This is a genomic window from Rhizobium sp. WSM409 (genome assembly GCF_057653825.1).
The window spans coordinates 338,692-452,273 of the sequence record NZ_CM172794.1 but is presented as its reverse complement, the minus strand read 5'-3'; the positions used below and the strand labels follow the sequence as shown (position 1 = coordinate 452,273).

The following is a 113,582-nucleotide window of genomic DNA, read 5'->3' as shown; positions in this document are numbered from 1 at the left end:
CGGCATGAAGTGCCCCTTGCGCTCACCCATCCTTTTCATCAGCAGCGCCCTGGAACCTTCGAGATAAACGAAGAAGAGATTGCCGCCGGCAGCAGCCCTCAGCCTGTCGCGATAGAGGCGCTTCAGCGCCGAGCAGGAAACGATGATGCCCTTGCTCTTCTCCAGCGAGGCTTTCATGTCTTCGCCGATGCGGTCGAGCCACGGCATCCGGTCTTCATCGGTCAGCGCAATGCCCTTCGACATCTTCTCGACATTGGCGGCCGGATGAAGCGCATCACCTTCGACGAAGGCCAGGTGCAGGGCTTCGGCGAGTTTCTCACCGACGGAGGATTTGCCGCAGCCGCTGACTCCCATGACGATGATCGCCTGGGGTTTGTTCATCTGCTCCGGCATAAATCCTCCTCAGGCCATAGAGCATTTTCGTTCTGATCACGAAAATGCTCTATCTCTTTGTTTTCACGCAATCTCGGACGGAAAACCGCTGTGCACTTTTCCTGGAATTGCTCACTCCCGCTCAATCGAGCGGGAAGTGACAGGCATATTGATGTGTGCCTTCTCCACTTAATTCGGGAGAAACCTGACGGCAATGGTCCTGCGCCTTCCAGCAGCGCGGATTGAAGTGGCAGCCCGTCGGCGGCTTCAGCGGCGAAGGCAGTTCACCCTGCAGGCGGATGCGGTTCTTCGCACGGTCGGGATCGGCGATCGGCGTCGCTGACAGCAAGGCTGCCGTGTAGGGATGGCGTGGCCGGGCGAAGACCTCGGCGGCGGGACCGGTTTCCACGGGACGGCCGAGATACATCACCATCACCTCGTCGGCGATATGATGGACGACGGACAGTCCGTGCGAGATGAAGAGATAGGCGAGCCCCATCTCCTTCTGCAGGTCCATCAGCAGGTTCAGCACCTGCGCCTGGATCGACAGGTCAAGCGCCGAGACCGGTTCGTCGAGCACCAGCACCTTTGGCCGCAGCATCAGGGCGCGGGCAATGGCGATACGCTGGCGCTGACCGCCGGAGAACATATGGGGATATCGGCCATAATGCTCCGGACGCAGGCCGACACGAGCCATCATCTCCTCCGCCTTGCGGCGGCGGGCGGCGCCGTCGAGATTGGTGTTGATCTTCAGCGGCTCTTCGAGGATTGAGCCGACCTTCTGGCGCGGATTGAGCGAGCCGTAGGGATTCTGGAAAACGATCTGCACCTGGCTGCGCAGGCTACGATCGCCGACATGGGCGGGCTTGCCGTCGATCAGTAACTGCCCCGATGTCGGGTTCTCGATCATGGTGACCAGGCGGGCGAGCGTCGACTTGCCGCAGCCGGATTCGCCGACGACGGCGAGCGTCTTGCCGGAATGCAGGCTGAAGCTGACGCCGTTCAGCGCCTTGACGGTGGCATCGGCTTTGAACAGACCGCGATTGACGGTGTAGAAGCGGGCGAGATCCCTGCCCTCGAGAACAGCGTCCGTCATACGAGGTCTCCTGCAGTTTCAACGGCCATGATGCCGGGATGTCCGAGCGGCTTACCATCCTTCAAGGGATAGTTGCAGAGCGCCAGGCCGAGCTCCGGCCCCTGGCGGACGACACCGCGATCGCATTCGACCGTGGCGAAGCCGCAGCGCGGCGCAAACAGACAGCCTGTCGGGCGACCATGCTGGCCGGGAACGACACCGGCGATCGAGGGAAGACGCTGGCCGACTTTTGCGCGTTCGGGAAGGGCTGCGAGCAGGGCTGCGGTATAGGGATGATGCGGATCGCGGAACAGCGCCCTCACCGGCTGTTCCTCGACCTTCTGGCCGGCATATTGCACCTGCACGCGTTCGGCGGTTTCGGCAACGACACCCATGTCGTGGGTGATCAGCACCAGCGCCATGCCCTGCTCCTTCTGCAGGCGAACGAGCAGATCGAGGATCTGTGCCTGGATCGTCACGTCGAGCGCCGTTGTCGGCTCGTCGGCGATCAAGAGCTTCGGATTGCAGGCGAGCGCCATGGCGATCATGACGCGCTGGCTCATGCCGCCGGACATCTGATGCGGAAAGTTCGACAGGCGGTCTTCCGGAGCCGGAATGCCGACGAGGTTCAAGAGCTCGATCGAGCGTTGGCGGCGCTCCTTGCGGTTGAGGCCCATATGGAAGCGCAGGGTCTCGCCGAGCTGGAAACCGACCGTGAAGCACGGATTGAGGCTCGACATCGGCTCCTGGAAGATCATCGCCATATCCTTGCCGACAATCCTGCGGCGCTGGCGGCCGGAGATGCCGCGCAGATCCTTGCCGTCGAACTGCATGCGGTCGGCGGTGATCTTCGCCGTCCAGGGCAGAAGCCCCATCAGGGCCAGCATGGCAACGGATTTACCCGAGCCGGATTCGCCGACGACCGACAGGATCTCGCCCTTGTCGCAGGCAAGCGACACACCGTCGACGGCGCGGAAGAGGCCGGAAGAGGTCTGGAATTCGACCGTCAGATTTTCAATCTCGAGGAGCGGCATCACGACCTCTTCAGTTTGGGATCGAGCGCATCGCGCAGGCCGTCGCCCATCAGGTTGATGGCAAGAACGGTGATGAGGATGGCAAGACCCGGGAATGTCACCACCCACCAGGCGCGCGAGATGAACTCACGGGATTCGGCCAGCATCGTCCCCCATTCGGGCGTCGGCGGCTGGGCGCCCATGCCGAGAAAGCCGAGGGCGGCGGCATCGAGAATCGCCGCCGAGAAGGCGAGCGTCGCCTGAACGATCAGTGGGCCCAGACAGTTCGGCAGGATCGTCTTGAACATCAACCGGAAGGTGCCGGCACCGGCGACACGCGAGGCGATGACATATTCCTTCTCACGCTCTGAAATGACCGAGGCGCGCGTCAGCCGCACGAAATGCGGCTGGTTGACCAGCGAAATCGCGATCATCGCATTGGTAAGCCCTGGCCCAAGCACGGCCACCAGCACCAGAGCGAGCAACAGCGACGGGAAGGCTAGGATGATATCCATCAGGCGCATGATCGCCGTATCGACCTTGCCGCGGAAAAATCCGGCAACGAGGCCGATCAGGACGCCTGAAATGACCGAAAGCGTGACGACGACGACGCCGATGAACAGCGAAAACCGCGCGCCATAGATCAGGCGCGAAAGGATATCGCGGCCGACGGCATCCGTTCCGAGCGGGAAGGAGGCGCTGCCACCCTCCATCCAGAACGGCACTGCGAGCAGTACCGCGCGGTTCTGCTCGTTCGGTTCATGTGGCGCAAAGAGCGGCGCGAGGACTGCGACGACCAGGATGATGGTGAAAACCACGAGGCCGATGACGGCGCCCTTGTTGCGGGAGAAATAATGCCAGAACTCCGCAAGAGCGGATGGCTGGCCGGATTTGACGGTGACCGTGCTCATGGGCCGCTCCTAATGACGAATGCGCGGATTGATGAAGCCGTAGAGAACATCAACAATCAGGTTGACCAGCATGATGACGCCGGCGATCAGCAGAAGGCCGCCCTGGACCACGGCGTAATCGCGCTTGAAGACCGAATCGACCATCCATTTGCCGATGCCCGGCCAGGAGAAGATCGTCTCGGTGAGGATGGCGCCGGCAAGAAGAACGCCGATCTGCAGACCGATGGTGGTGATGACAGGGATCATTGCATTGCGCAGCGCATGCACGCCGACGACGCGCAGCGGCTTCAGGCCCTTCGAGCGCGCCGTGCGGACATAATCCTCACCCAGAACCTCGAGCATCGCCGAACGCGTCTGGCGGGCGATGACCGCAAGCGGGATGGTCGCCAGCACGATCGTCGGCAGAATGAGGTAGCTGACGGCCGAGGAAAACGCGCCCTTCTGGCCCGACAGCAGGCTGTCGACCAGCATGAATCCGGTGACCGGCTTGAAGAAATACATCAGCGAGATGCGGCCGGAAACGGGCGTCCAGCCGAGATAGCCGGAGAAGAAGATGATCAGCAGCAGCCCCCACCAGAAGATCGGCATGGAATATCCGATAAGGGCAATACCCATCACGCTTTGGTCGAACCACGTGCCTCGCTTGACGGCGGCAAAGATACCGGCGGGCACGCCAAGACAGACGGCGAGGATGATGGCACAGAGCGAGAGCTCCAGCGTTGCCGGAAACAGTGTCAGGAATTCTCCGAGAACGGGCCGCTTGGTAACGATCGAGGTGCCGAGATCGCCATGCAGGATTTTTCCGAGATAGTCGAAATACTGCACATACATCGGCCGGTCGAAACCGAGATCATGCATGATCTGGGCGTGCCGCTCCGGCGCCATGACGCGTTCCCCCGACAGGAGCATGACGGGATCGCCGGGAAGCATGCGGATGAACGAGAAGGCAATGAGGGAAACGCCGAGGAATGTCGGGATCAGCACCGCAAGGCGGCCGATAAAAAAACGCAACATGGCAGATGTCCAATAGTTTCCGGCGGTCAGGAGACCCTGACCGCCGGCTGCGCCCAGCTCTGCCGGGCATTCTTACATTATTCTTGTTATTCGGATACGTCGACGCCGTCGAAACGGTGAATGCCGAGCGGGTCCATCTGGAAGCCCGAGACCTTCTTGCTCATCGGAACGAAGACGAGCGAATGGTCGATGGTTGCCCAGGGAGCTTCCTTCTTGAAGATCAGCTGCGCCTGCTCATAGGCCTTGGTACGCTCGCCGACATCGGCCGTCAGCTTGGCCTTGGTCATCAGGTCGTCATATTCCTTGTTGCACCACTGAGCACGGTTGTTGCCGCCGACGGCATCGCAGCCGAGCAGCGTATCCATGAAGTTGTCCGGGTCGCCGTTGTCGCCGGTCCAGCCGAGGATGACAGCGCCGTCGCGCTTCACGTCGGAGGAGAGCTTCAGATATTCAGCCCATTCATGGGTGACGATCTCGACCTTGACACCGATCTTGGCGAAATCCGCCTGCATCAGTTCGGCGGCGCGGCGCGCGTTCAGCATGTAGGGACGCGATACCGGCATTGCCCAGATCTTCATGCTGAGATCCTTGACGCCAGCATCGGCAAGAGCCTTCTTGGCAGCGTCCGGATCATACTTATCGTCCTGAACGGCATCGTTATAGGACCACATCGTCGGCGGGATCGGGTTCTTGGCAACGGCCGCGGCACCCTGGAAGACGGCGTCGATGATCGCCTGCTTGTTGATCGCCATGTTGAGCGCGCGGCGAACTTCCGGCTTGTCGAACGGGGCCATCTGGGTGTTGTAGGCGAGGAAGCCGACATTGAGGCCGGCCTGTTCCAGAACGGTCAGATTTTCATCCTTCTTCAGTTCTGGCACGTCGGCTGCATTCGGATAGGGGATCAGGTGGCATTCGCCGGCCTTCAGCTTCTGGGCGCGCACGGCAGCGTCAGAGGTGATGGCGAAAACCAGATCGTCGATCTTTTCCTTGCCCTTGAAATAGGTTTCGTTCGCCTTGTAGCGGATGACGGCGTCCGGCTGGTAGGCGACGAAGGTGTACGGGCCGGTGCCGAGCGGCTGCTGGTTGAGCTGCGCCATCTTGCCATCGGCAGCAAGCTTGTCGGCATATTCCTTGGAGACGATCGAGGCGAAGTCCATGGCGAGGTCGGCGAGGAACGGCGCTTCGGGATGGTTGAGCGTGAACTTGACGGTGAGGTCATCGACCTTCTCGACTGACTTGATCAGCTCGGGAAAGCCCATGCCGGCAGCGTATTCGTAGGAGCCGCCCTCGACATACTTGTTCCACGGATTGTCGGATTTCAGCTGGCGCTCGAAGGAGAATACGACGTCGTCGGCGTTGAAATCGCGCGTCGGCGTGAAGAAGTCGGTGGTCTGGTACTTGACGCCAGGATGAAGCTTGAAGGTGTATTCCGTGCCGTCGGCCGAAACGCTCCAGCTGTCAGCCAGGCCCGGCTCGATCTCGGTGCCGCCATGCTTGAATTCGACGAGGCGGCTATAGACCGTGCGCGACGACGCGTCGAAGGTCGTGCCTGCCGTATAGAGGCTCGGGTCGAAGCCTTCCGGCGAGCCCTCGGAGCAATAAACAAGGGTCTTGGACCAGGCCGACGTCGCCATGACGGAAATCAAGGCCGTCGCTGCCAGCAGGACAGAGATCTTTTTCATAATATTGTTTCCCGGTTGTTCTTTTTTGATGTTTGGAGACCGTAGATTGGCATCTCGGTCGACGCTCGATGGAACGATATTTATTTACTGAAAGCAACGGGCTACGCAGAAAATTTTTCCACTTGGACAATTTTAGAAATTTTCCGTCAAAAATCAGCCTCATTCGGAAATTTTCGCACAAAAATGACCGAAATTTTGTCGCATTTGGTATAAAAACGCACCCATCGCGACATGCCGACGGCATTTCCCCGTATGCCGGAGACCAACCAGACGCTGCAAAAACAAAAACCGCGGTGGCCAGGGCAACCGCGGTTCAGAAGCAAATTATGATCTTGAATTCAGGCGGCGGGGGCAACGATCACGGGTTTGCGATAGGCCGGCTCGCCGGTGATTCCGAGAAGGAAATTGATCTGCGGACGCGCCTTGACGAGGTCATCGATGGAATATTCCGACAGCACCGCGAAGAAGGCATTGAGCGCCTTGCGCAGCGCCGAATTCAAACCACAGCTATCGACCAGCGGGCAGTCGACCTCACCGTCATCCTCGAAGCATTCGGCCATGGCGAAGCTGTCTTCCGTCACCCGAACGACGTCGAAAAGACTAATGTCGGCGGCCGGCTTGCCCAAGCGCACGCCGCCATTGCGACCGCGCACGGTTTCGACCAGACCCGCCTTGTTGAGCGGCTGAAGGATCTTGAAAAGAAAGAGCTCGGAAACGCCATAGGCCCTGGCGATTTCGGGAATCCGGCTCAAATGCCCGTCATTGGCAGCACAATACATCAACATGCGAACCGCATAGTTCGTCTGCTTCGTCAACCGCATGCCATTCTCCTGACTCGTCTGTTCAGACCTATATAGGCGGTTTGCTAGTTTTGAACAATTCCAAAATATGAAATTCGCATTCAGCTTATGAGGCCATTTGCCGCGACGTCAATCCCGCTCCAGGATCCCGACGTAATCGAGAATCGCCTGCTTGCGCTCCGGCGTGCCTTGCGCATCAGTTTGACCTCGGCACTGGAAAATCGGAGATGGCGAGCGGACCGCACCCTTGTCTCAGGACATCCCCGACGCCGGACCGATATCGCCGGCAACCAGCATGACGAGGAAAAATTCGGGAGCCAAAAGGCCCCCGAATTACAGATTTCAGATTGGAATGTCGTGACGATCACTTCATCGTCGGCATGACGAATTCCGCGCCGCTCTTGATGCCGGAAGGCCAGCGAGCGGTGACGGTCTTGGTCTTCGTCCAGAACTTGATCGAATCCGTGCCGTGCTGGTTGAGGTCGCCGAAGCTCGAGGCCTTCCAGCCGCCGAAGGAGTGGTAGGCGAGCGGAACCGGGATCGGAACGTTGATGCCGATCATGCCGATATTGATGCGCGAGGCAAAATCGCGGGCGGCATCGCCGTCGCGGGTGTAGATCGCAACGCCGTTGCCGTATTCGTGCTTCATCGGCAACGACAGCGCTTCCTCATAGTTGTTGGCGCGAACGACGGAGAGGACAGGTCCGAAGATTTCGGTCTTGTAGATATCCATCTCCGGCGTGACGTGATCGAACAGGCAGCCGCCGACGAAATAGCCGTCTTCATAGCCCTGGAGTTTGAAATCGCGGCCGTCGACGACGAGCTTGGCGCCTTCCTCGATGCCGCGGTCGATCAACCCACGAACACGGGTATAGGCTTCCTTGGTGACGAGCGGGCCCATGTCGGCCTTGTCGTCGGTATAGGGGCCGATGCGCAGGGATTCGATCTTCGGCGCCAGCTTCTCGACGAGGCGGTTGGCGGTTTCTTCGCCGACCGGAACGGCAACCGAGATCGCCATGCAGCGCTCGCCGGCCGAACCGTAGCCTGCGCCCATCAACGCGTTGACGGCCTGATCCAGGTCTGCATCCGGCATGATGATCATGTGGTTCTTGGCGCCGCCGAAGCACTGGGCGCGCTTGCCGTTCATCGCCGCGGTGCCATAGACGTAGCGGGCGATCGGCGTCGAGCCGACGAAGGAGACGGCGCCGATATCGGGATCGGTGAGGATCGCGTCGACAGCACCCTTGTCACCATTGACGACGTTGAGGATGCCGGCGGGCAGGCCGGCCTCGATCATCAGTTCACCGAGACGGATCGGCAGGGAGGGATCACGCTCGGAGGGCTTCAGGATGAAGGCGTTGCCGCAGGCGATCGCCGGCGCAAACATCCACATCGGGATCATGCCGGGGAAGTTGAAAGGCGTGATGCCGGCGCCGATGCCGACCGGCTGGCGGATCGAATACATGTCGATCGCCGGGCCTGCGCCCTCGGTGAATTCGCCCTTGGCGAGATGCGGGATGCCGCAAACGAATTCGCAGACTTCGAGGCCGCGGATAACGTCGCCCTTGGCATCCTCGATCGTCTTGCCGTGCTCCTTGGAGAGGATTTCGGCAAGCTCGTCCATGTGCTTGTTCAGGAGTTCGACGAATTTGAAGAAGACGCGGGCGCGGCGCTGCGGATTGGTGGCAGCCCATTTCGGCTGCGCAGCCTTGGCGTTTTCGACGGCGGCGCGCAGTTCCTCGACGCTTGCGAGTGCGACCGTCGCCTGCACTTCACCCGTCGCCGGATTGTAGACATTGCTCACGCGGCCGCTGGTGCCGGCAACATGTTTGCCGCCGATGAAATGACCGATCTCACGCATGGGTGTTCCTCCTGTTTTTCGATGACCGACAATCGCACTTCAATTTGCACAAATCAATGCGCTGCTGTAAGCAACTGTTGTGCGTAAATTATAGCCCTGTCGTTGCATCAGGCGCTGCGGCTGCTTCAAACTTGGCACCGCACGCCGACAAGTCAAACGCCGACAAGTCAAACCCTGGGGAGGTCAAACCGATGAGCCGGAAACCCGTCGTCAGAATGGCGGAGCTGGAGATCGATCCGGACACGCTTGAAACCTATCGCGCATTGCTCACGGAAGAGATCGACGCATCGATCGCGCTGGAAGACGGCGTCCTTTCCCTGAGCGCCGTTTCCATCAGGAACAACCCAAACCGGATCCGTATCCTTGAAGTCTACGCCGACCAGGAAGCATACGAGGCCCATCTGCGAACACCGCATTTCATCAAATACAAGAACCAGACGGCACACATGGTCACATCGCTGACGCTTATCGAGGTCGATCCGATCGCAATGCGTGCCAAGCCATGAACTGGGACGATGTTCGTATTTTCCTCGCCGTCGCCCGCACCGGGCAGATCCTTGCCGCTTCGAAGCGGCTGGGGCTCAATCACGCCACGCTCTCGCGTCGACTGACTTCGCTCGAAGAGGCGCTGAAGACGCGGCTTTTCATCCGCCGCACAAATGGCTGCGAACTGACGGCCGAAGGCGAAGTGTTCCTGGCATCCGCAGAGCGGATGGAAACGGAAATGCTCGCAGCACAGGCCAGCCTCGGCCACACCGATACGGCAATCGCCGGGACCGTGCGCGTCGGGGCGCCTGATGGGTTCGGCGTTTCCTTTCTTGCGCCCCGCATGGGCAGATTGATCGAGCGCCATCCGGAGCTGAAGATCCAGCTCGTACCGGTGCCGCGCTCTTTCTCGCTGTCGCTGCGCGAGGCGGATATCGCCATCACGCTGGAGCGGCCCGAACAAGGCCGGCTCGTCTCCTCCAAGCTGACGGATTACACGCTCGGCCTTTATGCCTCGCGGGATTATCTGGCGTCACAAGGAGCGCCCGCCGATGTCGACGCGCTCAAGGCGCATCGCCGCATCGGCTATGTCGAAGACCTGATCTTCACCGCGTCACTGAATTTTTCCGGCGCAGTCATGCGGAGCTGGGATGCGGGCTTCGAGATTTCGACGGCGATCGGACAGACGGAGGCGGTACGAACAGGTGCCGGCATCGGCATCCTGCACGATTATATCGCCAGGCAATATCCGGAACTCCAGCGCATTCTGCCGGAGGTTTCGATCCGGCGCGCCTACTGGACGACTTATCACGAAACGGCGCGCGACCTCATGCGCGTCAGGACCGTCGCCGATTTCGTGCAGGAACTCGTCAGCGCCGAGCGGCACATCTTTCTTTAAGTCTCGAAAGTGTGTTTTGCTGGTTCGTCGTTCTCGTCGGGATTGGGAACCGGCGCTTCGTCGGGCAGCCGGTCAGGCTCCGGTTCCTTGATCGGAGGCACCGGCTTCCAGCCGGGTCCGGGCATCGGCGGCTGGTCGGGAATGGGTTCGTTGGGCACGGACATGACCGCCTCCCTTTCATGATCTTGGTTCTGCTTCGTGATCTTGGTTCTGCGCGATATCAGGACGACTTGTCTGGCTTCAGCGATTCGGCAGCGCGCATCGGCATGCTGTCGATGATGGCGAAGAGCTCGCCATCGGTAATCGGCTCGCTGGCCTTGAGCTTGACGGTGCCGTCCTTGCCGAGAAGGAAAGCGGCGAATTCGCCGACCTCCGGTGCCTCGAGATCGCGGCGGATCGCTTCGCCGTCGAGTCGTTCGGCCGCACCGAAGAGCGGCCGAACACCGGCGCCGGAAATCTTCAGCACCACCAGGTCGCGATCATCGAGGGCCAAGCGGTTGGAGAGCAGCTGATTTTCCTGCCAGGCGGCGCGGGAATTATCCCTGTCGGCGAAAACAACGAAGACGCGGTTCTTCCACTGAAACTGGGCGAGACTTTCGACCGGCGCATAAGCGCTGTTGGTCTCGTCGATCTTCGTCGCACCGTAGAGAAGGGTTTTCGACATGCATATTCTCCCATTCACATGGAGAACGACGCGGTGCCGCATGGGTTCCATCAAAACGATAGGACCAGGTTTTCATTCTTGACGTGGGGGAGATGGTACGGTTGGGGGGTCTCGAACCTCCGACCTCAGGTGCCACAAACCTGCGCTCTAACCAACTGAGCTACAACCGCATAAATCGCGCTTGGCGCGACGGGGGTCACATACGAGGACTTGGAGATGAATTCAAGCCCCATTCCTCGTCAATATACAAAAAGGCTGGACGCGAGGTCCAGCCTTTTATCTCCGATCGGTAAGGACCGATCAGGCAACCTTGAAGGAAGCCATGGCCTTTTCGGCGGCGTCCTTGGAGGGCTTTGCGAGCTTCTCGGCCACCTGCTTGGTGGTTTCCTGGATCGACTTCGCCTGCTCGACGGTGAGTTCAGCCTGCTTGCGGATGAACGAGGTCTGCAGCTCGAAGAATTCGGCCGGGGACTTGACACCGAGCAGCGCTTCGAAGTGCGACAGCGAGTTCTCGGAATTGATGCGCAGGATGTCGATCGCCTTCAGGCCGATCTCGACGCTGCCGGCCTGTGCCGTCTGGACGGTGGCTTCGAGCGTCTTGCCGGCTTCCTCGCCAGCGGTCTTCAGCTTGGCATAGGCATCCTTCGACTGCTGAGCGCCCTTTTCGGCGAATTCACGGAAAGATTCCGTGAACTTGGACGGGTCGAAAGAAGCGATTGAAAAAACGTCGTCGGTCTTTATGGTAGCCATGGGTCGCATCCTTTGGGTTGAGGCAGCCGCTGCCTGCGTTTGTTGGATGATGCTTATATAAGACATTCTATTGTGCATTGCAACAATTATTGTGCAATGCACAAGACGTTAACCTTTCCGGCCGAAAACCCCCTCCTCTTCTGGACCGGCATGCGCCCCGCAGTTATTAATAAGCCGTTAATTTAAGAAGGCCGACAGCGACAAGGTTCGAACATGCCCGCAGTCCAATATCCGTTCATCGATATCGCCGTGCATGCACGGGTACGGGAACGCTTTTCACGCGGCGAGGCCATGGTGCTGTTTTCGGCCGATCTCGCCCGTCTGCTCTGGGCGAACGGTGCGGGTGCCGAGCTTTTCGGCCATTCGGCGGTCTATGATCTGCTCGATCAGGGGGTCGACCGCGCCGACATCACCTTCCGCCAGCTGGAAACCGCCGCGCGCCAGCTGACCGATATCGGCGACAGCCGCAGCCTGATGATCCGCGTCGCCAAGGGCTTTCAGCGTGCGCAGGTGCAGGCGGCCGCTGAACTGATCCGGCTTTCTCAGGGCGAACAGGCCATCCTGTTTTCAGTGCCGGTCTCGGCAAAACCACTCGCGGCCGGCGCATCGGCGGCCCAGATGCTGCAGGGGCTCGATGATCCCGACACGCATATGGCGGTGATCGGCGCCAATGGCGAGGTCATCGCCGCTTCGCCGGGCTTTGCCTCGCTCGGGATCTCCGAGCAGACGGCAAAGACCTTGATCAACCTTGCCGGCGCGCATCCCGACCGGCTGGTGAAGCGACCTGTCGCCACCGGCAGAGGCAATCTCCCGGCCGCGGTCGGCAAGCTCAGCGACGATCCGGCGCTCAATCTGCTCTTTGCTGTCGAGACCGCGGTCGGTCATCTTGACCCGGTCGATGCGCCCGCGCTCGCCCCGGTCGATGCGCCCGCACAGGAAGAAAGCGCGCCGCCGATGGAGGTGCTTCAGGACGAACCCGTCGCCGCTACAGGCTTCACCGAAATCATCGACGCGGTCTCGGGGATCGAAGAGGTCGAGGAGACGCTCGAGGAGATCACCGGCGAAAACGAGCAGCCGGCTGAGATAGCTGTGGCATCCGCAGACGAGGCGATTGACGGGATGGATCCTGCCGAGGACGCGGAGCCGAAGAGCGACGACGGCGTGACCGATAGCAGCGCGGATGAGCCCGCCGCGGTCATTGAGGACGATGTGACTTCCATTGCGGAGACGGCGGAACCGCCTGTTGAAGCCAGCGAAACGCCTATCGAAGACGCGCCGGAAGCAGTCCACGAAGAGACCGCTATCGCAACGCCTGTGGTCCCCGACGTGCCCCCTGCCCCTCAGCTTGAGGCTGAGCCGGGCTTCGTTTTCAGGCCAAATAGCCGCGCCACGCGCTTCGTTTGGAAGATCGACGCCGAAGGCCGATTCAACGAAGTCAGCCACGAATTTGCCGCGGCCGTCGGTCCGCATGCGTCCGACATCATCGGCTCTGCCTTCGGCGATGTCGCCGCCCTCTTCAATCTCGATCCTGACGGCAAGCTTTCCGAGGCGCTCGCCCGCCGTGACACATGGTCGGGCAAGACGATCCTCTGGCCGGTCGAAGGCACCAGCCTCGTTGTTCCGGTCGATCTGGCGGCGCTGCCGACCTATACCCGCAACCGCGACTTCGATGGCTTCCGCGGCTTCGGCGTCGTCCGGCTTTCCGACGCGCAGGAAGATCCGCTGGCGCTTGGCCTGACACTCGGCCCTGATGGTATCGGCCATGATGCAGCGAGCCTCGGCCCGCCCGCCGAGACCATTGCCGAGGTGGCGCACGAAGCGGAGACAGTGCTTGAAGAGCCCCTGATCGATCCCTCCCCGACGCAGGAGGTCGAGGATCAGGCGCTTACGGCAAGCGAACCGCAGACGGAACCAGAGCCGGAAGAGATCGCCACCGAGCAGGCGGCCGAGACACCTGCCCAGGAAATTGCTGCAGAAAAGGCGGAGGGCAGCGCCGATGCCGGCGACATTTCCGCCGCCGAGCCGGTCGCGGAACTTCCGCAAGAGCCGCCGGCGCTTCGGATTTCGGAAACGCCCAATCGCCGTTTCTCCGACAAGATCGTTCAGCTCCACAACACCGGTGCCGGACTGACGGCCGCCGAACAGGCCAATTTCCGCGAGATCGCCAAGCGCCTCGAAGCCTTCGGCGCCAACAAGGACGAGCCCGCCGTCCCGACGCCGATGGAACCCGCTGTCACCGAAACCTCCAGCTTCGAAGAGGCCTCCGGACCCGAAGCGTTCGAGACCGAAACACCCACTGCCGACCAGGCGGAGATACCGTCGCTTGAGGAGATCACGCCGCAGGAGGCGATCTTCGAGAATGCCGTCGAGGCGGAGCGCGAAGATGATGACGCCTCCGAAGAACCGGCTGTCATCGCCGAGGACGAGGCGACGGAAGGGCTGGAGGAGACGGCCAGCCAGATCGAGGTTCTCACCAGCTTCATCCCGCCGCGCATCAAGATGACGGACGGGCTTTCGGTGGGAACGGTCGACCAACTGCCTGTTGCCGTGCTCATCCATATCGGCGATGCGCTGATCCATGCCAATCCGGAATTCATGCGGTTGACGGGCTACGGTTCGCTCGACGCGTTGCGCGAAGTGGGCGGCATCGAAGCCCTGCTGCAGCGCCGCGAACTCGAGGAGAAGGCCGCAGGCTCCGGCACCATGATGCTCGTCAAGGCCGATGATACGCTGGCGCCGGTGACCGCGCGGCTGCAATCGGTGCGCTGGGAAGACGCCAACGCCCTGATGCTGGCGCTGATGCCGGTAGAAGGCAAGGAAGATGGCCGCGGGGAAGCAAGCCGCTCCGAGGGCCGTTCCGAAGCCCGCCCCGAGCGGATGGTCGAGAAGGTCGCTAAACTCCAGGTCGAAGTGGAAGAATTGCGATCGATCCTGGAAACGGCAACCGACGGTGTCGTCGTCATCGGCATCGAGGGCGATATCCGCTCGATGAACCGGTCGGCCAGCGCGCTTTTCAATTACGACGAACAGGAGACGCGCGGCAAACCCTTCGTCATGCTGTTTGCCCATGAGAGCCAGAAGGCAGTCATCGACTATCTGAACGGCCTCTCCGGCCATGGCGTGGCAAGCGTGTTGAACGACGGGCGCGAAGTGATCGGCCGCGAGGCCGCCGGTGGCTTCGTGCCGCTGTTCATGACGATGGGCCAGCTCACCTCCTCCAACGGCTATTGCGCCGTCATCCGCGATATCACCCAGTGGAAGCGCACCGAGGACGAGCTGCGCAACGCCAAGGGCGCTGCCGAAACCGCCAACGCCCACAAGACCGATTTCCTCGCCCGCGTCAGCCATGAGATCCGCACGCCGCTCAACGCCATCATCGGCTTTTCCGATATGATGGCCGGCGAGCGCTTCGGGCCGATCGGCCATCCGCGTTATATCGAATATGCCAACGACATCGGCCGCTCCGGCCGGCACGTCCTCGATATCGTTAACGACCTGCTCGACATCTCGAAGATCGAGGCGGGCGAGATGGATCTCGATTTTGCCGCCGTCGGCCTCAACGAGGCGGTTTCCGAAGCCGTGGCTCTGGTGCAGCCGCAGGCGAACGGCCAGCGCGTCATCATCCGCACGGCGCTGTCGCAGGCAGTACCTGAGGTCGTAGCGGATCTGCGCTCGATCAAGCAGATCGCGCTCAACATCCTGTCGAACGCCATCCGCTTCACCCCGTCAGGCGGGCAGATCGTCGTTTCGACGTCCTATGAGGCGAATGGCAGCGTTGTCCTCAGGGTCCGCGATACCGGCATCGGCATGACGCGCAGCGAACTCGACCAGGCGATGAAGCCGTTCCGGCAGGTCTCCTCGACCCAATCGCGTCATCGCGGCGACGGCACCGGGCTCGGCCTGCCGCTGACCAAGGCGATGGTCGATGCCAACCGGGCGACTTTCACGATCAATTCGGCGCCGAACGAGGGCACGCTCGTCGAGATCACCTTCCCGTCGCAGCGCGTGCTGGCCGGTTGATAAAGAAAAGGCAGCCAAGAGGCCGCCTTTGAATTTGGTGCTGTTCAACAAGAGCTCAGTCGATCAACGTCATGTTTCGGAGGCCGGAAGGCCCCGGACCGCATCGTTCATGTGCGGCCCCCAAGTTAGCTTCACCTTTGACAAACCTTTCTTAACGAAAGGTTTCCATGACAGGAGATTGATAAGGGGTGAAAGCTTGTAATGTGCGATTGCTGTCAATCCCTCAGTTCGCTTAGCCCGGCAAAGAGCCCCAGCGCCTCTGGATTGGCAAGCGCTTCCTGGTTCTTCACCGGTCGGCCGTGAACGACCTCGCGCACGGCAAGCTCGACAATCTTGCCGGACTTGGTGCGGGGGATATCGGCAACCGCGATGATCTTCGCCGGCACATGCCGCGGCGAGGCGCCGGTGCGGATGCGGCTCTTGATCGCCTTGACGAGATCCTCGGTCAGCGTCACATCAGGGGCAAGTCGGACGAAAAGGATGACGCGCACGTCGTCGTCCCAGTCCTGGCCGATGCACAGCGCCTCGGCCACCTCCTCCATCTGCTCCACCTGATTGTAGATCTCGGCCGTGCCGATGCGAACACCGCCAGGATTGAGCGTCGCATCCGAGCGGCCGTGGATGACCAGGCCGCCATGTTCCGTCCATTCGGCGAAATCGCCGTGGCACCAGACATTGTCGAACCGGTCGAAATAGGCGGCGCGATATTTGGCGCCATCGGGGTCGTTCCAGAACATCACCGGCATCGAGGGGAATGCCTTGGTGCAGACGAGCTCGCCCTTCTCCCCGCGCACCGGCTTGCCGTCATCGTTCCAGACATCGACCGCAAGGCCGAGCCCGGCCCCCTGGATCTCGCCGCGCCAGACTGGCTGCAGCGGATTACCGAGCACGAAGCAGGAGACGATGTCGGTGCCGCCTGATATCGAGGCGAGCTGTACATCTTCCTTGATGCCTTCGTAGACGAAGGTGAACCCTTCCGGCGACAGCGGCGAACCGGTGGAGGTCATCAGCCGCAGGCTGGAGAGATCGTGGCTGACGCGCGGCGTCAGCCCGCCCTTGCGCACCGCATCGATATATTTCGCCGAGGTGCCGAAGATGACGAATTTTTCGGCCTCGGCATAGTCGAACAGCACGTTGCCATCGGGGGCGAAGGGCGAGCCGTCGAACAGGCAGAGCGTCGCCCCGCTGGCAAGACCGCTGACCAGCCAGTTCCACATCATCCAGCCGCAAGTGGTGAAATAGAACAGCTTCTCGCCCGCCTGCAGGCCGCAATGCAGCCGCTGCTCCTTGAGGTGCTGCAGCAGCGTGCCGCCGGCCGAATGCACGATGCATTTCGGCACGCCTGTCGTGCCTGACGAAAAGAGGATGTAAAGCGGATGCGCGAAGGCAAGCCGCGTGAACTCCACCTCCCTTGCCTCATAGGGCGCGACAAAGGCCTCAAGCGTTAAAGCGCCCGGCGTCTTTCGCGCCACGGCCTCCGCATTGCCGGCGTAATGGACGATGACCGTGGGGATAGCCAAAGTCTTTGCGACCGTGGCGACCTTGGCGCCGACATCTTGAAGCTTGCCGGAATACCAATAGGCATCGCAGGCGATGAACAGCCTTGGCTCAATCTGGCCGAAGCGGTCGAGCACACCCTGCTCGCCGAAATCAGGCGAACACGACGACCAGATGGCGCCGATCGAGGCGGCGGCGAGCATGGCGGCGACGGTCTCCGGCATGTTTGGCATCATCGCGGCGACGCGGTCGCCCTTGCCGATGCCGCGTGCTACAAAGGCCTGCTGCAGCTTCGAGACCAGCGCGCGCAGCCGGTCCCACGACCAGCGGTCCTCGGCCTTGTCCTCGCCGCGGAAGATGATCGCATCGCCGTCACCGCGGCCAGACAGCAGGTTTTCGGCGAAGTTCAGCGTCGCATCGGGAAAGAAGCGGGCTTCCAGCATGCGGTCGCCATTGGCAAGCACCTCTGCGCCACGCTCCCCCTGCACGCCGCAAAAATCCCAGACGGCCGACCAGAAGTTCTCCCGCTCGGCCACCGACCATGCATGCAGATCCTCAAAGCCCGAAAGAGAGAGCCCGAAGTCGGCATTGCAGCGCTCCATGAAGGCATGGATCGGGCTTTTTGCAATGGCATCCTCCGAGGGCACCCAAAGTGGTCTGTTATCCTGCATTCAATCCTCCTCCCCAATGCCGTCCTTATATCATGCTGCATTGCATTATAAAGCGTGGAACCGACGCGATCCGACGCTTGGAGTATGATGTCGAAAAGTGTGAGCGGTTTTCGGACGACATCATGCTCCAACTATTTAATTGAAAGTGCTACAGCGTCCTTTGCGCGTCTGAAAAGAGACGCGGCGCTGTCGGGATTTGCATATGCCTGATATTTCCTATATCCGGCGAAATCAGCGCATAACGGGATGACCGGCTGAATTTGCCGGCGGAGATCATGAGCACGTCAAGACATCGCAGGTGGCGCAGGAAGATCGGACCCGTTTCGCGCTGGCTTCCGGCCTTCGCCCGCCTCTCGACGGTATTCCTGCTGATCGCGCTCGCGCTTTTCGTGGCGCTCAGGGTTGCCGCCCCCTATCTCATCTCGACCGGCTTCGTGCGCTCCGGCATCGAGGACGCGCTGTCGAAATGGACGGGCTACCATGCCGAGATCAAGGGCAGTCCGGTTCTCGAATTCTGGCCGACGCCGCGCATCACGCTGAACCAGATCACCGTTCGCCAACCGCGCGAAAGCGGCGACAAGCTGCTCGGCAGCATCGAAAGTCTGTCGGCTGATTTCAGCCTCATCGATGCGTTGAGAGGCCGGACGAGCTTCCACGAATTCCACCTGGTGCGCCCCAACCTGGCGCTGACGCGCGACGAAAAAGGGCTGATCGACTGGAGTTATGCCGGCCTGCTCGCACGCGCGATCAGCGGCGTACGCTCCGAAAACGGAGCCGAGGTGCTCGATCCCGATCTCGATGCCGAGATCGGCGCGGTGACCGTCGAGGACGGCACGCTTGTGGTCACCGACATCAAGTCCGCCAAGACCTATCATTTCGACAGCGTCACCGCAGATATCGCCTGGCCGAGACTATCCGGCGCAATCTCGTCGGTCGTCATCGCCCGCATCAACGGCCAGGACCTGAAAGTCGATTTCGCCTCGCGCCAGCCGCTGCTCGCCTTTGCCGGCAGGAATGCCGAGACACGGACGTCGCTCACATCAAACCTGTTGACGGCGCACTTCCAAGGCATTGCCAGCATCGCCAACCTTTCGGCCCTTTCCGGCAATGTCACAGCCACCATTCCCGATGTGCCGGCACTTCTGACATGGTCGGGCAAATCGATCCCCGGCATCGCAACGTTGAAGAGCGCCTCGCTGGAATCCGACATCATGTCGTCGGGTAATGGGCTGCGTTTCAACAATCTCAGCCTCTCGTTGAACGAAGCGAGCGCCACCGGGGTAATGGACCTTTTCACCCAACCCGGCAAACGACCGACAATCGGCGGCACGCTCGCCTTCGACCAGATGAACCTCAAGCCCTTCCTCGACGCCTTCGCGCTCCGCCTCGCGGCCGGCGAGGCGGAGGAAATTTCCGCCGGCATCAGCGGACCATTGCGGCTGCTCGATATCGACGTCAGGCTTTCGGCGCGGCGCGCGCAGATGGGTCTCTTCGAGCTTTCCGACGTTGGCGCCAGCGTGATCGTTGCCGGCGGCGAAGCGAAATTCGATATTGGCGACAGCCAGTTCGAAGGCGGTGAAATGACCGCGCATCTGGAAGCGACGCAGCGCGACTTCGACGGCGGCGGCAAGCTGCGGCTGTCGATCCGCGATGCCGACTTCGCGGCCCTTGCAGAACGCCTGCAGTTGAAAGGTCCGCTGCCGCTTGCGACAGGATCGATCGATCTCGACCTGCAGTCGCCCAAGGCGATCTGGACGACCGGCCTTGCCGACGTCACCGGCAAGCTGCACTTCTGGACCGGGGAAGGCACGATTCCCGGCATCGATGCCACGGCACTTCGGACGCAGGCAGCCGAAAAGCCGTTCTTTCCGCTGAGCGCGGCAGCAGGCGGCGCCTTCGCCTTCAGCCAGTTGAACCTACAGGCCGATTTCGCCAACGGCTCCGCCGAGATCCATGACGCCCATATCGCCGGACCCACACAGACACTGACGCTTTCCGGCATCATCACCTATCATTCGAACGGGCTGGCACTTTCCGGATCACTGGATGCAACCGATCCGGCCAAGGCGGCGGAGCTGCCGCTTCTGCCGTTCTTCATCGGCGGCTCATGGCCGAACCCGGTGATCTCGCCGGTTCCGCTATTCGGCAATACACCCCACGCGCAGTGAAGCATGTCGCGCAAAACTGTGCAGCGGTTTCGCGATAACGACATGCGCAAAATAGAGACATAGAGCGCGAGGAGCACGCGCTTTAGACCTCATGCACCGGCCGCAGCGGCGCGCTCGTCCCTCTGTCGCTGCGTTTCGCGGCGCTTGGTGATGATCGAGGCGCAGATGACGCCGAGGGCGACGATGCCGATCAGGATCGTGCACACCGCATTGATCTCGGGCGTTACGCCGAGGCGGACCTGGCTGTAGATCCTCATCGGCAGCGTGGTGGCGCCAGGCCCCGACGTGAAGCTTGCAATCACCAGATCGTCGAGCGACAGGGTGAAGGCCAGGATCCAGCCGGAGGCGACAGCGGGCGCGATGATCGGCAGGGTGATCTCGAAGAAAGTCCGCACCGGCGGCGCGCCGAGATCCTGAGCCGCTTCCTCGATCGAATGATCGAAACTCAGCAGGCGCGACTGGACGACGACGGCGACGAAGCACATGGTCAACGTCGTATGCGCGAGCGTGATCGTCCAGAAGCCGCGGTCGAGACCGATCGCGACGAAGAGCAGCAGCAATGACAGGCCGGTGATGACCTCCGGCATGACGAGGGGCGCATAGACCATGCCCGAAAACAGCATGCGTCCGCGAAAGCGCGTGTAGCGCACCAATGTCAGCGCCGCCATCGTGCCGAGGATGGTTGCAAACGTTGCCGACAGCAGTCCGACGCGCAGCGTCACCCACGCAGCGTCGAGCAAGGCCTGATTGCTCATCAACGAGACATACCATTTCGTCGAGAAGCCGCCCCAGACGGTCACGAGTTTGGATTCGTTGAAGGAGAAAATGACGAGAAGCACGATCGGCAGATAGAGGAAAGCGAAGCCGAGCGTGACGGAGACGATGTTGAAACGGGTCCATTTCAGCATGGTTTATTTCCCCCGCTCTTCGGCCTTGGCCTGGACATTCTGGAAGAAGACGATCGGGATGACCAGGATCAGCAACAGGATGGTCGCCACCGCCGAGGAGACCGGCCAGTCGCGATTGGAATTGAACTCGTTCCACAGTGTCTTGCCGATCATCAGCGTCTGCGACCCGCCGAGCAGATCGGGAATGACGAATTCACCGACGGCCGGGATGAAGACCAGCATGCAGCCGGCCACCACGCCGGGGATAGACAGCGGGAAGGTGATGCGCCAGAAGGCTGTGATCGGCGGGCAGCCGAGATCCTGCGCAGCCTCGATCAACGTGCCGTCCATCTTCTCGAGCGCCGAATAAAGCGGCAGCACCATGAAGGGCAGATAGGAATAGACGATGCCGATATAGACGGCGGTATTGGTGTTCAAGATGATCAGCGGTGTATCGATCAGGTGCAGCGACAGCAGCAGCTGGTTGAACAGGCCCTCCGGCTTGAGGATGGCGATCCAGGCGTAGACGCGGATCAGGAAGCTCGTCCAGAAGGGCAGGATGACGAGCATCACCAGCGTCGGCCGCAGGCCACGTGGCGCCTGCGCCATGCCGTAGGCGATCGGATAGGCGATCAGCAGCGTCAGGAAGGTGGAGATCCCGGCGATCACCACGCTCGACACATAGGCGTTGAAATAGAGCGGGTCGTCGGTGAGGTAGGTGTAATTGTCGAAGGAGAATTCGCCGATCTTGCTTAAGAGTCCGGCCCAGCCGTCGGCGAAGGAGAAGACAGGCTCATAGGGCGGCATGGCGATCGCCGTCGTCGACAGCGAAATGCGGAAGACGATGAAGAAAGGCGCCAGGAAGAAAAGCAGTAGCCAGGCGTAAGGGATGACGATGACGAGGCGATTGTAGAGGCCGGAAGTGAACTTGCCCATGATGTCAATCCTTCAGCAGGACGCCGGCATTCTCGTCGAAGGAGACCCAGACTTCCTGATCGTAGGTGAAGGGGTCGTCGACGGAGCGCTGCGCGTTGAGGGAGGATGCCTTGACGACGTTGCCGCTCTGCAATTTCACATGGAAGACGGTCATGTCGCCGAGATAGGCGATGTCCCAGAGTTCGCCCCTCGCAGCGTTGACCGACGCGTTGGCGGGAGGCGTGCGCCCGACCCGCATCTTTTCCGGCCGGATGGCAAAGCCGACTGCGCTGCCTGCCGAGGGAGTCTCGGCGGCGGCGACACGCACGCTGAAGCCGCTGTCGACTGATATCTCGACGGTGCCGTTGCCCGATGAGGCGACCTTGCCGTCGAAGATGTTCACGTCGCCGATGAAATCCGCGACGAAACGGCAATTCGGCGCCTCGTAGATCTCGGCCGGCGTCGCCACCTGCACGACCTTGCCGTGGCTCATGACGGCGATACGGTCGGCCATGGTCATCGCCTCTTCCTGATCGTGGGTGACGACGACGAAGGTGAGGCCGAGATTCTGCTGCAGGTCCATCAGCTCGAACTGGGTTTCCTCACGCAGCTTCTTGTCGAGCGCGCCGAGCGGTTCGTCGAGCAGCAGCACCTTGGGGCGCTTGGCGAGCGAGCGGGCCAGCGCGACGCGCTGGCGCTGGCCGCCGGAAAGCTGGTTCGGCTTGCGGGATGCAAATTGCTCCAGCTTGACGAGCTTCAACATCTGCAAGACGCGGTCGGTCATCTCGTCCTTCGCCATGCCGTCCTGTCTCAGGCCGAAGGCAATGTTCTTCTCCACCGTCATGTGCGGGAAAAGCGCATAGGACTGGAACATCATGTTGACGGGGCGCCTATAGGGCGGCGTGCCGGCCATGTCGGTGCCGTCGAGCACGATTTCGCCCGAGGTCGGCTGCTCGAAGCCGGCGAGCATGCGCAGAAGCGTCGACTTGCCGCAGCCCGAAGCGCCGAGCAGCGCGAAGAACTCACGGTGATAGATGTCGAGCGACAGGTTGTCGACGGCGGTGAAATCGCCAAAACGCTTGGTGACATTCTTGATCGATATGAAGGGCTTGGCGGACGGATCGGTCCAAGGTGCGAAAGAGCGGCGAATATTGCCTAAAGACTTCATATTGTTCCCCGAAAATACATTATTTTCTTTTGTTCTCGGCTTTTGTTCCCGGCTTCACCCGACTGGAATCGTCAAAAAAAGGCCCGGACGTTTCCGTCCGGGCCACGATCAGATCATTGGCCGGTGACCACGGTGGTCCATAGCCGCGTCACGAGCCGCTGCGCCTTCGGATCGAGCGGCGGAACGGTGAAGAGTTTCGCCATGACTTCGGGCGTTGGGTAGATCGCCGTGTCGTCGAGGACTTCCTTGTCGAGGAACTGCTGCGACGCCTTGTTGCCGTTGGCATAGAAGACGACGTTGGATGCCTTGGCGACGACTTCGGGCTTCATCATGTAGTTGATGAATTCATGGGCTTCGGCGACATGCGGCGCATCCTTCGGAATGCCGAAGACGTCAAAGAAGATCTGGGCGCCCTGCGACGGGACCGAATAATCGACCTTCACGCCGGCATTGGCTTCCTTAGCACGGTCACGGGCCTGGAACATATCGCCGGAATAACCGAGCGCGATGCAGATATCGCCGTTCGCCAGCGCGCTGATATATTCGGACGAATGGAACTTGCGGACGAAGGGACGAACGGCCGTGAGGACCGCCTGCGCCTTCTTGAGGTCGGCAGCGTCGGTACTGTTCGGATTGAGCCCGAGATAGGCGAGCACCGAGGGCACCACGTCGGTGGGGGAATCCAGCATGTAGATGCCGCAATCCTTGAGCTTTGCTGCTTTCGCCGGGTCGAACAGCGCGTCCCAATTGGGCTTTTCGTCGGTTCCGAGGGCAGCCTTGACCTTGTCGACATTGTAGCCGATGCCCGTCGTGCCCCACATGTAGTCGACGCTGTATTCGTTACCGGGGTCGAAGGACGCCACGCCCTTCATGATGACGTCCCACATGTTGACCAGGTTCGGCAGCTTCGACTTGTCGAGCTTCTGGTAGACGCCGGCGGCGATCTGGCGCTTCATGAAGGATACCGTGGGGACGACCACGTCGTACCCCGAACCACCAGCCAAGAGCTTGGTTTCCAGCGTCTCGTTGGAATCAAAAGTGTCGTAGACGACCTTGATGCCGGTTTCCTTGGTGAAATCCTCGAGGATGGAACTGTCGATATAATCCGACCAGTTGTAGACGTTGACCACGCGCTCCTGCGCAAGGGCCGGCGCGGCAGCAAGGAGTGCGGTAACGGCGGCGGCCGTCACGCATAGGATGGTTGACCTCATGACTTCTCCTGTTTGTTCAAAGATTCCGCACCCCCGGACATCTTTTCCCTCTGGTTTTCCATGCAGACTAGGAAGGAATTTCACAGCCCACAAGCGCAAAATCCTGCGCCCTCAATGATTTCACAATCACTGGAAATCGAAGGCGCTGAGGCCTGCCACCATCTCGTCGAGCCCAAGCGGTCTCGTCACCGGCGGCTCGGCCCGGGAAAGGCAGCCGCGCCGCTCGCAAAGGCGACAGGCCGGACCGACCGCGACCGGCTCGAGCGCCATCGCCTGCCCATAGACCACGCCCTCGCCAAGGGCAGCGTCGCAGCCGATCAGGATCGCCGTGCGCCTGATCCTTTCGCCGAATTCGACGCTCGGTCCCTCCAGGGTGCGGGCGACCGTCAGGAAGGATGCCCCGTCAGGCATGACGACCGTTTCGGCGAGGATCTGGCCCGGCTGCAGGAAGGCGGCATGGAGATTGAGCTTCGGACAGCTGCCGCCGAAACGGGCCTGCGGAAAACCCTGGGCGCCTGCCCTGCGCAGCCGGTGGCCCGCGGCATCGATCTCGATCAGGAAGAAGGGAATGGCGGCCGCTCCGGGGCGCTGCAGCATCGCAAGACGTGCAGCCGCCTGGCCGAAGGAGACACCGAAGCGTGCACGCAGAATATCGATATCGTAACGCGTCGCCTTCGCTGCCGAGAGAAAGGCCTCGTAGGGCATTGCAAGCGCCAGCGCGGCGATGCGGGCAAGCTCGAAGCGGGCGATGCGGCGCGCCTCGGCGGAGGAGAGCGAGAGATCGTCGAGCTCGGCATCGATTGCCGGCAGCAGGGCCAGAGTCGCAGCCTCGACTGATATCTCATGCGCCCGGTCGGCCTGCGACAGGCGCTCCGAGATGAAAAGCCGCATCGAATGGCGATCGAAACGGCGGCGCAGATCCGGCATGACATGGACGGGCAAGACACGCACCGCGATGCCGCGCTCGGAGCGCAGCCAATCTTTCAGTCCGGCGGCAAGATCGAGGCCGCCGGGAAGCGTTGCGGCAAAGGCTTCCGCCGCCGTCTCGATCCGCGCGAAATAGCCGGACCGGCGCTCCAGCATCTCGCGCACCTCGTCCAGCGGCAAGCGGCCGGCGGCGACCGGCGCATGCCCTTCGGCGACCATCAGCGCCGTCAGATCGGAGAGCCTCGCCGCCTGCTCGCGATAGGCGCGGTAGAGCTTGATCATGCCGCTTGCGGCATTGGGTGCGGCCTCGGCCACCTCCACCAGTTCCTGGTCACCCGGCAGCTCGCCCGATAGCAGCGGATCTGCAAAGACCTCCTTGAGTTGGCCGAGACTGCCGCCGGTCTGTCCGCGCAACTCCTCAAGATCGACCCTGTAGACGCTTGCAAGCTTGAGAAGCAGCTGCACCGTCAGCGGCCGCTGGTTGCGCTCGATCAGGTTCAGGTAGGACGGCGATATTTCCAGCGCCTCGGCCATGGCGGTCTGGGTCAGCGCCAGCGCATTGCGGATGCGCCTGACTTTCGGGCCTGCGAATATCTTTCGTTCCGCCATGTCACACCCTTTGACAGGCAAGGAGCGCCATATTTACAAAATTTTACAAATTCACAGCGCCGCTCTGTCAATCCTCGTCATCTTAACCTCTTTCCGAGCAAGAAATCAAAGGTTTTTCTGGTCATATCGGCTCATATTGTCAATCTTGTCACGCAGCCACCCAGTGGCGGAGTTTAGCCAGGAGAGCAGCATGACGGATTTTTACAAGCTTGTCCCAAACGCTTCGGTTGATCGTTTCGACGGCATCGAAAGACCCTACTCCGCCGATGACGTACAGCGGCTCAGGGGCTCGGTGGCGCTCAGCCACACGCTGGCCGAAATGGGCGCGGACCGGTTGTGGCGGCTTCTGCATCAGGACGATTTCGTCAATGCGCTCGGCGCACTTTCCGGCAACCAGGCCATGCAGATGGTGCGCGCCGGGTTGAAGGCGATCTATCTCTCCGGCTGGCAGGTGGCGGCCGACGCCAATACGGCATCGGCGATGTATCCCGACCAGTCTCTCTATCCGGCCAATGCCGGTCCGGAACTGGCCAAACGCATCAACCGCACGCTGCAGCGCGCCGACCAGATCGAGACCGCGGAAGCCCAGGGACTTTCCGTCGAGACCTGGTTCGCGCCAATCGTTGCCGATGCCGAAGCAGGTTTCGGCGGACCGCTCAACGCCTTCGAAATCATGAAGGCCTATATCGAGGCGGGTGCCGCGGGCGTTCACTTCGAGGACCAACTCGCTTCGGAGAAGAAATGCGGCCATCTCGGCGGCAAAGTGCTGATCCCGACGGCCGCCCATATCCGCAATCTCGATGCCGCGCGGCTTGCCGCCGACGTCATGGGCGTTGCGACGCTCGTCATCGCCCGCACCGACGCGGAAGCGGCAAAGCTCTTGACGTCGGACATCGACGAACGCGACCAACCCTTCGTCGACTATGATGCCGGCCGTACGGTCGAAGGTTTCTATCAGGTGCGAAACGGCATCGAGCCCTGTATCGCGCGCGCCGTCGCCTATGCGCCGCATTGCGATCTCATCTGGTGCGAGACCTCGAAGCCGGACCTCGATCAGGCGCGGCGCTTTGCCGAAGGCGTGCACAAGGTCCATCCCGGCAAGCTGCTCGCTTATAATTGCTCGCCTTCCTTCAACTGGAAGAAGAATCTCGACGAGGCGACGATCGCACGGTTCCAGCGCGAACTCGGAGCGATGGGCTACAAATTCCAGTTCATCACGCTCGCCGGCTTCCACCAGCTGAACTACGGCATGTACGAGCTGGCGCGCGGCTATCGGCAGCGGCAGATGTCGGCCTATTCCGAGCTGCAGCAGGCGGAATTCGCCGCCGAAGTTAACGGCTATACCGCCACCAAACATCAGCGCGAGGTCGGCACCGGCTATTTCGACGCCGTGTCGCTCGCCATCACCGGCGGCCGGTCTTCGACCACGGCGATGCACGGCTCGACCGAACATGCCCAGTTCAAACCGGCTGCGGAATAACTCGAAGAGGAGGAGAAGATCATGGCATCCATCACACGCGTCAGGGAACGGGCCGAGGAGCAGGCGACAAGCATGAGCGAGGATCAGCAGACGACGATCCGCATGCTCGCCAATGACCTGCATCGGCTGAACCAATCGGTCATGAAAGCCGTCGAGGCTGGCGTCTCGGTCGAACTGGTGCGCTCGGCCCGTCATCACGGCGGCGACGGCAACTGGGGCGACCTGCTGATTCCGGTCGTCGTCACGAACCGGCATTGACGAAAGCCGGCCGCGGCGCTCTAGCCGCGGCTCGGTCGTTTTCCGGCGAAGAGATCGGCATAACTTTTGATGAGTTTGGTCATGCGGTCGGCGACGGTCCGGATCTCCGGGCGGTGGCGGTCCTCGGCATTCATGACGATCCATTGCCGGTGGCGCAATTCCGGCAACTCGCCACCCTGCCGCTGCAATTCGGGATGGAGATCGCCGACGAAACAGGGAAGCACGGTCTTGCCGGCGCCGGCGCGCACCAGATCCGGCAGCGAACGCGGCCGATTGACGGTGGCGACGATCCCTGTTGCGGCATGGGCGTGCGGCCAGCGCAGATAGGCCGATATCGCCTCTTCCTCGGCAACGGCAATCCAGCGCTCGTCGGTCTCGGCGGCGTTGCGTCTGATATAGACGGCATAGGCCACCTCCCCGAGCAGACGTGCGGCAAGATTGGCCTCCTCAGGCTCGAAGGCGCGAATACCGATATCGCTTTCACGATAGGCAAGGCTTGCCCGCGCCTCGCCAATGGTGAGCGAAATGGCGAAGGCATCGCCCGGCATGCGGATTGCGGCGAAATTCTCGGTCAGCAGCCAGGCGAGCCAGGTGCCGGCGGCGACCCTGACGGTCGTGCCGCCCTCGCCGGATTGCCGCCACGCCGCCACCTTGCGGGCGGCCGCCTCCATCTCCTGCAGGTGATCGAGCAGGGCCTGGCCATCCTGGGTCAGACGGTATCCGGTCTGGCTGCGCGAAAACAATGCGCGGCCGATTTCCTGCTCGAGATCGAGCATGCGTCGGCCGACGGTCGCAGGACTGAGCCCGCTTGCGGTGCTTGCCCCCGTTAGCCCGCCTAGCCGGGCCACCTGCAGGAAAAGCTGATAGGAATCCCAACTCGCGTTTTTCATCAATGAAAAACATAGCGGGATTTTTCCCGTTTATAAAGAGAAATTCGACGCCTAGATCAGGTGATGTCTTATACAGGAAAGGAGATCGTTATGATCGACATGCTCACCATCGCAGGCACCATCGGCTATCGGCACTATCCCAAGCGAAGCGGTTGCAAGGCGGAAGAGGACAGATTCTATGCCGAGTTCGGAAACAATAGCCTCATTGGCTTCGCCGCCTGGCTGACGTCGCTCGACCTCGACCTCAGAAGGCGCCGCAAGACCGCGGCGCAATCCCGCGGTGGCAGCGGCTGCGCGGGTCAGGCGACTCTTCTTGCTCCGAGATGAGTCGGTGCCGATTCTGCGACGATGCGGAAGCGCTCGATCAGCGCCATCAGCGTATCGGCTTCGCCGGCAAGCAGGCGGCTTGCCTGCGTCGTCTCGGCAACCATCGCCGCGTTCTTCTGGGTCATCTGGTCCATGGCGTTGACCGAACCGTTGACTTCCTGCAGCGCGGCCGACTGGTCGCGGCTGGCGGTGGCGATGGTCTCGACATGGCCGCTGATCGCGATGATCTCCTGGCTGATCGAGGCAAGGACGCTGCCGGTCTTCTGGACCAGTTCGGAGCCTGCCGTCACTTCGCGGCTCGACGTCTCGATGAGCGACTTGATCTCGCGCGCCGCATCGGCCGAGCGCTGGGCGAGTTCGCGGACTTCCTGGGCGACGACGGCAAAACCCTTGCCCGCCTCGCCGGCCCGCGCCGCCTCGATGCCGGCATTCAGCGCCAGAAGATTGGTCTGGAAGGCGATGTCGTCGATCACCTCGATGATCTGCTCGATGCGCTGCGAAGCCTGCTCGATGCGATCCATGGCGGCGACGGCATCGCCGACGACGGCGCCGGAATTGTCGGCCGTCTTCTTGGTCGCAGCCACGACATTGTTGGCTTCACGGGCACGCTCGGCGGATGAACGAACGGTCACGGTGATCTCTTCCACCGCGGCCGCAGTCTCCTCGAGGTTCGCCGCCTGCGCCTCGGTGCGTTTCGAAAGCTCGCCGGCAGAGGCGGAGACGGCGCCGCTGTTGCGCTGGATCGTCGCGGCGCTGTCACGGATACCGGACAGCGTATCCTGGAGCCGCAAGAGGGAAGCGTTGAAATCGACGCGCAGCTGCTCCAGCCGGCCGACGAAGGGCGTGCCGATCGTCTGTGAGACATCGCCCTGCGACAGGCGCCCGAGGCCGGCGGCAAGCTGGTTGACGGCAAAGTCGATCTGGCCGTCGAGCGAGCGCTTGTCGGCATCGTTCCTGGCCCGTTCGGCATCGCTCAATTCGCGCTGTTCGGCAGCCTGGGTTTCCAGGTCGCGCCTTGCGCGGGCACTGTCGCTGAAAAGCGCCAAGGCCCGGCCGATGTCGCCGAACTCGTTCTTCTTTTCGACACAGGGGATCGCCCCTTCGAGATCGCCCGCGGAAATCGAGTGCACGCTCGCTGTCAGCGCCTGCAAAGGCTTCACCGACAGGCGGATCGCATAAAAGGCGAGAACGCCGACGATGAGCATGACGATGGCGCCGACACCGAGAACCAGCATCTGCAGCTCATACATGCGCTGGTAATAGACCTCCATCGGAATGCCGATGAAGAGAATGCCGACATTGGCGTTCGAGGCATTCTTGATGGGGAAATAACCGGTCATGAACTTGCGGCCGAAAAGCTCCGCCGGACCGTAATAAGCCTCACCCCTGGCGAGAACTGGCTGGGCCGGGTGTTCGGCTATCAGCTTGGTGCCGACGGCGCGGTCGCCGTTTTCCTTCTTGACGTTGGTGGATATGCGGACGTAGTCGCTGCCCTGTTTTTGGAAGATGGTCGCGACACCGGCGATCGATTGCGCCGTGCGGTCGACCAGCGAATGATCGGCAAGGGCCGGGATGGCGTCTTCGGTGACGGCGGAGAGCTGATTGTCCTTCAGTTCGATCTTTGCAGCCTGATCAGCCGCGCCGTAGAGGACAGCCATCGCACGGGCGGCGTCCTTCGCATCGGAGACGGCCCCGTCCATGACCTGATGGCTCAAATTGTAATAGGTCACGCCAACGATGGCGGCCGTGCTGATCGCCAGCAGAAACAGCGTGATCGCAACGATCTGGCGTACGATCGACGTAGAGAAAAGGCGCAGCATCGAGACCCCCGGGAGATAGACCAAGGTTAAATTAGACTAAAAGCGTTAAGGAAGATTCTCCGTAAATCAGGGTTGTCGGAGGTATTCATCGGTCTCGTTTCGGACGGACCATCTATGCGTGATGGCCGCGCCGCCGCTCGCAATCCGACCGGAGCGCGATTTCTGCGAAATAAAGAAAACGGCCCCGGAAAACTCCGGGGCCGTTCGCACGAAGGCGGTCGGTCGATGATCAGGCGGCGCGATAGACCGGCGCACCGGTGGCGTCGCCGTCGATCTTGAACTGCTGAATGAGCCGGCGCAGCGAACCGGCCTCGTCGGCTAGTTCGCGGCTGGCGGCAGTCGTCTCCTCCACCATGGCGGCGTTCTGCTGCGTCATCTGGTCCATCTGGTTGACCGTCGCGTTGACGCTCTGCAGCGCGTTGGACTGGTCGTGGCTGGCGCGAGCGATCATCTCGACATGCTGGCTGATCGTGACGATCTGGGCGCTGATCTTGGCGAGCACCGTGCCAGTCTCCTGCACGAATTGCGAGCCGGAATTGACCTCGTTGGTCGATTTGTTGATCAACCCCTTGATCTCCTGCGCCGCGGCTGCGGAGCGCTGGGCCAGTTCGCGGACTTCCATCGCGACCACCGCGAAGCCTTTACCGGCCTCACCGGCGCGCGCCGCCTCGATGCCGGCGTTGAGCGCCAGGAGGTTGGTCTGGAAGGCGATCTCGTCGATGACGCCGATGATCTGCTCGATCTGGCGCGAGGCACCTTCGATGCGGCTCATCGCGTCGATCGCATTGCTGACGACGACGGCGGAATCGTCGGCACTGCGCTTGGCCTGGCGGACGATCTGGTCGGCATCCTTGGCCCGTTCAGCCGACGAGCGGACCGTGACGGTGATCTGATCGACGGCAGCCGCGGTCTCTTCGAGCGAGGCAGCCTGCTGTTCGGTGCGCTTGGAGAGATCCTCGGCCGACTGGGCCATCTGGTTGCCGTTGCCCTGGATCAATTCGACATTGTCGCGGATCTGGCTCATCGTCGCCTGCAGGCGCATCATCGAACCGTTGAAATCCTGGCGCAGCTGTTCGAGGCGGCCGATGAAAGGCGTTTCGATCGTCGTCGAGATATCGCCCTGCGACATGCGTTCGAGGCCGGCGGCGAGCGCGTTGACCGCGAATTCGATCTGACGATCCATCTCGCGCTTTTCGGCGTCGTTACGCAGGCGCTCATGTTCGGCAGCGGCGCGTTCCTCGTCGCTCTGCTCCTCGATGCGGATCTTCGAGATGGCGTTTTCCTTGAAGATGCCGAGCGCGCGGGCCATGTCGCCGATTTCATCGTGGCGCTGCTCGCCGGAGATGCTGGTGTCCAGCGCCCCTTCGGCGATGCGGCGCATGGCGGCGGTGATATGGCTGATCGGGCGCTGCAGCGTCAGCACCAGGGCAATACCGCCGAGGATCGACAGCAGGATGCCGAGACCGGTGGTCATGACGGAAATGCTGTTTGCCTGAGTGCGCTCGGTGCCGGCCGTCTGCTTCTGCAGTTCGGCGAAATCGGTCAGCTTTTTCCAGATCTGGTCGAGCTCCTGGCGGGCGGCGGCATAGGCCGTGACGCGCTCGCCGATCGTGTCGACGATCTTCGAGCCGCCGCCGGAGATGACGTCGAGCGCCGGCTGGATCGCGCCGGATATACCTTCGGCAAAGCCCATGCCCTTGGCGCTGGTGACCAGCACCTGCATGTCCTTGCCGAGCGTGCCGGCCTGCTGCTGCAGACGCACGAGATTTTCCTTGCTGGAGTCGGCGAGAAAGTCGGAAAGAACGATCTGCAGCGAATAGACGGAATTTTCGAGGCGCCTCGTATCCTGCAGGACCGAGTTGGCCTGGGCGATCCGGCCGTCGAGCGCCGCGAATTCCTGGGTCGCGTCACGCATCTTCTGCGTTGCGGTCAGCTGCGTATAGGTCGAGGTCTGGCGGAAGCGAGAAACAAGGCGGCCGAGTTCGGTGGCGGTCTCGTCGGTCGGATTGGGCGTCTGGACGATCGCCTTGATGCCGTCGATGGTCGCAGCCAGCGCCTCGATGACATTCTTCTGATTGCTCGGAACCGAGATGGCGATCAGACGCTGCGATTTGATGATCTCCGGCATCTGTTCGTTGATGAAGGCGATCTTGTCCTGCGGTGTCTGCGGCTTGCTGAAGCCGCTGGCGACGGTGCCGAGGAAATCGCCGCCCTTCAGCAGGCGGTCGGCCGTGCGAAGGGTGCTGGTGGCGGCGCTCTCGTCGCTCTGGACGGTGCTCTGCAACTGCTCGGCCTGGTAGGACACGGTGAAACGGGTGCTGATCACGCTTTTCTGGGCCGCGTCGATCTGCTCATGCAATGCCTGTTCCTGCTCGTGCAGGGCCCAGAGCTTGTCGACGACGCCCGAAATTTCCTTGGTGCGGCGCGATGCCTCCGCAAGGCTGTCACGGCCAGCGGCTTCGTCACCGACCTGGCTCAGCGTCTGGTCGAGCACGCCTTGCTGGATCTTCAGATCCGCGCTCAGTTTGTCGCGCGCCTCAGGGCTGGTGACGCGCAGGAAATCATCCATCGAACCATAGAGATCCTTGAAGCCGCTCAGCGACTGCAGCACGCTGTTGGATATTTCCATGCGGCCCTGCAGAAGTCCCGAAGCGTAGAGGCCGGTCAGGCCCACCGCCGAAATGGTGACGACGAAAGGCAGAACGAAGATCAGAACCTTGGTCTTGATCCTGAAGCGGGAAAGAATCTTATCAATCAACATGGCGTTCCGGGCCTTTCATACACCACTCCTCCCGCAGGCGGCCACATGGCGCCAGCCGGGTGCACATCGAGCTGTTCTTATTTTACATTGGGGAACCCGGAAGCCAGGCGGCAGTCATTGCCAGTTCATGTCCAAACAACTTGGAGATGCCCAAATATTCGCGGGCAATTGTGTCAGATTAGATATTAATTTTCGGATAAGCAGTGACGGCGGGTTAAGCCAAGGCAGTGAAATAGTTGCAAAATTATGGGCCGCGTCGTCGCGGTGAGGTGATCACCATGCCGGAACGTTTGCTCCAGGCCTGCGGACGGGATCAGATGAAGTGCGAGAGCAGCAGCGCGAGGCTGGCGGCGGTGGCGCCGGCTGCAAGCATCAGATAGCGCAGGGCGACCATTCGAGCGTTGGGCTTTGCCTCGGCAATTGCGATGGCGCGGGCGCGTCGTGCGTTTCTGTTCATGGTCGAAACCTCACTTCTCTCTGACACAACAACAATCCAACAAAACGGCTTGCCGGTAAAGCTTAATTTAGGAACGACCTTACAAACCGCCAATTGAGACAGGATGGCGCACCTCTATTAAAAAGTCTTGAATCGGCATTTCTAAAGCACGTCGCGCTGAATCGGGACCATGCGACGCGCTTTAGGTCTTTGTTTTATGCATGTCGTTATCTCAAAACCGCTGCACACTTTTGGGCGACATGCATTAGACGCATTCGCCCGCGGCAAAACCGGAAGCCCAGGCCCACTGGAAATTATAGCCGCCGAGCCAGCCGGTGACGTCGACGCATTCGCCGATGAAATAAAGGCCGGGCACGGCTTTTGCTTCCATGCTGCGGGAATCGAGCGCTGCCGTGTCGATGCCGCCGAGCGTCACTTCGGCGGTGCGGTAGCCCTCCGAGCCGGAGGGTTTGACTGCCCAGTTCTGGACGCCGGCGGCAAGACGCAGCAGCGCCTTGTCAGGCAGGTCGGCCATGTTGCCGGAGATTTTCTCGCGCTCGACGAGAAATTGTGCCAGCCGCTTCGGCAGGATATCGCCGAGTGCCGTCTGCGGCGACTGACGGCCATTGAGCTGCTTTGCCACCTTCAGATGGGCGGCAATATCGATATCCGGTTCGATGGCGACCACGATCTCGTCGCCCTCGCGCCAATAGGAGGAAATCTGCAGGATGGCCGGGCCGCTGAGCCCGCGATGGGTGAACAGCAGCGCTTCGCGGAAGCCGGTCCTGCCGTGGCGGATTTCGGCCGGGGCGGCAATGCCGGCGAGCGGCGCGATGCTTTCCAGCAGGCCGGGATCGAGCGTCAGCGGCACGAGGCCGGGTCGGGTTTCGAGCACGGCCAAGCCGAACTGCTCGGCAAGGCGATAGGCAAAGCCGGTGGCGCCCATCTTCGGGATCGACTTGCCGCCGGTGGCGACGATCAGCGACGATGCTTCACAGTGACCTTCGCTCGTCGATACCCGGAAGCCGGATTCGGTCTTTTCGACGCCTGATATCTCGGTGCCAAGATGCAGCGTTGCACCGGCCGCGCGCATCTCCGCCAGCAGCATACGGATGATGTCTTTGGCGCTATCGTCGCAGAAAAGCTGGCCGAGCGTCTTTTCGTGCCATGTAATGCCATGACGGTCGACCATGGCGATGAAATCGGCGGGCGTGAAACGGGCAAGCGCCGACTTGCAGAAATGCGGGTTGGCGGAGAGGAAATTCTTCGGTCCGGCATGGATATTGGTAAAATTGCAGCGGCCGCCGCCTGATATGCGGATCTTCTCGCCAGGCGCCCTGGCATGGTCGAGGATGACGACCGAGCGGCCGCGTTTTCCGGCGCGGATGGCGGCCATCATGCCCGCCGCTCCGGCGCCGATGACGATAACGTCGCTTTTGCGCTGCAAACCCGTTTCCCCGATCAAACCCGCGTCTTCTTTTTCCATCAAAGGGCGAAAGTCAACGTTTGCCACCCCTCGCCAATTGGCAAAGTCTGGTTATGATGGCACCACGATCAATACAAACCGGTGTGTCATGTCCCCAAAAAAGACGACGCTGAAGCCTGCCAGAAACGTACCCGCCTCGAAGAAAACTCCCCCGGAACCCGGATCCCTGCGTGGCGTTGCGAACTGGAAGGAAGCAGCGCGGTGGCTGAGGGCGAGAGGCATCGAAGACATCGAATGCATCACGCCGGACCTTGCCGGCGTTGCGCGCGGCAAGATGATGCCGAGCTCGAAATTCACCTCCAACACCTCGCTGGCGCTGCCTTCGGCCATCTACCGGCACACGATTTCGGGCGAATATCCCGACGAGACGGAGAGCTTCCGCTATGAGCCGCGCGACAGCGACCTGAAGCTGATGCCCGACCTTTCGACGCTGTCCGTCGTGCCCTGGGAGACCGACCCGACGGCACAGGTGATCTGCGATATCGTCGATTCGGACGGCGGCGAAGTGCCCTATACGCCGCGCAACGTGCTGAAGCGGATCATGAGCCTCTATCATGAGCGCGGCTGGAAACCGATCGTGGCGCCCGAGATCGAATTCTATCTCGTCGCCAAAAACGACGATCCCGACTATCCGCTCCACCCGCCCAAAGGCCGGTCCGGCCGCTCGATCCTCGGCGGCCAGGGCTATTCGATCGCCGGCATCAACGAGTTCGACGAACTGATCGACGACGTCTATCATTTCTCGGAGAAGCAGGGGCTGGAGATCGATACGCTGATCCATGAAGAGGGACCGGCGCAGATGGAGATCAACCTGCGCCACGGCAATCCGATCGAACTTGCCGACCAGGTATTCCTGTTCAAGCGGACGATCCGCGAGGCGGCACTGAAACACGACATCTATGCGACCTTCATGGCCAAGCCGATGCAGGGCCAGCCGGGTTCGGCGATGCATATCCACCAGTCGGTGGTCGATATCGAGACCGGCAAGAACATCTTCTCCAATGCCGATGGCTCGGCTTCGAAGGAATTCTTCCATTTCATCGGCGGCATGCAGAAATTCGTGCCGAGCGCGATGGCGATGCTGGCGCCTTACGTGAATTCCTACCGACGCCTGCAGCCCGATATGTCCTGCCCGGTCAACAATGCCTGGGGTTACGACAACCGGACGACCGCCTTCCGTGTCCCGGTCTCCGATCCGCAGGCGCGGCGCGTGGAAAACCGGCTGCCGAGCTCGGACGCCAACCCCTATCTCGCGCTCGCCGCCTCGCTCGCCTCCGGCCTGCTCGGCATCATGAAGCAGATCGAGCCGACGGCGCCGACCGAGGATTCGGCCAATGAGGGATCGATCGACCTGCCGCGCGGCCTGCTGGAAGCCGTGGCGCTGCTCGAGGACGAACCCGCTTTCGAGGAGATGTTCGGCAAGCAGTTCATCGGCCTTTATGCCGGCGTCAAGCGCGGCGAGTTCGAGACCTTCATGCAGGTGATCAGCCCCTGGGAGCGGGAATTCCTTCTGCTCAACGTGTGAGGCAAGCATCAAATGGCATCGCAGGAGACGTGGCAGAGCCCGATCGCGCCCGGGCTGTCCTGGTATCAGGCAACCGTCGGGGAGCGGCCCACCTACCCCGCTCTCGACGGCTCGAGAACATGTGACGTCGCAATTGTCGGCGGCGGTTATACCGGCCTGCAGGCCGCCTATAATCTTGCCAAGTCAGGCGTTTCGGTGGTCCTTATCGAGGCCTACCGCTTCGGCGACGGGGCGTCCGGGCGCAATGGCGGCCAACTCGGCACCGGTCAGCGATGGTGGCCGGAAGAACTCGAGGAGAAGATCGGCTACCAACGCTCGAAGGCGCTGTTCGATCTTGCCGAAGCGGCCAAGCGCCATCTCATCGATTTCGCCCGCGAGCATCAGATCGAGATCGACTATGTGCCCGGCCAGCTCAACGTCGCACACAAGGCGAGCTACAAACGCGACTATTACGAAAATGCCGAAATCGCCGCCTTACGGTACGGCTATCCGCATCTAAGCTTTATGGACGAGAAGGAAACGCAGGAGAGGCTCGGTTCGAAGCGTTTCCATTGCGGTGTGCGCGATGTCGGCACCGGCCACATCCATCCGCTGAAGCTGCTGGTCGGGCTGGCGCGGGTCGCCGCCAATGCCGGCGCTGAAATCTTCGAGATGACCAAGGCAACGGCGATCCGCCAAAGCGGCGGCAAGATGACGATCGAAACCGAAAGGGGAACGATCACCGCCGAGCGCGCACTGATCGCCTGCAACGGTCATATCGGCGACCTTGAACCGGTAACGGCGAGCCATGTCATGCCGATCCGCTCCTTCATCGGCGCCACGGCGCCGCTCGACGGGCATGCCGGTGTGCTGCCCGGGGGCGAGGCCGTGGCCGATTCGCGCTTCGTCGTGCGCTACTTCCGCAAATTCGGCGATGGCCGCCTGCTGTTCGGCGGACGCGAAGCCTATACCTCGGACAATCCGCGCGACATTTCAGAGCACATCCGCCGGCAGATCGCCGAGATCTATCCAGAGCTGAAGGACATCGAGATCACCCATGCCTGGGGCGGCAGCGTCGGCATCACCCTGCCGCGCCAGCCCTTCGTGCGGGAGGTCATGCCCGGCGTCACCTCGATCGGCGGTTATTCCGGCCATGGCGTCATGCTGTCAAACTACTGTGGCAAGCTCTATGCGGAAACGGTGCTTGGAAAATCCGGCGATCTCGATCTCTTCACATCGCTCGATATTCCCGCCTTTCCCGGCGGAGCCCGGATGCGCGCACCGTTGCTTTTCCTCGCCTTGTCGTGGTTTGCACTTCGCGACAAGTTTTAGTCCGATTGCGGATTTCCTCTTCCGGAAATTCGCTCTAAAACCAGTTCCTGAGAGATTCATTGCACTGCACACTGGCTTTTTTAAATCGATTAGATTAAAAGGGCCGCCAACCAGCCTGATTGAGAGACAAGCTCATGAGCAGCCAAATCATTCCCGTTGAGCCCTTTGATTATGTCGTCTTCGGCGGCAGCGGCGACCTTGCAGAACGCAAGCTTCTGCCCGCGCTGTATCATCGCCAGATCGAAGGCCAGTTCAGCGAACCGACCCGCGTGATCGGCGCCTCGCGCAGCCCGTTGACGCACGAGGAATACCGCAAATTCGCCAAGGACGCGCTGAACGAGCACCTGAAGAAGGGTGAATATGACGAGGCGGAGGTGGAGAAATTCTGTGCCCGCCTCTACTACGTCTCGGTCGACGCCCGCACGGATGCCGGTTGGGATCAGCTGAAGAAGCTGCTCGACGAGGGCAAGGATCGCGTGCGCGCCTTCTACCTCGCCGTCGCTCCGGGCATCTTCGGCGATATCTCGCAGAAGATCCACGACCACAAGCTGATCACCAAGTCGACCCGCATCGTCGTCGAGAAGCCGATCGGCCGCGACCTCGCCTCGGCGCTGCAGCTCAACGACACGATCGGCCGCGCCTTTAAGGAAGAGCAGATCTTCCGTATCGACCATTATCTCGGCAAGGAGACGGTGCAGAACCTGATGGCGCTGCGCTTCGCCAACGCGCTCTACGAGCCGCTGTGGAACGCCAACTACATCGACCACGTGCAGATCACCGTGGCTGAATCGGTCGGCCTCGAAGGCCGCGCCGGCTATTACGATACGGCGGGCGCACTGCGCGACATGGTGCAGAACCATATCCTGCAGCTGCTCTGCCTGACGGCGATGGAAGTACCCTCGTCGATGGATTCGGAAGCCGTGCGCGACGAGAAGCTGAAGGTGCTGCGGGCGCTGAAGCCGCTCAATGCCTCCAACGTCGAGCAGGCGACGGTCCGCGGCCAGTATCGCGCCGGCGCATCTGGCAGCGGCCCGGTCAAGGGTTACCTCGAAGAGCTCGAAGGCGGCGTCTCGAACACCGAGACCTTCGTTGCCATCAAGGCCGAGATCAACAACTGGCGCTGGGCGGGCGTTCCCTTCTATATCAGAACCGGCAAGCGCCTGACCGGGCGCATGTCCGAGATCGTCATCACCTTCAAGCCGATCCCGCACGCGATCTTCGACCAGGCGGCCGGGCGCATCAACGCCAACCAGTTGATCATCCGCCTGCAGCCGGATGAGGGCGTCAAGCAGTCGCTGATGATCAAGGATCCGGGTCCGGGCGGCATGCGCCTGCGCAACGTCTCGCTCGACATGAGCTTCGCCCAGGCCTTCAACGTCCGCAATCCCGACGCCTACGAGCGCCTGCTGATGGACGTGATCCGTTCCAACCAGACCTTGTTCATGCGCCGCGACGAAGTGGAAGCCGCATGGAAATGGGTGGATCCGATCCTCAAGGGTTGGGAAACGACCGGCCAGCAGGTGCAGGGCTATACAGCCGGCACCTGGGGGCCGAGCCAGGCCATCGCGCTGATCGAGCGTGACGGCCGCACCTGGCATGACGAAATCTAGGACGAAATCGATGGCATCGACCCTGCATTCCTTCGCCAGCGCCGCAGACCTCGCCGGCAGTCTCGCCGACAAGGTCGCCGATGCGCTTTCGGCGGCGATTGCCGCCCGCGGAACGGCGTCCATCGCCGTTTCCGGCGGCTCCACGCCGAAGGTCTTCTTCCAGACGCTTTCGACGCGCGACATCGCCTGGGACAAGGTGACGATCACGCTTGTCGACGAACGTTTCGTGCCGGCCGACAATCCGCGCTCGAACCATCTGCTGGTCGATGCCAATCTGCTGCAGAACAAGGCAAAGGCGGCACGCTTCCTGCCGCTCTATCAGGATGCCGCCTCCGCGGAGGAGGCGGCAAGGCTCGCAACCGAGAAGACCAGGGCGATCAGTTCACCCTTCAACATCGTCATCCTCGGCATGGGTGGCGACGGCCACACCGCCTCATTCTTTCCCGGCGGCAGCAATCTTGCCAAGGCGATCGATGCGTCGACGCCGCGCGGCATCATTACCATGGAAGCGGAAGGAGCCGGCGAGCCGCGTCTGACCTTCACCTTCTCCAGTCTTGAGGATGCCGCACTCCTGGTTCTCCATATTGAGGGCGAAGGCAAAAAAGACGTTCTCGCCAAGGCGGAAGGCAGCGGTGACGAGGCAGAAATGCCGATCCGCGCCGTTCTGCGCCGGGCCACTTCCCCGGTCGAGATCTACTGGGCTCCCTGATCCACCGTCATCCGGATTGAGATTCAGGCCAGAGCCGCCGAAACAGATAAAGACAACGAACAAGGCAGGGATTTTCCATGTCCGCTCACGCACGCATTTCTGCGATCACCGATCGCATCGTCGAACGCTCGAAACCAAGCCGCGAGCGCTACCTGGAACGCCTGCGCGCCGCCGCTTCCAAGGGTGTCGCGCGCTCGGTGCTTGGCTGCGCCAACCTTGCCCATGGCTTCGCGGTCTGTTCCCCCGCCGACAAGGATGCGCTCGCCGGCGACCGCATCCCCAATCTCGGCATCATCACCGCTTATAACGACATGCTCTCAGCCCACCAGCCATTCGAGACCTATCCGGCGATCATCCGCGAGGCGGCGGCCGAGGCAGGCGGCGTGGCGCAGGTGGCCGGCGGCGTGCCGGCGATGTGCGACGGTGTCACCCAGGGACAGCCGGGCATGGAGCTCTCGCTGTTCTCGCGCGACCTGATCGCCATGTCGGCGGGCGTCGGCCTGTCGCACAACATGTTCGATGCCGCCCTCTTCCTCGGCGTCTGCGACAAGATCGTGCCGGGCCTGGTGATCGCAGCCCTGTCCTTCGGACACCTGCCGTCGATCTTCGTTCCGGCCGGTCCGATGACCACAGGCCTGCCGAACGACGAGAAGTCGCGCGTGCGCCAGCTCTTCGCCGAAGGCAAGGTCGGGCGTGCCGAACTGCTGGAAGCGGAATCGAAATCATATCATGGTCCCGGCACCTGCACCTTCTACGGCACCGCCAATTCCAACCAGATGCTGATGGAAATCATGGGCTTCCACATGCCCGGCTCGTCCTTCATCAATCCCGGCACGCCGCTGCGCGAAGCGCTGACGCGCGAAGCCGCCAAGCGGGCGCTGGCGATCACCGCGCTCGGCAACGAATTCACGCCGGCGGGCGAAATGATCGACGAGCGCTCGGTCGTCAACGGTGTCGTCGGCCTGCATGCGACCGGCGGCTCGACCAATCATACGCTGCACCTCGTCGCCATGGCGCGGGCAGCCGGCATCCAGCTCACCTGGCAAGACATCGCCGAGCTTTCGGAAATCGTCCCGCTGCTTGCCCGCGTCTATCCGAACGGGCTTGCCGACGTGAACCATTTCCAGGCGGCCGGTGGCATGGGTTTCCTCATCAAGGAACTCTTGAAGCACGGCCTGGTGCATGACGACGTGCGCACAGTCTTCGGCCAGGGCCTCGCAGCCTATACGGTGGATGCCCGTCTCGGCGAAAACGGCGCCGTCATGCGCGAGCCGTCGCCGGAAAAAAGCGTCGATCCCAAAGTGCTCTCCAGCATCGAGACGCCGTTCCAGGCGAATGGCGGGTTGAAGATGCTGCGCGGCAATCTCGGCAAGGCGGTCATCAAGATATCCGCCGTCAAGCCGGAGCGCCACATCATCGAGGCGCCGGCGATCATCTTCCATAGCCAGCAGGCGCTGCAGGATGCCTTCAAGGAAGGCAAGCTCAACCGAGATTTCATCGCCGTCGTGCGCTTCCAGGGCCCGAAGGCGAACGGCATGCCGGAACTGCACAAGCTGACGCCACCGCTCGGCGTGCTGCAGGACCGCGGCTTCCGCGTGGCGCTGCTCACCGACGGGCGCATGTCCGGCGCATCCGGCAAGGTGCCGGCCGCGATTCACGTCACGCCGGAAGCGGTCGACGGCGGTCCGATCGCCCGCATCCGCGAGGGCGACATCATTCGCCTCGACGCGATCAAGGGCACGCTCGAGGTGCTCGTCGATGCGGCCGACATGGCCGAGCGTGAACCTGTCGTCGTCGATCTCTCCGACAATGAATTCGGCATGGGCCGCGAGCTCTTCGCGCCGTTCCGCCGCGCCGTCGGGCCTTCGGACCAGGGTGCGAGCGTGCTCTTCCACCACTGAGCGGGTGGCTTCTGGCAAACAAAAACCCGCGGGAGCCTGAAGCGCCCACGGGTTTTGATTTCAATCCGTCCTGGTGGACGCGCGACTTTAGGCTCGAATATCGAGAACGTAGTCGCGGTGCGCCGGATGGGTGCTGTAGACGAAGATCTTGTTCAGCTCCTTCTGCGTCAGCAGGCGCAAGAAGCGAACTTCCACTGTGTTGTTGGCGTTGACCTTCATCAGCAGGCATCCGACCTTGGTGATGCGGGCATCCGGAATATCCAGATAGAACTGCTTCGGCAGGCTGAACTGGGTCAGGATCGCGAGCGTCGCGCTGCTCATCGAGATCCGGACAATGTCGCAGCGGCGCGAAGCCGCGTGCATGACGCCCTTTTCCGTATATTCGATGCGCGCGGCGTTCATGGTGTCCTCCATCTTGAACCGCGCCTCGCGGTCATACATGAAGGATTCTTCCTTGCTCAGGAAATGAGATTTTGGCTGTGACGGATTGGAAGCGGCCACCTGCTTATCCCCCTCATAAATTGACAGGGAAAAGGTAGCAGCCGATCTTTAACAGAAAGTGAGAATTCGGCCCGTCCCGCACAATTCTTGGGGCCATCACCCCAAAAATGGCCGCCTCACTTCCGGGAGGTATGGCCGGTTGCGTCAAACAGATGCAACTTCTGCCTGTCGGCGGCAAACCGCATCCTCTGGCCCTTCTTCACATCATAGATGCCGGGCAGCTTGACGACGATCGGCTCGCCCGGGACCAGACCCTCGATATAAAGCAGCGTCACTTCGCCGAGCGCTTCGACGATCGACACTTCCCCTTCGAAAAGGTAGTCGGCGCCATCGGCAACCCGGAGATCCTCCGGCCGAACGCCGAAGCTTGCCTGCTTGCCCATTTCCGACGCGTCGGTCGCCACATCGAGCGTCACCGACATGCCGCCGGTCAGCGTCACCGTCGTCTGGCTTCCGGTTCCGGCGACCGTTGCCGGAATGATGTTCATCGCCGGCGAGCCGATGAATTTCGCGACGAAGAGGTTTGCCGGGCGCTCGTAGAGGTCCAGCGGCGCGCCGACCTGCTCGATATTGCCGGCGGAGAGAACGACGATGCGATCAGCCAGCGTCATCGCCTCGACCTGGTCGTGGGTAACGTAGATCATCGTCGTATCAGCCATCTGTTCGTTCAGACGGGCGATCTCGATGCGGGTCGCGACGCGCAGCGCGGCATCGAGGTTGGACAGCGGCTCGTCGAACAGGAAGACCTTGGGATCGCGGCAGATGGCGCGGCCGATCGCCACGCGCTGGCGCTGGCCGCCGGAAAGCGCCTTCGGCAGGCGACCGAGATATTGGGTCAGTTGCAGGCTCTCGGCCGCCGCTTTGACGCGGCGATCGATTTCCTGCTTGCTTTCGCCGGCGATCTTCATGCCGAAAGCCATGTTGTCGAACACCGTCATATGCGGGTAGAGCGCATAGGACTGGAAGACCATGGCGATGCCGCGCTTGGAGGGCGGCACGTCATTGACGAGATGGCCATCGATATACATCTCACCGCCGGTGATCGCCTCGAGACCGGCGATCATGCGCAGAAGCGTGGACTTGCCACAGCCGGACGGACCGACGAAGACGATGAATTCGCCCTGCTTGATATCGAGGTCGATACCATGGAGAACGTCCACGGAACCGTAGGATTTGCGGATATCCTTCAGCGTCAGTCCAGTCATTTCTCTCTCTCCCCTTAGTTCCTAGGCGAGACGGGCGAAATACGCCCCCCAGGCCGGAATATCGATCTTGTCGCCATAGTTGTTGCTGGTAAAGCCGTGGCCCGTCAATGCCTGCCATTCTCCAGCAGGCAGAATGACGGCGGCCTCGGCCGGGCTCATGTTGAAGATGCAGAGCAGCTTCTCGTTGCCGTATTCACGGGTGAAGACCAGGCTGTCACCCTGTTGTTCCTCGAATTCGATCTCGCCCTTGGCAAAAGCCGGATGCAGCTTGCGGAAAGCGATGAAGCGGCGATAGTGCTCCAGCACGGAAGCCTCGTCGCCCAGCTGGACGCTGACGGCACGCAGGATATGCTCGACCGGCACCGGCAGCCAGGGCTTGACCGTCGAGAAGCCGCCCTGGGCGACCTGGCTGTCCCAGACCATCGGCGTGCGGCAGCCATCGCGGCCCTTGAATTCCGGCCAGAACTGGATGCCGTAGGGGTCCTGCAGATCCTGATAGGCGAGATCGGCCTCGGTCAGCGCCAGTTCCTCGCCCTGATAGAGGCAGACGGAGCCGCGCAGCGTCATCAGTAACGAGGCATAAAGCTTGGCAAAGGCGTCGTGATCGGCGACCAGCCCGCCCCAGCGGCTGACATGGCGCATGACGTCGTGATTGGAGAAGGCCCAGCAGGCCCAGCCATCGGGTGCGGCAGCTTCGAAATCCTGCATCACCTCCTCGACGCGCTCCGGCGTCAGCGGATCGGGCGCCAGGAACTCAAAGGCATAGCACATGTGCATCTTGTCATTGCCGGAGGTGTATTCGCCGACGATTTCAAGGCCGCGCTGGCTGTCGCCGACTTCGCCGACGGCGGCGATTGCCGGGAATTCCTCGAGAACGGCGCGGAAGCGCTTCAGGAAGGCAAGGTTCTCCGGGCGGTTCTTGTCGTAGAGATGCTCCTGAAAATTATAGGGATTGACCGCCGGCGCCGTCGAAGCGTTGCGGCGCTCGGGGGCAAGCGCCGGATTGTCGCGCAGTTGCGTGTCATGGAAATAGAAATTGATGGTGTCGAGGCGGAAGCCGTCGACGCCGCGATTGAGCCAGAAGCGCACGACGTCGAGCAGACGGTCCTGCACCTCAGGATTATGCAGGTTCATGTCCGGCTGCGAGGTCAGGAAATTGTGAAGGTAATATTGCATGCGCGTCGGATCCCACGCCCATGCCGAGCCGCCGAAGATCGACAGCCAGTTGTTCGGCGGCGTACCGTCCGGCTTGGCGTCGGCCCAGACATACCAGTCGGCCTTGGCGTTGGTCTTGCTGGAGCGGCTCTGCGCGAACCAGGGATGCTGATCCGAGCTATGGGAGATGACGAGGTCGATCATCACGCGGATGCCGAGGCGATGAGCCTCGGCGATCATCGTGTCGAAATCCACCAGCGTGCCGAAGATCGAATCGACATTCTCGTAGTCGGAAACGTCATAACCGAAATCGCGCATCGGCGAGGTGAAGAAGGGCGAGATCCAGATCGCATCGACGCCAAGGCTTGCCACATGCGGCAGGCGAGCGGTGATGCCCTTCAGGTCGCCGATGCCGTCACCGTTCGAATCCTGGTAGGAGCGCGGGTAGATCTGGTAGATCACCGCGCCGCGCCACCAGTCTTTGTCAGGGGTCGAGATCGATTGGGAAGCCACGTTCATGGAATATCCTGTTTGAAGTCACGTTTGGAATGATCAGCCTCCCTTGACCGAACCTGCCAGCAGACCGCGCACCAGGTAACGCTGAAGCCCGAAGAAGACGAGCAGCGGCACGATGATAGTGACGAAGGCTGACGCCGTCAAAATCTCCCAATTGCCGCCGCGCGAGCCGAGCAGCGCGTTCAGGCTGCCGGTCAGCACGATGTGGTCCTTGTCGGTGCCGAGGAAGACCATGGCGACGAGCAGGTCGTTCCACACCCACAGGAACTGGAAGATGGCGAAGGAGGCGAGTGCCGGGAAGGACAGAGGCAAAACGATGCGGACGAAGATCTCGAAATCGCTTGCGCCGTCGACGCGGGCGGATTCGATGATCTCCTTCGGCAGGCCGGCGATATAGGCCCGCAAGAGATAGATGGCGAGCGGCATGCCGAAAGCGGTATGAGCCAGCCAGATGCCGGGATAGGTCTTCGACGGCTGGCCGAGCATGTTGCCGATCTCGTTATAGAGGCGCAGCAGCGGGATCAGCGACATCTGCAGCGGCACGACGATGAGGCCGACGACGAGCGCGATCAGCAGCCCGCGGCCGGGAAACTCCATCCAACTCAGGGCATAGGCGGCGAAAGCGGCAATCAGGATTGGGATGATCGTCGCCGGGATCGTCACGGTCAGCGAGTTGATGAAGGATTGGCCGATGCCCTCGCCGGTCAGAACCGTGTTGTAGTTCTGCATCGTGAATTCCGGCGGCGCCGAGACGGATGCATAGATGCGCTTCGGGCGTTGGTCGGGCGAAAAGGCGGCGTTCTTCACATAGCGGTAGCTGCCGTCGCTGTTGATCTGCAGGGTTTCACCGTCGCCGAGATCGGCGGTCTCACCGGCCTTGAAGGCGGCCGGCTGCTGTATGCGGTTGCCGAAGGCCTTCACCGCGCGGCCGGTCTGGCCTTCCAGCACATTGCCCGAGATGACGTAGGTGGCACCCTCCTGCTTTTGCTGGTCGGGTGTACCAAGGCGGACCGCGGCCGTCTGGGTCGAGCCGACGAAGGCCGTCCACCAGCCGGAGACGACGATCTGGTCCTTGTCGCGCAGCGCGCTGACGAAGATGCCGAGCGTCGGGATCAGCCAGATGATGACGATCAACAGAACGGCTGCGTGAACGAAGAGCCGGGCGGGGCCGATCTTGAAGTAGCTTCCGATAGCGGTCATCTCAGTGCCCCTTCAATTCGCGATTGGCGCGGCGCACGTTCCAGACCATGATCGGCGTGACGGCGAGCATGATGATGATGGCGATGACCGCACTTCGGCCGGAATTGCCGCCGCCGCGGAACATCCAGTCGAACATCAGGTTCGCCAGCACCATCGTCTGCCACTGGCCGTTGGTCATGGTCAGCACAATGTCGAAGACCTTGAGGACGAGGATGGTGATCGTCGTCCAGACGACGGCGATGGAACCCCAGACCTGCGGCACCATGATGCGCCAGAAGATCTGCCAACCATTGGCGCCGTCGATCACGGCGGCTTCGATCGTCTCCTCGGGGATGCCGCGAAGGGCGGCCGACAGGATGACCATGGCGAAACCGGTCTGGATCCAGATCAGAATGATCATCAAGAAGAAGTTGTTCCAGAAGGGAATGGAGATCCACACCTCCGGCGTGCCACCGAAGGTCTGCACGATAGCGTTCAGCAGGCCGATCTGGACGTCGTTGCCGCCGCGATATTCATAGATGAATTTCCAGATGACCGAGGCGCCGACGAAGGAGATCGCCATCGGCATGAAGACAATGCTCTTGGCGATATTGCCCCACCAGATGCGATCGGTCATCACGGCGATGACGAGGCCGAAGAAGGTGCAGGCGGCCGGCACGACGGCGAGCCAGAGGATGTTGTTGAAGATCGACTGGCGGAATTCGCGGTCGCCGAGCGCCCATTTGTAGTTGGCGAGGCCGACGAACTGCAGGCCGGCACGGTCGTAGAAGGAGAGGATGAAGGTCGCAACGACGGGATAGACGAGATAGACGACGAGCAGGAAGAGCGCCGGGCCGATGAACAACCACGGCCGGACGAGGGCACGCCGGTTGAGATTGCGCGATGCGGCGCGGATGTCACCATCCTTCACCGGCAGAGCGAGATCCAGGATCTTGTTCGAAAAATAGAAATAGGCCGAGCATGCGATAACGGCTCCGACCACGACGCCCAAAGCGGACACTATCTGCGACAGCATTTCGTCCCTCCCCTGCTTCCCCTGATCTTATTCCGACCGGCTTTTATTCTGACGGGTCAACGCCGGTCACCGTCAATCTATTTGTATAGCCCAATCACAATATATCCTGCGATGGCCGGGCTCTTTGCGAGCCCGGCCAGTCATGCAAGCCCATACCGCCGGCAAGCCGGCGGCATAATTTTGAAAGATTACTTGATGCCGTCCCAGGCGCTCTGGATTTCGCCAGCGGCCTCTTCAGCGGACTTGCCGCCGACGAAATCGACCATGCCCGTCCAGAAGGCGCCGGCGCCGATCTTGCCCGGCATCAGGTCGGAACCGTCGAAGCGGAAGGTGGTGGCCGAGGTCAGGATATCGCCTTCCTTCTTCATCTGCGGGTTGGCGTAGGCCTCGGTGCTGACGCCCTTATACGGCGTCAGGAAGCTCGACTGCGCCATCCAGACCTCATGGGCGATCGGGGTCTTCAGGAAGTCGATGAAGGCGCGGGCCGTCTTCGAGTCCTTGGCGATCGAGACGAGCGTGCCGGCGCCGAGAACCGGCTTGCCGAGTTCGGGATGCGACGCAAAGGTCGGCATGTAGAAGAAGTCGGCATCCTGACCGAGCTTCGTGCCTTCAGGGAAGAAGGACGGGATGAACGAGGCCTGATGGTGCATGTAGCACTTCGGCGGAACCGCGAAGAGGCCCTTCGGGCTGTCGCGGAAATCGGTCGAGGCCACGGCTGCGACGCCGCCATCGACGTATTTCGCGTTCTTGGCGAACTTGCCAAACTCGTCGATCGCGGCAACGACCGCCGGATCGGTGAACTTCAGCTCGTTGGTCGTCCACTTGTCGTAGGCTTCGGGCGGCTGCATGCGCAGCATGATGTCCTCGACCCAGTCGGTCGCCGGCCAGCCGGTGGCGCCGCCGGAACCGAGTCCGATGCACCAGGGAACGCCGCCGTCCTTGACGATCTGGTCGGTCAGGGCATGCAGTTCTTCCATGGTCGTCGGGATCTTGTAACCGGCTTCCTCGAAATTCTCCGGCACGTACCAGACCAGCGATTTTACGTCGGCCTTATACGGGAAGGCGTAGAAGGCTTCCTTGCCGTCCTTGCCCTTGTAGGTACCGTAACCGACCCAGCTGTCGCCGGCGCCGTAATTGTCCTTGATCCACTTGGAGTTGTCATCGCCGAGCGGCGTCAGGAAGCCCTTGCTGGCGAGATCGGCCAGGAGGCCGGGCTGCGGCAGAACGGCAATGTTCGGCGGCGAGCCCGCCTGCGTGTCGATAACGATCTGCTGTTCGTAGTTTTCGGAAGACGAGTATTTGGCATCGATGCCAGTGGCTTCGGTGAAATAGGCAAGCACGCTCATGAAGAACGCCTCGTCCTCGCCGCGCCACGGCCCGAAGATCGTCAGCGGCTGACCCTTCAGATCGGCATGCGCAGCCTTGAACTCGTCATAGCTCTTCCAGTTGAACTTGGAATCCTGTCCCGGGGCAAATTTCAAATCGGCCGCGGACGCAGCACCGGCAAAAAGCGCTGCCACGGCAACGCCCATCAAAAATGACTTTTTCATGTGATCAACCTCCCATCACAATCCCAACCGCGCCGAATTCCCTCAATAAAGAAATTTCAAAGCGCTTTGACACCCAACTCATTCCACTTTCGGCGGAATGAAGTCAAGTTAATTCGCGAAAACCCGCTGCAAACACGCCAGATATCGGGGCATATCGCGGCGCAACAGCACCTATCGGGAAATATGGAGCGATTTTTCTTGAGTCAAGCGCGCCAGATGATACATAATTGAAAGCGCTTTGGATGCCACTGGGAGGCGGCAGGCCTTTTCAAGACGGCTGACGGGCGGGCCGGGAGGAAGCATAGCAGGTGAATCTCAAACAGCTATCGGAATTGCTGGGGCTGTCTCAGACGACGGTGAGCCGAGCGCTCAACGGCTATCCCGAGGTCAACGAGGCGACCCGGGAGCGCGTGCTTCAGGCTGTCAAGGAAACCGGGTACCGCCCGAACAAGGCGGCGCAACGGCTTGCGACCGGCAAGGCAGGCTCGATCGGCCTCGTCATGCCGACGGCGCCCGGCCACCAGTCCGACGTGCATTTCGGCGAATTCCTGGCAGGGCTGGGCGAAGAGGCCGTGCGCCACGACTTCCACTTCGTGATCATGCCGGCCGACCCGGATGACGAGGTGGCGGCGCTGCGCCGCCTTGCGATCAGCGGCAATGTCGATGCCCTGTTCGTCGCCTATATGCGCGGCCACGATCCACGGCTCGCCATGTTGAAATCGCTCTCGATGCCCTATGTCGTGCACGGCCGGTCCTTCGGTTCGGAGCCGGACTATCCCTATCTCGACATCGACAATGAAGGCGCCTTCTACGACGCGACGCGGCTCTTGCTGCAGCTCGGCCATACGCGCTTTGCGCTGATGAACGGACCGATGCATCTCGATTTCGCCATCCGCAGGAAGAACGGTGTCGTCGCCGCCCTTGCCGAGCGCGGGCTTGCGCTCGAGGAGGGTTGCATGAGCCACGCGCTGATGACGGACGAACAAGGCCTGCTGGCAATGGAACACTTCCTGCAATTGCCGGAGCGACCGACGGCGATCCTCTGCTCCAGCACGGTGCTGGCGCTCGGCGCGATCCGCGCGGTCAACCAGGCCGGATTGCGGCTCGGCGAGGATATCTCGCTGATCGCCCATGACGACGTACTGCCGCTGCTGAAACCGGAAAGCTTTTCCGTGCCGCTGACGACGACGCGCTCTTCACTGCGGGCGGCGGGCGTTCGCATCGCGCAGCGGCTGATCGGCACGGTAAAGCAGGCGGGCCCCTTCCCCGACCAGGAGCTCTGGAAGACCGAGCTGATCGTCAGGGCCTCGACCGGTCCTGTTCCCCAGGCCTAGAACAGGATGTCGTCCGAAAACCGCTCACACTTTTCGGCATCATGCTCTAATCAAAACTGCGGCGGTGTCTGCCCTGCGGTGCGATGGGCGGCAATGACCGTATTGGCCATCAGCATGGCAATGGTCATCGGCCCGACGCCGCCGGGAACCGGGGTTATGGTGCTGGCGACCGCCGAAACCTCCTCGAAGGCGACGTCACCGACGAGCCGGGTCTTGCCCTCGCCTCTTTCGGGGGCTGCCACCCGATTGATGCCGACGTCGATGACCGTCGCACCGGGCTTGACCCAATCGGCCCTGACCATCTCCGGCCGGCCGACGGCGGCCACCAGGATATCGGCGTTGCGGCAGACCTCGGCGAGATTCTTGGTCCTGGAATGAGCGATCGTCACCGTCGCATTGGCGTTGAGCAGCAATTGCGCCATCGGCTTGCCGAACAGGTTGGAGCGACCGATGACGACGGCGTTGAGGCCGGAGAGATCCTCGCCATGGGTGCGACGGACGAAGACCATGGCGCCGGCCGGGGTGCAGGAGACCAGTCCGGTCTTCAGATCGCCGGTGGCGAGCTTGCCGGCATTGACGACACTCAGACCGTCGACATCCTTTTCCGGCAGGATCGACTGGATGATCGCCTCGCTGTCGAGCGGCTTCGGCAGGGGCAGCTGCACCAGAATGCCGTGGATCGACGGATCGGCGTTGAGGCTGGCGACGAGGGCTGCCAGATCCTCCTGCTTCGTCTCGGCCGGCAGCGTGTGCTGAACGGACTTGAAGCCGCACTCCTTGGCCATGCGGCCCTTGGAGCCGACATAGGCGTGGCTTGCCGGATCGTCGCCAACGATGACAACCGCAAGACCGGTGGTGACGCCGCTGCTCTTTTCCAGCGCCGCCGTCGCACTCTTGACCGTCTGAATGACCGATGCAGCTACGTTCTTTCCGTCGATTACTGTCGTCACGCGTCTCTCCGCCCTGTTTCGCGTCAATCTATGGATATTCGGCGAGCGTCAATTGCCCGCTAACGCCCTATCCTGTCCGAAAGCGGCAAGGCAATAGCAAGCTTGCAAGGAAATGTTTTCAGCGCAGCGGCTGCCGCGCTTCGAGCGCATGAACACGAAGCCGGTCGCGCAGGCCGGAGATCTCGGAGCGCAGCAGCTCCATCTCGTCGACCGGTGCGGGGGCCTGCGCGGGCATCGACGGCAGTGCGGCCTGCGGCCGAAGTACTGGCATTTTTTCCCTTGCGGGATCGGCGACGGGCCTCCGCAGCCGGAGCAGGAAAGCCGCGGCAAGGCCTATCGCAAGGCCCGCTGCGGCACCGGCCAGCGAGCGGCCGGTCAGGCCATCGCTTCCCGATACTGCGGTTGCCAATGCTGGCTTCAGGAGAACGATACGACCGTCGGCGGCCGTTTCCACCGCTGTGGACGTCGCCTCTTCGAGGCGCGAGCGGGCGGCATTCGCCTTTTCGCTGAGCTCGGTCAGACGTGACAAATCGACGCCGGTGTCCCGGCTCTGGGCGATCAGCGTGTTGCGGCGATCGTTCAGGCCCTTGCGCGCATCGACGGCGGCTTTGGCGGCGAGGTTGGCAGTCTGGGCAAGACGGGTCAGCTCCTTGCCCATATTCTCCTTCAGGCCGTCGGTTTCGGCCTGCTGCTGCAAGAGGCGCGGATGGCGCGGGCCGAGCTCGGCCGAAAGCTGCGCAAGCGTCGTTTTGGCGACGGCATATTTGTCACGCCAGTCCTGCAGCGCCGGCGAAAGCATATCGGAGGGGAGCGAACCGTCGAGCACTTCGGCAAGTTTTGCGGCCTTGAGCCGGTCGGTCTGCGCCTTGGCGGCAAGGATGTTCTGGTCGGCCGCTTTCAGATCGGCATCGAGCTGGTCGATCTGGCGGCGAAGATCGAACGCCACCTTGACGTTGCCCTCGCCGCTCTTCGCCGTGAAGGCGGCAAGCTCCGCCTTGATCTCGTCATAGGTTTTGCGCAAGGCGGTATCGGTCTCGACGTTGCCGCCGGGTCCGTCTGCTGCGGACACCGCTTCGGCAAGCTTTGCGGCGATGCGCATGGATTTGCCGCTATCACCGGTCGTCACCCTGACGAGGATGGTGCCGGCGGCGGCATCGGGCAGTATCTCGACCGCATGTTTCAGCGTCGCCTCGGCGCGCGAGGCCGGATCGGCAGCAGCGCCGGTCGCCGAGAGGAGATCGAGCGCGACGCCCAGCGCATTGGCACTGGCGCCAGCAAATTCGGGATCATGATCGAGTTTCAGGGCAGCCACCGTCGAAGCAACCATGCGCGCCGACAGCAACCCTTTCGCCGCGGCCTGGGTGAAGGCAGCGCGGCTTGCGGCATCGCTCTTCACCGCAAGCGTCGCTTCGGCGCGGTAGAGGGCCGGCGAAGCCGGCATCAGCGCCGGCAGGCCCGCGCCGACGATCGTCGCAGCCGCGACCATCATCGCAAGACCAATGCCGCCCACGCGGCGGCGCGGTGCGACCGGCCGGGGCTCGGCGGGTTCTTCACGGACCGCGGCCAGCGGTTCGGGTGAGATCATCGGCTCGTCGGCCGGAACGCTCAGCTCTTCGTCGCCCGCCGGCTCCTGAAGAAGCGGATGGCCGACGTCGTTGGCGGCCCGGAGGCGGTTGCCGAGGATGGTTTCGATGCGGTCGACCAGCGGTGCGGTGCGCGCCGCTCTGGCGCGCTGCTCCTCCAGCACCCGGCCGATGGCGCGCAGCAATTCGGCCTCGGGCGGCGCGATATCAGGCTGGCTCGACCGGGGTGCCCCGTAGGAATCGTCATCGTGGCGCGGCCCTGCGGCTACGCGATCCTGGAAGTTGTTTCTGGCCCTGATATCGTACATTTGCGCCACATCTCATGCACATGATGGCCGAGTTCGCTCATCCGCACGGATACAGATGATTAAGCCACTCTAAATATTCATGGCAAAGAAATGGTTAACCGCAGCGGGCAAGAATTGCTAAGCCGCGCGTCTTGTTAGACGCGCGGCGCTATAAGGTCAGCTCGCCTTCTTATGATCCGACCGCGGCTGCAGCGCGCTGCCGTGCTCTTCCGGATGGCTGAGGATCCTTTCGCGCCGGCGGAAGCGGTAGCGCAGGACATGGAAGAGAAACACCGGGATGCCGATGATGTAACGGCGCCAGAGGCGCGTCGGCTCCTGCAGCAGGCGATAGGCCCATTCCAGGCGCATCATCCGCACCGTCCTCGGCGCGCGTGGGACGGCGCCGGAGACAAAGTCGAAGAGAGCGCCCACCGTCAGCACCAGGCGTGCATGATCGGCGCGAATATGATCGTGAACCCATTTTTCCTGCAGCGGCGTCCCCATACCGACGATCAGGATATCGACCTTCTGGCGCTCGAGTTCCTCGATGACATCTGTGGGATCGACCTTGTCGAAGTAACCGTCGGAAACGACGACGAATTCGTGCCAGGGCGTGTGCCTGCGGAAATTTTCCGCCGCTGCCTCGACGACCGAACGCTCACCGCCGATGAGGCCGATGCGGCGCGGGGCCTCCATGAAGGTGAGGAAGGCCGGCACGAAATCGGTGCCGTTCAGATTGGCGGGAAACGGCGAACCATGCGCGATCTGCGATGCGATGTTGAGGCCGATACCATCAGGCAGCACCAGATTGTGCGACATGATCCGGTAATACTCGTCGTCGCGCAGCGCGGTCAGCATGTTGTGGGCGTTGACGAAGCAAACCACGGTCTGGCCGACGGGAATAGAGGCCAGCTCGTTGATGAAAACGAGGGCATCGTCCCAGCCGAGATCGCAGACCGGCAGATCGAAGATCGTCCGCCGCGATGCGAGCACCGCGAAGTTTGCAATCAGATTCATTCCTACCTCCTGCCGAGGGTGCTGCATGCGCCCGACATCCCGGAAAACAAGCCTATATTTCCGCACCGGAGGTCTCGAAAGGACCGGTCGCGTCCCGCCGGGACGGCGTCGCTCCGATCTCGGATAAGCGGCGCATGCCAAGCTGTGACACCTGATATAACAGGACGGTTTCAAACAACCCTTAGGAAAATTCCTTGAATTTCCATGCTCGCATAAGTGGATTATTAACCACGCGCGCCAACGACAAACGGCGCCCTCGGGCGCCGTTTGTCGTCGATGATCAGATGATGTTTAGTGGGCAGCTGGCGCCGGTGCTTCGGCGGCCGGTGCGGTCTCAACGATCTTGACGGGTTTGCCCACCTTCTTCGGCTGACCGGCGGAGCTTTCCTTGACCTCTTCCTTGGAGAGATAATCGAGCTGCTCCAGCATCACGTCGGCGACGTATTCGCCGCCGAGGCGCTCGTTCATGCCCTTCTTGATCTCCTCGCGGAAGGCCTTCGGATCGAAGGATTTGATGTGGGCGATATCGACCATCTTGTTGCCGACGAGCAAACTGAAAAGCTCGTCCGTCGTCATCTCGCTCAGCGGCAACGTTACGCCTTTCAACATGTCCTTGTTCATCATGAACGAAACGCGGCCGAGGAAGTAACCGGTGATCGCACCGTTGCCAATGATCGGCACCGTGATCGTTTCGCCCTTCACCAGTTCAAGAGCGCTCTGCTTGGAATCCGTTGCTGCGGGCGCCGGCGCGGTCGCCAGGTACACCGAGAAATAGACCGATGCCAAGGTGATGGCGCAAACCCAGACACCGGTGAGGACGAGCTTGATCATCAGTTTCCACGCGCGGCGAATTGTTCCTGGGAATAGGTGCCGTCGGCATCGGCGTCCTGAACCGCGTTCTTCAGGAGGTCGGCGACGGCGCGAACCGCTTCGAGATGCGCCTCGACGCGACGGGCATTGAGAACCAGTTTCTTCTTCAAGCCGTGCAACTGATCGAGATGGGCAGCGGCAAGCTCGGCCGGATCGGTGTCGCGGAAAAGCATCGACAGCTCGTAGAGGCAGCGGCTCTTATGCGCATTGGAGACCTTGAGATCGAACTGCGGATCGTTGCCGATCCGGGTGTTCTCATTATCGATGATCATTTCGAGGCGTCCGAGAACGGATTTGATCCTGTATTCGTTCGAAACTATTTCCATTGTACCCTCGGTTATGCGTCGCTTAGAGCATGATGCCGAAAAGTGTGCGCGGTTTTCGGACGGCATCACGCTCTAACTCTTTAATTGAGAACAGGATTCAGATTTCAGGCCAACGGGCCTAAAATCATCCTGTTCTATCGGTCTTGGCTTCGGCCGTCGGCGTGCCAAAGGTCTTGCGCTGGAAGTCGTCGATCATGCTGAGCGCGGTGTTGCGGTCATCGTCGTCGGTGGAGGCATTGACGATCTTACCTTCCTGCCGGCGCAGCTGCTCGCTGTACATCTGCTTGGCAATGCCGATGCCGTCTCCCTTGGCCATGACGTTGCCGAGCTGTTCGGCCATCATGCCTTTCCAGATATCGCCGGTCGCACCCTTGCCGTAGACGTCTTCGCTTTCGCTCGGCAGCATGGACTTGACGAAATTCTGCAGGACCATGGCCTCGAACTTCCGGTAGCTTTCCGGAGCTTCCTCGGCCTTGGTGCGGTTCTGAATGTTGTTGAGGCCACTCTTGTGGCCGACTTGATCGAGAACGTCGACCGTATTGGAGAAGCCCTTGCCATTCTCGGCGAGGCTCGTTGCGGCAAAGGCCGCACGATTTGCCTTCAACTTTTCCTGGGCTGCCTGAAGCTCCATGGGGTCGGCAGCTTTGACAACGTCCAGGACCAGATCACTGGGGGGCGAAATAGCCACGTTACAATCCTCTGAATTTAAGATCGTAACGACTATGGTTTTTGAAGCTTGCTGGAGGCTGGCGTTGCGAATTGCTGATCGATGACATCGTAGACGGCGTTGTCATCTGCCTCGCGGCGCTCGGCCTCGAGGGCTTCCTGCATGCCCTCTTCGAGGCGGTCGCCCTTGGCGCGCTCGCGCGTCAGCCGCATCTCGTGGATCTGCTGCATGCCGGTCAGCTGCTGGTCCTTGATGGTGAGCCTGCCGAATCGGTCGGCGTAATTCTGCGAGAAGGCGTGGTGGACGGGGTCCATCGAGCCGAGCGCGAGGATGACGTCGTCCATCGCCACATTGACCTCGACACGCTGGCGGCTGGTTTCGGCCAGGTCGTTCTCGGCCATTCTTTCGATATGCCGCTGCACCGAGAGCAGCCGCTTGAGCTTCTGGGAGCGCTTCTTTTCGATCATATCAGCCTCATCGCCCGATATAGATCGAGCCGAAGGACTGGCCGAACTGGCTGACCATCGCCGCAATCGAGAAATAGATCAGGAAGAGCCCGCCCATCAGCAGATAGGGCGTGGAGATGAAGTAGACCGGGATCTGCGGCGCCAGCTTGTTGATGAAACCGATCGAGACGTTGAAGATCAGGCCGTAGATCAAAAACGGGCTCGACAGCCGCAGCATGATGTAGGTGGTCTGCTCCAGCGTGTCGGTAAAGGAGATCAGCGTCGCGCGCATCTGCATCAAGCCGCCGAAGGGCATGGTCGTGTAGGAATCGATCAGCGCGCGGAAGACGATGTGATGGAAATCCATAATGAAGAGAATCATCATGCCGGCAAAGGTAATGAAGCCGGAAAGGCTGGTCTCCGGCGTGTCTTCGAGGATGTCGGCGGAACCCGGCTGGGTGTAGCCGACCATCATGGCGATGATCGTCGCGGCGAACTGCATGCCGAGCGTGTAGATCCTCGCCAGCATGCCATACATCACGCCGATCAGCGATTCGCTGAAGATCAGGCCGATATAGGTTCCGGCACCGGTGTGAACGGCCGGATAGACGGTATCCCAGAGCAACGGCATGACGGCGATCGACAGCGCCCCGGCAATGAAGACGCGCAGCTGTTCGGGCACGCGCGCCGAGGAAAAACCCGGAAGAGCCAGCACACAGCCACCGATCCGGCAGAAAACCAGAAACAGTGCGAGAACGGTCCCTTGCGGGTCTGTTATCATGAAATAGAGCCCAAAATCTTTATCTCGATGCCCTTGGCCAGTTCGACATGCGACAGGACCGGGAGCGTGGCGAACAGCCTCTCGATGATCATGCGCACATAGGAGCGTGTTTCCGGCGACGTGACAAGTGCGAATGGCAGGCCGCGATCCATGAACTCACGGATAACTTTGGTGGCCTGCTCGCTGAACTCCTCCAGGCTGCGCGGATCGATGTCGAATTCGATCACCTCGCCCTTGGCGTCGCGCTTCAGCGCCTGGTGGAAAGCGAGATCCCATTTGCTGCCCAGCCGCAGCACGCGCAGCACGCCGTTGTCGGCCAAGTCGCCGCAAAGCTGCTGGGCCATGCGGATGCGGACATGCTCGACGATCTGCTCGGTCTTCCTGACATGCGGGGCGAGCTCGGCCACCGCTTCGAGAATGAGATGCAGGTTGCGGATCGAGACACGTTCGGCAAGCAGCAGCTTGAGCACCGCCTGCAGGCCCGAATAGGACATGTGCGACGAGCAGATCTCGTCGGCGAGCTTCTTGTATTCGGGATCGAGCCGATCGATCAGCACCTTGACGTCCTTGTAGGACAGAAGCTGCGGCAGGTTGTTGCGGATGACCTCGCTCATATGGGTCAACACGACGGAGACGTTGTCGATCGGCTGGAAGCCCTCGCGTTTCAGATCGTCGGCGAAGTTTTCGAGGATCGAGACGGCAGGCATGCCGAAAGCGGGTTCGCGGATTTCGTCGCCGGGAATGCTCGGCCGGCGGCCGGCGCCGGTCACGACGAGGACTTCGCCGACGCGCAGTAGGTTGGAGGCGACCGTCGTGCCGTGGATGCGGATCTGGTAGGACTTCTCGGCGATGGCGATATCGTCGGTGACCTTGATCTCGGGCACGACGAAGCCGTATTGCGTGGCGAACTTCTTGCGCATCTTGCCGACGCGGAAGGCCAGTTCCTGGTGGGCGCCGAGCAGGCGCGTCGAGACCATCTTGCCGAGTGCGAGCTCGATTTCGGAGGTGCGCAGCACTGCCTTGACCGAATCCTTTTCCAGTTCCTTGCTCTGGACGACCTTTTTTTCTTCCTGCTCGCGGCGAAGCATGTTCTCTGCCTCGACCTGACGTGGGATGAACCAGGCACCGAAGGCCAGAAGACCGCCGAGGGATACGAAGGGGACGAACGGCAGGCCCGGCATCAGGGCCAGGATGAACATCAGCACCGCCGAGACGGAAAGCGCACGCGGATAACCGCTCAGCTGATTGACGACCGCCTGGTCGGTGGAGCCGGTGGTGCCGCCGCGCGAGACGAGAAGGCCGGCCGCGAGCGAGACGATGAGAGCCGGCATCTGTGCGACGAGGCCGTCGCCGACGGAGAGCTTGACGAAAACGTCGGCCGCTTCGCCGATCGGCATGCCGTGGCGGAAATAGCCGATGATGATGCCGCCGAAGATGTTGATGCAGGTGATGATCAGGCCGGCGACGGCATCGCCGCGCACGAATTTCGACGCACCGTCCATGGCACCGAAGAAGGAGCTTTCCTCTTCGAGCTCCTTGCGCCGGCGCTGGGCTTCCCTCTCGTCGATGATGCCGGCCGAGAGATCGGCGTCGATCGACATTTGCTTGCCGGGGATGGCATCCAGGGTGAAACGCGCGCCGACTTCGGCGATACGCGTGGCGCCCTTGGTGATGACGATGAAGTTGATGGTGATGAGGATCAGGAAGACGATCAGACCGATGACGAAGTCACCGGACATCACCAGGCTTGCGAAACCCGCGATGACACCGCCCGCTGCATCGTGGCCCTCATGACCATGCGAAAGAATGACGCGCGTCGTGGCGATGTTCAACGCCAGTCGCGTCATCGTCGCGATCAGCAGAATGGTCGGAAAAGACGAGAAATCGAGCGGTTTCTGGATCCACAACGCGACCATCAGGATCAGCACCGAGAGGGCGATCGAGAAGGCCAGTCCCATGTCGATCAGGAATGGCGGGATCGGCAGGAAGAGAATGCAGATGATAACGATGATGCCGAGGGCAAAACCGACATCGCGCAGGTTCGGGGCGACTTTCGGGAGGGGGAGTGCGGGTGGTTGCGCCATGACGATTCCGTCTCTTCATGAGAGGAGGCGGACATGCGGTCCGCCCAATTCGGATCGAGAGTTAAATGGCGAAGCTTGCGCGAAGGTGGCTCAGAAACCGGACTGGATGCGCGAGAAGACCAGATTGGTGAAAATCGAGATCTGCGAACCGACGAACGGCGCGGTGACACCGACCGTGATCAGCACCGCGACGATCTTCGGCACGAAGGTCAGTGTCGCTTCCTGCACCTGGGTCAGCGCCTGGATCAAGGCAATGACGAGACCTACCACCATCGCGGCGATGACGGCGGGACCGGCAGCAATCAACACGGTCCAGATCGCCGCCTGGAACAGATCCAATGCATCAGCTTCATTCATCCGAAGGCAACCTCATATCGCCTTGAAGCAGCCCCGCCGTGGCCGGACCGCCATTGATTGGTATCACCCGAGCTATGCGGCGCACCGGCGCCGTGGGTATCAGGTATCGGTCGACGTCGTCGGCGCCTTGTCGGCAACGGTGATTCCCGCCTGCACAAGTATATTACCGCCATCCGTGGTCGTCGCAATGATTCCGTCGGAATAAACCTTGACGGATTCGATGGTGCCTTTGACGGTGCCGTCGGCGCTTTCCATGTATTTGCCGACGTAGCTGCTGGCCTGGGTGAGGCTCGAACTGGCGAGCAGCGTGTCCAGCTTGGTGTTGGTCTGGATCGTCTGCTCGACCTGCGAGAAGCTCGCCAGCTGCGACATCTGTTCGCTGGCGTCGACCGGATCGGTCGGATCCTGGTTCTTCATCTGCGCGATGAGCAGTTGAAGGAAATTGTCGTAGTTCAGCGTCGCCTTCTGCTGGGCCGTGTTCGTCGTACTCGTCGAACTCGTGTTGGCCACGCTTGATGTTGCATCTACCGCCATGGTGCAATCTCCCTGCGAATCTGCTCGACCATCGTCGGCGGCATTTCGTGGTTGTTGAGGATATTGTCTTCGATCGCGTAGAGGCCGCGGATCGCCTTGAGTGCATCGAAGGCGCGACCAGTCGAGACGAGCGCATCGATGCGCTTCAGTTCGGCGAGGATCTCTTCGTTCTTGAAGCAGGTGAGCAGCATGGTGATCGACTTGCGGAACAACGCCGTCGAGTGGTCCTTGCCCTCTGGATTGATGAGGATCATCTGCGCGATGAAATAGAGCTGACGCAGCGGCGTCGTGGCGCCCTCCGGCTGGAGGACGTGGTTTTCGAGAAGGAACGTCACATCATTCAGGAATTCCAGCGCGACCTTGCGGTCGACGCGCAGGACGGCGCCGTTGATGAAGATTCTTTCTCCGGCTTTCAGAGAAATGCGAAGTGTACTTTTCATTTAAGTCCATCCCTGATGATGGTGGTAACGTCGATGATGCCCTGGTAGTTATTAGACTGACGTTTTCTGATCCTGTCGCATTCCTTCAATATCCAGATCGCGATCGAGATGAGGTTGGCCCTGAGCCCGATCTCCAGCTGGTTGTCGGGATGTTTGAGATCCTCGATGAAGCTGATCCAGACCCGGCGTGTATAAAACAGGGCTTCAATGGCTTCCCGGCCGTATTTTTCCTTTTCGCGCGCCGCCGCCAGCAAGTCTATGGACCGGTCAAGAACCTGCCATTCCCGCTCTTTCGCGTCGGCTACCGAGTCCTGCATGACTTCGGCATATGAGAACTGATACATTCATGCATCCTTCTTTATTGCGCGCCTTTGCTCATCAAAGGTAGTTTACAAGACTCAACTGCTGGATCTTCGAGACGATCGTGTAAGCGGTTTCAAGCTGCGTTTCCAAAGTCTTGACGAGGGTCGAGGCTTCATAGGGATCGACGCCCTGGAGGTCGACGAGCTTGTTCTTGATGATGTTGGACTGGGCGTCGAGGGCGTCGTTGGACTTCTTGACGCGCTCCTGGGAAAGGCCGAGCTGGCTTGCCTGGGTCACGAGGCCGCTGGTCGCCTTGGTCGTATAGCTGATCGCCTGTTTGGACACCGTGCTCATCGCATCGCTGCTGAGGCCCTGGCCCAACAGCGCCGAGGTCATCACCGAGGCGAGCGCGAAGTAACGCATGCCCTCGGAATTGGCATTGGTCGAGGATTCGATCACCTCGGAGTTGCTGATGCGGCTCGTCATGTTCTGGCTCGATGCCTGCGACCAGCCGGTCGTCGGGTCGGTCCAGGCGGCCTGGCTGAACATCGGCTCTACCTTCGTGGTGATGAAGGTGCTCATTTCGGCGCCGGTGAGAGCACTGACCGCCTTCGGCGGGACGAGAGCGGCGGCGTAAGTATTCAACTCCGTCACGATGGCGGCACTGGTCGCGGTCGTCTTGTCGGTCAGCGGCTGCACATCGGTGTTGATGCCCGAGAACAGATATTCGCCGTTTACCATGGTATTGGCCGTGTCCATCATTGTGGACAGGGCGCTGGTCGCCGACTGGATGGCGACGGTGATGCTACCGGGATCATGGCTGCCCTGGAGCGCCGTCAGCTTCGAAACGAGGCCGTCGCCGACATCCTTCATCTTGGAAAGGCCGAGCTGCGAGGATTCCATGCGCGCGGTGACAAGCGAATTGCTTGATTTGATCGAGTCTATCCTGTCGACCTCGCGGCTGAAGTCCACGCTCCTGGCGGCGTTGCCGCCGAGCGAGACACCGATATCCGCATAGACTCCGGTCGTCGCTTCCATCGTCGCCTTCGTCATCTGGTTCTGCGCCTGACGGATCGTCAACCGCATCGCATTCTGAATGGCCGAACTTGAAATAAATGAGCTCTTCATGGCTTAACTCGCAATATCCAGCAATGACTTCAACATTTCGTCAACGGCGTTCAAGATCTTGGTCGCCGCCTTGTAGGACTGCTCTATGTCGAGGAGCAGCGTCAGCTCCTCGTCGAGGTTGACGCCCGTCTCGTTGGAATAGGCTTCGTCAGAGCGTGACAGCGCCGCCGAGGTGTTTTCCGCTGCCGTCGTGGCATTGCTACGGTACTGTTCGAGCCAGCCGAGGGAATTTGTGGCGAATTCCATGATGCTGACGTTTGAATCGATGCCTGTCGTGGCGTCGAACCCGACAGGCGTCCCCGCCGCCGGATCGAAATCGATGTCGGAGCCCAATGCGGTATAGAGACGATCGAGTTCCGTCGTATAACCGCTGGCGCCTGACGTGTTCAGGACGAGGCCGGTGGCGTTGACGCCGCCATCGCGCAAGCGCATCGGATCGCCGCCTTGCGAGGTGATGACGCGGCTGCTGACTGTGATGGTCGCCGCCATGCCGGCAACCGCGGTGGCGCCGGTATCGACCGTGCCGCCGCTCCAGGTGAAGAGGCCGGGCACATAGGCCGGGCCGGCTGCCGTGTTCTGCTCCTTGAAGAGCGAGACCAGGCCGCGGGCGACTTCGTCGAGCTGCTTCTGGAAATTCGGGGCGATCTCGTCGCGGACCTGGAGGAGAGACTGAAGGCTTCCCTGCCCCGTCGTCGTCGATCCGCTGCCGCGTGGAAGTGCCACACCGTCAACATAGACCGAATTGCCGGTGATGGTCGCGGTATAGACATCCTGAGACTTGAACGTCACCTTGCGCGGGATCGTCTCGAAGAGGATCGTCCCGTCAGAGGTGCTCAGCACCATGTCGTTATTGTCGCGCGTCGTCGTGTTGACGCCGACGATCTGCGAAATCTGCTTGAGAGCCTTCTCACGCTCGTCGAGCGCGCCGGATGCATCCGCACCCGAGGCCGTGGCGGTCTTCACCGCGTTGTTGGCCTTCTCGAAGTCGTTGAGAAGCGTATTCAGTTTATCGACGTCGGTGGCGATCTGCTTGTCGGCGGTGGCGCGGACGTTCTGAACGGATTGCGAGGCATTGTTCAGCGAGTTGGCGACGTCCTGCGCGGCGGTGATGGCGCCCTGAGCAGCGACGGTGCTGCCCGGCGTCGTGCGGAAGGCCTGAAGCTTCTGCTGGAAAACACCGAGATAGGTGGATGGCGACGTTTCGTAGTCGTTGCCACCCACGATCGACTTGAGGTCCTCGAGACCGCCGAGCAATGCCTGCTGGGCACTGTCCTGAGAGGATGTCTTCAGGTATTGGCGCAGCAGCGCCTCTTCCTGCGCCCGATCGATCTTGACGACCTGTGCGCCATTCAAGGACGTGGTGAGCATCGCCTGCCGGCGCACGTAATCTTTGTTGCCCGCATTCGAGATATTGTTCGATACGACACTGCTCTGAGTACCCGTATTGTTGAATATGTTCTGCGCGGTATTAAGTGCGGATGTGAGCGACATGGCTTACCCGGTACCTTGCTTATCTCTTGAGGTTGACGAGAACGTCCATAATGTCGGATCCCGTCTGGAACACCTTGGAATTGGCGGTATAGCTGCGCTGCGATTCGATCATCTCGGTCAGCTCGCCGGCGAGGTCGACGTTCGAACCTTCGAGAGCGCCTGATTTGATCGTGCCGAGACCGTTGGTCTGCGGGAAGCCGGTGACGGTGACGCCCGACTGGCCGTTGGCGCTGTAGACGTTGCCGCTCATCAGCGTCAGCTTGTCCGGGCTAGCGACATTGGCCAGCGGAATACGATAGAGCGGCTTGGTGCTGCCGTCTTCGTATTTCGCGTAGACGATGCCGTCGCCATCAACCGTGACGTCCTTGACCGGGGTCGCTGCCTGACCGTTCGGCGTGCCGGTGCCGGAGAAGTCGGCACCGAGCTGTGTGAAGGCGGAGAAGTCCATGGCAATCGTCTGACCAGTCACTGGGTCGACGATGTTAACGGCGCCGCCCGCGGTCAACTTGCCGTTGGCGTCGAAGCTGAGCGTTCCGGTGCCGACAGAGGCGGTGCTGTAGGGGAAGGAGGTCGTGCCGCCCACCGCAGCATCGGCGTTGCGGAACATCGACACTTCCCAGGTGGCAGCCGTAGCGGGCGTTGCCGGCGGCGGCGTAACAACTGTTTTTTTCGTGAAGTAGAAGTCGTACATCACCTTGTTGCCGAGACGGTCATAGGCGACCATCGAGACCTTCTTGGTGTCGGTCGTCGTCGTGGCGAGGTTGGCGCTCGGCAGCGTCGCAGGAGCGACCGGAGCGATCTTGGCATTGGAGTCGAGGTTGCCCTTGAAGATACCTGAGGTCGAGGCGATGGCGGTCAACCCATCCTGGTTGACGTTGACGGGAACGAGGCCATCGAAGCCGTTGACGACGACAGCAGGAGAGCCGGAGTCGTAGGAATAACCCATCAGCATGAAGCCGGCGGCGTTGACGAGATTGCCTTCGTCGTCCTTGGTGAAGTCGCCGGCGCGGGTCAGAACCGGGGTGCCGTCAGGACCCTGGACGATGAAGAAGCCGTCGCCTGAGATTGCAAGGTCGGTGCTCGACGTGGTGTAGGAAATATCGCCCTGGTCGGAGACGGCTTGGCGGACGGAGGTCTGAACGCCGCCGGAATTGTAGTTGCCGCCCGAGGAGGGCAGAACCAGCGACGAGAAGCTCGTCGACACGGCCTTGTAACCGGTCGTGTTAACGTTGGCGATGTTGTCGGCGACGGTGCTGAGGCGGTTGGCCTGCGCGTTCATCCCCGATACTGCCGTCTTCATGCTGCCGAAAATGCTCATCTGAAAACCTCGCTTTACCTGTTATGCACGAGAGTATTTGTCGGGCCTTGCGTGAAGCTGTCTGTCATGCGAGCTGCGAGGCCGGATAATGCGGTTCAGCCAGGCGCCGCCCGGCCGAGAAAATCAGGCCCAATCGATGCAGTAACCAAGGAAGCGCTTGGAATCGACCGGATCGACGCCGAGCTTTTTGCGCAGCTTCTTGCGCAGCTTCGAGATGTGGCTTTCGACGACGTTCTCCTCGACCTCTTCATCGAAGATGCCGTAGATGGCGTTGAAGATCTGGGTCTTGGTGACGCGGCGACCGCGATTGGCGATCAAATATTCGAGGATGCGGCGCTCGCGCCGGGGAAGTGCGAAGACTTCGCCGTTGATCTCGGGGTCACGGCCATCCGAGAAGACGCGAATCCCGCCGATCTCGGTATAGTTGGTGATCGCCTTCAGCCGGCGCCGGATCGCAGCCGCCCTTGCGAGGATTTCGCGGGGATGCACCGGTTTGCGCACCACGTCGTCGACGCCGCAATCGAACAGCGCAAGGGTGTTTTCGAGCGAGTGCTGATCGCTGACCGCAATCACCGGCGCCATCGACCGATCCCGGATCGCCCGGGGCAGTTCGAAGTTGCGCTGGCCTTGACCGATCAAGAAGGCCTCGACTGCAGCTATATCGGAATCGGCGGCGGTTTGTACCCACTCGCCGAATTCCGCTGGATCAAAGCCGGTGGAGGGAATGCCCTCACGACCGAACAGAGATGTGTATCCATCTTTCACGAGCTCACGCTCATCAACCACTACGATCATTCGTCCGCCTCCGAATCAGTGTGGCACTTCGATGATCTATGGGTACGAATCGCACGAATCGGCGACAACTCGTTAAAGTTAATGGCAGAAACTAATAATTGATTAAGATCTGGGTAGCGATTTGATCTATATCTAGTGGGTAGCCCTAAATATGCCCACCAAAATTTCGTGGAAAAGTTAACAGTCGGTTAAATATGACTTGCGCGGGGGATTCACGCCGGATTCCTGCCACATTGTGACACAGTTTCGTCACAATACGCCTATTCTATCTTTGGTTGAATCAATTTCGGCAAAAGTTACTCGCATTGAGAGTCCATTTGCCGTAACCCGTGGCGACGAGATTGGAGATGACGCGGCAGACATATTGCTTCTGTGCCGGATTATTGTTCGGTCCGGCATGGTATCTGGCTACCGCCATCGTCCATGTCTCGTGGCGGTCATGCAGATTGCGGAGGAATTTTGCCGCATACTCGACGTTGCGATGCGGGTCGAACATCTCCTCGGCGGACCGGAAATTCTCGCCGTGAAAGTAATGGTTGATCTGCATGCAGCCGATGTCGATGAGCTTGGCGCCGCTGTTGCGGGCGACATCGAACTGTCGCATCGCGTCCTGCTCCGAGGGCGGAAAGATCGCCTTGCCTTCGACGTTCATGGCATAGGGATAGAGCGAGCCCTTGCGGCCGGTTTCCGTCAGACCGACCGAATAGAGGATCCCTTCCGGGATGCCGTATTTGGCCGCTGCCGACTGGATCTCGCGTTCGCAGGCGCCGGTGGAGGCGGTCGCCTCAGAGGTAAACGCCGCCAGTACCGCTGCTGCCGCCAGCACGAGCGTCTTCAATACCAGTCTCGCCTGCGCCATTGAAGCCTCCGTCCGTCCGCTGTGCCGTCTGATTGTGGCGCTCGCGCGCCTCGCCGCCCTGCCCCTGCTGGGGAGGCGACTGCTGCTGGGAGGCCTGGCCCTGGTTGCCGGCGTCGGAACGCTCGACCGGCGCCATGCTGATGGTGACGTTTTCGACCGCGTAACCCTGGCTGCGCAGAGCTTCGAGAATCTTGCCGTGATCTTCCTTCATCTGACGATAGGCCGCCCCGGTTTCGACCTTGAGGTCGACGTTCAGGGCGTCGCCGGACAGGCGCATGGTCGCCGTCACCAGACCGAGATCGAGCGGGTTCATCTGGATCTTCAACGTATTGACCACCCTGCCGGTGCTCGTCCATTCCGCCGCGTTGGAGAGCGCCGAGCTCGGCTCCATGGCGCGCGCCCATTCGGAATCGCCGGAGAGAGCGGCGGTAACGGCAGCGGAATTCGAATTCTGCATCAGGCCGATATAGCGGCGCGATTCGAGCACCGAAACGTTTTCGACATCGGCCTTCTTCGAGCCATCTTTCGGACCGACCTGATCGGTGCCGATGTGGACATCCATCGAGACGCCGCGGCCATCGGCGCGGCTGATCCTGAATGTCTTTCCATCGGCGGCTTCGGCAGCCTCCGATCCGGGAACCTTGATATTATCCGCCTTGCCGCTCTCGACGTTGCCGCTGACGGCGGCAAGAGCGTCGGACGCATGGCCGCCCGCCTTGGCTTCGATACCATCGATTTTTTTGTCGGCAGCTCCAGCCTCGTCGACGTTTGCAGAGACGTGATGCGCGGTGGCCGCCGGCAAAGTCACGGTCCCGTCGGCAGGCTCCTGCTTCAGCAGACCCAGAACATCGGAAATGCCGCCGTCATCATCGTCGCTGGCCTTATCCGTATCGGTTTCCAGCGCGTCGGCCTTGGTGTGTTTGCCGCCCTTGGCTGCCGGAGCGACCCCGTTTGCGGAACTGTCCTTCGGATCGAGCTTGCCGAGGCCGAGATCGGTCGGCATTTTGATCTCGGCCTTTACCGGCTTTGCCGCGGCCTTGTCAGCACTGACGATCGTTTCCGGCTGCGCCTCCGCCTGTGCCTTCAGCGCGGCGTCGCTAAGATCGATCAACGGCTTTGCGCCGTTGCGGCCGCGGATCGACTGCGCCGCTTTCTCGGCGCTGCCATCGGCTGCCACGCCCTGATTCGGCTGCGCATCGTCGGCATCGTCATTGGCAGCACTGCCGCTTGCCTTGGCCAGCGCGTCGGAGAAGCCGTTCTTTTGGCCGGCGGCATCGTCTTTTCCGGCCGGTCGCGCAGATTTCGCAGTCGCGGCGGACTCCGCACCGGGGGCTCCGCCCGAGACGCTCATATCCATCATTGTTCGTTGCCTTCCTGCGCCAGAAGACCGTCGATCTCGTCGAGCTTGGATCGATTGGTCGTCACAAATGCGTTGAATGAGGGGTCGGTATCCTGGCTTTGGCCAGTCGATGCCACACCTCCCGGAACAGGCTCGGGAAGCGCGCCTGGCGCTCCCGGTTGCGTGGCTATAGCCGCAGCCTTTTCAGAAGTGATTTCTTGATGGTCAGTGTTAGGATCCGAGGCTTGCGTCAGGCTTGCCGGGTCGGGAGCGCGCAGGATCTGGTCGGCGATGGACCGCGCGGCCTCCTGCAGCGCCTGATCCCGCGGCGAAAGCGCGTTGCCGTCGATGCCGCTGACATTCTTCGCCGCCTGATCGATATCCTCTGTGGGAAGGCCGGCCATGCCGCCATAGAAATCTGCAAGCGAACCGAAGGGATTGTCGGTGCCGGCGCCAAGCGACTGCACGCGACCGACCGCCATGCGCGCCAGCTCCGGCTTGCCTGATATCGCGGCAGCGCGGGCGATGCGCAGATAGACCTCGCGTTGGCGCGGGGCGTCCATGAAGGACAGGATGTCGATGACATCCTGCGGTTTCACGTCGTGATCGTGGCCGACGACGAGCGTGACGAAAAGATCGGCGAACTGGCTGGCATAGGGCGAATGCAGGAAGCGTCTGACATAGCGCTGCGAATAGGCCATTCCCCTGTCGAGCATTCCCTTGTCGACGCAGATGGCGACGGAGCGGCGCAACGCCGCCTCCTCGACGATCGTACCCGGAGCGGCAAGACGCGCCTGGTCGTAGAGATCCAGCGCGTCTGTCGGTTTCGTCGCGATCAATACGTTGCCGCCGATCAGGGCAAGGTAGGGGCCGATCTTCTTGTCGCGATATTCTCTGGCCGTCTCCTCCAGTGTCTTGGCGACGAGCAGCCCCTTGCCGCTCAGATATTTGCGCAGCACATCGGTGACGCGGTTGTCGAAATAGCCGTTGACGTCATGGGCGATCAGATATTCGAGTGTCTGGGGATTGCCGCCGCTCATCGCGTAGATCAGCGCTGCGTCGACGTTGCGGTCGTCGTCGAATGTCGAAGGATCGACAGTGCGCAGCCGCTCGTCGATCGTGCCCAGCATGAAGCGTTGCATCTCGCCGGCCGAATGATCGCCGCTGACGACGGAATCCTGCACGAATTGCAACGATCGCAGCATCTTGTACGGCGCGAGATCGTCCGGATCCTGCGCGTTGCCTCCGGCCGGCGAAAGCATCGCCAGGCCGAGGGCCACAAATCCGACGTAACGGTGCTGCCGACGCGCCATTCGACTATCCTTGATCCGCCTGCACCAGGATCTCGATCCGGCGATTGGTCGCGTTGAACGGGTCAGACGGCAGCTTCAGCCGACGATCGGCAAAGCCGGAGACCTGGGAGATGCGTTTCTCGTCGAGCCCGCCGCGTACGAGCATGTAGTAGGCGCTTTGGGCGCGATCCATCGAAAGCCGCCAGTTCTCATTCTGCGTGCCCTTATACTGGCGACCATCCGTGTGGCCGCGGACGGCAACCGCACCACCCCTCTCCTTCAGGATCGCGCCGATCTTTTCCATGGCCAGCACCATCTCCTGGCGCGGAACCGCAGAACCGATATTGAACATCGAATCGTCGGTCTGATCGGAGATGCTGACCAGCAAACCGCCTTCGGACGCCGTCACGGTCAGACCTTCAGCGAGCTTGCCGGCAACGCCGCCGATCTGCTGGGCGATCTGCGCCTGCAGCTGCTCTGCTTCCTTCTGCTGTTGCTGTTCGGTTTCGGCCGCGATCTTGTCTGCGTCTTTCTGATGATCGGCTGCCTTCTGAGCTTCGGCCTTCTTGTCCTCGGGCGACTTGCCAGCCGGCGCTTTGCCGTCTTTGGCTTCGACCGCGCCCTTGGTTTCCTTAGTTTCTTTGGTTTCCTTGGCGGCCTTCTGATCGGTGGTCAGCGGTATAGGCTTCATATCCTCGACCTTGGCGATCTGGGTTGTCTCGCTCTCGACCGCCTGCTGGTCGCTTTTGCCGGGCGGCAACGTCTTGCCGGCGGTGGTGACTTCGACCTGCTTCGTCCAGAAATCCGGATCGAAGGGATCACGATAGGCCTCGCCGCCATCGGCGCCGGTGGCCGGGCCGGAATCGGCGGCACCGCCGTCGCCCTTGGCGCTGACATTGGCCTGCTGGCCGACTTCCTGGGCGATCTCGGCCAGAACCGAATAAGGATTTTCGAAGAAATCGGCCTCGGAATAATTGGTTTGGTCGCCTGAGGTCGATGTCTGGTCGTCACCATCCGCCGCGGCCTTGCCGTCGTTCGGATCTTCTTCCTTCTGTTTCGACTTCTCCTGCTTCTCTTCGCCCTCGGCGTTGTCGACGGGCTTCTTCAGGCCCTTCTCGGTCGGCTTTTCGTCGGAGAGTTTGATCGGATTGAAATAGGTCGCGACCGAGGCCTTGGTCTCCTCGTTGGCGGCATTGACCAGCCACATGACCAGGAAGAACGCCATCATCGCCGTCATGAAGTCGGCATAGGCAATTTTCCACGCACCGCCATGGGCGCCATCGTGATCACCGCCGCCATGTCTCTTGACGATGATGATCTCGTTCTTGCCGTGGTGGTGGTTTTCGCCTTCGCTCATTCGAGAACTTTCTTCAAGCTTGCCGCCCAGGCGGACATACGGGTGACGATGACGGCATCACCGATTTCGACGGCAAGATCGATATCGTCGGTCTCAATGTGGCGAACCGCCTCGGCATGTTCGCCGAGCTCGGCCTTCAATATGTCGAAAAGCCGGGTCGGCCCCCTGACGACGACCGCTCCGGCCGCGCCCTCGAGGATCGCGTCACGCAGCAGAGAGGCGAGGCTTTCGGCAGCCTTGGCGGCAAGCGCTTCGGTCATCACAGGCGCGATGGCAACGGCGGCGCCGGCGCTGACCAGTTGAGCGATCTCTTCGGCGATATCGCGGATGCGGGATGCAATGACCGCCGCCGCCTCGACTTCGTAACGCAGCTTCAGCTCTTCGAGTTCACGCGCATGGACCTCCGCCAGCATCCGCACCTCGCGTTCGTATTTCTCAGTCAATTCCACGGTCGCTGCGGCATGACCTTCCGCATAGGCTTCGCGGCGCTCCGCCTCGACGTCGATCGCCGGTTCGCTCGCCATTTCGGGGAAAGCGTCGCTGCCGAAATCGTCCATGTCGAGGATCGGCGCTGACGATTCCGGTTCACCGAAATCCTTCAAATACCGGGAAAGCGCAATGCTCATAAAAAACCATCCAGCATTCGGGAGGCATGCAACATGCCCGCCCCCGCTCAAAGTGACGTTGTGCGTCGGCATCCCCTTCGAAACGGGCAAGAGCCTGACCTTGCGCCGGCACGGATTCGGACGATGCCCTCATGCCGGAAACTAGGCAGTCAAACTTGCGCGAGGATGAATGGCGCCGCCGCCACCCGTGATCGCGCCCGCCCCTATTCCAGCAGGATCAGGATCTTGCTTGCGGCCGTGTTGAGGATCGAGATCGCTTCGACGGCCATCTGCTTCTGGGTTTCGATCGCCTTCTGCCGGATCGAAGCCTCGTCCATGTCGGTATCGACGAGCGCACCGACGCTTTTGTCGATCGAATCGGACAGATTGGCGGTATAGTCGATCTGATCGTCGATGCGCGTCTTCATCACGCCGATGGACGCGGCCGTGGTCGTCAGCGAGGAGAGCAGCGAGTCGGTCACGTCAAGCATGTCGGTGAGTTGTGCATCGGTCGTGTTCTTGCCAATCGCAATTTCCGTACCTGTCGCCGGCGTGGTGGAGTTGGCGTTCAGCAGATAATAGTTCCGCGACGTCGCGCCGCTGTTGTTGATCGCGTTGGCATCGACCGACTTGGTCAGCAGGCCGCCGCTCGCATTGTTCTTGTCGATGAGGATGGTCTGCGAGGATGGGAAATCGATGGTCTGAGCCTGATATTCGCCGGTTGGAGCGCGCACGAAACCAGAGATCACCTGCCATGTCGGCGGCGCGGCGGCATCGCCGTTCAACAGCCAGTTTTCACCCGCAAACGACGTCGATTCGACGACCGTCTGCAACTGCTCCTTGTATTCACTGATCTCGGCGTTGATCTTGTCCTTGTCGGCGCCTGGTTCTCTTGCCGAAACCAGCTTGGCGCGAATCTCACCGATGAGATCGATCGCGGAGTCCATCGCCGTGTAGGTCGCATCCACCTTGGCAGCGCCGAGGCCGAGCGCATCTCCGATCGTTCCGAGATTGGTGCTGTCCGAACGCATGACGGTCGCGACCGACCAGTAGGACGCATCGTCGGCGGCCGTCTCGATACGATATCCCGAGGATACTTGCTGTTGGGTCTGGCTGGCTTCTTTGTTTATGCTGCGCAGCACCGCAAGCGCATTCACCGCGGCCGCGCTGGTAATCTTAACGGTCATCGACAGGTCTCGGAATCGGGGTGAAAGGGCAGGCCGGATTGCCGGCGGCGACTGGGGTGGCGTCATGCCTCCGGCAGAGTTTCCACCGGTGTGTCGCAAAGCAAATCAACTCAAAGCGAAGTTAACTCGATATCAACCGGTTGGGCAAGAGCGCGACGCCGAGCCCGGCGCGTCGCCAGAAATTTCGATCAAGCCGTTGATATAAAAGGAAGAACCGCGCCGTTTTGGGGCGCGGTCCGGGAGGCTTCTCGTTTGCGGCCAGACGACGGCGCAAGATTCGGTCCAGCTTCAGCGCCTGACTTAGCTACGGAACAGCGTGAGGATGTTCTGAGCGCTGGAGTTGGCGATCGACAGCGACTGGATGGCCAGCTGTTGCTGGGTCTGCAGAGCGCTGAGCTTGGAGGATTCTTCTTCCATATTGGCGTCGACGAGGCGGCCGACACCGGAGTCAATCGAATCGCTGAGCGCGCTGACGAAGCCTTCTTGCAGCTCAATGCGAGTGGAAATAGAGCCGAGCTGCGATGCAGCCTTGGTCATCGCCTCAAGGCCTGCCTCGATTGACGTCAGGGCCATGGAGATCTCAGGCGAATCGAAGTTGGTGATGTCCATCGAGTAGATCGAGCCGATCGTACCGGATGATGTGCCGATAAGGCCGGAGCTGGTCTCGATCGCGCCGGTCGAGTCCATGCCGAAGAGAACGTTGCCCGTGGAGCTCGTGTCCAGAATGTAGTCCGTCGTCTTGACCGAGACATTGCCGTTGCCATCGCGGACGAACGAGGAAACGACGCTCTTGGTGCCGTCAGCGCCCGCGACCCAGTTTTCACCGGAGAAGGAAGCCGATTGCGCGATGCTCAGGAGCTGCTGCTGCAGCTGGCCGATTTCTTCCTGCACTTTAGCCTTGTCGACACCCTTTTCGGTTGCAGCGACGATCTTCGCCTTGATCTCGCTGATGACATCGATGGCACTGTCCATGGCGGAGTAAGCGGTGTCGACCTTGGCAGCGCCGAGGCCGAGAGCGTCGGAGACAGCCGAGAGAGCCTTGTTGTCGGAACGCATGGTCGTTGCGATCGACCAGTAGGCGGCGTTGTCGGCCGCCTTCTCGACGCGGTAACCCGATGATACGCGGTTCTGCGTATCCTCGAGGCTGTCGTTGATTCCGCGAAGTGTTTGAAGAGCGGCCATTGCCGCAACGTTCGTCAAAATGCTGGTCATGAAATGATTGCCCCTTGTTGGCAGATGGAAAAAAGGGACATTCCGGAAAGCTACCGGGAACGGGGACCAGCCTCATGCCTGTTAACCGGTTCTTAAATTTGGTTAACCCACCGTCTCGTTGACCGCAGAAGACAGCATTATGGTTAATCGATCGTTAACGGACATTAAAAAAGCCGCGCTCCATTGAAGCGCGGCTCGATTCCGAGATGCCCGCCGGAGACCGGCGGGCTGATGTTTCGGCGGGTTGTTAGCCGCGGAACAGCGTGAGGATGGTCTGCGAAGAGGAGTTCGCGATCGACAGCGACTGGACGGCCAGCTGCTGCTGGGTCTGCAGGGCGCTGAGCTTGGAGGACTCTTCTTCCATGTTGGCGTCGACGAGACGGCCGACACCGGAGTCGATCGAGTCGCTGAGAGCGGACACGAAGTTTTCCTGCAGTTCGATGCGCTTGGAGATCGAGCCGAGCTGAGCGCCGGCGCTGGTCATCGCCTTCAGAGCCGATTCAACGTTAGTCAGAGCCGACTGGATTTCGCCGAGGGTGAAGTTGGTGATATCCATTGCGTAGACAGAACCGGTCGCACCATTCGAAGTACCGAGGATACCCGTGGAGGTTTCGACCGAGCCGACGCTCATGCCAAACAGAACGTTGCCCATGGAGGAGCTGTCGAGAACATAGTCGGTCATCACGACCGAAACGGCGTTGGAGCCGTCACGGACGAAGGAGGCAACGACGTTCTTGGTGCCGTCAGCGCCAGCAACCCAGTTTTCACCGGAGAAGGAAGCCGACTGAGCGACGCTCAGGAGCTGCTGCTGCAGCTGGCTGATTTCTTCCTGGACCTTGGCCTTGTCGACGCCGCTTTCAGTGGCGGCAACCAGCTTGGCCTTGATGTCGCCGACGACGTCGATGGCGCTGTCCATAGCAGAGTACGCGGTGTCGACCTTTGCAGCGCCGAGGCCGAGAGCGTCGGAGACAGCCGAGAGAGCCTTGTTATCAGAACGCATGGTCGTTGCGATCGACCAGTAAGCAGCGTTGTCCGAAGCCTTGCCGACGCGATAGCCGGACGAAACGTGGGCCTGGGTTTCCTGGAGACCCTGGTTGATGCCACGGAGAGTCTGGAGGGCTGCCATTGCAGCGTTATTGGTGTTGATGCTCGTCATAGTTTGCTTGCCCCTTGTTGGCAGATTTTAAACAGGGACATTCCGGATTTTCGGCCGGCCCACAGCGATCAGCATCATGCCTGTTAACCATTTCTGTTAAGGTTAACTCGCCGTTTCGATGGGCCTAGAAAACACCAAGATGGTTAAGGAAAGCTGAATTCGAATTGGAAATTACTTAAAAATATCTGAGGCTTAGAAGGATTTTCATTAACCTTATGTTAAAATATTTCGCGGCCGGGGATGACCCGGCCGCGAAACTTGGAAACCTTGTGCCGACCGGTCTTAGCGGAAGAGCGACAGGATGTTCTGCGAAGAGGAGTTCGCGATCGACAGCGACTGGATCGCCAGCTGCTGCTGGGTCTGCAGGGCGCTGAGCTTGGAGGACTCTTCTTCCATGTTGGCATCGACGAGACGGCCGACACCGGAGTCGATCGAGTCGCTGAGAGCCGAGACGAAGTCGTCCTGGGCGTCGATGCGGCTGGAGAGCGAGCCGAGAGCAGCGCCTGCGCTGGTCATGGACTTCAGAGCTGCTTCAACGTTGGTCAGAGCCGACTGGATCTGGCCGGCGGTGAAGCTGGTGATGTCCATCGCGTAGATCGAACCGGTCGCACCGCTCGAAGTACCGAGGATACCCGTGGAGGTTTCGACCGAGCCGCCGCTCATGCCGAACAGAACGTTGCCTGCAGAGCCGCTGTCGAGAACATAGTCGGTCGTGGTGATCGAAACGGCGTTGGAGCCGTCACGGACGAACGAGGAGACGACGCTCTTGGTGCCGTCAGCGCCGGCAACCCAGTTTTCCCCATTGAAGGAAGCCGACTGAGCGATGCTCAGGAGCTGCTGCTGCAGCTGACCGATTTCTTCCTGGACCTTGGCCTTGTCGACGCCGTTTTCAGTGGCGGCAACGAGCTTCGCCTTGATGTCGCCGACGACGTCGATGGCGCTGTCCATGGCGGTGTAAGCAGTGTCGACCTTGGCGGCGCCTACGCCGAGAGCGTCGGAGACGGCCGAGAGAGCCTTGTTATCAGAACGCATGGTCGTTGCGATCGACCAGTAAGCAGCGTTGTCCGAAGCCTTTTCAACACGGTAACCAGAAGAAACGTGGTTCTGCGTGTTGTTCAGGTTCTGGTTGACGCTGCGCAGCGTCTGGAGAGCGGCCTGTGCGGAAGAATTCGTGTTAATGCTTGTCATAAGTCTGTCCCCTGGAAACTAGATACAAAAAGGAGGACATACCGGACTATAGTACCGGCGATGACGGACCAGCTTCATGCTACTCGGCGCCTGTTTTGTTTGGCCCAAACCCGTCATGTCCAGGGCAATCTCGCAGCCAATGCTTGCCAACTCCTTAAAAATACGGACCCTCGGCCGGCTCCTCGCAGGGCATAGTTAATGCCTTCTCACAAGGCTTAGTTAATGCCTGCTGAAGATAATTTTCGGCATCCGAATTCGAGCGGCAAAAGAAAACTTTACCGGCGGAAGGGGCGTTTTCCTGGGACAGTCGAGGCTTTCCGGACAAAGCAGGCACTCATCGCGCCACCGGTTTCAAGCAAGCTTCGAATGCCAGTATGGCAGATGCCGGGATAGCATCATCGGACTGACCTCGTTTTTGGGAGGACGGTCCATGCGCGCTTCGGCGATCGACAGCCATGCCAGAACATTTCCTTCACGGAGTTGGGTTTTGAACAGCAAAGTTTCGTTCTCTGCGGCATCCAAGGATTACCAGATGGGCCGCTACACACAGTCCTTGGCGACGCTCAACCAGTTGATGGATATCCAGCAGGACGCCAAGACCTATGCGCTGCTGGCCAAGAACCTCGTGCAGCTCGGCTTCAAGGCCGATGCCGCGAAAGCCTATGGCCTGGCCGGGAATTGCGAAGGACCGAATTCCTACGAATACCAGAAACAGGCTGCCAAGCTGCATTACGAGACCGGCAACGAGGACGATGCTCTGCTGATCGCCATGCGAAACCTCACCAAGGCGCAGGAAGACGCGGAACTCGCCTTCATCATCACCGCGATCTATCTGAAGCGCCAGCAGCGGGATATCATCCGCCCGTTCAAGACGGTGCTGTCGCAGAGTGCCAATCCCGATCATATGCGCCTGGCGGCCCTGCTGCTGAGCGACGATCTGAACGACGCAACCAACCAGAACCTCGCGCGCAACATCTTCAAGCGTTTTCCCGGCAACCTCGCATTTCGCTTCCTTCACCTTGTTTTCGCCCGCGAATTCAATGAGTTCGAAGAGGCGAGCAAGCATCAGGCGGTAATCGACGCGGCCCTTGCAAAGGGCGATATCGAGATCCTGCGCAAGGACAACCCGTTCTATCATCTGCACTGGTGCGGCAACGAAGACTTCAACCGGTATGCGACGATCGGCACCACCCCCCTCAACCAGGAACGGGTGGCCTTCCGCCGCAATCAACCGCACACATGGTCGGACAAGATCCGCATCGGCTACATGTCATCAGACTTCTGGGATCGCCATGCGACGATGAAGCTCTTGCAGCGCATCCTGGAACTGCACGACACGGACCGGTTCGAGGTGACGCTCTTCTGCCATACGGGCCCGGAATACCTCAAGCACAACACGATCGACCGCAGCCGCTGGGGCCGGATCGTCACCGTTCACGGCTTCTCCGATCAAGCGGTGCTGGAAGCGGTGCGCGAGCATAATATCGACATCATGGTCGACCTGAAGGGCCACACTTCGGGCAGTCGCGCGACGGCCTTCAACCTGCCGCTCGCACCGGTGCATGTCGGCTGGCTCGGTTTCCCCGGCAGCACGGTCAATGTCGATCTCGATTACGTCATCGGCGACCATTTCGTCCTGCCCGAGGTGGCCAAGCCCTTCTACCACGAGAAGTTCTGCCGCCTGCCGGAGAGCTACCAGCCGAACGACCCGATGCATCGTCCGAAGCCGCGTCCTGTCACCCGCGAGCAACTCGGCCTGCCTGATGACGCCTTCATCTTCGCGTCCTTCAACGGTAACCGCAAGATCACGCCGGAGACGATCGACAGCTGGTGCCGCATTCTCAAGCGCGCACCGAACAGCGTGCTCTGGCTGATGGCGAATACGCCGCGCAACCAGGCAAACCTCCTGAAGCAATTCCAGACGGCGGGCATTTCCGCCAAGCGGATCATCTTCTGCCCCCGCGCGCCCTATGAACAGCACATCGACCGCCAGCAGGCGGCCGATATCGGCATCGATACCTTCCCCGTCAATGGCCACACGACCACCTCGGAGCAGCTCTGGGGCGGCCTGCCGGTCCTGACCGTCAAGGGCACCAACTTCGCCTCACGCGTCAGCGAGAGCCTGCTCAGGGCCATCGACCTGCCTGAGCTCGTCGCGCCCGACCTGCGGGCCTATGAGGATATGGCTGTCGAACTGGCTGAGAATCCCGGACGGATCGCTGAGTACAAGGCGCATCTCAAGGAGAAGCGCTATACCGCGCCGCTCTTCGACGCAGAACGGTTCTGCGACCATCTGGAGCAGGCCTATCAAATCATGGCCGAGCGCGCCAAGCAGGGTCTTGCCCCCGATCACATGGACATTCCGGCGTTGCCGCCGCGCACGGCGCCGTTCGCGGCCGAATGAGGCTTTTCGACCGCTACAGCGCCGCGCGTCTTTCAGACGCGTAACGGACGCTGTAGCTCTTTGAATTGCTGCATAATGAGAAACCCGCCGGAGCGATCCGGCGGGTTTCTCATTGGCGAATATCCAAGCGGCGGCAGCCGGTCAGCTGAACGAGCGCACCAGGCTGCCGACGAGCAGGTTCCAGCCGTCGATCAGCACGAAGAAGAGAATCTTGAAAGGCAGCGAGATCGAGGTCGGCGGCAGCATCATCATGCCCATCGCCATGGTGATGGTCGCGACGATGAGGTCGATGACGAGGAACGGCAGCACGACGAGGAAGCCGATCTCGAAGCCGCGGCGAATTTCGGAAATCATGAAGGCCGGGATCAGCACGCGGTAGTCGATCGGATCGGTCGTCTGGATATTCTGTCCGCGTTCGCGCGCCAGATCGACGAAGAGCGCCAGATCCTTGTCGCGGGTATTGGCCGCCATGAAGGTGCGGAAGGGTTCGGCGATACGCTGGACCGCTTCGGTCTCGTTGATCTGATTGGCAAGCAGCGGCTGCACGCCGTTCTGCCAGGCCTGATCGAAGGTCGGCGACATGACGTAGAAGGTCATGAACAGCGACAGCGACAAGAGGATCATGTTGGAGGGCGTCGAGGAGAGGCCCATCCCCGAGCGCAGGATCGAGAAGGCGATGATGAAGCGCGGAAAGCTCGTCACCATAATCAGGATGCCCGGAGCGACCGAAAGAATGGTCAGCAGGCCGAATGTGCGGATGATCCAGGCGGCGACGGAGCCATCGACCGGCACGTTCAACAAGTCAGTCGGCAGCTGCTGTGCCACCGCCAGTTCCGGTACCGCCATCATGGCGGCAAGGAAAACTATGAGACGAATCATTCGATGACAAATGTCCTGAACATGACCTTCGATACCCGCCCTTGCGAGCGAAGGTCAACACGTTCCTGTATGTCATCCTTGAGATATTGAAAGCCGCGCGGCCCCTCGATCTGCTGGAGGGAAACGGTCCTGATATAGGCGAGGATATCCTGGTGAATATCCTCGGAAACCTTGACATCCGGCGGCCCGTTGAACAGCAGCGCGACTTCGAGTCGCACCCAGTTTTCTGAGGGGTAGGCGAGGTTCGAGGTGATCGGCTCGAGCTGGACGACGTTGTTGGCCTCGGTCGAGATGCGCGCCAGGCCTTCCTCGGCCTTCTTCTTGGCCTCAGCATCCTTGGCCTGCTCGACCTCCTTGGCGCCCTTGATGTTGGGCGCGACGATCGTGCCGACCGCCCAGCCGCCGCCGGCGCCGAGCAGGGTCAGGACGGCGATGCCGATGATCGTCATCAGCGCGCCGGATTTCTTCTGCGATTGACCTGCGCTTGCGTCTGGCTCTGCCATCGTCGTTCAGCCTCAAAGCGGCGAGAAAAGATCGACGGCCTGCTGGCCGCGCGGAGGCTGCTGCACTTCCATCAGACGGCCGCGGCCGCCGTAGGAGATGCGGGCTTCGGCGATCTTGTCGTAGGAGATCTGGTTTTCGGCATTGACGTCCTGCGGACGAACGATACCGGCAACGTTCAGGATGCGCAGTTCCTGGTTCAGGCGGACTTCCTGCGAGCCTGATATGACAAGGTTTCCGTTTTCGAGAATGCCGGTGACGACGGCGGCGACCAGAAGGGTGAGCTTGTCGGTGCGCTCGATCTTGCCCTTGCCGTCGGTGCTGGTGTCGGAACCATAGGTGAGGTCGGTCTTGGACTCGGGCGTCCAGCCGAAGATCTGGGCGTTGACGTCCCAGTTCATGCCGCTCGAATTCTTCCGGCTGCGGTTGGTCTCGTTGTCGAAGGAGCCCTTGTCGTTGATCTGGATGTCGACGGTCAGGATGTCGCCGACGTTCAGCGCGCGCGCATCCTTGAAGAGGGCGGCCTGCGAATCGCTCCACAGCGAATAGCCCTGCGCCACGGCGCGCGGCTGCTTCGGATAAAGCGCCATCTGCGGCGTCTGCCCGTAGGCAAGGCCGCTGCCGATCGGGCTCATGGCAGGCGCACGGCCGATCTCGCTGACCGCCGTCGGAGACTGGCAACCTGCAAGGAGTGCGAGGGCGGCGATCGCGGCCGGGAAACGCATATTCATGAAGGATCCTTCGACGTATTGGGATCGGACGCACTGGCGATGACGCTGGCGATGACCGCGGCCTTCTCAGGGTCCATCTCGTTGAGGATGAGGCTCGACTGACGCGGCCCGAGCCGCATGATCACGGCGGAGGCCACCTCGATCTTCATGTCCTGCAGCTGGAGTGCGGCCGCATCCGGCTTCATCTTCCTGTAGATTTCGGTGAGGCCGGCCTCCGCCTGCTTCAGGAAATCGTCGCGCCGCTTCAGCCAGTCCTGGTACTCGGCCTTGCGCTTGTCCATTTCCGCCATGCGGGCGTCAATGTCGGCGCGAAGCTTTTCCAGTTCCTGCTTCTGCAGGAGGTAACGCTGGTCGCGGGCGGGCTCGGCGATGTTGGTGCAGAACTGCTTGATCTCGTCCTGGGACGTGATGTCGCCGGCCGGCGCATGTTCCTGCGCGAAGGCACTGGGGATCGACAGAAGGACGAGGCCTGCGGCGGGCAGCGCCAGCCGGCGCAGCAATTGCAAAACCGTCATGTCAGGGTTGATGATATCAATCATTGCAGCACAAGCTCCGCCTGCAGGGCGCCCGCCGACTTGATGCCCTGGAGAATGGCGATGATGCCATCCGGTTTCACGCCGATATTGTTGAGACCGGCGACAAGGGTCCTGAGATCCGGACCATCGATGATGGCGACGCGCCCGCCGGTCTGCTCGGCCGCAATATCGGTCTGCGGCTGGACGGCGGTCCGGCCTTGCGAGAAGGGTTCGGGCTGGATGATCTGCGGCGTCTCGGTGACCTGGACGGTCAAGGTGCCGTAGCTGACGGCGACCGGCGAGACGCGGACGTCGGACCCGATGACGATCGTTCCGGTGCGTTCGTTGATGACCACCTTGGCCGGCGTGTCGGTCTCGACGATGAGATTTTCAATATCGGCCATCAGCCGGGTGAGATCGGCTGTGCGCGGCTTCTGGATCACGACTTCCTGCGAATCCTTGGCTTCGGCGACCGGCCCGCCGAAGCGCGCCGAGGCATAACCGTTGACGATGTCGGCGATGCGGATCGCCGTCGAGAAGTCGGGGTTGCGCAGCTGCAGGACGAGATTGACCGAGTCCTTGAAGCGGGACGGCAGTTCACGTTCGATGATCGCGCCGCCGGGCACGCGGCCGGCGGTGGTGACACCTTCGGTCACGGTCGCCGCCTGGCCCTGCGCCTGAAAACCGGAAACGATGGCGGCACCCTGCGCGACGGCATAGATTTGGCCGTCGGCGCCAGAAAGCGAGGTCATGACGAGCGTGCCGCCGCGCAGCGACGTCGCATCGCCGAGCGAGCTCACCGTCACGTCGATGCGGCTGCCGGGGCTTGCGAAGGGTGGCAGGTTGGCGGTGACCATCACGGCCGCCGTGTTCTTGGCGTTGGACTGGCCGCCCTGCGTCGAGATGCCGAGATTCTGCAGCATCGCGCGCATCGACTGCTCGGTGAAGGGCGAGGACCGGAAGCCGTCGCCGGTCCCCTGGAGGCCGACGATGAGGCCATAACCGATCAGCTGGTTGTCGCGGCCGGCCTGAAGGGAAGCGATGTCCTTGATGCGGGAAGTCAGCGCCCAGGCGGGCACGACATCAGCCAAACTCATGGCGAGAACCGCGACAAGGGTGACGAAGCGGAAGAACAATTTCATTTTGCCCTCACATGGACCGTGCCGTCCGCAAGCACCGTGCCGCTGACGATGACGCCGGAGTCCATATTGCGCGCGCGGACGACCTGCCCGGTCGTGCCGTCTTCGAGCGGCGTGCCGGCGGCGGAAATCGTCAGCGCGCCGAACGACAGAACCAGACGGATCGAAGAGCCGCGCGTCACCGTATAGGCCTCGCGCAGGCCCGAAACCGAAATCGTCCGGCCCGGCAACAGCGTACGCTTGGAGACCATGCCTTCGACCTGGGAAATGGATTTGGCATAGTCGCCGGCGAGGTTGGGGTTGGTAACCTCGACCTCCTGAAGCTGGCTGGACGACAATGTGTCGCCGGGATAGATGATCGTCGTCGGAACGACGGCATAACCCATGCCGGCATCCACGTCCGCGGGCAAGAAAATGCCCGCGACTGCGATCGTGGCTGCTGCCACCCATCCTGAGATGTGTCCTGCCCGGCAAAACATCATGTTTCGGCCCTTCCCTTTACTTCAGATTCTTGCTGACGATGGAGGCCATTTCGTCAGCGGTGGTGATCACCTTGGAATTCATTTCATAAGCGCGCTGGGCCGAGATCAGCTCGGTGATTTCCTTCACCGGGTCGACGTTCGAAGATTCCAGGTAACCCTGCTTCATGTAAGCGAAACCTTCCTCGTCGGGATTGCCGATGACGGCTTCGCCGGAGGCCGGCGTTTCCTGGAAGAGATTGTCGCCGAGCGGCTGGAGACCCGCCTCGTTGACGAAGTCGGCAAGGGTCAACTGGCCGAGCTCGGTTGCCTCCGTCGCACCCGGCAGCTTGGCTGTGACCTGGCCGGAGCGGCTGATCGTCAGTTCGGTCGAGCCCGTCGGAATGGTGATGCCGGGAAGGACCTCGTAGCCGTCGATGGTGACGAGCTGGCCCTGGTCGTTCTTGTTGAAGGCGCCGGCGCGGCTGTAAAGCGTCGTCCCGTCGGTCGACTGGATCTGGAAGAAGCCCTTGCCGATCAGCGCCACGTCGAGATCGTTGCCGGTCTGGGTCAGTTCGCCCTGGAGATGCAGGTTGCGGACCGCTGAGGTCTGGACGCCGAGGCCGATATTGGCACCTTCCGGAACGACGGCCTGGTTGGCGCGGTTGGCGACACCCTTGGCACGTTCGGTCTGGTAGAGAAGATCCGAGAATTCGGCGCGGGCGCGCTTGAAACCGGTCGTATTGATGTTCGCGATGTTGTTCGCGATGACTTCCAGATTGGTCTGCTGGGCATCCATGCCCGTTGCTGCGATGGCGAGCGCTCTCATGTGTTCGTCCTCAAATCAGTTACATCTGCATCTTGGTGACTTCGAGAAAGGCCGAGACGACCTTGTCGCGGATGGCAATCGCGGTCTGCAGCGTCTGCTCGGCCTGGAGCATGGAATCGACGACTTCGCGCGTCGTCGCCGTGCCCTTGATACCGGCAAAGGACATGCTTTCCGCACCCTTCAGGCTGCTGACCGCGTCGCTCGCCATGTTACCCATGACGGAGGCGAAGCTCATGCCGTTGGCCGCACCTGCGGCGCCCGGCATGGTGGCGGCAGACGACGAGGTGGAATTTTCGGTGTCGACGGCGCCGAGCGCACGGGTCATCGAAAGGTTGCTGACGTTCTGGACGCTGCTGATCATTATTATTGGCTCTTCAGGAGGTCGATCGTGGAGGAGATGAGATCGCGGGTCTGTTTGATGGTCTGCAGATTGGCGTCATACGAGCGGTTGGCTTCGCGCATGTCGGCCATCTCAACCAGGATATTGACGTTCGGCAGTTTGACGACGCCCTTCGGGTCCGCAGCCGGATTGCTGGGGTCGAATTCAGTGCTGAAGTCGCCTTCGTCGACGCCGACCTTTTTGACGCCGACAGTCTCGACACCGTTGGTGCGATCCATCTGCTGGCCGAAGGTGATCGTCTTGCGGCGATAGGGATCGGCACCGGGCGTGTCACCCGTCGAGCGGGCATTGGCGATGTTTTCCGAGACGATGCGCAGCCGCGTCGACTGCGCCTCGAGCCCGGAACCGGCGATTTTCATTGCTGCTGAAAGCGGATCCATAACTTTACTTCCTGACGGTCATCAACATCATGCGGTTGAAGGAACTGACCAGCGAGGTGTTCAGATCGTACTGACGCTTGATATCGCCCGACTTGGAGAGCTCCTCGGCCAAACCGACCGTATTGCCGGATTCCTGGACACCGATTTCCTGGTCGAGCGCGGCATCCTTGACGTCGATATCGCCGCTGTCGCTGAAATCGTTGCCGCTGAGATGCGCCGGATTGGTGCGCGCCATGTTGATATTGGAATTGTCGAGCACCGCATCAAAGGGCGTAACGTCCTTGGCGTGGAACTTCGGGGTATTGGCATTCGCGATGTTGCCGGCAACAACCTGCTGACGAATCGTCAGCCATTCCGCCTGCCGCGAAGCCAAGTCGAAAAGTTGGATCGGTTGCATGAGAACTCTCCGTTTTTACTGTCCCGAACCTAGTGCGGTAATCTTGCGTGGGACTTACGGGAATTCAGGCTTCGAGGCGGCTTTCGGCGAAGGCCGCCGCTATGACGGCGCCGCGCGTCTTGCCGATGCGCCAGGACGCTGTAACTCTCTGAATTGCTGCGTCATTTCCCCAAATCGGAATCGATTTAAGGAATGACGCAGTAAAAAACAGGGGCTCCGGCCGGTCACGGCGGAGCCCCTGTTGCCTTCCGCGTTTGCGGACAGGTTCAATTGTTCTGGTAGGTCTCGCCCTTGGAGGTGACGATCACCCATTTGCCGTCGCGCTGCTCGAGTGTCGCAAGGCGGCTTTCATCGGGCAGGATCGAGCCGATGCGCACCACATACATGCCGGAGGGATCCTCGATCAGCGCCCGGCCGTTGGAAACATGCAACAGCCGGAAGGACGATTTGCCGGGGAAGGGCTGATCCTCCTGTATAGCGCGGCCATCGCGCTCCTTGCCGAGATCGGAGACCGTCGCCGTCGTCAGCGGATCGATCGGCGGGGCCTTCTTGTCCGCTTCGTTCTTGTTGACCATGGCAAGCGGCGAGACGCTGAAGACGTTGCGGGCCGGCCAGTCCGGCAGTTCGCGCGAATTGCTGCTGCTGGCGACATTGATGCCGAACTTGTCCGCGTTGAAGAAGACGTACCAGGGAAAGAAGGCGGAGGCGCCGGCAAGCGCCAGGCCGGCGAAGGTCAGAAACCGATCCAGGATGGCGGCTTTCCTGCGCTGCTTCAGGGAAGCAATGCGTTCGTCGTCGAAATCAGCCACGTCTAGCCTCTCCTCTGAATAGGGGCGCCCTGATTGCCCATGCCGGCTGCAGCCTTGAGCGCACCGGCGAGATCGGCGAAAGCGTCGAGCGAGTCGCGGTCGCCCGGAGACTGCTTCAGGACGTCGTAAATGATCGGCACCTGCTTGATCGCCATGTCGAGATCGGGATCAGCACCCTGACGGTAACCGCCGATCATGCGCAGATCGCGCGTCTCTTCGAAACGGTGGATCAGCACCTTCAGCCGCGATACCAGCTTTTCCTGATCCGGCGTCCAGGCCTTGCGGGCAAGACGCGAGATCGAGGCGAGCGGATCGATCGGGGGATAACGCCCTTCTTCGGCGAGACTGCGCTGCAGGACGATATGTCCGTCGAGGATGCCGCGGGTCGAATCGGCGATCGGGTCATTGTGATTGTCGCCGTCGACAAGGATCGAGATGATCGCGGTGATGGTGCCGGCGCCCTCGGGACCGGGACCGGCGCGTTCCAGGAGGCGCGGCAGCTCGGTGAAGACGGAGGCGGGATAACCGCGCGCGATCGGCGGCTCGCCGGAGGCGGTCGCCACCTCGCGGATCGCATGGGCGAAACGCGTGACGCTGTCGATGATGAAGAGGACGTTCTCGCCCTTGTCGCGGAAATGCTCGGCGATAGTGACCGCCGTCAGCGGCGCCATCTTGCGCAGCATCGGGCTCTCGTCGCTGGTGGCGACGACGGCGATCGCCTTCTTCATATTGCTGCCGAGCGTATCCTCGATGAATTCGCGCACCTCGCGGCCGCGTTCGCCGACAAGCGCAATGACAACCTTGTCGAAAGCATCGGCGCGGGCGAGCATGGAAAGAAGCGTTGACTTGCCGACGCCGGAGCCGGCGAAGATGCCGAGGCGCTGGCCGAGGCAGAGCGGCGAGAAGATGTCGATCGCGCGTACGCCGGTCTTGAAGCCGGTCTCGACACGCTTGCGGGTCATCGAGGGCGGCGCGGTATTGGAGATCGAGCGGCGATCGAGGCCCTCGGCGATCGGGCCCAGCCCGTCGATCGGCTCGCAGAGCGAGTTGACGGTGCGCCCGCACCAGCTGTCCGTCGGTGCAATGCGGAAGGCGCCCTTGCGGATGACGGTATCGTGGATGCCGATCGGCTCGCCGGGTTCGATCGGGCAGACATAGATCAGTTCCGGCTCGACGCGCACGACTTCGCCGAGATGGATGCCGGTCGCCGATTTATGGGCCACGAACTCGCCGAGACGAACGTGACGGGAGAGACCGTGAACCGTGTAGTGGCCGGCGGCGATGGTCTGCACGCGACCGCCATGGGCAACCGCAAACTCCGGCGATGCGTATCGGTCGACGAGGCCCGCCAGATGCGCCAGCTTCGGGGAAAGGCCGTCTTCGGACAGTAGCGTGGTGCTCATGCTTTAACTTTCGCCCTAAAATACGTCGCGTGCAGCTTGCTGCATGCGACGTATTTTTGGTCTTTGTTGTTGTGCATGTCGTCCTCCCAAAACCGCCGGACACTTTTGGGCGACATGCATTAGCGGCTGCCCCCAAGTGTCTGGACGGCTTCCTTGAAGGAATCCTCGCTGTCGCGCATCAGCGACGAGACACTTTCGAAGGCGCGGTTGACTTCGATCAGCTGGGTGATCTCGCGCATGGCGTTGACGTTGGAGTTTTCGAGATAACCCTGCTCGACACCGACATTGAAGCGGTCGACGACGGCGCGCGGCTGGTCGGTGGTCATGATGCCGCTGTTTTCGTAACGCAGGTAACCCTTGCTGATATCGGCCTCGAACAGGCCGAGCGAAGCAACCTGGCGGTCGGCCTGATAGATGATGCCGTCCGTACCGACGGCCGGCTCGCCACCCTTCGTGTTGAGCTGAATCGGCGCGCCGCCGGCGTCAAGAACCGGATATCCCCTTATCGAGACGAGTTCGCCGGTATCCTTGATCGTGAAGCGGCCGTCCCTCGTCAGAACGCGGCCGGCCGGCGTATCGAGCGCAAACCAGGCATCGCCCTTGATGGCGAAATCGAGCATGTTGCCGGTGTGCTGCAACTCGCCATTTCCCTCGTTCAGGTAGTCGTTGCCCTGGGAAACGAAGGCCACCTTGGTGTTCAGCTTGTTCTTAGTGGCCGCCACCATCTCATCGAACTTCACCTCGGTGGCGCGAAAACCCGTCGTGTTCACGTTCGCCATGTTGTCTGCGATGGTGTTCAGACGCTTTTCGAGAGCCATCTGCGACGACAGAGAAACATAAAGACCGGATTGCATGTCGGTAAGCTCCAAGCATTGGCGATGAACGGAACGAAAAGCCGGGGGTCGTCTCATGTGGTTCGGCCGGGATTTCGCTGAGGCGGCATCTCAGAAACGGGCGCGGGCACCCATTCGTCTTCTTTAGACTGACGGCAGATGCTTGCGCGAAGCTGGCACGCGGAAATGCCTTGCGATCGGGCCTTTCATCAGCCTCACGCAAGGCAGAAACCCTATCGGTCTAAAAGAAAAGCAACGTTCAGATTGGGCTGACGATGAACATCATTATCGGATTTATAGTGACTTGCGGCTGTATCGTCGGCAGCTTCATGGCGATGGGCGGCGAAGTGGACGCGCTGTTCCAGCCCTTCGAATTCCTCATCATCGGCGGCGCCGGCCTCGGCAGCTTCATCATGGCGAACCCGATGAAGGTGGTGAAGGACTCAGGCAAAGCGCTCAGCGAAGCCTTCCGGCACGCCGTACCGAAGGAACGCAATTATCTCGATACGCTCGGCGTGCTCTATTCGCTGATGCGCGACCTGCGCACCAAGTCGCGAAACGAAATCGAAGCCCATATCGACAATCCGGCCGAATCGACAATCTTCCAGTCGGCTCCGACGGTTCTGAAGAACAAGGAGCTGACGGCGTTCATCTGCGACTACGTGCGCCTGATCATCATCGGCAACGCCCGCAGCCACGAGATCGAGGCGCTGATGGACGAAGAGCTCAACACAATCATGCACGACAAGATGAAGCCCTACCACTCGATCCAGATCATGAGCGATTCCTTCCCGGCGATCGGCATCGTCGCGGCTGTTCTCGGCGTCATCAAGGCGATGGCCCATATCAACGATTCACCCGAAGTGCTCGGTCATCTGATCGGCTCGGCACTCGTCGGCACCTTCCTCGGCATTCTCTTGTCCTACTGCGTCTGCTCGCCGCTGGTCTCCCAGATCAAGGTCGTGCGCAACAAGCAGCACCGCCTCTACGTCATCGTCAAGCAGACGCTGCTTGCCTATATGAACGGCTCGGTGCCGCAGGTCGCTCTCGAATACGGCCGCAAGACGATCTCGGCTTACGAGCGTCCTTCCATCGACGCGGTCGAGCAGGAAATGATGAACCCTGGTGGCGAAAACAAGGCGGCTTAAATGACTATGAGCAATGCTTCGCACGACAAACCGGCAATGGATCCTGCCCTTCTCGCCAAGCTGACAGGCGGGCTCGGCGACAGAGGCGGAGTTGCCAAGATCTGCAGTTCCTTCGGGGAAATCTACAGCGAATTCTTTCCCGACGTCATCAAAAGCGAGACCGGCCTCGACGTGACGGTCAACTATCTCGGCTGCGAGATCGGCTACAAGAACCACCTGATCGAAGATCTGAGCGCGAACGTCACGCTGGTCGATGCGACGCTGCGCAACTGGTCGCAGAACATCACGCTTGCCTGCGGCAACGGCTTCGTCATCACGCTGATGGAGCACCTGCTCGGCGCCACCGCCGATACGATCGAGGAACCGGCCGACCGGCTGCTTTCGATCATCGAGCTCGATCTGGCGGTCATGGTCTTCGACAAGATCGCCAAAGTGCTGCGCTCGGCCGTCAACGCGCCGGGCGGCTTCGAACCGAGCCTTTCGGCCCCGCACGCCCTTGACGCGCGCGCCCGGCCGCCGGAAGATCGTCCGGACGAATTCGCCGCTGCCATCAACATGTCGATCACGCTTGCCGGCATCGTTTCGGAATTCGCCTTGATCGTTCCGCAGACGGCGCTGCTCAAGACCAAGGTGACGCCGCCGAAGCCGAAACGCCAGGCCACCGGCAAGTCACCGGAATGGACTGAGCAGCTCGGCGACCAGGTCCGCCGCTCGCATGTCACGCTCGAGGCGAAGATCAGGCTGCAGGACCTGACGCTTCGCACGATATCGAAGCTGATGGTCGGCGACGTCATTCCGTTCCGCGACCACGGCGACGTGCGGGTCGAGGTCAGCGCCAACAGCAAGGAATTGTATGTGTGCGAGTTCGGGCGTTCAGGCGAAAATTACATGGTCCGCGTCAAGGATACGATGAACTCGGATGACGAACTCATCCGTCATTTAATGAATTAATCGGTTCTCTGGCTTTTGGGCTGCAAAGGCAGTTTGAGGCAAGTTTCAACTGGAATAGTGATTTCATGGCTACGAAGAAAACACAGCAGAACAGCGACCTCTCCCTGGATCTTCCGGGCAGCGAAGCCGATCTCGATCAGGCGATCGACGATCTGCGCGGCGTACTGAAGCAGGATGCCGACGGCGACCTGCCGCAGTTTGGCGACGACCCGCAGAGCGACCCCTTCGCAGCAGGAACGGACCTGGCGGCCTTCGGCGGCGAGGCTTCGGAAAGTCCTTTCGGCGGCGACGATTTCGGCGGCGATTTCGGCGGCAGTGCGAGCTCGGCTGCCGGCATGGATTTCGGCAGCAGCCCCTCCTTCGAGGAGTCACCGGCTCCACTCGGCAGCGCTTTGAATTCGAACTTCGACCTGATCATGGACATCCCGATCGACGTCCAGATCATGCTCGGCACCAGCCGCATGCAGGTCTCCGGCCTGATGAACCTCAATGAAGGGGCGACGATCGCCCTCGACAAGAAAATCGGCGAACCGGTCGAGATTATGGTGAACGGCCGCAGGATTGCACGTGGCGAAATTACGGTGCTTGATAACGACGACACGCGATTCGGTGTGAAGCTGATTGAAGTTTTGAGTACGAAAAAAGCCTGATCCCTGTGTGGGACGGAGAGGTTAGACCATGATGGACTTTGACGATTTCGGCGGCGCATTAGCCGGGAAACCGTTGACCCAGGCTGAAAAGGCGGCGGCTGTTCTTCTCGCTATGGGAAAGGGAGTCGCCGGCCGGCTGTTGAAATATTTCACCCAGGCCGAACTGCAGACCATTATCTCATCCGCCCAGTCGCTGCGCGCCATTCCGCCGGACGAGCTGCTGTTGCTCGTCTCCGAGTTCGAAGACCTCTTCACCGAGGGCGCCGGACTGATGGACAATGCCAAGGCAATCGAAGCCATTCTTGAAGAAGGCCTGACGCCCGACGAGGTCGACAGCCTGCTCGGCCGCCGCACTGCATTCCAGGCCTACGAAACCTCGATCTGGGATCGCCTCAGCGAGGCGGAGCCGACATTCGTCGCGCAGTTCCTGCTGCGCGAGCATCCGCAGACCGTCGCCTATATTCTTTCGATGATGCCCTCCTCCTTCGGCGCCAAGGTGCTGCTGCAGCTTCCCGACAACCGCCGCGCCGACATCATGAACAGAACGGTCAATATGAAGACCGTCAGCCCGAAGGCTGCGCAGATCATCGAGAACCAGGTCATGACGCTGCTTGCCGAAGTCGAGGCAGAGCGCAATGCGGCCGGCTCGACGAAGGTCGCCGATCTCATGAACGAACTCGACAAGCCGCAGGTCGACACGCTGCTCAGCTCGCTCGAATCGATCAGCCGCGAATCGGTCAACAAGGTTCGCCCGAAGATCTTCCTGTTCGAGGACCTCATGTACATGCCGCAGCGCAGCCGCGTCATGCTGCTCAACGACATCTCGACGGATGTGCTCACCGTCGCGCTACGCGGGTCGCCCCCCGAGATCCGCGAATCGGTTCTCTCCGCCATCAGCCCACGCCAGCGCCGCATGATCGAATCGGATCTGCAGAGCGGCATGGGCGGCGTCAATCCGCGCGAGATCGCGATTGCCCGCCGCGCCGTGGCGCAGGAAGCGATTCGCCTGGCCAATTCCGGCCAGATCGAGCTCAAGGAAAAGGAAGGCGACGCTTCGGCGGCCGCCTAAAGTGCGCCGCGATCTTTCAGATTCGCTCCTCGCGCTTTAGGTCCTTGTTTTTACGCATGTCGTTGTCGCAAAACCGCTGCACACTTTTGCGCGACATGCTTTGGCGCTTCGAGACTGTTGACAAATCCGGCATGTCGAACGGCGGCTGTTGATCGCCGTGCCACAGGCGGCTACCCTTCCAGCAACAGACCGTGCTCTAAAGCGCGTCGCATAGAACTCGGTTCCTGCGACGCGCTTTAGGTCTTTGTTCTGATGCATGTCGTCATCCCAAAAGCGCTGCACGTTTTTGGGCGGCATGCATTAGCTGCGGCCTATTTCTTTGAAGAGGGCCGCGACTTGGCAGACGATGACAAGGACAGCAAAACAGAAGCCCCAACCGCGAAAAAGCAAAGCGATGCCGCGGAAAAGGGCAACGTGCCGTCTTCGCGCGAACTTTCGATCTTTGCGACCATCCTCGCGACCTTCATTTACCTCGTATTCTTCCTTCCCGACAGCGTCGGACGCATGAGTGAAACGCTGCGCGACATCTTCGAACAGCCCGACCAATGGAAGATCGAGACGGGGCCGGATGTGCTGGCACTATTCGTGCGGCTCGGCTGGGCAAGTGCGGCGCTGGTGGCGCCCGCCTTCATCCTGTTCATGGTGTTCGGCGTCGCCTCCTCCGTCTTCCAGAATCTGCCGACACTGGTGCTGGAACGCATCCGCCCGCAGGCCTCGCGTATCTCGCCGATCAAAGGCTGGTCACGGCTCTTCAGCGTGCCCGGCCTGGTCGAATTCGGAAAGTCGCTGTTCAAGGTGGTCGTCGTCGGGGTGATCCTGTTCTTTGTGCTCAGGAGCGAATATTTCGGTTCGATCGACGCGATGTTCTCCGATCCGCAGACGATTCTGGTGCGACTGATGGCGGCGATGCGCAAGATCATCATCGTCATGCTGATCGCCACCGCGATCGTGGCAATCGCCGATCTTTTCTGGACGCGCCATCACTGGTTCACCGAGCTGAAGATGACGCGGCACGAGGTGAAGGAAGAAAACAAGCAGGCGCAGGGCGACCCCTTCGTCAAGAGCCGGCAGCGCTCACTGATGCGCGACCGCGCGCGCCGGCGCATGATCGCCGACGTCCACCGCGCGACGCTGGTGATCGCTAACCCGACGCACTATGCGGTGGCGCTGCGTTACGCGCGTGAAGAGAACGATGCGCCGGTGGTGCTGGCCAAGGGTCAGGACCTGATTGCGCTCAAAATCAGGGAGATCGCCGAGAAGAACGGCATACCGGTGTTCGAGGATCCGCCCCTTGCGCGCTCCATGTTTGCGCAAGTCTCGATCGATAGTGTCATCCCGTCAGTCTTCTATAAGGCGGTAGCGGAGCTCATCCACCGGGTCTACGCTGCGGACGCCAAGAACAAACGGGTAAGATAAGCCGAATGAAAAAATGCCCTCACTCTACCCAGCGTGAAAAGATCCTCGCAGACGCGATCAGCCCGGTCGCTACTGAACTGCGCCTTCTGGATGCTTCTGACCTTATTTCACTGCTGCGCTTCGAGTATTACGGCAACCTTTCCGATCTCGTCGCTTCGGCGGCGGAGCTTTTCTTTCATCCGGGCACGGTGAACTTCGGCCTGGGCGGCAATTATACTCTGGAATGGGGCGGCAAGCCCGAAGTCGTTCTCGATCTGGAAATCAAGCCACGCGGTGTCACCGTCTACGCACAGCTCACCCTTGCCGAAGACCACGCCGGCATCGAGATCAATCATATCGCCTTCCAGAACCCCTCGGCGGATCCTGACGAGAACACCATATTCCTCAGAAGAAGCCTTCGGGAATCGCGTTACAGCATCAACCAGCCGCCTCAGACGCTGGCCGGCTGACGTCTTTCAAGACAACCGAGCTTTCGCATTCGCCTTGGACAGCAATTCAAAGCGTTACAGCGTCGCTTGCGCGTCTGGAAAAACGCGCGACGCTGAAAACGACCGCGCGGGTTCAGCTGATATAACCGAGCCGGATCGCCTTGGCGATCGCCTGGATGCGATTGACGGAATCGAGCTTGATGGTCGCCGAGCCGAGATAGGCGTTCACGGTGTGCACGGACAGGCCGAGCTTGTCGGCAATCTCTTCGCTGATGCGGCCGTCGCCGGCCAATTGCAGACAGGCGATCTCGCGTTCGCTGAGCGCCTCGGCAGCCGCCGTGCGGCGCTCGTCGAGCGAGAGCAGATCCATCATGATATGGCAGCATCGACCGTGCAGCTCGACGATGGTATCGCTCGAAGGATCGATCTCATCGCCGGTGAAAAGGATGAAACCGTTGCCGACGGCGCCAAGCCGCACCGGAAAGGCAAGTCCGGAGAAAGGCAGAATACCGTCCTGCAGCCGCGTCATGAACGGCGAGAAGTCCGCCGGACCGGGTGCCGCACGGTCGTAACCGCCTGCCCATGAGAGCGGCAGCAGCGACTTGTCGATATGGTCGAGAAGAATATCGCCGTAGGCATCCGTGAAGGCCTTGCCGAAACCGGCATTGGAAGACCCCCAGTTCTCGAGCTCGCAGACAAGCCGCTGCTTTGCCGGAATGCCCGAGCCGCTGACGCGGAAGATCGCGAAGCCTTGCGCATCGGCGAGCTTCTGCATCGCGATCAGCCGCGGAAAAAGATCGGACCGGCTGGAAATCCTGTTCACACGTACCATTCGCAGCTGCTCGGCGCTGCTCATGGTCCTGCCTGATGGATACCCCATATATCCCCCTATACGAGATTATTGCGGACGGCGAAGGCAATGGCCTCGGACCGGGTCTTGGTCGCCGTCTTGCGCATCACGCTGGTGATGTAGTTGTTGATGGTATTGCGGGATATTCCGAGAATCATCGCGATCTCGTCGCTGGTCTTGCCCTCGGCGATCCAGAACAGGCATTCCAGCTCGCGGTCGGTCAATTCGAAATCGCGATCGACCTTCGTACCGCCGCAGCGAAGGAAGCTCGCGACATAACCTGCAAGCAAGCCTACATCGCGCAGGCGCTCCGGCGAAAGGATGAATCCCTCCCCGAACAGGAACATCAAGGCCAGCCGCGACCGGCCGACATTGAAGGTCACCGAACAATATTGGCGGCTGGCGCCATCCGGGACCTCGGCACTGTCAGGCAGAAGAGCAAAATTCGGCTGGAAGACCTGCATGCATTTTTCCAGCTCGGTCGACCGGGCATAGCCGCGGACCAGATCATTGGCGATGTCCCTGACCAGGTCGAAAGGCCAGTCAGACGAAACGATGAAATCGAGGCCACTTTCCTGGAGGAGATCGCAGCGCGCCAGAAGGTAGTACGAAGCACCCACGTAGTCCGTCAGTGCGCGCAGACCAGACTGCAACCTGCCGGTGCTGGCGACGCCGTGGAGGCGCTGGAGCAGCTCATCACGCGGCAACAGATCCGGCACCGCCGCACTCGCGAAATTCGCCATCTGCCTCTCGCCTTTGCTCGCCTGAATTACATTCATATCCACTGGCAATGTCCTGCGGCTGAGAAACGATCGAACTCGGTGCAACAGCAATTTTTCTGTAAGGGATTCAAGTCAACTTCCGCTCGAATCCCATTTCGAATCACCCAAGGGTAAGCCAGTCGATGCAAATCACCATCTCCGACTTCTAGGGATTTACTTTCGCTGTCGCCAATGCACTGATTCGACCACTCGTTCCAGCCTTCAGATAGAGGGAGGCTAAGGTGATTCTGGCGGTATCGCAACTTGCTTCGCGTTTTACGCGAGTCCATCTCATCAAGTCGCGCTACAGCCGCATTTCAGTTGTCGGGTCTAACGTCTTATTCGAATTCTCGACCCTGATGTCATGCCGGGTCTCTTGCATCTCCAGTCACGGCTTTTCAGCAAACAGCGGTTCGGGAATCAAGCTTCGGTACCGACATGAAAAAAGGCCGGTTGCCCGGCCTTTGTTTTACGCTGCTTCGTCGATCGCCCATTTCCTGAGGATTTTCGCGGCGCGTTCCTCGTTGATCTCGACCATACGGGAAAGCTTGCGTTCCGGGCCTTCCTTGACGCGCCGATTGAAGTTTCCATCGTCGTCGCCGAGGCTGAGCAGGTCCTCGGTACTGTCGAAGCCGAAGTCGGACCCGAAGCCGTCCATGAGAGCGCCTCCGGGTGCTCCCGATGCAGGCGCGAAGTCCGGAAGCTCGAGGCCGGCCGCTTCCGGCGTCGCGTCGCCGAAAGCCGCAGAGCTGCCGTTGCCGCTGACGCTGCGCACCAGTGGCCGCAAGCCCATCCAGACCACCAAGAAGGCGACCGCGACAAAGGCGAGCGAGTTGATGATGCCGGCCAGATTGCGGCTCAGCATATCCATGACGCGGACACCACCGGTGGCGTCTTCGAGCAGCTGATTTTCGAGGAAGTCCATCGCCGTGACGGTGACGACGTCGCCGCGCTTGGCGTCGATGCCGGCCGCCGAGGCGACGATCTTCTGCATTTCGGCGAGATAGGCGTCGACCTTTGTCTGGTCGGCGGGCTCACCGACCATCTTGGCGATGCGGCCCTTGTTGACCACCACGGCGATCGAAAGCTTTTCGACCTTATAGCTGCTGCGGGTCGTCGCCGTCGTCTTGCTGTTGATTTCGTAGTTGGTCTGCTCTTCGCGCTTGTCGGACTTGTCTTGCGATTCGGGCCCGGCGGAGCCGCCGGCCTCGGGAGCCGCCTGCGGAATGTTCTGCTCGACCGTCGTCGCGCTATCGGACTGCTTCTGCTGCGACTGCTGGGCTTCCTTGGTCGAGCGGACCGAACGTTCGACCTTGGATTCGGGATCGTAGGTCGTTTCCTGGATCTGCTGGGCGTCGGTGTTGAGATCGGCGGTGACGCTGGAACGGAAGTTGTCCATGCCGAGGAAGGGTGCCAGCGCCTTGTCGATGTTGGATTCGACTTCCTGCTGAACGTTCTGGACGATGTTGAGCGAGCGGTTCAGCGAGCTGTTGCTCGCCTCGTCGCCGGAAGCGAGGAGCTGGCCGGCGGAATCGAGGATGGTGACGTCATCGACGTCAAGCCCCGGCACGGCCGAGGCGACGAGGTGGCGGATCGAGGTCGCCGCGCTGCGCCCGGTGGTAGCGCTTGCGCGAATCATGACGGATGCGGTCGGTTTCTGCTCCGCCTTCCGGAAGTTTCCAACCTCCGGCATGACGATATGGACGCGCGCGGCTGTTATACCCGAGATCGACTGGATGGTGCGGGCGATTTCGCCTTCCAGCGCTCGAACCCGCGTCACCTCCTGCATGAAGGAGGTCAGGCCGAGGGAGCCGACATTGTCAAAGAGTTCGTAACCGGCATTGGCGCTGTTCGGCAGGCCGCGCTCGGCAAGCATCAGGCGGGCCTTGCCCGTCATCCCAGCGGGAACGCTGATGCTGGTGCCGTCGGTGCCGACCTGGAAATTGATGTTGGCTTCGGCAAGCGCCATGCTGATCTGGTTGAGATCGGGCGAATCCAGACCGACATAGAGTGTTTCCTGTGCCGGCTTGTTGACGAAAAGAGCGGCCGCAAGGACGATTGCAATGGAAACGGCACCGACGCCTCCCAGAATCATCAGGCGTGTTCGGCCAAGGGAACCGAAGTTCTTAAAGATCTGAACTAATTGATTTAACAGATTCATTCTGTTCTCGCACGATTCGTCAAAGACAAAGCAGGCTTATTGCCTCATCAGACGAATAGTCGGCGAAACTTGTGCGAGCGTTTCGTGAGAGCGTGCGGGAGCGAAAAGGCCTAAAGTAATTCCAGCAAAAATGCGCAGCGGTTTTGCGTCCGGGATAGCGCAAGAACAAGGAGAGAGCGTTTCCGTCAGTCGGAGAAAAACGGAGCGTTCTAGAAGAAATCGAAGTCGCCGGCTGCCTTGCTCAATGGCTGGGAATGGCCGTGGCGTGTGGCCCCGCCCAATGCCTTCTGCATCTCTGCCAGTTTGACGAGGCTGAGCGCGGTTGCGACGTCGACTGCCCAGCCGTGCGGGATTTCGCCGGTGATGGTGTCGATGAATTCGGCAAGGCCGCGTGATTTCTGCACGGCCAGATCGATGCCCTGCATGACCTTCATGGCATCCGGCGAGTTCAGGATTTCGGCGCTGCCGAGGTCGAGAAGCTGGGGCTCGATGCGTTCGATGAGGTAGGCGACATCGTGCAGTTCGGACACGATGCGCATCAGGATGTCGCTCAGCGCTTCGACAGGCGCGGGCGTTTCCATCATCTGGGTAAATGTCATATGAAAATCCTCGCCATCAAAAAAATTCGATACTGGTTTCGACGGGTTTCTGCGGAGCGGCGGGACGCTGCTCGAGAGCGACGGTTCTCTGCGTTTCGGCGCCGGTCAGAGGGTATTGCCGGGCACGACCGGAGACCGGCCAATATTCAAGCTTGCGTCCATGCTCTCCGCCGGTCGAGGAACCGACCACCGGAATGCCTTCATCCCTCAGGAACTGCACGGCGAAGGCCGCGTTCTGCTCACCGACATTGGAGAATGTCGAGATCGTCTTCGCGCCGCCGAAGATTTTTGCTTCCAGCCGGTCGCGCCGGGCGCCCTGCTTCAAGAGACCGTTGATCAGCAGTTCCATCAGATGCACGCCGTAGCGCGTGGCATCGCCGCCTGATGTCGGCGACGTCGCCGAACCGGGCAGCAGAAAGTGGTTCATGCCGCCGACACCGGCGACAGGATCTCTGAGGCACGCAGCCACGCACGAACCGAGAATGGTCGAGAGGACCGCATTCGGATCGTTCAGAACCTTGTACTCGCCCTGAATGATGTGCACGCGGCGGGCTGCCCCCTCAGTGATCATTTCAGGGCTCCAAACACGGCTTCGATGGCCGCTTTCATCTTCTCGATCGTGAACGGCTTGGCGAGCACGTTGTTGGCGCCGAGCTGGGCCGCCTTCTGCACCAGTGCGCGGTCGCCCTGGGCGGTCAGGATGATGAAGGCCGCCTTCTTGGTGTTCGGGTTGGTGCGCACGGCCTGAAGGAAGCCGATGCCATCCATCTTCGGCATGTTGAAGTCCGAGATCACCAGGTGGTGCGGCTGCTCGGCCATGATCTTCATGCCCTGCTCACCGTCACCGGCCGAGGTGATCTGCTTGAAACCGAGCTGGGTCAGCGCGTCGCTGAGCAGCAACCGGCTCGTTACCTGATCGTCGACGATCAGAACTTTGATTTTCTCCGCGATCGACATTTATTCGGTCCCTTCCTTTCGGGCGGCTGTCATTTTCAATATTTCTTCACCAATGGCAGACAGCGGCAGCTGCTGCTCAACGGCGCCAAGTTCGTGGGCAACCCTTGGCATTCCGTAAACGACACAGGTTTTTTCGTTCTGGCCGAGCGTTCTGGCGCCGGCGTGGCGCATTTTCAACAATCCGGCGGCGCCATCGCGGCCCATTCCGGTCAAAATCACGCCGACGGCATTACGGCCCGCCAGTTCAGCGACCGAATCGAATAGCACGTCCACCGAGGGGCGGTGACCGTTGACCGGTGCCCGGTCAATGAGTCGGCAGCATGGTGCCGAGGCGTTGCTGACCTGGAGGTGACGCTCGCCGCCGGGCGCCAGATAGATCTTGCCGATTTCGAGACGGGCACCGTCGGTCGCTTCCTGCACCACCGGCGCACAGAGGCGGTTCAGCCGTTCGGCGAAGCTCTTGGTGAAGGTCGGCGGCATATGCTGGGTGATGACGGTCGGCGGGCAATTCGCCGGAAACTTTTGCAGCACGGCGATCAGCGCCTCGACGCCGCCGGTGGACGAGCCGATCGCGACGATCTTGCGGCCGACGCGGAAGTCGCCAACCGAGGGCGGTGGCGCGACGGCGGCGACGGGCTGGGAATATTGGCGCTGCGTGCGCGCGGCGGCCTTGACCTTCTCGGCGAGGTCGCCAAACGGCCTGAGTTCGCCCGGCGCCGGCTTGCCGACACAGTCGAACGCGCCGATCTCCAGCGCCGCAAGCGTCGCCTCGGCGCCGCGATGGGTCATTGTGGATACCATGATGACAGGCATCGGCCGCAGCGTCATGATCTTTTCGAGGAAATCGAGACCGTTCATGTTCGGCATCTCGATGTCGAGCGTCAGGACGTCGGGGTTCAGCCGCTTGATTGCCTCCCGCGCTTCCAGCGCGTCGCCGGCCTGGCCGATGACGTTGACCTCGGGGTCGGAACTCAAGACGGCGGTGATCAGCCCCCGCATCGTCGGCGAGTCGTCAACAACGAGAACCCTTGCCGGAGCGCTCATGCCTTCCTCCCGAGACCTTTGGACGTGTAGCGATAGGTCGTGATGCCGATATTGTCGAAGACGTGTTTTGCCTCACCCGAAACACGCTCGGAATGACCGATATAAAGATGACCGCCCTCCGGCAGCAGGCCGGCGAAACGCTGCCAGATCTTCATCTGCGTCGGCTCGTCGAAATAGATGACGACGTTGCGGCAGAAGATGACGTCGAACTTGCCCTTGAACGGCCATTGCGCCATCAGGTTCAGCTCGTTGTAGGTGATCAGCCGCTTGACGCGGTCGTCGACCTGGAACTTCCGGCGGCCCTGTATCTCGACTTCGCTGAACCATTGTTTGCGCATGGCGGGCGATACGGTTTCGAGCGCGCTCTCGTCATAGGCGCCGGCGCGGGCGATCGCGAGGATCTTCGGGTCGATGTCGGTCGCCAGGATCTTGAAGTCGTAATCGGCGACGTTCGGCATCAGCGACAGCACCGTCAGCGCGATCGAATAGGGTTCTTGCCCGTCGGAAGAGGCGGCCGACCAGATGCGCACCCTGCCGCCCGATCTCGCCCGCTGCAGAAGCTCCGGCAGGACATGGTCGCGCAGGTGATCGAAATGATGGTTTTCGCGGAAGAAGCGAGTAAAATTGGTCGTCAGATGCGAAAGCATCTCGCGGCGCGGCGCAGCACCGGCCGGCGAAGCGACGAGGTCGCAATATTCCCGGAAGCCGGACAGGCCGAGATTGCGGATATGCTTCGACAGGCGCGAATAGACGAGCGACGCCTTCGTTTCGTTGAGGAAGATGCCGGCATCCGAATAGATCATTGCGGCGATTTCAGTGAGGTCGCGGCGCGTCAGCGGATATTCTCCGCTCGCCAGGACCTCGTCGGATCCCTGTCTCTGATCTTTTGCGCCCATTACACTCATGCGGCTTCGCTTTCGGTCTCTGGAAAGAGGGATTCGAGTTCGATCAGGCAGATCATGCGCTTCTCGATGGCGAGAATGCCGCGGGCAAATTGACGCTCGAGCTCGGAGGAGATCTCGGGCGTCGGCTGGATGGTTTCGTCGGTCACCGTCAGGATATCGGAAACGGCGTCGACCAGCAGGCCGACGACCTTACGCCGGACCTGGGCGACGATGATGACATGACGGGCAGTCGGATCGGCCGGCTTCATGCCGAGCCGGGCCGCAAGATCGATGATCGGCAGCACCGCGCCGCGCAGGTTGATGACACCCAGCATATAGCCAGGCGAATGCGGCATCGCGGTCGCCGGGGTCCAGCCGCGGATTTCGCGAACCGACATAATGTTCACGCAAAATTCCTGATCCCCGATGCGGAACGCGATCAGCTCGCGATCCCCCTCGTTCAGATTTTTTACAGTGTACGACATTCCCTTATCCCACCGCTGCTAACGACATTTCCGCTTTGAGCGACTGGCCGCGCGAGGCGCCGACGACTGCGTCGACATCGAGGATGAGAGCGACGCGCCCGTCACCGAGGATGGTGGCGGCGGCAATGCCCGGCACATGGGTGTAGTTCGCTTCCAGGCTCTTGATGACCACCTGGCGCTGACCCTGGATGGCATCGACCATCAGGGCGCGCTGGCCGCCGCCTTCGGATTCCACCAGAAGCGCCACGCCCTCGACCGGATTGGCCTGGGTGGCGCGGAAGTTCAGGATGCGGCCGACATCGACCAGCGGGCAGAAGCTGTTGCGGATCGAGATCAGCCGGTGGTTGGCACCGAAGGAGTGGATCGCGGCCGCTTCCGGCTGCAGGGTTTCGACGATCGCCGTCAGCGGCACGACCAGCGTCTGGCCGGCGACAGTGACTACCATGCCGTCGAGGACGGCGAGCGTCAGCGGCAGGCTCATGGTGAAGACCGAGCCGTGACCCGGCTTCGAGGTGATGTTGATGCGGCCGCCGAGCGCCTGGATCGAACGTTTGACGACGTCCATGCCAACGCCGCGGCCGGAGATGTCGGAGATCTTGTCGGCCGTCGAGAAGCCCGGCAGGAAGATCAGGTTGTCGATTTCCTCGTCCGACAGGTTGGAATCGGCCGGGATGAGGTCGTTGTCGATCGCCTTCTGGCGGACCTTCTCGCGGTTGATACCGGCACCGTCGTCGGCAAGCTCGATCAGGATGCGTCCCGAACGATGCTTGGCGGTCAGGCGGACAGTGCCTTCGGTGTTCTTGCCGGCGGCTGCACGCTTTTCGGGCGTTTCGATGCCGTGGTCGACGGCGTTGCGGATCATGTGGGTCAGCGGTTCGGCCAGCTTGTCGATGACCGTCTTGTCGACTTCGGTGTTTTCACCTTCGGTGATCAGGCGGATCGACTTGCCGGTCATGTCGGCGATTTCGCGGACGATACGCGACATGCGCTGGAAGACCGGCTTCACCGGCTGCGCGCGGATCGCCATGACCGAGTCCTGGATCTCGCGGGTGAGCTGCTGCAGCTCCTCGAGGCCCATATTGATCGAGGAGGTGCCGGTCGTGTCGTTCTCGATGACGCTCTGCGACAGCATCGCCTGGTTGATGACCAATTCGCCGACGAGGTTGATGAGGCGGTCGACACGGTCGAGATCGACGCGGATCGTCTGGCCGGCACCGGCGGCATTGTTCTGAGCGGCAGCACTTGCTGCGGCCGCTGCGGCGGCGGCCGATTCCTTCTTCTCTACGCGGGCGGCGACAATCTGCGTGACGTTGGAGGCAGTCTCGGCTGCGGCAACGGCTGCGGCCGTCTCCTCGGCCCGCGCGTCTGAGGCGGAAACCTCTTCGATTGCGCCGGCTTCGTCCAGGATCGACAGGTCGAAAGGAACCGGCACCATCGGCAGTTCGTCGTTGCTGGTCGCCTCGGCCCTTGCTTCTTCGACCGGCTTTACCGTCAGTTCGCAATCCCACTCGGCGAATTCGAAGACGGTGCGGATGGCGTCCTCGCCCTTGTCCGTCTTGATCGTGACATTCCAGAAGAAATAAGCGCCTTCCGGATCGAGCTCCTCGAGGCCCGGGAGGTCATCCGTATTGCAATAGATCGTCATTTCGCCGAGGCGCGAGAGATCGCGCAGCAGCAGGGTGGCGTCATTGCCCTTGGAATAGAGTTCGTAGCGCGGCTTGAAGATGACTTCATAGGCCGGCATGCCGCCGGCATCGCCCTCGCCGCCAAAATCGTCGAAGGAAAAGGGGACCGGCTGGAAGCCGCTGTCGTCCGTCGGCTTGGGGGTCGGCGCCGGAGCGGCCTTTGCGGCTGCCTTCGGCGCAGGCGCCTCGACTGACGCCGAGGGAGACGGCATTTCACCGTTGGCCAGCGCCTCGAGCTCCCTGACGAGGCCGCGGCTGCGGCTTTCATCGACGCTGCCGCCGTCGCGCGCAACGTTCGTCAGGTCAGCGAGCACGTCGGCCGACTTCAGCATCACCTTCAGGACGTCCTGGTTCGGCTCAAGCTTGTTGGATCGAACGCAATCGAGAGTGGTCTCGAAAACATGGGCGAAGGCTACCAGATCGTCAAGGCCGAAGGCGCCGGCGCCGCCCTTGATCGAATGCACGGCACGGAACACCGCATTGACGGTTTCCGGATCGCGATCGCCATCATTCATTTTCAGAAGACCGGATTCCAATTCTGCGAGCTGTTCCTCGCACTCCTGGAAAAAGATCTCTTTGATTTCGTTCATATCCATAGGAGCAAATCCTGGGTTTAAGCGGTTACACGCTCAATGGCATCGATCAGCTTGGCCGGGTCGAAAGGCTTGACTATCCAGCCCGTGGCACCGGCTTGGCGGGCACGGTTCTTCTTTTCCGCGTCGCTTTCCGTGGTCAGGACCAGGATCGGGATCGCCCGATATTTCTCGTTGCGGCGGACACCTTCGATGAAGCCGAAACCGTCGAGGCGCGGCATGTTGATGTCGGTCACGATGACGTCGGGATTGGACTCTTCGAGAACCTCAAGGCCCTCGATGCCGTCTTCCGCCTGGATCGTCTCGAAGCCAGCATTGTTCAGTGTCACGAGAAGCATGTTTCGGATGGTGCGGGAATCATCCACGGTCAGCACTTTTTTCTTCATTGCCGAATCTCCTTGGCAAGCAGGTGGTCAATATTGACGCCAACCAGCTGCATGGTTTTCTGAAATGCGTCGGACACCTTGGAGAAGGTGAACGGCTGCTTGTCCTGCTCCCAGGTCTTCTCGGCGGACATCAGAACCTGGGCGCAAAGCGCGCCGATCCGTTCGACGCCGGAAGCGTCTATCGAAAGACCGCTACCCCGGAGGGAGAGGAGTTTATCGCGCAAGGCGGAAGCCTCGTTGAGGTCGAGCACCGCTGTCAAATCCAGCGTTTTGCCACTCTTCTTTGCTGCCATCAGCTTTTCCTTGTCCCCTTGTCCCCGGCCCGAAAAGACGAGCTGCGGCAATCATCCGATAGGTTAGTAAACATTCCGCCCACCTCCGACGCTTGCGAACGCTTGCGGAAGGCCAAAATCGTCATTTTCGTATTCGTCCACGACCGGTGCCGGGCGGGTAGCGCCCTCAAGGGCCCGCGGCGGTGTCACGCGCACCGGCGCAGGGCGCCCGGCAGTGGCGTTTTCCCGGGCGATGCGGAATTCGCGAATCGTCTGGCCGAGCTCGAGAATGACGCTGTGGAGGTGGTCGGCGCCTTCGGCCGAGCGCTCCGCAAGGCCGGCGCTATCGGCCACCTCGCCACCCAGGCCCTTGACGTCTGATGTCACGCTGTCGAGGCTTGCGGCATGTTCGCCGGTTCGGGTGGCGATGCCTGATATGGCGGCGTTGATGTCGGTGACCTGGCGCACGATGCTGCCGATCGAATCCTGTGTGCGGCCGACCATCTGCACGCCAGCGTCGACCTGCGCCTTGGTCGTCGTCACCAGCGTCTTGATCTCGCGGGCGGCTTCGGCCGAACGCTGGGCAAGGGCGCGGACTTCCTGGGCGACGACGGCAAAACCGCGGCCGGAATCGCCGGCGCGCGCGGCTTCGATGCCGGCATTCAGCGCCAGAAGATTGGTTTGGAAGGCGATCTCGTCGATCGCCCCGATGATCTGGCCGATCTTTTCGGCCGACTGCTCGATATCGGCCATGGCGCTGATCGCGCGGCCGACGACTTCACCGCTTTCCTCGACGGCAGCGCGCGTCGTGGCGGCCGCCTGTTCGGCAGCGCGGCTGTCAGCAGCACCATCGCGCACACTGCCGGCGATGCCGGCAAGGGCAGCGGCGGAAAGCTGCAGCCGATCGGCCTGGCCGGACGCCGTGCCGGCGAACTGCCGCGACAGACCGGCAAGCGAACCTGTCGCCGCTTCGGCCTTGACCGTGCGCTCGGTAATAGCGGTGAATTCGGCCTGGAGGCCGTCCAGCGCGCCATTCAGCGCCGCGGCGATCCCGCCATAGGCGCCGTCGCCGTCGACAGGCGCGCGGCGTGTCAGGTCGCGTGCGGACAGGCCTTCGATGACATCGCCGAAGATCCTGATGATCTCGGCCTCGTTGGCGGCGCGCTGATCGGCGAGCGCGCGCTGCTCCCCGGCGCGCAGCGCATTGAAGCGGAGCGAGACGGCAATTTCCACATCGACCATGACGATGCGGATGATCGCCGTCATCAGGTCGGAGATTTCGCGGGTGCGGCGCTTGGCCGACGGCAGCAGCGGACGGCCGGCAATCTGCTCGGCGAGGCCGGAAACGACATGCTCCAGCATGACGCCATGGCCGGCCACGTGCCAGCGCGGGTCAAGACCCATCTTGCTTTCGGTATCGGAGAGAACCTTGACGCGCTCGGCATAGAGGCTGTCGAACCGCGCATCCGTCAGCACGTCCCAATGCGAGGACTGCAGATCGTGCAGACGCTCGACCTGGCGTTCGCTCTCGAAATTGCGCGAGGCGTCGGGGAATGACTGGAATCGGTGGAAGAGATCCCTGAGGCCCGCCTTCAGATGGGCTTCGAGCGCCGGCCGGTTACGGCGCACCAGCTCGCACTGGTCGGTATCGAGACCGGCAAAGCGCAGGCGGTCGCGCAAGCTGCCTGCCTGCGCTCCACGAGCCTGATCTGATGGCATGTCCTGCCTCAACGCCTGTCCCCAACCACTTTCCGGGCGAAGGCCCGGCCAAAAACTTGTGCAGCATCCGATGAACGCGAAGCGTGGAGACGGTCCTCACCACCGGTTACAACCGGCGGATCGAAACCCTCTGATCAGCTATGTTTCGGAGCTGTCTGAAGAGATGGATACCGGATCAACCCGGTACGGCGGGACGGCGTCATGCCTGGTGGGAACGAGTGCATCTTCCCATTCCGACGTGTACATCAATGTTTATGGTTAATTCCTTGCTTGAAGGTTAATAAGCCTTTCGAAGGACAGGCTTTTGAAGCAATTCAAGGCAGTTCGCAGCAAATACTGTTGCGGAGTTGCATGGCTGCTACAAGGCACACGCAAGCTCCGTGTTATATGCCGGTCGATAACCAAGACATGACGTCGACAAGGACAGAGCAATGATTGTTCTCGGATTGGGTGCCTGCTTGATTGCAATGACGCTGCTTGCAGCCGTCGCTCGCCTCGATTCCATCGCCGCAAACCGCGACATCCGCGCCCTTCGGGTGTTCTAAGCGCGTCGCAATCTTTCAGATACCTCCTTGCGCTTTAGCTCTTTGTTTTGCGCATGTCGTTGTCGCAAAACCGCTGCACAGTCTTGCGCGACATGCTTTAGAGCGCCGTGCGTCCTTTCGGACGCACAAAGGACGCTCTAACACTTTGAATCTACGCATCGTGCTTTCCGAAAATCGGAATCGATTTTCGGGCCGATGCGCTAGACCCACCCTTCCCCGTTGGCAGTCCGGCACCTTTGGTGTATCGCACTCGCGCCTTTCATGTCAGCGGAACTATCGGTTCATGTCCCCCAGATCTGGTCTCCTCATCGTTCTTGGCTTCACGCTCTGGCGCGTCGTCATGCTCAATTTCGATACGACGGACCTTTTCGTCGACGAGGCGCAGTACTGGTTCTGGTCGCAAAACCTCGACCTCGGCTATTATTCCAAGCCGCCGATGATTGCGTGGGTGATCCGGGCGATGACCGAGCTTTCCGGCTCCAACGCCATCTATTGGATCAGGCTGCTCGGACCGCTGATCCACATGGCGGCGGCACTGGTGCTGATGAAGACGGCAAAACGTTTCGTCGGGCCGGAGATCGAAGGCTGGACGGGCGCCACCTATATCACCCTCCCGGGCGTCGCGCTGTCTTCGGTGTTCTTCTCGACCGACGTGATCCTGCTGTTCTTCATCGCGATCGCGCTGCTTGCCTATTTCGGCTTGACCCAGCGGCGCTCGGTCGGGCTGGCGCTCGTCATGGGCCTTGGCGTCGGCCTCGCCTTCCTGACGAAATATGCCGTGCTGTTCGTCGTTCCGGGCGGAGCGCTTGCCCTCCTCCTCATTCCGGCGGCGCGCATCGCCATCCGGGATTTCATCATCGCGGTCGCGGTCGCGGCGGTCGTCGCCTTGCCGAACCTCTGGTGGAACCTGCAGCACGACAACACGACGGTGCGGCATACGCAGGATATCGCCCATTGGAGCGAACTCGGCATCAATCTCCGTCGCGGGCTTGAATTCTTCGCCGCCCAGTTCGGCGTGGTCGGGCCGATCATCTTCTTCGCGATGCTCTGGGCGGTCTACCGCATGATCAAGGGCAGGAGTGACGATCGGGAAAAGATGCTGGTCTGGCTGTCGATGCCGGTCGTCGTGCTCATCACGCTGCAGGCGACGGTCGCCAAGGCCTATGCCAACTGGGCGGTGACTGCCTATGTCGCCGGCACCATCCTTGCCGTCTGGCTGCTTTACCTGAAGTGGCCGAAGGGGCTCAGGCTGTCGCTGACCATCAACGGCATCGCCAGCCTGCTCTTTCCGCTGGCGACGATCTTTCCGCATCAGTTGCTGCTGCCGAACGGCGACGCGCTGATGAAGCGCTATCTCGGCCGCGCCGAGGTCAGCCGCGAGACCGCCGCACTCGCAGCTCAGGCCGGCACCGACATCATCGTCACCGACAATCGCGATATGGTCGCCGATCTTTTCTACACGCTGCGCGATGCATCCTACAGGATCTATGCGCGGGCGCCGGCGGGCCTTCCGGAGAGCTATTACGAGCAGGAATTCGCTCTGCCCGCCGACATCACCGGCAAGGTGCTTTTCCTGACGGACGGGGCCTTCACCTGCGCCACCGAGACGCCCGAGGTGCTGAAGAACTGGCAGCCGACGGAGGGCAACTACAAGGGTAAGACACTTTCCATCTACAAGGTCTCTGCCGCCTGCCTGGCACCCTGAGCGTGTTCAGTCTGCCCGATGACAGCACCAAGCCTCTTTTCAGAGGCGCAACGCAGTAACACTTTGAATTGCTGCATCATTTTATGCAGTCGGCAGGTAAACGCCGGTGCCTGCCCCTTGGATCTCCACGAATTTGACGCCGCCTTCCTCGAAGGCGAGGCGCAGTTGCGCTTCCGTCGCGCGGTGGATGTCGTGGTGCCGGCCCTCATAGTCGCGGATGGTGCTGCGCGAGACGGCAGCCCTGTCGGCAAGATCGGTTTGAGTCCAGTCGAGCAGGCCGCGCGCCGCGCGGCAGAGAGCGGGAGTGAGAATTGTTTCTCTTGCGCCTTGACCCATGATTTCAAGTTGCCCATATTGGTCGATATAGACCATATATGTCATATTACAATCGGGATTTCCAGATCGGGAGACAACAATGCCACACGATACGCCCTTGATTTCGACAATCGTCGGCGGCCTCGTGCTGGCTTTCATCTTCGGCGCCTTCGCCCATCGGCTGCGGATGCCGCCGCTCGTCGGTTATCTGATCGCCGGCGTGCTCGTCGGGCCACATACGCCAGGTTATGTGGCAGATCAGAACCTTGCGCCGGAGCTGGCCGAAATCGGCGTCATCCTGCTGATGTTCGGCGTCGGGCTGCATTTTTCCCTGAAAGACCTGCTGTCGGTGCGCGGCATCGCCGTGCCCGGCGCGATCGTGCAGATCGCTTTTGCGACATTGCTCGGCTGGGGGCTCGGCGCCTTCATGGGCTGGCCGACCGGCGGCAGCCTGGTTTTCGGCCTGGCGCTTTCGGTCGCCTCCACCGTCGTGCTCTTGAAGGCGCTGCAGGAGCGGCGCCTGGTCGAGACCGAGCGCGGCAGGATCGCCGTCGGCTGGCTGATCGTCGAGGATCTCGCCATGGTGCTGGCGCTGGTGCTGATCCCGGCCGCAGCCAGCATCGGCGGTGAGGGGCACGCTCCCGTCGAGCCGCTCTCAGCCGCGCTCAGCCGCCTGTTCGGCCTCGATCTCGGCATCGGCGGCATGATCGCCATGACGCTGGTGAAGGTGGCGCTGTTCGTGGCGCTGATGCTGGTCTTCGGCCGCAAGCTCATTCCCTGGACGATGCATCGCATCGCCCATACCGGTTCGCGCGAGCTTTTCCGGCTCGGCGTGCTGGCGATCGCGCTCGGTGTCGCTTTCGGAGCGGCGAAGCTCTTCGGCGTGTCGCTGGCGCTCGGCGCCTTCTTTGCCGGCATGGTGCTTGCCGAAAGCGAGCTCAGCCATCGCGCCGCACAGGAAAGCCTGCCGCTGCGCGACGCCTTCGCCGTGCTGTTCTTCGTCTCGGTCGGCATGCTGTTCGATCCGAACATCCTGATCGACAAGCCGCTGCCGATCCTCGCCACCATCTTCATCATCGTCATCGGCAAGTCCGTCGCCGCGCTCCTGATCGTGCTCGCCTTCAAGAAGCCGCTCAGTACGGCGCTGACGATTTCGGCCAGCCTCGGCCAGATCGGCGAATTCTCCTTCATCCTCGCCGCCCTCGGCGTCGAACTGGGGCTGCTGCCGGAGGAAGGCCGCGATCTGATCCTTGCCGGCGCCATCATCTCGATCATCCTCAATCCGCTACTGTTCTTCCTCTGCGACCGCATGCGGCCGCTGCTGGATGGTGCAAAGCGCGAAGACGTCGCGGCAGACCCTGCTCCCGCTGCAGATGCAATAGCAGCGCCGGAGGAGATACCGCCCGAAGATGACGAGGTGCACCCGACCGCTCTCCGCGGCCACGCCATTCTCGTCGGCTACGGGCGGGTTGGCAGCATCGTCGGACAGAATCTCAAGTCGTCAGCCACACCTTTTCTGGTCATCGAGGATTCTGACAAGCGCATCGGCGAGCTGAAGGCGCAGGGCATCGAAACTCTGGCGGGCAATGCGGTGATGCGGGAAACGCTCGACCTAGCCAATCTTTCCGGCGCCCGCAGCATTGCGATCGCCATCCCCAACGCCTTCGAGGCCTGCCGCATCGCCGAGCAGGCACGCAGCGTCAATCCATCGATCCTCATCGTCGCCCGAGCCCATTCCGACGCCGAAGTCGATGAGCTGAAGCAATATGGCGCCGACACCGTCATCATGGGCGAGCGTGAAATTGCGCTTGGCATGGTTGACCGGCTCGCCCAAGTGCATCATGAGAGTGTGCCCTATGAAGACAGCCATGGGCCTGATACAATTGCCCCGACGGATGACCCTCCGCCGGAAAGAGAATGAGAGATTGGCGCGCTTTTGAGCCGATACGGGAGTGACATCGCCGGGACGGAGAAGATGGAGCTGGAACAGCACCGTCTGACGAGCCGTATCGCCGCTTCCGTCCTCGTCGCCGTCCTTGCCTATCTTGGCCTGCTTTTCGGCGGCAATCTGGTGATCTCGCCGGCGGCGGCCGCCAATACGCTTTCCTCTTCCGGTCGAGATCCTCAGCCGCCGCAGCTGACTGCGCGCGATACCGTGCGTGGGCTGCTTGCCACGGAGCGCAAGCTTGTGCCGAAGCAGACGGCACATGACGGCGGATCGCCTGCCCTTGCCGCCGCTCCGACCCTTAACTTCGCCGGCTGGAATATATCAGCGGCTTTTCCGGCATTTGAAGCTTCGCTTCACGCCGCAGTCTCCAGGACCCATCAGCCGCGCGCACCGCCGGTCGCTGCCTGACGCTCGCGCCGATCGGCGCTTCCGACCATTGACGACATGCCGCCAGCGCCCGAGCGCCGGCCCTCGATATCAAGGAATACAACATGCGTACTTCACGATGGCTGGTGATCACCTATTCGGTGATCATCCTACTCGGCCTATTGATCGCCCTGCCGAACGTCCTGCCGCAATCCGTCCTCCAGCGCGTGCCGGCCTGGCTGCCGCATGAGCAGGTGTCGCTCGGCCTCGACCTTCGCGGCGGTTCGCACCTCGTTCTGGAAGTCGACGAAGCCGACCTGACCAAGGAGCGGCTGCAATCGCTGCTTCAGGACGCGCGCCGTGTGCTGCGCGAAAAGGGCATTCAGCCGAAGGCCGTGGTCCGCAGCCAGAACCAGATCGTCGTGACGCTTGCCGATGCCGCGCAGAGCGATGCTGCCGTCACCGAACTCAAGACGCTTGCCAACCCGATCAGCACCGGCCTCAGCGCCGGCCAGGCCGATCTGGCCGTCACTGCGAACGGCGCCACCATCACCGTCGGCTTCTCGCCGGCCGGCATCTCCGCCAATGTCGACAATGCCGTCCAGCAGAGCCTCGAAGTCATCCGCCAGCGCGTCGACCAGGTCGGCGTCTCCGAGCCGACCATCCAGCGCATCGGCGCCAACCGCGTGCTCGTCCAGCTTCCGGGCGCGCAGGATCCGTCACGCCTGCGCGAACTTCTCGGCTCCACCGCCAAAATGTCGTTCCACATGCTGTCGCCGAACAATGCGCCCGGACCCGGCGTGACCATGCTGAAGGACGACGAAGGCCGGTCCTTTCCGGTCCTCGACCGCGTCGAAATCTCCGGCGACCGCCTTTCGGATGCCCGCGTCAGCTTCGACCCGAACACGCATGAGCCGATCGTCAGCTTCAGATTCGACAGCGCCGGCGCCAGCCGCTTTGCCGAGATCACCCGCCAGAACGTCGGCAATCCCTTCGCCATCGTCCTCGACGACAAGGTGCTGAGCGCGCCTGTTATCCGCGAGCCGATTACCGGCGGTTCCGGTCAGATCTCCGGCAGTTTCTCGGCCGATAGCGCCACGACGCTGGCCGCCATGCTGCGCGCTGGCGCCCTGCCCGCCAAGCTGACGGTCATCGAAGAGCGCACCGTCGGTGCCGACCTCGGAGCCGACGCCATCAAGATGGGCATTTATTCCGGCATCGTCGGCTTTGTGCTCGTCGCCGTCTTCATCTTCGTACTCTATGGCACCTGGGGCTTCCTGGCGAATATCGCGCTGTTGATCCACACGATCCTGACCTTCTCGGCGCTAACGCTGGTTGGTGCGACGCTGACGCTGCCGGGCATTGCCGGTGTCGTTCTCGGCATCGGCCTTGCGGTCGACGCCAACGTTCTCATCAACGAGCGCATCCGCGAAGAAACGCGCAAGGGCAAGAGCGCCTTCGCCGCCATCGATACCGGTTTCCGCCGTGCCTATTCGACCATTATCGACGGCAACATGACGGCCCTGATCGCTGCGGCCATCCTGTTCTTTTTCGGCTCCGGACCGGTTCGCGGCTTTGCCGTGACCATGGCGCTCGGTCTGATCATCTCGATGTTCACATCGGTCGCCTTCGTGCGTGTGGCGATGATCGAGATCACCCGCCGCAGCAAGCTCAAGGTGCTGAACATCCGGCCGCTGATCCCGTTCAGCCCCTATGACAAGCACATCCAGTTCATGAAGGCGCGCTTCTTCGGCATCACCGTTTCAGCGCTGCTTTCGATCGCCTCCATCGTGCTCTTCATTCATCCGGGCCTCAACTACGGCGTCGATTTCCGCGGCGGCATCCAGATGGCCGTCAAGACCACCGGCCCGGCCGACCTCGGGACGTTCCGTGAAGGCCTGAACACGCTTGGTCTCGGCGAAATCTCGCTGCAGTCCTTCGGCGACAAGAACAGCATTCTCGTTCGCGCTCAACGGCAGGAAGGCGGCGAAGAGGCACAGACGGCAGCGGTGACCAAGCTGAAGGCAGAAGTCACCAAGATCGATCCAACCGCCACCATCGAAGGCACCGACGTCATCGGCCCGAAGGTCAGCGGCGAGCTTGCCTGGGCCGGTATCCTGTCGGTGGTGATCGCGAGCTTCGCGATGCTCATCTACATCTGGGTGCGGTTCGAATGGCCGTTTGCCGTCGGCGCCATCGTCACGTTGGTGCTCGACGTCACAAAGGCGATCGGCTTCTTCGCGATCACCGGTCTCGACTTCAATCTGACGGCCATCGCCGCCATTCTGACGCTTGTAGGTTATTCGGTGAACGACAAGGTCGTCGTCTATGACCGCATGCGCGAAAACATGCGGCTCTACAAGTCGATGCCGCTGCGCGAGATTATCGACAAGTCGATCAACGAGACCCTGGCGCGAAGCCTTTACACCAATGCGACGGCCTTCCTCGCGCTGGTGCCGATGGCGATCTGGGGCGGTAGTGCGGTGTCGAGCTTCGCGATCCCGATGGTCTTCGGCATTCTCGTGGCCGGCGCCTCTTCGATCTTCATCGCGGCACCGATCCTGCTCTTCCTTGGCGACTGGCGCCGCCGCCATGCCAAGGCATCGGCAACCGATGCGGCAGTCGAGATCATTCCGCCGGAACAGGGTCGTCCGCGCAAGTCCGCGAGCTAAAATCCCGTTGACGCATCCTTGATAGGGCGCCGGTTGCACAGCTGGCGCCCTCTTTCTATTGTCGGCTACTGCATTATGTGCCAATTCAAGGTGTTACAGCGTCCTTCGTACGTCTGAAAGGACGCGCGCGCTGT

The 113,582-nt window shown here is 61.2% G+C and carries 105 protein-coding genes and 1 tRNA gene (1 of these 106 running past the window's edge); 24 read left to right on the top strand and 82 right to left on the bottom strand.

Annotated elements, in window-relative coordinates; translation table 11 throughout:
- From AC25BC_RS02210 to AC25BC_RS02175, 8 genes are all read right to left on the bottom strand, one after another.
- Positions 1 to 393, bottom strand: partial view of a gluconokinase gene (locus AC25BC_RS02210; protein WP_012756125.1) — the 5' portion only. The gene continues 144 nt to the left of window position 1, outside the view; 393 of the gene's 537 nt are visible here — the first part of the coding sequence; it begins with the start codon at positions 391 to 393; its stop codon lies beyond the left edge, outside the window.
- A gap of 121 nt (positions 394 to 514) precedes the next feature.
- Positions 515 to 1,468, bottom strand: coding sequence for a peptide ABC transporter ATP-binding protein (locus AC25BC_RS02205; RefSeq protein ID WP_012756124.1), 954 nt, complete (start codon positions 1,466 to 1,468; stop codon positions 515 to 517).
- Entirely contained in the window at positions 1,465 to 2,481 is a 1,017-nt protein-coding gene (locus tag AC25BC_RS02200) for an ABC transporter ATP-binding protein (protein ID WP_012756123.1), read from the bottom strand. The genes AC25BC_RS02205 and AC25BC_RS02200 overlap by 4 nt, the downstream gene beginning before the upstream one ends.
- The gene (locus tag AC25BC_RS02195) at positions 2,481 to 3,371 is read right to left on the bottom strand and encodes an ABC transporter permease subunit (protein WP_128439571.1); all 891 of its coding nucleotides are present in this window, start codon (positions 3,369 to 3,371) and stop codon (positions 2,481 to 2,483) included. The genes AC25BC_RS02200 and AC25BC_RS02195 overlap by 1 nt, the downstream gene beginning before the upstream one ends.
- 9 nt (positions 3,372 to 3,380) lie before the next feature.
- Positions 3,381 to 4,385, bottom strand: coding sequence for an ABC transporter permease subunit (locus AC25BC_RS02190; RefSeq protein WP_003556668.1), 1,005 nt, complete (start codon positions 4,383 to 4,385; stop codon positions 3,381 to 3,383).
- Positions 4,386 to 4,471: 86 nt separating this feature from the next.
- The gene (locus AC25BC_RS02185; protein ID WP_012756121.1) at positions 4,472 to 6,067 is read right to left on the bottom strand and encodes an ABC transporter substrate-binding protein; all 1,596 of its coding nucleotides are present in this window, start codon (positions 6,065 to 6,067) and stop codon (positions 4,472 to 4,474) included.
- 338 nt (positions 6,068 to 6,405) lie between these two features.
- Positions 6,406 to 6,888 (bottom strand): iron-responsive transcriptional regulator RirA, encoded by a 483-nt coding sequence (gene rirA, locus AC25BC_RS02180; RefSeq protein ID WP_113546481.1) that lies wholly within the window; start codon positions 6,886 to 6,888, stop codon positions 6,406 to 6,408.
- Between the two features lie 343 nt (positions 6,889 to 7,231).
- Positions 7,232 to 8,728, bottom strand: coding sequence for a CoA-acylating methylmalonate-semialdehyde dehydrogenase (locus AC25BC_RS02175; RefSeq protein WP_128439572.1), 1,497 nt, complete (start codon positions 8,726 to 8,728; stop codon positions 7,232 to 7,234).
- A 191-nt stretch (positions 8,729 to 8,919) separates the two neighbouring features.
- Between AC25BC_RS02175 and AC25BC_RS02170 the strand changes: the two genes are divergently transcribed.
- Together AC25BC_RS02170 and AC25BC_RS02165 are read left to right on the top strand one after the other, a co-directional pair.
- Positions 8,920 to 9,234 carry a putative quinol monooxygenase gene (locus AC25BC_RS02170; RefSeq protein WP_128439573.1) on the top strand — a complete coding sequence of 105 codons (315 nt, stop codon included), beginning with the start codon at positions 8,920 to 8,922 and terminating at the stop codon, positions 9,232 to 9,234.
- A complete protein-coding gene (locus AC25BC_RS02165; RefSeq protein ID WP_003556661.1) occupies positions 9,231 to 10,112 on the top strand; it encodes a LysR family transcriptional regulator in 882 nt (293 codons plus the stop codon). The genes AC25BC_RS02170 and AC25BC_RS02165 overlap by 4 nt, the downstream gene beginning before the upstream one ends.
- Here AC25BC_RS02165 and AC25BC_RS02160 read toward each other — a convergent pair.
- The 4 genes from AC25BC_RS02160 to AC25BC_RS02145 form a co-directional block, all read right to left on the bottom strand.
- Complete coding sequence (locus AC25BC_RS02160) at positions 10,109 to 10,276, bottom strand: hypothetical protein (RefSeq protein ID WP_017990318.1); 168 nt, start codon at positions 10,274 to 10,276, stop codon at positions 10,109 to 10,111. The two genes, AC25BC_RS02165 and AC25BC_RS02160, sit on opposite strands and share 4 nt — an antisense overlap.
- Before the next feature lie 56 nt (positions 10,277 to 10,332).
- Positions 10,333 to 10,776, bottom strand: coding sequence for a DUF4174 domain-containing protein (locus tag AC25BC_RS02155; RefSeq protein WP_128439574.1), 444 nt, complete (start codon positions 10,774 to 10,776; stop codon positions 10,333 to 10,335).
- A 93-nt stretch (positions 10,777 to 10,869) separates the two neighbouring features.
- Positions 10,870 to 10,946, bottom strand: a tRNA-His gene (locus tag AC25BC_RS02150).
- A gap of 130 nt (positions 10,947 to 11,076) precedes the next feature.
- Positions 11,077 to 11,526, bottom strand: a complete 450-nt coding sequence (locus AC25BC_RS02145; RefSeq protein ID WP_003545621.1) for a phasin — start codon at positions 11,524 to 11,526, stop codon at positions 11,077 to 11,079.
- A gap of 213 nt (positions 11,527 to 11,739) precedes the next feature.
- On the opposite strand from AC25BC_RS02145, the gene AC25BC_RS02140 reads away from it, so the two are divergent.
- On the top strand, positions 11,740 to 15,546 hold the full coding sequence (locus AC25BC_RS02140) for an ATP-binding protein (RefSeq protein ID WP_128439575.1): 3,807 nt from the start codon (positions 11,740 to 11,742) through the stop codon (positions 15,544 to 15,546).
- A gap of 215 nt (positions 15,547 to 15,761) precedes the next feature.
- Here AC25BC_RS02140 and AC25BC_RS02135 read toward each other — a convergent pair whose 3' ends face one another.
- Positions 15,762 to 17,714: an acetoacetate--CoA ligase gene (locus tag AC25BC_RS02135; protein ID WP_128439576.1), complete on the bottom strand. Its 1,953-nt coding sequence runs from the start codon at positions 17,712 to 17,714 to the stop codon at positions 15,762 to 15,764.
- A 275-nt stretch (positions 17,715 to 17,989) separates the two neighbouring features.
- On the opposite strand from AC25BC_RS02135, the gene AC25BC_RS02130 reads away from it, so the two are divergent.
- Positions 17,990 to 19,882 (top strand): AsmA family protein, encoded by a 1,893-nt coding sequence (locus AC25BC_RS02130; protein ID WP_128439577.1) that lies wholly within the window; start codon positions 17,990 to 17,992, stop codon positions 19,880 to 19,882.
- A gap of 89 nt (positions 19,883 to 19,971) precedes the next feature.
- Here AC25BC_RS02130 and AC25BC_RS02125 read toward each other — a convergent pair whose 3' ends face one another.
- The 5 genes from AC25BC_RS02125 to AC25BC_RS02105 all read right to left on the bottom strand — a co-directional run bounded on the left by AC25BC_RS02125 (position 19,972) and on the right by AC25BC_RS02105 (position 25,599).
- Positions 19,972 to 20,790, bottom strand: a complete 819-nt coding sequence (locus AC25BC_RS02125) for an ABC transporter permease (protein WP_012756111.1) — start codon at positions 20,788 to 20,790, stop codon at positions 19,972 to 19,974.
- Positions 20,791 to 20,793: 3 nt separating this feature from the next.
- Complete coding sequence (locus AC25BC_RS02120) at positions 20,794 to 21,705, bottom strand: ABC transporter permease subunit (protein ID WP_012756110.1); 912 nt, start codon at positions 21,703 to 21,705, stop codon at positions 20,794 to 20,796.
- A gap of 4 nt (positions 21,706 to 21,709) precedes the next feature.
- Positions 21,710 to 22,852, bottom strand: a complete 1,143-nt coding sequence (locus tag AC25BC_RS02115) for an ABC transporter ATP-binding protein (RefSeq protein WP_012756109.1) — start codon at positions 22,850 to 22,852, stop codon at positions 21,710 to 21,712.
- 113 nt (positions 22,853 to 22,965) lie between these two features.
- Positions 22,966 to 24,063, bottom strand: coding sequence for a polyamine ABC transporter substrate-binding protein (locus AC25BC_RS02110; RefSeq protein WP_062942504.1), 1,098 nt, complete (start codon positions 24,061 to 24,063; stop codon positions 22,966 to 22,968).
- 126 nt (positions 24,064 to 24,189) lie between these two features.
- Complete coding sequence (locus AC25BC_RS02105; protein WP_113546489.1) at positions 24,190 to 25,599, bottom strand: helix-turn-helix domain-containing protein; 1,410 nt, start codon at positions 25,597 to 25,599, stop codon at positions 24,190 to 24,192.
- A gap of 190 nt (positions 25,600 to 25,789) precedes the next feature.
- Here AC25BC_RS02105 and aceA point away from each other — a divergent pair, with 190 nt between their 5' ends.
- A complete protein-coding gene (gene aceA / locus AC25BC_RS02100; RefSeq protein ID WP_113546490.1) occupies positions 25,790 to 27,079 on the top strand; it encodes an isocitrate lyase in 1,290 nt (429 codons plus the stop codon).
- Between the two features lie 21 nt (positions 27,080 to 27,100).
- Positions 27,101 to 27,337, top strand: coding sequence for an SMc00767 family acetate metabolism repressor (locus AC25BC_RS02095; RefSeq protein WP_072639610.1), 237 nt, complete (start codon positions 27,101 to 27,103; stop codon positions 27,335 to 27,337).
- 20 nt (positions 27,338 to 27,357) lie between these two features.
- On the opposite strand, the gene AC25BC_RS02090 is transcribed toward AC25BC_RS02095, so the two are convergent.
- Positions 27,358 to 28,227, bottom strand: coding sequence for a LysR family transcriptional regulator (locus AC25BC_RS02090; protein WP_113546491.1), 870 nt, complete (start codon positions 28,225 to 28,227; stop codon positions 27,358 to 27,360).
- 90 nt (positions 28,228 to 28,317) lie between these two features.
- Here AC25BC_RS02090 and AC25BC_RS02085 point away from each other — a divergent pair, with 90 nt between their 5' ends.
- The gene (locus AC25BC_RS02085) at positions 28,318 to 28,554 is read left to right on the top strand and encodes a hypothetical protein (protein ID WP_113546492.1); all 237 of its coding nucleotides are present in this window, start codon (positions 28,318 to 28,320) and stop codon (positions 28,552 to 28,554) included.
- Here the strand turns inward: AC25BC_RS02085 and AC25BC_RS02080 are convergent.
- The 4 genes from AC25BC_RS02080 to AC25BC_RS02065 form a co-directional block, all read right to left on the bottom strand.
- Positions 28,527 to 30,374, bottom strand: coding sequence for a methyl-accepting chemotaxis protein (locus AC25BC_RS02080; RefSeq protein ID WP_128439578.1), 1,848 nt, complete (start codon positions 30,372 to 30,374; stop codon positions 28,527 to 28,529). The genes AC25BC_RS02085 and AC25BC_RS02080 overlap by 28 nt on opposite strands.
- 229 nt (positions 30,375 to 30,603) lie before the next feature.
- Positions 30,604 to 33,135, bottom strand: coding sequence for a methyl-accepting chemotaxis protein (locus tag AC25BC_RS02075; RefSeq protein ID WP_113546493.1), 2,532 nt, complete (start codon positions 33,133 to 33,135; stop codon positions 30,604 to 30,606).
- A 313-nt stretch (positions 33,136 to 33,448) separates the two neighbouring features.
- The gene (locus tag AC25BC_RS02070) at positions 33,449 to 33,592 is read right to left on the bottom strand and encodes a hypothetical protein (RefSeq protein ID WP_012756101.1); all 144 of its coding nucleotides are present in this window, start codon (positions 33,590 to 33,592) and stop codon (positions 33,449 to 33,451) included.
- Positions 33,593 to 33,836: 244 nt separating this feature from the next.
- The gene (locus tag AC25BC_RS02065; protein WP_113546494.1) at positions 33,837 to 35,057 is read right to left on the bottom strand and encodes a BaiN/RdsA family NAD(P)/FAD-dependent oxidoreductase; all 1,221 of its coding nucleotides are present in this window, start codon (positions 35,055 to 35,057) and stop codon (positions 33,837 to 33,839) included.
- Positions 35,058 to 35,145: 88 nt separating this feature from the next.
- On the opposite strand from AC25BC_RS02065, the gene AC25BC_RS02060 reads away from it, so the two are divergent.
- From AC25BC_RS02060 to edd, 5 genes are all read left to right on the top strand, one after another.
- The gene (locus AC25BC_RS02060) at positions 35,146 to 36,582 is read left to right on the top strand and encodes a glutamine synthetase family protein (RefSeq protein WP_012756099.1); all 1,437 of its coding nucleotides are present in this window, start codon (positions 35,146 to 35,148) and stop codon (positions 36,580 to 36,582) included.
- 12 nt (positions 36,583 to 36,594) lie between these two features.
- Positions 36,595 to 37,893: an NAD(P)/FAD-dependent oxidoreductase gene (locus AC25BC_RS02055; RefSeq protein WP_128439579.1), complete on the top strand. Its 1,299-nt coding sequence runs from the start codon at positions 36,595 to 36,597 to the stop codon at positions 37,891 to 37,893.
- A gap of 134 nt (positions 37,894 to 38,027) precedes the next feature.
- Complete coding sequence (zwf, locus tag AC25BC_RS02050) at positions 38,028 to 39,503, top strand: glucose-6-phosphate dehydrogenase (protein WP_012756097.1); 1,476 nt, start codon at positions 38,028 to 38,030, stop codon at positions 39,501 to 39,503.
- Positions 39,504 to 39,513: 10 nt separating this feature from the next.
- Positions 39,514 to 40,212 carry a 6-phosphogluconolactonase gene (gene pgl / locus AC25BC_RS02045; RefSeq protein ID WP_128406381.1) on the top strand — a complete coding sequence of 233 codons (699 nt, stop codon included), beginning with the start codon at positions 39,514 to 39,516 and terminating at the stop codon, positions 40,210 to 40,212.
- Between the two features lie 77 nt (positions 40,213 to 40,289).
- Positions 40,290 to 42,113 (top strand): phosphogluconate dehydratase, encoded by a 1,824-nt coding sequence (gene edd / locus AC25BC_RS02040; protein ID WP_128439580.1) that lies wholly within the window; start codon positions 40,290 to 40,292, stop codon positions 42,111 to 42,113.
- Positions 42,114 to 42,200: 87 nt separating this feature from the next.
- Here edd and AC25BC_RS02035 read toward each other — a convergent pair whose 3' ends face one another.
- The 6 genes from AC25BC_RS02035 to AC25BC_RS02010 all read right to left on the bottom strand — a co-directional run bounded on the left by AC25BC_RS02035 (position 42,201) and on the right by AC25BC_RS02010 (position 49,255).
- Positions 42,201 to 42,554, bottom strand: coding sequence for a hypothetical protein (locus AC25BC_RS02035; protein WP_003545591.1), 354 nt, complete (start codon positions 42,552 to 42,554; stop codon positions 42,201 to 42,203).
- A gap of 176 nt (positions 42,555 to 42,730) precedes the next feature.
- Complete coding sequence (locus AC25BC_RS02030) at positions 42,731 to 43,819, bottom strand: ABC transporter ATP-binding protein (protein WP_128439581.1); 1,089 nt, start codon at positions 43,817 to 43,819, stop codon at positions 42,731 to 42,733.
- Positions 43,820 to 43,840: 21 nt separating this feature from the next.
- The gene (bglA, locus tag AC25BC_RS02025; RefSeq protein ID WP_017992955.1) at positions 43,841 to 45,493 is read right to left on the bottom strand and encodes a beta-galactosidase BglA; all 1,653 of its coding nucleotides are present in this window, start codon (positions 45,491 to 45,493) and stop codon (positions 43,841 to 43,843) included.
- Between the two features lie 33 nt (positions 45,494 to 45,526).
- Positions 45,527 to 46,690 (bottom strand): carbohydrate ABC transporter permease, encoded by a 1,164-nt coding sequence (locus AC25BC_RS02020; protein ID WP_012756091.1) that lies wholly within the window; start codon positions 46,688 to 46,690, stop codon positions 45,527 to 45,529.
- A gap of 1 nt (position 46,691) precedes the next feature.
- Complete coding sequence (locus AC25BC_RS02015; RefSeq protein ID WP_487778534.1) at positions 46,692 to 47,705, bottom strand: carbohydrate ABC transporter permease; 1,014 nt, start codon at positions 47,703 to 47,705, stop codon at positions 46,692 to 46,694.
- A gap of 188 nt (positions 47,706 to 47,893) precedes the next feature.
- Complete coding sequence (locus tag AC25BC_RS02010; RefSeq protein ID WP_012756090.1) at positions 47,894 to 49,255, bottom strand: ABC transporter substrate-binding protein; 1,362 nt, start codon at positions 49,253 to 49,255, stop codon at positions 47,894 to 47,896.
- A gap of 308 nt (positions 49,256 to 49,563) precedes the next feature.
- Between AC25BC_RS02010 and AC25BC_RS02005 the strand changes: the two genes are divergently transcribed.
- Complete coding sequence (locus AC25BC_RS02005) at positions 49,564 to 50,589, top strand: LacI family DNA-binding transcriptional regulator (protein WP_012756089.1); 1,026 nt, start codon at positions 49,564 to 49,566, stop codon at positions 50,587 to 50,589.
- A 50-nt stretch (positions 50,590 to 50,639) separates the two neighbouring features.
- Here the strand turns inward: AC25BC_RS02005 and folD are convergent, their stop codons facing one another.
- The 26 genes from folD to AC25BC_RS01875 all read right to left on the bottom strand — a co-directional run bounded on the left by folD (position 50,640) and on the right by AC25BC_RS01875 (position 76,161).
- Positions 50,640 to 51,539 carry a bifunctional methylenetetrahydrofolate dehydrogenase/methenyltetrahydrofolate cyclohydrolase FolD gene (gene folD / locus AC25BC_RS02000; protein ID WP_012756088.1) on the bottom strand — a complete coding sequence of 300 codons (900 nt, stop codon included), beginning with the start codon at positions 51,537 to 51,539 and terminating at the stop codon, positions 50,640 to 50,642.
- A 118-nt stretch (positions 51,540 to 51,657) separates the two neighbouring features.
- Positions 51,658 to 53,430: a GumC domain-containing protein gene (locus tag AC25BC_RS01995; protein WP_128439582.1), complete on the bottom strand. Its 1,773-nt coding sequence runs from the start codon at positions 53,428 to 53,430 to the stop codon at positions 51,658 to 51,660.
- Positions 53,431 to 53,586: 156 nt separating this feature from the next.
- Positions 53,587 to 54,426: a WecB/TagA/CpsF family glycosyltransferase gene (locus AC25BC_RS01990; protein WP_012756086.1), complete on the bottom strand. Its 840-nt coding sequence runs from the start codon at positions 54,424 to 54,426 to the stop codon at positions 53,587 to 53,589.
- A gap of 291 nt (positions 54,427 to 54,717) precedes the next feature.
- Complete coding sequence (locus AC25BC_RS01985; protein WP_012756085.1) at positions 54,718 to 55,257, bottom strand: hypothetical protein; 540 nt, start codon at positions 55,255 to 55,257, stop codon at positions 54,718 to 54,720.
- Complete coding sequence (locus AC25BC_RS01980; RefSeq protein ID WP_003556590.1) at positions 55,257 to 55,622, bottom strand: hypothetical protein; 366 nt, start codon at positions 55,620 to 55,622, stop codon at positions 55,257 to 55,259. The genes AC25BC_RS01985 and AC25BC_RS01980 overlap by 1 nt, the downstream gene beginning before the upstream one ends.
- 124 nt (positions 55,623 to 55,746) lie before the next feature.
- The gene (locus AC25BC_RS01975) at positions 55,747 to 56,310 is read right to left on the bottom strand and encodes a rod-binding protein (protein ID WP_012756083.1); all 564 of its coding nucleotides are present in this window, start codon (positions 56,308 to 56,310) and stop codon (positions 55,747 to 55,749) included.
- Between the two features lie 32 nt (positions 56,311 to 56,342).
- Complete coding sequence (locus tag AC25BC_RS01970) at positions 56,343 to 56,756, bottom strand: hypothetical protein (RefSeq protein WP_017992949.1); 414 nt, start codon at positions 56,754 to 56,756, stop codon at positions 56,343 to 56,345.
- A 7-nt stretch (positions 56,757 to 56,763) separates the two neighbouring features.
- Entirely contained in the window at positions 56,764 to 57,516 is a 753-nt protein-coding gene (fliR, locus tag AC25BC_RS01965) for a flagellar biosynthetic protein FliR (RefSeq protein ID WP_017992948.1), read from the bottom strand.
- Positions 57,513 to 59,600, bottom strand: coding sequence for a flagellar biosynthesis protein FlhA (flhA, locus tag AC25BC_RS01960; protein WP_012756080.1), 2,088 nt, complete (start codon positions 59,598 to 59,600; stop codon positions 57,513 to 57,515). Before flhA ends, fliR begins: the two co-directional genes overlap by 4 nt.
- Positions 59,601 to 59,690: 90 nt before the next feature.
- On the bottom strand, positions 59,691 to 59,957 hold the full coding sequence (gene fliQ / locus AC25BC_RS01955; RefSeq protein ID WP_009992823.1) for a flagellar biosynthesis protein FliQ: 267 nt from the start codon (positions 59,955 to 59,957) through the stop codon (positions 59,691 to 59,693).
- A gap of 99 nt (positions 59,958 to 60,056) precedes the next feature.
- Entirely contained in the window at positions 60,057 to 60,491 is a 435-nt protein-coding gene (gene flgD / locus AC25BC_RS01950) for a flagellar hook assembly protein FlgD (protein ID WP_012756079.1), read from the bottom strand.
- Positions 60,482 to 60,931, bottom strand: coding sequence for a flagellar biosynthesis repressor FlbT (gene flbT, locus AC25BC_RS01945; RefSeq protein ID WP_012756078.1), 450 nt, complete (start codon positions 60,929 to 60,931; stop codon positions 60,482 to 60,484). The genes flgD and flbT overlap by 10 nt, the downstream gene beginning before the upstream one ends.
- Positions 60,928 to 61,275: a flagellar biosynthesis regulator FlaF gene (gene flaF, locus AC25BC_RS01940; protein ID WP_003556569.1), complete on the bottom strand. Its 348-nt coding sequence runs from the start codon at positions 61,273 to 61,275 to the stop codon at positions 60,928 to 60,930. Before flaF ends, flbT begins: the two co-directional genes overlap by 4 nt.
- Positions 61,276 to 61,309: 34 nt before the next feature.
- Positions 61,310 to 62,362 (bottom strand): flagellar hook-associated family protein, encoded by a 1,053-nt coding sequence (locus AC25BC_RS01935; protein ID WP_012756077.1) that lies wholly within the window; start codon positions 62,360 to 62,362, stop codon positions 61,310 to 61,312.
- Between the two features lie 3 nt (positions 62,363 to 62,365).
- A complete protein-coding gene (gene flgK, locus AC25BC_RS01930; protein ID WP_012756076.1) occupies positions 62,366 to 63,853 on the bottom strand; it encodes a flagellar hook-associated protein FlgK in 1,488 nt (495 codons plus the stop codon).
- Positions 63,854 to 63,872: 19 nt separating this feature from the next.
- Entirely contained in the window at positions 63,873 to 65,171 is a 1,299-nt protein-coding gene (locus AC25BC_RS01925; RefSeq protein ID WP_012756075.1) for a flagellar hook protein FlgE, read from the bottom strand.
- A 123-nt stretch (positions 65,172 to 65,294) separates the two neighbouring features.
- Entirely contained in the window at positions 65,295 to 65,966 is a 672-nt protein-coding gene (rem, locus tag AC25BC_RS01920; RefSeq protein ID WP_003545558.1) for a transcriptional activator Rem, read from the bottom strand.
- 280 nt (positions 65,967 to 66,246) lie between these two features.
- Positions 66,247 to 66,804 (bottom strand): transglycosylase SLT domain-containing protein, encoded by a 558-nt coding sequence (locus tag AC25BC_RS01915; RefSeq protein ID WP_012756074.1) that lies wholly within the window; start codon positions 66,802 to 66,804, stop codon positions 66,247 to 66,249.
- Positions 66,752 to 68,185 carry a flagellar hook-length control protein FliK gene (fliK, locus tag AC25BC_RS01910; protein WP_017992945.1) on the bottom strand — a complete coding sequence of 478 codons (1,434 nt, stop codon included), beginning with the start codon at positions 68,183 to 68,185 and terminating at the stop codon, positions 66,752 to 66,754. The genes AC25BC_RS01915 and fliK overlap by 53 nt, the downstream gene beginning before the upstream one ends.
- Complete coding sequence (gene motC, locus AC25BC_RS01905; protein ID WP_128439583.1) at positions 68,182 to 69,477, bottom strand: chemotaxis protein MotC; 1,296 nt, start codon at positions 69,475 to 69,477, stop codon at positions 68,182 to 68,184. The genes fliK and motC overlap by 4 nt, the downstream gene beginning before the upstream one ends.
- A gap of 4 nt (positions 69,478 to 69,481) precedes the next feature.
- Positions 69,482 to 70,813: a MotB family protein gene (locus AC25BC_RS01900; RefSeq protein ID WP_017992944.1), complete on the bottom strand. Its 1,332-nt coding sequence runs from the start codon at positions 70,811 to 70,813 to the stop codon at positions 69,482 to 69,484.
- Positions 70,810 to 71,439 carry a FliH/SctL family protein gene (locus AC25BC_RS01895; RefSeq protein WP_012756070.1) on the bottom strand — a complete coding sequence of 210 codons (630 nt, stop codon included), beginning with the start codon at positions 71,437 to 71,439 and terminating at the stop codon, positions 70,810 to 70,812. The genes AC25BC_RS01900 and AC25BC_RS01895 overlap by 4 nt, the downstream gene beginning before the upstream one ends.
- Positions 71,440 to 71,642: 203 nt before the next feature.
- Positions 71,643 to 72,605 (bottom strand): flagellin N-terminal helical domain-containing protein, encoded by a 963-nt coding sequence (locus tag AC25BC_RS01890; RefSeq protein WP_012756069.1) that lies wholly within the window; start codon positions 72,603 to 72,605, stop codon positions 71,643 to 71,645.
- A gap of 300 nt (positions 72,606 to 72,905) precedes the next feature.
- A complete protein-coding gene (locus AC25BC_RS01885; RefSeq protein ID WP_012756068.1) occupies positions 72,906 to 73,817 on the bottom strand; it encodes a flagellin N-terminal helical domain-containing protein in 912 nt (303 codons plus the stop codon).
- A gap of 247 nt (positions 73,818 to 74,064) precedes the next feature.
- The gene (locus tag AC25BC_RS01880; RefSeq protein ID WP_011650481.1) at positions 74,065 to 74,973 is read right to left on the bottom strand and encodes a flagellin N-terminal helical domain-containing protein; all 909 of its coding nucleotides are present in this window, start codon (positions 74,971 to 74,973) and stop codon (positions 74,065 to 74,067) included.
- Positions 74,974 to 75,255: 282 nt separating this feature from the next.
- Entirely contained in the window at positions 75,256 to 76,161 is a 906-nt protein-coding gene (locus tag AC25BC_RS01875) for a flagellin N-terminal helical domain-containing protein (protein ID WP_012756067.1), read from the bottom strand.
- 430 nt (positions 76,162 to 76,591) lie between these two features.
- On the opposite strand from AC25BC_RS01875, the gene AC25BC_RS01870 reads away from it, so the two are divergent.
- Complete coding sequence (locus AC25BC_RS01870) at positions 76,592 to 78,565, top strand: O-linked N-acetylglucosamine transferase, SPINDLY family protein (protein ID WP_012756066.1); 1,974 nt, start codon at positions 76,592 to 76,594, stop codon at positions 78,563 to 78,565.
- 141 nt (positions 78,566 to 78,706) lie between these two features.
- On the opposite strand, the gene fliP is transcribed toward AC25BC_RS01870, so the two are convergent.
- The 13 genes from fliP to flgF form a co-directional block, all read right to left on the bottom strand.
- Positions 78,707 to 79,444, bottom strand: a complete 738-nt coding sequence (gene fliP, locus AC25BC_RS01865; RefSeq protein WP_003556541.1) for a flagellar type III secretion system pore protein FliP — start codon at positions 79,442 to 79,444, stop codon at positions 78,707 to 78,709.
- On the bottom strand, positions 79,441 to 79,947 hold the full coding sequence (locus AC25BC_RS01860) for a flagellar basal body-associated FliL family protein (RefSeq protein WP_012756065.1): 507 nt from the start codon (positions 79,945 to 79,947) through the stop codon (positions 79,441 to 79,443). The genes fliP and AC25BC_RS01860 overlap by 4 nt, the downstream gene beginning before the upstream one ends.
- Before the next feature lie 12 nt (positions 79,948 to 79,959).
- Complete coding sequence (flgH, locus tag AC25BC_RS01855) at positions 79,960 to 80,676, bottom strand: flagellar basal body L-ring protein FlgH (RefSeq protein ID WP_003556536.1); 717 nt, start codon at positions 80,674 to 80,676, stop codon at positions 79,960 to 79,962.
- Entirely contained in the window at positions 80,673 to 81,215 is a 543-nt protein-coding gene (locus tag AC25BC_RS01850; RefSeq protein WP_012756064.1) for a MotE family protein, read from the bottom strand. Before AC25BC_RS01850 ends, flgH begins: the two co-directional genes overlap by 4 nt.
- Positions 81,212 to 82,333, bottom strand: coding sequence for a flagellar basal body P-ring protein FlgI (locus AC25BC_RS01845; RefSeq protein ID WP_012756063.1), 1,122 nt, complete (start codon positions 82,331 to 82,333; stop codon positions 81,212 to 81,214). The genes AC25BC_RS01850 and AC25BC_RS01845 overlap by 4 nt, the downstream gene beginning before the upstream one ends.
- A complete protein-coding gene (gene flgA / locus AC25BC_RS01840) occupies positions 82,330 to 82,812 on the bottom strand; it encodes a flagellar basal body P-ring formation chaperone FlgA (RefSeq protein ID WP_012756062.1) in 483 nt (160 codons plus the stop codon). The genes AC25BC_RS01845 and flgA overlap by 4 nt, the downstream gene beginning before the upstream one ends.
- 16 nt (positions 82,813 to 82,828) lie before the next feature.
- Entirely contained in the window at positions 82,829 to 83,617 is a 789-nt protein-coding gene (gene flgG / locus AC25BC_RS01835; protein WP_012756061.1) for a flagellar basal-body rod protein FlgG, read from the bottom strand.
- A gap of 19 nt (positions 83,618 to 83,636) precedes the next feature.
- The gene (fliE, locus tag AC25BC_RS01830) at positions 83,637 to 83,978 is read right to left on the bottom strand and encodes a flagellar hook-basal body complex protein FliE (RefSeq protein ID WP_003556525.1); all 342 of its coding nucleotides are present in this window, start codon (positions 83,976 to 83,978) and stop codon (positions 83,637 to 83,639) included.
- A 2-nt stretch (positions 83,979 to 83,980) separates the two neighbouring features.
- The gene (gene flgC, locus AC25BC_RS01825; RefSeq protein ID WP_003556520.1) at positions 83,981 to 84,397 is read right to left on the bottom strand and encodes a flagellar basal body rod protein FlgC; all 417 of its coding nucleotides are present in this window, start codon (positions 84,395 to 84,397) and stop codon (positions 83,981 to 83,983) included.
- A 4-nt stretch (positions 84,398 to 84,401) separates the two neighbouring features.
- The gene (gene flgB, locus AC25BC_RS01820; protein ID WP_012756060.1) at positions 84,402 to 84,794 is read right to left on the bottom strand and encodes a flagellar basal body rod protein FlgB; all 393 of its coding nucleotides are present in this window, start codon (positions 84,792 to 84,794) and stop codon (positions 84,402 to 84,404) included.
- A gap of 266 nt (positions 84,795 to 85,060) precedes the next feature.
- Positions 85,061 to 85,603 carry a hypothetical protein gene (locus tag AC25BC_RS01815; protein WP_012756059.1) on the bottom strand — a complete coding sequence of 181 codons (543 nt, stop codon included), beginning with the start codon at positions 85,601 to 85,603 and terminating at the stop codon, positions 85,061 to 85,063.
- A gap of 2 nt (positions 85,604 to 85,605) precedes the next feature.
- Positions 85,606 to 87,006 carry a flagellar protein export ATPase FliI gene (fliI, locus tag AC25BC_RS01810; RefSeq protein WP_012756058.1) on the bottom strand — a complete coding sequence of 467 codons (1,401 nt, stop codon included), beginning with the start codon at positions 87,004 to 87,006 and terminating at the stop codon, positions 85,606 to 85,608.
- 119 nt (positions 87,007 to 87,125) lie between these two features.
- A complete protein-coding gene (flgF, locus tag AC25BC_RS01805; protein WP_012756057.1) occupies positions 87,126 to 87,860 on the bottom strand; it encodes a flagellar basal-body rod protein FlgF in 735 nt (244 codons plus the stop codon).
- A gap of 254 nt (positions 87,861 to 88,114) precedes the next feature.
- On the opposite strand from flgF, the gene motA reads away from it, so the two are divergent.
- From motA to AC25BC_RS01775, 6 genes are all read left to right on the top strand, one after another.
- Positions 88,115 to 88,987, top strand: coding sequence for a flagellar motor stator protein MotA (motA, locus tag AC25BC_RS01800; protein WP_003556508.1), 873 nt, complete (start codon positions 88,115 to 88,117; stop codon positions 88,985 to 88,987).
- Positions 88,988 to 89,938, top strand: a complete 951-nt coding sequence (locus AC25BC_RS01795; protein WP_012756056.1) for a FliM/FliN family flagellar motor switch protein — start codon at positions 88,988 to 88,990, stop codon at positions 89,936 to 89,938.
- A 65-nt stretch (positions 89,939 to 90,003) separates the two neighbouring features.
- Positions 90,004 to 90,588, top strand: coding sequence for a flagellar motor switch protein FliN (fliN, locus tag AC25BC_RS01790; RefSeq protein ID WP_012756055.1), 585 nt, complete (start codon positions 90,004 to 90,006; stop codon positions 90,586 to 90,588).
- A 28-nt stretch (positions 90,589 to 90,616) separates the two neighbouring features.
- Complete coding sequence (fliG, locus tag AC25BC_RS01785) at positions 90,617 to 91,657, top strand: flagellar motor switch protein FliG (protein ID WP_012756054.1); 1,041 nt, start codon at positions 90,617 to 90,619, stop codon at positions 91,655 to 91,657.
- Between the two features lie 336 nt (positions 91,658 to 91,993).
- Positions 91,994 to 93,073 carry a flagellar biosynthesis protein FlhB gene (gene flhB / locus AC25BC_RS01780; RefSeq protein ID WP_012756053.1) on the top strand — a complete coding sequence of 360 codons (1,080 nt, stop codon included), beginning with the start codon at positions 91,994 to 91,996 and terminating at the stop codon, positions 93,071 to 93,073.
- A gap of 5 nt (positions 93,074 to 93,078) precedes the next feature.
- The gene (locus tag AC25BC_RS01775) at positions 93,079 to 93,522 is read left to right on the top strand and encodes a hypothetical protein (protein ID WP_012756052.1); all 444 of its coding nucleotides are present in this window, start codon (positions 93,079 to 93,081) and stop codon (positions 93,520 to 93,522) included.
- Positions 93,523 to 93,634: 112 nt separating this feature from the next.
- Here the strand turns inward: AC25BC_RS01775 and visR are convergent, their stop codons facing one another.
- The 13 genes from visR to AC25BC_RS01710 form a co-directional block, all read right to left on the bottom strand.
- Positions 93,635 to 94,381: a transcriptional regulator VisR gene (gene visR / locus AC25BC_RS01770; protein WP_012756051.1), complete on the bottom strand. Its 747-nt coding sequence runs from the start codon at positions 94,379 to 94,381 to the stop codon at positions 93,635 to 93,637.
- Positions 94,382 to 94,389: 8 nt separating this feature from the next.
- Positions 94,390 to 95,136 carry a transcriptional regulator VisN gene (visN, locus tag AC25BC_RS01765; RefSeq protein ID WP_012756050.1) on the bottom strand — a complete coding sequence of 249 codons (747 nt, stop codon included), beginning with the start codon at positions 95,134 to 95,136 and terminating at the stop codon, positions 94,390 to 94,392.
- 445 nt (positions 95,137 to 95,581) lie between these two features.
- Entirely contained in the window at positions 95,582 to 97,273 is a 1,692-nt protein-coding gene (fliF, locus tag AC25BC_RS01760) for a flagellar basal-body MS-ring/collar protein FliF (protein WP_012756049.1), read from the bottom strand.
- A gap of 209 nt (positions 97,274 to 97,482) precedes the next feature.
- Complete coding sequence (gene cheT, locus AC25BC_RS01755) at positions 97,483 to 97,872, bottom strand: chemotaxis protein CheT (protein WP_012756048.1); 390 nt, start codon at positions 97,870 to 97,872, stop codon at positions 97,483 to 97,485.
- Between the two features lie 16 nt (positions 97,873 to 97,888).
- Positions 97,889 to 98,443, bottom strand: coding sequence for a chemoreceptor glutamine deamidase CheD (gene cheD / locus AC25BC_RS01750; RefSeq protein WP_003545509.1), 555 nt, complete (start codon positions 98,441 to 98,443; stop codon positions 97,889 to 97,891).
- Positions 98,440 to 98,829, bottom strand: a complete 390-nt coding sequence (locus AC25BC_RS01745; protein WP_003556488.1) for a response regulator — start codon at positions 98,827 to 98,829, stop codon at positions 98,440 to 98,442. Before AC25BC_RS01745 ends, cheD begins: the two co-directional genes overlap by 4 nt.
- Complete coding sequence (cheB, locus tag AC25BC_RS01740; protein ID WP_012756047.1) at positions 98,830 to 99,873, bottom strand: protein-glutamate O-methylesterase CheB; 1,044 nt, start codon at positions 99,871 to 99,873, stop codon at positions 98,830 to 98,832.
- Positions 99,870 to 100,778, bottom strand: a complete 909-nt coding sequence (gene cheR / locus AC25BC_RS01735; RefSeq protein WP_012756046.1) for a protein-glutamate O-methyltransferase CheR — start codon at positions 100,776 to 100,778, stop codon at positions 99,870 to 99,872. Before cheR ends, cheB begins: the two co-directional genes overlap by 4 nt.
- Entirely contained in the window at positions 100,775 to 101,242 is a 468-nt protein-coding gene (locus AC25BC_RS01730; protein ID WP_012756045.1) for a chemotaxis protein CheW, read from the bottom strand. Before AC25BC_RS01730 ends, cheR begins: the two co-directional genes overlap by 4 nt.
- Before the next feature lie 4 nt (positions 101,243 to 101,246).
- Positions 101,247 to 103,523, bottom strand: coding sequence for a chemotaxis protein CheA (locus AC25BC_RS01725; protein ID WP_012756044.1), 2,277 nt, complete (start codon positions 103,521 to 103,523; stop codon positions 101,247 to 101,249).
- Between the two features lie 17 nt (positions 103,524 to 103,540).
- Entirely contained in the window at positions 103,541 to 103,906 is a 366-nt protein-coding gene (cheY1, locus tag AC25BC_RS01720; RefSeq protein ID WP_003545492.1) for a chemotaxis response regulator CheY1, read from the bottom strand.
- A complete protein-coding gene (locus tag AC25BC_RS01715; protein WP_003545491.1) occupies positions 103,903 to 104,199 on the bottom strand; it encodes an STAS domain-containing protein in 297 nt (98 codons plus the stop codon). Before AC25BC_RS01715 ends, cheY1 begins: the two co-directional genes overlap by 4 nt.
- Before the next feature lie 63 nt (positions 104,200 to 104,262).
- Positions 104,263 to 105,897 carry a globin-coupled sensor protein gene (locus AC25BC_RS01710; RefSeq protein ID WP_012756043.1) on the bottom strand — a complete coding sequence of 545 codons (1,635 nt, stop codon included), beginning with the start codon at positions 105,895 to 105,897 and terminating at the stop codon, positions 104,263 to 104,265.
- An 828-nt stretch (positions 105,898 to 106,725) separates the two neighbouring features.
- Between AC25BC_RS01710 and AC25BC_RS01705 the strand changes: the two genes are divergently transcribed.
- Positions 106,726 to 108,147 (top strand): ArnT family glycosyltransferase, encoded by a 1,422-nt coding sequence (locus tag AC25BC_RS01705; RefSeq protein WP_012756042.1) that lies wholly within the window; start codon positions 106,726 to 106,728, stop codon positions 108,145 to 108,147.
- An 81-nt stretch (positions 108,148 to 108,228) separates the two neighbouring features.
- Here the strand turns inward: AC25BC_RS01705 and AC25BC_RS01700 are convergent, their stop codons facing one another.
- Entirely contained in the window at positions 108,229 to 108,528 is a 300-nt protein-coding gene (locus AC25BC_RS01700) for a helix-turn-helix transcriptional regulator (protein WP_012756041.1), read from the bottom strand.
- Positions 108,529 to 108,562: 34 nt separating this feature from the next.
- On the opposite strand from AC25BC_RS01700, the gene ybaL reads away from it, so the two are divergent.
- The 3 genes from ybaL (at position 108,563) to secD (ending at position 113,448) form a co-directional block, all read left to right on the top strand.
- Positions 108,563 to 110,383, top strand: coding sequence for a YbaL family putative K(+) efflux transporter (gene ybaL, locus AC25BC_RS01695; protein ID WP_012756040.1), 1,821 nt, complete (start codon positions 108,563 to 108,565; stop codon positions 110,381 to 110,383).
- 54 nt (positions 110,384 to 110,437) lie between these two features.
- Positions 110,438 to 110,818, top strand: a complete 381-nt coding sequence (locus AC25BC_RS01690; protein ID WP_012756039.1) for a hypothetical protein — start codon at positions 110,438 to 110,440, stop codon at positions 110,816 to 110,818.
- A gap of 83 nt (positions 110,819 to 110,901) precedes the next feature.
- Positions 110,902 to 113,448, top strand: coding sequence for a protein translocase subunit SecD (gene secD, locus AC25BC_RS01685; RefSeq protein ID WP_012756038.1), 2,547 nt, complete (start codon positions 110,902 to 110,904; stop codon positions 113,446 to 113,448).
- The last annotated feature ends 134 nt before the right edge of the window (positions 113,449 to 113,582 follow it).

What these genes read in the sequence shown, in the direction of transcription:
- AC25BC_RS01935 (WP_012756077.1), bottom strand. Translation starts at nt 62,362, where the DNA reads ATGAAGAGCTCATTTATTTCAAGTTCGGCCATTCAGAATGCGATGCGG.
- AC25BC_RS01795 (WP_012756056.1), top strand. Translation starts at nt 88,988, where the DNA reads ATGACTATGAGCAATGCTTCGCACGACAAACCGGCAATGGATCCTGCC.
- AC25BC_RS01970 (WP_017992949.1), bottom strand. Translation starts at nt 56,756, where the DNA reads ATGATCGAAAAGAAGCGCTCCCAGAAGCTCAAGCGGCTGCTCTCGGTG.
- AC25BC_RS01710 (WP_012756043.1), bottom strand. Translation starts at nt 105,897, where the DNA reads ATGCCATCAGATCAGGCTCGTGGAGCGCAGGCAGGCAGCTTGCGCGAC.
- AC25BC_RS01880 (WP_011650481.1), bottom strand. Translation starts at nt 74,973, where the DNA reads ATGACGAGCATCAACACCAATAACGCTGCAATGGCAGCCCTCCAGACT.
- fliF (WP_012756049.1), bottom strand. Translation starts at nt 97,273, where the DNA reads ATGAATCTGTTAAATCAATTAGTTCAGATCTTTAAGAACTTCGGTTCC.
- AC25BC_RS02185 (WP_012756121.1), bottom strand. Translation starts at nt 6,067, where the DNA reads ATGAAAAAGATCTCTGTCCTGCTGGCAGCGACGGCCTTGATTTCCGTC.
- AC25BC_RS02035 (WP_003545591.1), bottom strand. Translation starts at nt 42,554, where the DNA reads ATGTATGACCGCGAGGCGCGGTTCAAGATGGAGGACACCATGAACGCC.
- AC25BC_RS01775 (WP_012756052.1), top strand. Translation starts at nt 93,079, where the DNA reads ATGAAAAAATGCCCTCACTCTACCCAGCGTGAAAAGATCCTCGCAGAC.
- flaF (WP_003556569.1), bottom strand. Translation starts at nt 61,275, where the DNA reads ATGTATCAGTTCTCATATGCCGAAGTCATGCAGGACTCGGTAGCCGAC.
- AC25BC_RS02145 (WP_003545621.1), bottom strand. Translation starts at nt 11,526, where the DNA reads ATGGCTACCATAAAGACCGACGACGTTTTTTCAATCGCTTCTTTCGAC.
- AC25BC_RS01700 (WP_012756041.1), bottom strand. Translation starts at nt 108,528, where the DNA reads ATGACATATATGGTCTATATCGACCAATATGGGCAACTTGAAATCATG.
- AC25BC_RS02170 (WP_128439573.1), top strand. Translation starts at nt 8,920, where the DNA reads ATGAGCCGGAAACCCGTCGTCAGAATGGCGGAGCTGGAGATCGATCCG.
- AC25BC_RS02055 (WP_128439579.1), top strand. Translation starts at nt 36,595, where the DNA reads ATGGCATCGCAGGAGACGTGGCAGAGCCCGATCGCGCCCGGGCTGTCC.
- cheT (WP_012756048.1), bottom strand. Translation starts at nt 97,872, where the DNA reads ATGACATTTACCCAGATGATGGAAACGCCCGCGCCTGTCGAAGCGCTG.
- AC25BC_RS02075 (WP_113546493.1), bottom strand. Translation starts at nt 33,135, where the DNA reads ATGTTGATTGATAAGATTCTTTCCCGCTTCAGGATCAAGACCAAGGTT.
- fliQ (WP_009992823.1), bottom strand. Translation starts at nt 59,957, where the DNA reads ATGAATGAAGCTGATGCATTGGATCTGTTCCAGGCGGCGATCTGGACC.
- fliK (WP_017992945.1), bottom strand. Translation starts at nt 68,185, where the DNA reads ATGATGGATATGAGCGTCTCGGGCGGAGCCCCCGGTGCGGAGTCCGCC.
- rem (WP_003545558.1), bottom strand. Translation starts at nt 65,966, where the DNA reads ATGATCGTAGTGGTTGATGAGCGTGAGCTCGTGAAAGATGGATACACA.
- AC25BC_RS02095 (WP_072639610.1), top strand. Translation starts at nt 27,101, where the DNA reads ATGGCATCCATCACACGCGTCAGGGAACGGGCCGAGGAGCAGGCGACA.
- fliG (WP_012756054.1), top strand. Translation starts at nt 90,617, where the DNA reads ATGATGGACTTTGACGATTTCGGCGGCGCATTAGCCGGGAAACCGTTG.
- rirA (WP_113546481.1), bottom strand. Translation starts at nt 6,888, where the DNA reads ATGCGGTTGACGAAGCAGACGAACTATGCGGTTCGCATGTTGATGTAT.
- AC25BC_RS01980 (WP_003556590.1), bottom strand. Translation starts at nt 55,622, where the DNA reads ATGGAAATAGTTTCGAACGAATACAGGATCAAATCCGTTCTCGGACGC.
- fliP (WP_003556541.1), bottom strand. Translation starts at nt 79,444, where the DNA reads ATGATTCGTCTCATAGTTTTCCTTGCCGCCATGATGGCGGTACCGGAA.
- aceA (WP_113546490.1), top strand. Translation starts at nt 25,790, where the DNA reads ATGACGGATTTTTACAAGCTTGTCCCAAACGCTTCGGTTGATCGTTTC.
- fliN (WP_012756055.1), top strand. Translation starts at nt 90,004, where the DNA reads ATGGCTACGAAGAAAACACAGCAGAACAGCGACCTCTCCCTGGATCTT.
- AC25BC_RS02080 (WP_128439578.1), bottom strand. Translation starts at nt 30,374, where the DNA reads ATGCTGCGCCTTTTCTCTACGTCGATCGTACGCCAGATCGTTGCGATC.
- AC25BC_RS02140 (WP_128439575.1), top strand. Translation starts at nt 11,740, where the DNA reads ATGCCCGCAGTCCAATATCCGTTCATCGATATCGCCGTGCATGCACGG.
- cheD (WP_003545509.1), bottom strand. Translation starts at nt 98,443, where the DNA reads ATGATCACTGAGGGGGCAGCCCGCCGCGTGCACATCATTCAGGGCGAG.
- bglA (WP_017992955.1), bottom strand. Translation starts at nt 45,493, where the DNA reads ATGAACGTGGCTTCCCAATCGATCTCGACCCCTGACAAAGACTGGTGG.
- AC25BC_RS02175 (WP_128439572.1), bottom strand. Translation starts at nt 8,728, where the DNA reads ATGCGTGAGATCGGTCATTTCATCGGCGGCAAACATGTTGCCGGCACC.
- motC (WP_128439583.1), bottom strand. Translation starts at nt 69,477, where the DNA reads ATGGCGCGTCGGCAGCACCGTTACGTCGGATTTGTGGCCCTCGGCCTG.
- AC25BC_RS02090 (WP_113546491.1), bottom strand. Translation starts at nt 28,227, where the DNA reads ATGAAAAACGCGAGTTGGGATTCCTATCAGCTTTTCCTGCAGGTGGCC.
- AC25BC_RS02155 (WP_128439574.1), bottom strand. Translation starts at nt 10,776, where the DNA reads ATGTCGAAAACCCTTCTCTACGGTGCGACGAAGATCGACGAGACCAAC.
- motA (WP_003556508.1), top strand. Translation starts at nt 88,115, where the DNA reads ATGAACATCATTATCGGATTTATAGTGACTTGCGGCTGTATCGTCGGC.
- AC25BC_RS02135 (WP_128439576.1), bottom strand. Translation starts at nt 17,714, where the DNA reads ATGCAGGATAACAGACCACTTTGGGTGCCCTCGGAGGATGCCATTGCA.
- AC25BC_RS02130 (WP_128439577.1), top strand. Translation starts at nt 17,990, where the DNA reads ATGAGCACGTCAAGACATCGCAGGTGGCGCAGGAAGATCGGACCCGTT.
- AC25BC_RS01925 (WP_012756075.1), bottom strand. Translation starts at nt 65,171, where the DNA reads ATGAGCATTTTCGGCAGCATGAAGACGGCAGTATCGGGGATGAACGCG.
- AC25BC_RS02105 (WP_113546489.1), bottom strand. Translation starts at nt 25,599, where the DNA reads ATGGCGGAACGAAAGATATTCGCAGGCCCGAAAGTCAGGCGCATCCGC.
- AC25BC_RS01745 (WP_003556488.1), bottom strand. Translation starts at nt 98,829, where the DNA reads ATGTCGATCGCGGAGAAAATCAAAGTTCTGATCGTCGACGATCAGGTA.
- flgB (WP_012756060.1), bottom strand. Translation starts at nt 84,794, where the DNA reads ATGCAACCGATCCAACTTTTCGACTTGGCTTCGCGGCAGGCGGAATGG.
- flgH (WP_003556536.1), bottom strand. Translation starts at nt 80,676, where the DNA reads ATGAATATGCGTTTCCCGGCCGCGATCGCCGCCCTCGCACTCCTTGCA.
- AC25BC_RS01705 (WP_012756042.1), top strand. Translation starts at nt 106,726, where the DNA reads ATGTCCCCCAGATCTGGTCTCCTCATCGTTCTTGGCTTCACGCTCTGG.
- AC25BC_RS02200 (WP_012756123.1), bottom strand. Translation starts at nt 2,481, where the DNA reads ATGCCGCTCCTCGAGATTGAAAATCTGACGGTCGAATTCCAGACCTCT.
- cheB (WP_012756047.1), bottom strand. Translation starts at nt 99,873, where the DNA reads ATGAGCGCTCCGGCAAGGGTTCTCGTTGTTGACGACTCGCCGACGATG.
- edd (WP_128439580.1), top strand. Translation starts at nt 40,290, where the DNA reads ATGTCCGCTCACGCACGCATTTCTGCGATCACCGATCGCATCGTCGAA.
- AC25BC_RS01890 (WP_012756069.1), bottom strand. Translation starts at nt 72,605, where the DNA reads ATGACCGTTAAGATTACCAGCGCGGCCGCGGTGAATGCGCTTGCGGTG.
- AC25BC_RS01885 (WP_012756068.1), bottom strand. Translation starts at nt 73,817, where the DNA reads ATGACCAGCATTTTGACGAACGTTGCGGCAATGGCCGCTCTTCAAACA.
- AC25BC_RS01725 (WP_012756044.1), bottom strand. Translation starts at nt 103,523, where the DNA reads ATGGATATGAACGAAATCAAAGAGATCTTTTTCCAGGAGTGCGAGGAA.
- AC25BC_RS01990 (WP_012756086.1), bottom strand. Translation starts at nt 54,426, where the DNA reads ATGAATCTGATTGCAAACTTCGCGGTGCTCGCATCGCGGCGGACGATC.
- AC25BC_RS02065 (WP_113546494.1), bottom strand. Translation starts at nt 35,057, where the DNA reads ATGGAAAAAGAAGACGCGGGTTTGATCGGGGAAACGGGTTTGCAGCGC.
- flgC (WP_003556520.1), bottom strand. Translation starts at nt 84,397, where the DNA reads ATGGATCCGCTTTCAGCAGCAATGAAAATCGCCGGTTCCGGGCTCGAG.
- fliE (WP_003556525.1), bottom strand. Translation starts at nt 83,978, where the DNA reads ATGATCAGCAGCGTCCAGAACGTCAGCAACCTTTCGATGACCCGTGCG.
- AC25BC_RS02190 (WP_003556668.1), bottom strand. Translation starts at nt 4,385, where the DNA reads ATGTTGCGTTTTTTTATCGGCCGCCTTGCGGTGCTGATCCCGACATTC.
- zwf (WP_012756097.1), top strand. Translation starts at nt 38,028, where the DNA reads ATGAGCAGCCAAATCATTCCCGTTGAGCCCTTTGATTATGTCGTCTTC.
- AC25BC_RS02110 (WP_062942504.1), bottom strand. Translation starts at nt 24,063, where the DNA reads ATGAGGTCAACCATCCTATGCGTGACGGCCGCCGCCGTTACCGCACTC.
- flgD (WP_012756079.1), bottom strand. Translation starts at nt 60,491, where the DNA reads ATGGCGGTAGATGCAACATCAAGCGTGGCCAACACGAGTTCGACGAGT.
- AC25BC_RS02085 (WP_113546492.1), top strand. Translation starts at nt 28,318, where the DNA reads ATGATCGACATGCTCACCATCGCAGGCACCATCGGCTATCGGCACTAT.
- pgl (WP_128406381.1), top strand. Translation starts at nt 39,514, where the DNA reads ATGGCATCGACCCTGCATTCCTTCGCCAGCGCCGCAGACCTCGCCGGC.
- flbT (WP_012756078.1), bottom strand. Translation starts at nt 60,931, where the DNA reads ATGAAAAGTACACTTCGCATTTCTCTGAAAGCCGGAGAAAGAATCTTC.
- AC25BC_RS01860 (WP_012756065.1), bottom strand. Translation starts at nt 79,947, where the DNA reads ATGGCAGAGCCAGACGCAAGCGCAGGTCAATCGCAGAAGAAATCCGGC.
- visR (WP_012756051.1), bottom strand. Translation starts at nt 94,381, where the DNA reads ATGGGGTATCCATCAGGCAGGACCATGAGCAGCGCCGAGCAGCTGCGA.
- AC25BC_RS02060 (WP_012756099.1), top strand. Translation starts at nt 35,146, where the DNA reads ATGTCCCCAAAAAAGACGACGCTGAAGCCTGCCAGAAACGTACCCGCC.
- AC25BC_RS02010 (WP_012756090.1), bottom strand. Translation starts at nt 49,255, where the DNA reads ATGAAAAAGTCATTTTTGATGGGCGTTGCCGTGGCAGCGCTTTTTGCC.
- AC25BC_RS02020 (WP_012756091.1), bottom strand. Translation starts at nt 46,690, where the DNA reads ATGACCGCTATCGGAAGCTACTTCAAGATCGGCCCCGCCCGGCTCTTC.
- AC25BC_RS02205 (WP_012756124.1), bottom strand. Translation starts at nt 1,468, where the DNA reads ATGACGGACGCTGTTCTCGAGGGCAGGGATCTCGCCCGCTTCTACACC.
- fliI (WP_012756058.1), bottom strand. Translation starts at nt 87,006, where the DNA reads ATGAGCACCACGCTACTGTCCGAAGACGGCCTTTCCCCGAAGCTGGCG.
- AC25BC_RS02115 (WP_012756109.1), bottom strand. Translation starts at nt 22,852, where the DNA reads ATGAAGTCTTTAGGCAATATTCGCCGCTCTTTCGCACCTTGGACCGAT.
- AC25BC_RS01995 (WP_128439582.1), bottom strand. Translation starts at nt 53,430, where the DNA reads ATGTACGATATCAGGGCCAGAAACAACTTCCAGGATCGCGTAGCCGCA.
- secD (WP_012756038.1), top strand. Translation starts at nt 110,902, where the DNA reads ATGCGTACTTCACGATGGCTGGTGATCACCTATTCGGTGATCATCCTA.
- fliR (WP_017992948.1), bottom strand. Translation starts at nt 57,516, where the DNA reads ATGATAACAGACCCGCAAGGGACCGTTCTCGCACTGTTTCTGGTTTTC.
- AC25BC_RS01690 (WP_012756039.1), top strand. Translation starts at nt 110,438, where the DNA reads ATGGAGCTGGAACAGCACCGTCTGACGAGCCGTATCGCCGCTTCCGTC.
- AC25BC_RS02015 (WP_487778534.1), bottom strand. Translation starts at nt 47,705, where the DNA reads ATGCTGTCGCAGATAGTGTCCGCTTTGGGCGTCGTGGTCGGAGCCGTT.
- AC25BC_RS02070 (WP_012756101.1), bottom strand. Translation starts at nt 33,592, where the DNA reads ATGAACAGAAACGCACGACGCGCCCGCGCCATCGCAATTGCCGAGGCA.
- AC25BC_RS02030 (WP_128439581.1), bottom strand. Translation starts at nt 43,819, where the DNA reads ATGACTGGACTGACGCTGAAGGATATCCGCAAATCCTACGGTTCCGTG.
- flgG (WP_012756061.1), bottom strand. Translation starts at nt 83,617, where the DNA reads ATGAGAGCGCTCGCCATCGCAGCAACGGGCATGGATGCCCAGCAGACC.
- AC25BC_RS01730 (WP_012756045.1), bottom strand. Translation starts at nt 101,242, where the DNA reads ATGTCGTACACTGTAAAAAATCTGAACGAGGGGGATCGCGAGCTGATC.
- AC25BC_RS01870 (WP_012756066.1), top strand. Translation starts at nt 76,592, where the DNA reads ATGCGCGCTTCGGCGATCGACAGCCATGCCAGAACATTTCCTTCACGG.
- flgK (WP_012756076.1), bottom strand. Translation starts at nt 63,853, where the DNA reads ATGTCGCTCACATCCGCACTTAATACCGCGCAGAACATATTCAACAAT.
- AC25BC_RS01875 (WP_012756067.1), bottom strand. Translation starts at nt 76,161, where the DNA reads ATGACAAGCATTAACACGAATTCTTCCGCACAGGCCGCTCTCCAGACG.
- flgA (WP_012756062.1), bottom strand. Translation starts at nt 82,812, where the DNA reads ATGATGTTTTGCCGGGCAGGACACATCTCAGGATGGGTGGCAGCAGCC.
- AC25BC_RS02165 (WP_003556661.1), top strand. Translation starts at nt 9,231, where the DNA reads ATGAACTGGGACGATGTTCGTATTTTCCTCGCCGTCGCCCGCACCGGG.
- flhA (WP_012756080.1), bottom strand. Translation starts at nt 59,600, where the DNA reads ATGGCGCAACCACCCGCACTCCCCCTCCCGAAAGTCGCCCCGAACCTG.
- ybaL (WP_012756040.1), top strand. Translation starts at nt 108,563, where the DNA reads ATGCCACACGATACGCCCTTGATTTCGACAATCGTCGGCGGCCTCGTG.
- cheR (WP_012756046.1), bottom strand. Translation starts at nt 100,778, where the DNA reads ATGAGTGTAATGGGCGCAAAAGATCAGAGACAGGGATCCGACGAGGTC.
- AC25BC_RS02125 (WP_012756111.1), bottom strand. Translation starts at nt 20,790, where the DNA reads ATGCTGAAATGGACCCGTTTCAACATCGTCTCCGTCACGCTCGGCTTC.
- AC25BC_RS02195 (WP_128439571.1), bottom strand. Translation starts at nt 3,371, where the DNA reads ATGAGCACGGTCACCGTCAAATCCGGCCAGCCATCCGCTCTTGCGGAG.
- AC25BC_RS01985 (WP_012756085.1), bottom strand. Translation starts at nt 55,257, where the DNA reads ATGATCAAGCTCGTCCTCACCGGTGTCTGGGTTTGCGCCATCACCTTG.
- cheY1 (WP_003545492.1), bottom strand. Translation starts at nt 103,906, where the DNA reads ATGAAGAAAAAAGTGCTGACCGTGGATGATTCCCGCACCATCCGAAAC.
- AC25BC_RS01900 (WP_017992944.1), bottom strand. Translation starts at nt 70,813, where the DNA reads ATGAGCGAAGGCGAAAACCACCACCACGGCAAGAACGAGATCATCATC.
- AC25BC_RS01895 (WP_012756070.1), bottom strand. Translation starts at nt 71,439, where the DNA reads ATGAGCATTGCGCTTTCCCGGTATTTGAAGGATTTCGGTGAACCGGAA.
- AC25BC_RS01715 (WP_003545491.1), bottom strand. Translation starts at nt 104,199, where the DNA reads ATGGCAGCAAAGAAGAGTGGCAAAACGCTGGATTTGACAGCGGTGCTC.
- AC25BC_RS02160 (WP_017990318.1), bottom strand. Translation starts at nt 10,276, where the DNA reads ATGTCCGTGCCCAACGAACCCATTCCCGACCAGCCGCCGATGCCCGGA.
- AC25BC_RS02120 (WP_012756110.1), bottom strand. Translation starts at nt 21,705, where the DNA reads ATGGGCAAGTTCACTTCCGGCCTCTACAATCGCCTCGTCATCGTCATC.
- AC25BC_RS01845 (WP_012756063.1), bottom strand. Translation starts at nt 82,333, where the DNA reads ATGAAATTGTTCTTCCGCTTCGTCACCCTTGTCGCGGTTCTCGCCATG.
- AC25BC_RS01850 (WP_012756064.1), bottom strand. Translation starts at nt 81,215, where the DNA reads ATGATTGATATCATCAACCCTGACATGACGGTTTTGCAATTGCTGCGC.
- flgF (WP_012756057.1), bottom strand. Translation starts at nt 87,860, where the DNA reads ATGCAATCCGGTCTTTATGTTTCTCTGTCGTCGCAGATGGCTCTCGAA.